The sequence below is a fragment of the Saccharopolyspora antibiotica genome (assembly GCF_047200635.1).
In the GTDB taxonomy this organism is placed as follows: Bacteria; Actinomycetota; Actinomycetes; order Mycobacteriales; family Pseudonocardiaceae; genus Saccharopolyspora_C.
The window spans coordinates 115344-207259 of the sequence record NZ_JBJZOI010000011.1; the positions used below are offsets into that span (position 1 = coordinate 115344).

Sequence of the window (91916 nt, forward strand, 5' to 3'; positions counted from 1 at the left end):
CGGCGGCGGCGGTGCACGACCGCACCCGCGAGGTGCTGCACGCGATCCAGCGATGGCTGGCCGAGCCCCGGCTCGCCGCCAGCACGCTGCTCGTGATCACCAGCGGCGCCCAGGCCGTCGGCGCGGAGGAGGTCCCCGACCTGGCGGGGGCGGCGGTGTGGGGCCTGCTGCGCTCGGCCCAGGCCGAACACCCGGGACGTGTCGCGCTGCTCGACCTGGAACCCGGCGAGCACCCACCGGAACTGGCCGCGCGATTCGGCGCGGCCGCGCCCCAGCTCGCGGTGCGCGGCGGCGTCCCGCACGCGCCGAGGCTGCGGGAGGCGGCCGCGGAGGGCGGGCGCCCCTCCCCGTTCACCGGAACCGTGCTGATCACCGGCGCGGGGGGCGCGCTCGCCGGGGCGGTGGCCCGGCATCTCGTGCACCGGCGCGGCGTCGCGAGCCTGGTGCTCGCCGTCCGTGACGCGGCGTCGACGGCGCGGCTGACGGACCTGGCCGCCGAGCTGCGCGCGGCCGGGAGCGAGGTCGAGCTCACCGCGTGCGACGTCGCGGACCGGGACCAGGTGCGGGAGCTGCTGACCGGTCTCCGGCGGCGGCACCGGCTCTCCGCCGTGGTGCACACCGCCGGGCGGCTCGACGACGGAGTGCTCACCTCCCTGGACGCCGAGCGCCTGGCCGCCGTGCTGCGGCCCAAGGTCGACGGGGCGCTGCACCTGCACGAGTTCGCCGGCGACGCGGAACTGGTGCTGTTCTCCTCGATGGCGGGCGTCCTGGGCGGCCCCGGGCAGGCGAACTACGCGGCCGCCAACGCGTTCCTCGACGCCCTCGCCCGGTACCGGGTCAGCGCCGGGCTGCCCGCGACCGCGCTGGCCTGGGGGCCCTGGGAGGTCGAGGGCGGGATGCCCGCCGACCGGGAGCGGATGCGGCGCGGAGGCATCGAGCCGCTGTCCGAGCGGGACGGGATGCGGCTGCTGGACGAGGCGCTGGCCCGCCGCGCCCCCGACCTGGTGCCGCTGCGCCCGCACCCGGCGGGCCTGCGGGCGCAGGCAGCCGCGGGCGCGCTGCCCGCGCTGCTGCGCGAGCTGGCCCCCGCGCCGGAACCGACCGGGGACGCCCCTCCCACCAGGTTCGCGGACCTGGCGGGACCGCGGCTGCGGCACGCCCTGTCCACCCTGGTGCGCACCGAAACCGCGCGGGTGCTCGGCCACCCCGGGCCCGGCTCGATCGAACCGGACCGCTCGTTCCAGGAACTCGGTTTCGACTCGCTGACCGCGGTGGAGTTCCGCAACCGGCTGACCGCGGCCGTCGACCGGCCGCTGCCCGCCACGCTGGTCTTCGACCACCCCACGCCGGACGAGCTCACCGATCACCTGCTGGCCGGCTTCGCCGAACCGGAACCGGACCTGCCCGCGCTGCTGGCCGAGCTGGAGCGGGCCGCCGCCCGCCTCGCCGACCGCGCCGCGCCCGGCGAGGCGGGCGCGCGGGTGCGGCAGGTGCTCGACGACCTGCGCGAACGCTGGCACGGCCCGGACACCGGCCGGCCCGCCGACCTCGGCGCCGCCAGCGACGACGAGGTCTTCGCGCTCATCGACGCCGAACTGGGACGCGCGTGAGCGGCGCGGACCACCACGAGAGGCAGGCCATGACGAACGAGGACAAGCTCCGCGACTACCTGCGGCGGGTGACCGCCGAGCTCCAGGCGACCAGGGGCAGGTTGCGCTCGGCGGAGGAGCGCGCGGCGGAGCCGGTCGCCATCGTCGGCATGGCGTGCCGGTACCCCGGCGGGGCATCCGCGCCGGAGCGGTTCTGGGACCTGCTGGCGACCGGCGGCGACGGCACCTCGGAGTTCCCCCGCGACCGGGGATGGGACCTCGACCGGCTGCACGATCCCGGCGGACGTCCCGGCACCACCAGCACCGGCCGCGGCGGCTTCCTGCACGAGGCGCCGTGGTTCGACGCGGGCTTCTTCGGCATCTCACCGCGCGAGGCGCTGCACACCGATCCGCAGCAGCGCCTGTTCCTGGAGGTCGCGTGGGAGGCGGTGGAGCGCGCCGGCATCGACCCGGCCGCGCTGCGCGGCACCCGCACCGGCGTGTTCGCCGGGGTCATGTACCACGACTACGCGGGCAGCTACGGAGCCGGGAGCGTGGTCTCCGGGCGCGTCGCCTACCAGCTGGGGCTGGAGGGCCCCGCGGTCAGCATCGACACCGCCTGCTCGTCCTCGCTGGTGGCGCTGCACCAGGCGGTGCAGTCGCTGCGCCGGGGCGAGAGCTCCTTCGCGCTGGTCGGCGGCGTCACCGTGCTGGCCACCCCGCAGCCGTTCGTGGAGTTCAGCGCGCAGGGCGGCCTCGCCCCCGACGGGCGGTGCAAACCGTTCTCGGCGCACGCGGACGGCACCGCCTGGGCCGAGGGGGTGGGGGTGCTGGCCGTCGAGCGGCTCTCGGACGCGCGCCGCCACGGGCACCCGGTGCTGGCGCTGGTGCGCGGCAGCGCGGTCAACTCCGACGGCGCCAGCAACGGTCTGACCGCGCCGAACGGGCCCGCCCAGCAGCGGGTGATCCGCGCCGCGCTCGACGACGCCGGGCTCGGTCCCGCGGACGTGGACGTGGTGGAGGCGCACGGCACCGGCACCCCGCTCGGCGACCCGGTCGAGGCCCAGGCGCTGCTGGCCACCTACGGGCCGGGCCGGGCGCAGCCGCTGTGGCTGGGGTCGGTGAAGTCCAACATCGGCCACACCCAGGCCGCCTCCGGGGTCGCCGGGATCATCAAGGTGGTGCTGGCCATGCGGGCCGGTGAGCTGCCGGCGACCCTGCACGCCGCCGAGCCCAGCGGGCACGTCGACTGGGACGGCCCGCTGCGGCTGCTGACCGAGAAGCAGCCCTGGTACCCGGCCGGGCGCCCGCGCCGGGCCGCGGTGTCGTCGTTCGGGGTGAGCGGCACCAACGCGCACGTCGTGCTGGAGCAGGCCGACCCCGAGCCCGAGGCGCCCGTCGCGGACGGGACGGGACCGCTGCCGTGGGTGGTCTCCGGCCGCACCCCCGAGGCGCTGCGCGACCAGGCCGACGCGCTGCACCGGGACCTCGCCGCCCGCCCCGCGCTCGACCTCAGCGCGATCGGGCGGGCGCTGGCCACCACCCGCACCGCCTGGGAGCACCGCGCGGTGGTGGTGGGGGCGGACCGCGAGCAGCTGCTGCGCGGGCTGGCCGACCTGGCCGCCGACAACCCCGCGCCGTCGGTGGTGGCGGGCCGCACCGGCGCGCCGGGCGAGGTCGCGTTCCTCTTCCCCGGCCAGGGATCGCAGTGGCCGGGGATGGGCGCCGAACTGCTGGAGACCTCCGAGGTGTTCCGCCGCCGCGTCGAGGAGTGCGAGCAGGCGATGGAGCCGTTCGTGGACTGGTCGCTGACCGGGGTGCTGCGCGGTGAACCGGACCAGCCCGGCCCGGACCGGGTGGACGTGGTGCAGCCGGTGCTCTTCGGCGTGCTGGTGGCGCTGGCCGAGCTGTGGCGCTCGCTGGGGGTGCGTCCGAGCGCCGTCGCCGGGCACAGCCAGGGCGAGATCGCCGCGGCGTGCGTGGCGGGGGCGCTGTCGCTGCCGGACGCGGCCCGGGTGGTGACCTTGCGCAGCCGCGCCCTGCTGGAGCTCGCCGGTGGCGGCGGGATGGTCTCGCTGGCGGAGCCCGCGGACCGGGCGGCGGCCCGGATCGAGCGCTGGGGCGGGCGGTTGGAGCTGGCGGCGGTCAACGGGCCGGGGTCGGTGGTGATCTCCGGCGAGTCCGGGGCGCTGGCGGAACTGCTGGCGGAGTGCGAGGCCGGGGAGGTCCGGGCGCGCGGCATCGACGTGGACTACGCCTCGCACTCCGCGCACGTGGAGGCGATCCGGGACCGGTTGCTGGCCGACCTGGCCCCGATCCGGCCGCGCACCCCCGAGATCCCGTTCTGCTCGGCGGTGGGCGGGGCCGGTGCGCGGGATCCCGAGCTCAACGCCGAGTACTGGTACCGGAACCTGCGGGAGACCGTCCGGTTCGACGCGGCGGTGGCGGCCGTGCTCGACCTCGGCTGCACGGCGCTGGTCGAGGTCTCGCCGCACCCGGTGGTCTCGCTGGGCGCGCAGGAAGCCGTCGACGCCGCGGACGCCCGGGCGGCGGTGGTCGGCACCCTGCGCCGCGACGACGGCGGCATGGATCGCGTGCTGGGTTCGCTGGCCGAGCTGCACGTGCACGGCGTGCGCCCGGACTGGTCGGCGATCTTCCCCGGCCCCGCCGGGCACGTGGACCTGCCGACCTCCGCTTTCCAGCGCGAGCGGTTCTGGCTGTCGAGCGCGGCGGGCACCGATCCTGGTGCGGCGGGGTTGAGCCCGGCCGAGCACCCGCTGCTCGCGGCGGTGCTGCCGGGGGTCGACGGCGACGGACCGGTGCTGACCGGCCGGGTGTCGCTCGCCTCCCACCCGTGGCTGGCCGATCACGCGGTGCGCGGCGAGGTGCTGCTGCCGGGCACCGCTTTCGTGGACCTGGCGCTGCGCGCCGGGGACGAAGCGGGCTGCGAGCTGCTGGAGGAACTGGTCCTGGAGGCGCCGCTGGTGCTGCCCGCCGACGGAGCCGTGCGGATCCGCTGCACCGTCGGCGGCCCGGACCGCGCGGGACGGCGGAGCTTCGCCCTGCACGGCAGCGCGGGCGGGGACTCCTGGACCCGGCACGCCTCCGGGGTGCTCGCCCCGGCGGCGGTCGCGACACCCCCCGGGCCGGAGCAGTGGCCCCCGGCGGACGCGGAGCCGATCTCCCCGGAGCAGGTCTACCGGGCCCTGACCGGCGCCGGGCTCGACCACGGCCCGGCCTTCCGCGGGCTGCGCGCGGTGTGGCGGCGCGGCGCCGAGGTGTTCGCCGAGGTCGCCGCACCGGATCTGGACACCACCGGCTTCGGGCTGCACCCGGCGCTGCTGGACGCCGCGCTGCACCCGATCGCGGCGGTGGGTGGCGCCCCCGGCGGCGGCGCCCGGCTGCCGTTCCAGTGGAGCGGCGTGCGGCTGCACGCGGTCGGCGCGGACGCGCTGCGCGTCCGGCTCCGCCTCGACGAGGACGGCACCGCCGCGCTGTGGGTGGGTGACACCTCCGGTGCGGCGGTGGCCACCGCCGACGCGCTGATCCTGCGCGAACCGACCGCACCGGCCCTTCAGCGGGCCGAGGACCTGCTCCGGGTGCGGTGGTGTCCGGTGGAGACCGCGGGCCCGGCGGGTTCCGCCCCCATCGCGGTGCTCGGCCCGCACGTCGACGCCTCGGCGTGGCCGGGGCCCGTGCGCCGGGCCGCCGATCTCGCGGAACTCCTCGGCGCGGGCGACGTGCCGGGACAGGTGCTGCTCGGGGTGCCGCCCGAGCTCGACCCCGCCGCGGCCGCCGCCTGGGCCCTCGGCGCCGTCCAGGAGTGGCTGGCCGCCGACGTCGCGGCCGCCTCGCTGGTGCTGGTGACCAGGGGAGGGGCGGGACCGGTGGTGCGGGACCTGGGCGCCGCCGCCGCGTGGGGGCTGGTGCGGTCGGTGCAGCTGGAGCACGCCGACCGGTTCGTGCTGGTCGACGTCGGCGAACGGCCCGGTCCGCTGCCCGCCGCGCTGGCCTCCGGCGAACCGCAGGTGGCCGTCATCGACGGCGCCGCGCACGTCCCCCGGTTGGTGCGGGCGGAACCGCCGGAACCGGTCGAGCGGCTCTTCGCTCCCGACCGCACCGCGGTGATCACCGGCGCCTCGGGCACCCTCGGCGGGCTGCTGGGCCGGCACCTGGTGCGCGAGCACGGGGTGCGGCACCTGCTGCTGCTGAGCCGCCGCGGCCCGGACGCGGTCGCCGAGCTGACCGCCGAGCTGACCGGGCTCGGCGCCGAGGTGACCGCGCGCGCCTGCGACGTCGCCGACGCCGGGCAGGTCGCCGCGGCGCTGGCGGAGCTCGCGCACCCGGTCGGCACGATCCTGCACGCCGCCGGAACGCTCGACGACGCCCTGGTCGGCGCGCTGACGCCGCAGCGCCTCGCCGCCGTGCTGCGACCGAAGGTGGACGCGGCCCGCGTGCTCGCGGCGGCCGCCCCGGACGCCCGACTGGTGCTGTTCTCCTCGGCGGCCGGGGTGCTGGGCGGGGTCGGGCAGGCCGCTTACTCCGCCGCGAACGCCGTGCTGGACGCACTGGCCTCGCGCGGGGACGCGACCAAGTCGTTGGCGTGGGGCTTGTGGGACGACCGCAGCGAGATGACCGGCGCGGCCGACCGCGCCCGCTTCAGCCGCGCCGGGCTGCCGCCGCTGTCGGCCGAGCACGCCCTGGGGCTGTTCGACGCCGCGCTCGCCAGCGCCGAACCGGTGCTGGTGCCCCTGCGGGTGGACTCGGCGGCGTTGCGCGCGCAGCCCACCGCCGTGCCGCCGCTGCTGCGCGGACTCGTCCCGGCCCCGAGCCGCCGGAACGCGGTCAGCGGTGCGGGCGAGGACCTGCGGCGGCGGCTGGCCGAGGGCACGCCCGAGGACCAGGACGCGAAGCTGCTCGACCTGGTGCTGGCGCACACCGCCGCGGTGCTCGGGCGCTCCGGCGCGGAGCGTATCGGCGCGGACCGGGCGTTCAAGGATCTCGGTTTCGGCTCGGTCACGGCGGTGGAGCTGCGCAACCGGTTGAACGCGGCCACCGGACTGCGGCTGCCCGCGCCGGTGGTCTTCGACCACCCGACTCCGGAGGCGCTGGCCGCCCACCTGCGCACCGCGCTCACCGGGCGGCGACCGGAGGTCTCCGCGCCCGCCGCCCCGACCGAGCCGGCGACCGACGACGACCCCGTGGTGATCGTCGGGATGAGCTGCCGGTTCCCCGGCGGCGCCGACACGCCCGAGCAGTTCTGGGAGCTGCTGAGCCGCGGCGGCGACGCGATCGGCCCGTTCCCGACCGATCGCGGCTGGGACCTCGGCCGGTTGCACCACCCCGACCCGGACCACCCGGGCACCAGCCACGTCCGCCACGGCGGTTTCCTTCCCGGAGCGGCGGATTTCGACGCGGCCTTCTTCGGCATCTCCCCGCGCGAGGCGGTCGCCACGGACCCGCAGCAACGGCTGCTGCTGGAAACGTCCTGGGAGGCGCTGGAGAACGCGGGCATCGACCCGGAGTCGCTGCGGGGCAGCCGCACCGGGGTGTTCGCCGGGATGATGTACCAGGACTACGCGGCGGTCCTGGACGGGCAGGACGCCGAGGGCTTCCTGGCCCCGGGCGTCGGCGGCGGCGTGCTCTCGGGCCGGATCGCCTACGCGCTCGGCCTGCGCGGACCGGTGCTCACCGTGGACACGGCCTGCTCGTCCTCGCTGGTCGCCCTGCACCTGGCGGTGCGCGCCGTGCGGGCGGGCGAGTGCGCGACGGCGCTCGCGGCGGGGGTCACGGTGCTGTCCACCCCGGCGGTGTTCGTGGAGTTCAGCAGGCAGCGCGGGCTCGCCCCGGACGGCCGGTGCAAGCCGTTCGGCGCGGGCGCGGACGGCACCGGGATGTCGGAGGGGGCCGGGGTGCTGGTCGTCGAGCGGCTCTCGCGCGCCCGGCGCAGCGGGCACCGGGTGCTGGCCGTGGTGCGCGGCAGCGCGGTCAACTCCGACGGCGCCAGCAACGGCCTGACCGCGCCGAGCGGCCCGGCTCAGCAGGAGGTGATCGAGCAGGCGCTCGCGGACGCGGGACTCGCTCCGTCCGAAGTGGACGCCGTGGAGGCGCACGGGACGGGCACGACGCTGGGCGATCCGATCGAGGCGGGAGCGCTGCTGGCCACCTACGGCGCCGACCGGGGCGGTGGCGGTCCGCTGCTGCTGGGCTCGGTGAAGTCCAACATCGGCCACGCCCAAGCGGCGGCCGGGGTCGCGGGAGTGATCAAGACGGTGCTGGCGCTGCGGCACGGGCAGCTGCCCCGCTCGCTGCACGCGGACCGGCCGTCCGAGCACGTCGACTGGGGCTCCGGCGCGGTGGAGCTGCTCACCGGCAGCACGCCCTGGCCGGAGCGGGGCAGGCCGCGGCGGGCCGCGGTGTCCTCGTTCGGCATCAGCGGCACCAACGCGCACGTGGTCCTGGAGGCACCCCCGGCGATCACCGGGGCCGACGGTCCCGACGCCGGTGTCGCGCCGTGGCCGCTGTCGGCCCGGAGCCCGCGGGCGCTGCGGGCCCAGGCCGCGCGCCTGCTGTCCGAAGTGGACTCCCATCCGGAGTGGCGGACCTCGGACGTGGCGCGGACGTTGGCGACCGGGCGGGCTCAGCTGGAGCACCGCGCGGTGCTCACCGGCCCGGACCGAGACGCGCTGCGCGCGGGGCTCGCGGCGCTGGCCGAGGACCGCGAGGACACCGCCGTGCTGCGCGGCGACGACCAGCGGTGCCGGGTGGGGTTCGTGCTCTCCGGGACCGACCTCGCCGCGATCCCCGCGCTCACCGGACGGTTCCCCGCGTTCGCGGTGGCGTTCGACGAGCTCGCCGCGGAGTTCGACCCGCACCTGCCGCGCCCGCTGCGGACGGCCGCGCCAGGTGACCTGGCGGACCCGCCGTTCGCCGCGGCCGCGCAGTTCTGCCTCCAGGTGGCCCTGTTCCGGCTGCTGCGCGGCGTCGGCGTGCGCCCGTGCGGGCTCGCCGCCGATGCCGAGGCGGAGGTCGCCGCCGCGCACCTGGCGGGCGTGCTGCCGCTGCGGCAGGCGGTGGCGCTGGTGGCGGCGCGCGACCGGATCACGCGGGAGTCGGGCGAGGACGGCGCGGGGAACGAGCCGCTCCGGGACGTCGTGGAGGGGATCGAGCTCGCCGAACCGCGCCTTCCCCTGCTGTTCGGCGGCGAACCGACCTCCCCCGAGCACTGGGCCCGGTGGCCGCGCCCGGCGGAACGCCCCACCGGGACGCGGCTCCCGGACGCCGACGTCGTGCTGCGGATCGGCGAAGCGGAGATCAGCGCGGAGGTGCCGGTGCTCACCCTGCCCGGGGCAGGTGCCGACATCTCCGGCTCGCTCGGGGCGGTGCTGGCGGCGCTGCACGTGCGCGGGGCGCGGCTGGACTGGGAGGAGTTCTTCGCGGGGACCTCGGCCCGCCGCGTCGAGCTCCCCGGCTACGCCTTCCAACGACGCCGCTACTGGCCGGAACCGGTGACCCGTCGCGCGGAGGTGCCGGCCGGGCCGCTGGCGCTGCTGGCGGAGGACCCGGACGCCGCGCTCCGGGAGCTGGGACTGCGCGGCGACGAACCGGCCGTGGAGGTGCTGCGGGCAGTGGCCCGGGGCGGCGCCCCGGTTCCGGTGCGGTGTTCCGCGATCGAGTGGCGTCCGGCGGAGCTCGCGCCCGGCCCCGCGCTCACGGGCGCGCACCTGGTGGTGGCACCGAGCTCCGGGGACGGCCACGAGCTCGCCGATCCGGTCGCCGGGGCGCTGGCCAGGCACGGTGCCGACGTGCGGGTGGTGGTCACCGACGACGGCGCGATCACGGTCCCGCCGGGCACCGCCGCCGTGGTGTCGCTGCTGGCCCTGCGGGACGCCACCTCGGCCCGGACGTTGGCGGAGCGGGCCGGCGGGGTGCGGTTGTGGCACCTGGCCCAGCGCGCCACGGCCCTCGACGGCGAGCTGACGCACCCGGGCGGAGCGGCCGCCTGGGAGCTTCCGGGAGCGGTCGTGGACTTGCCGGATCGGGTGGACGGGAAGGTGCGCGAGCGGGTCTGCGCCGCGCTCGGCACCGGCGAGCGGGAGATCGCGGTGCGTCCGGAGGGCGTGTTCGTCCGCCGGTCCACCGAGGAGGAAGCGCTGGGCGGCGACCCGGAGTGGACTCCGCGCGGCACCGTCCTGCTCAGCGGCGTACCCCCGGAGCTCGCCGCCGCGCTCGCCCGCGCCTGGCCGGAATGCACCGCGGTCGAGATCCCCGGCGGCGGCCAGGAACCGCCGGACCGGACGGCGGCGGCCGTCGTGCACCAGGTGCGCGGCGCGGACGACCCGGCGGTGGTCACGCGGACGCTGCGCGCGTTCGCGGCGGCGGCGCCGGTGCTGATCGTGCTGTGCGGCGCGGACGCGGAGGCGCCCGCGCTGACCGAGGCCGCCGACGCGGTCGCGCGGGCGGGCGGAGCGGGACGCGCGGTCGTCTCGGTGCGGAGCGGCGAGCTGGCCCCGGCCGAGCTGGCCGGTGCGCTGCGGTTCGTGGCGAGCGGGGCGGCGGCGGTCGTCCGACTGTCCACCGGGTCCGGGACGCCGCGGCGGCAGCACTCGCGGCCGTCGGAACCGCTGGCCGGATCACCCGCCGATCTCCCCGCCGGGGAGTGGTCCGACCGGGTGCTGGCGGAAGTCCTCGCGCTGGCGGGGGAGGTGCTCGGGCATTCCGAGCAGGAGCAAATCGGGCCGGACGTGGAATTCCTCGATCTCGGGATGTCGTCGGTCACCGCGGTCGAGCTGCGGGACCGGTTGATCCGGGCCACCGGGGTGGAGCTGCCCGCGGACGTGCTCTACGACTGCCCGACCCCGCGCGAGCTGGCGGACCGGCTGGTCGCGGACATCGGCGCCGCGAATTCCGCTCCCGGACAGGACGGGCGGGAGGAATCCGCGCGTGAATCGTGAAACCGGCCCGCTAAATAGCGCGGTGCCACGTCGCCGGCGCGGAATCGAATTGCGTTCCGGGTGGCGCCGCGAAGCGATCACCGCCGATCCCGCCGCAGGTCAAACGTGTTCGACTGTAGCTGTTCAGGATTGACAGGAAGGAATCGCTGTGCCGCCGCGAGACGTTCGTGAATTGCGCGGAAGTTCTGGACAGGGGACCCGCGATCTCCCTAGGCTGCAATTCATTCCCGCGCCCCTGACCAACAGGAGAACCACCCATGCCTGATCCCGGTGTGTGGAGCGCAGTGCGCGAAGCCGGACCGGCCGCGGACGGACTCGTGCTCGCCGCGGACTTCCCGGTGACCGGACGCAACGAGGGCGGATTCGCCGAGCTGGCCCCCGCGCTGCCCCCGGGCGTCGAGCTCTGGCAGACCGTCGCGCCGCAGCGCGCCCCGGGCAGCACCGAGGATCCGGCCGACTACCTCGCGCCGTGGCTGGACGAGGTGCGCCAGAGCGGCCGCGAGGTCCGGGCCGTGCTGGGCTACTGCGCTGGATCGGTGTTCGCGGGGGCGCTGGCCACCGAACTCGCCCGGCGGCAGCGGCCGCCGCGCGTCGTCGTCTTCGACCCGGAACTGGTCGACGTTCCCACGGTGCACCTCCAGTTCGGCAGGGTCATCGGGAACATGACCTCCGTGCTCGACGAGCGGGAGACCGCCCAGCTCGCGCGGACCGCGCAGGAGCTGGCCGACCGCCCGGGCATCGGCCCCGGCGAGTTCGCCGCCGAGCTGTTCGCCGCGTTCCGCCCGGTGGGCACCGCCGGGCTCACCCGAGCCGGGATGGGCGCCGACTACGCCGAGGAGCTGATCGCCCTGGTCGGCTCGTTCCTGGCCTACCTGGAGATCGCCGCGCGACTCGATCCGCGACCGGGATGGGCCGGGGCCACGGTGATCACCTCCGCCAGCCCGGGCAGCGGGCTCAACCGGATGCGGACCACGCCGGGCGTGGCGCCGATCGAGATCGCGGCGGAATCCCGCTTCGACGTCGAGCACCGGGACCTGCTGCGAACCCCGGAGATCGCCGCGCTCGCGGCCCGGCTGCTGGAGAGCTGACGTGAGCGAGCACCCGAGACTCCCCGCCACGCGCAAGGAGACCGCGCTGTGGATGCTGGAGGAGTTCGTCCCCGGCACCGGGGCCAACAACCTGTCGCTCGCGCTGCGGGTCCGCGGCGGCCTCGACCGCGCGGTGGCGCAGGAGGCGCTGCGGCTGCTGGTGGCCAGGTTCGCGGTGTTGCGGACGGTGTTCCACCGCAGCGGAGCCGAACTGTCCAAAGCGGTCGTCGACGAGCTGCCGGTCGAGCTCGCGACCGAACGGCTGGAGCCGAACGCGGACGCCGGGCAGCGGCTGACCCGGTTCGTGGCCCTGCCGTTCCGGCCCGACGGGTCCCCGCTGCTGCGCGCGATGCTGCTGTCCGCGCCCGGCGGTGACGTCTTCTGCCTCGCGCTGCACCACGCGATCTGCGACGTGCAGTCCACCGAGGTGCTGCGCGAGGCGTTCGCCGGGTACTGCACCGCGCTGGCCCGGGGTGAGCGCCCCGCGCCCGAATCCCGCGCCGAGGTCCCGCCGTGGCGGGAACCGGACCCCAGCCCGGACAGCGAGCGCTACTGGCGGGAACAGCTGAGCGGGTTCGACCCCGCCGCGCTGGAACTGCGCTGCCAGCACGCGGAACCCGGTGCGGCGACGCTGCGCGGCGAGGAGCTCACCCGGTCGCTGTCGCCGGACGCGCACGCGGCGGTCCGGCGCCTGTGCAGGCAGGTGCGCGCCCCGGAATCGGTGGTGCTGCTGGCCGCCTACGCCGTGCTGCTGGCCGCCCACGGCGCCGGCCCCGACGTCGTGGTCGGCGCGCCCTTCAACACTCGCGGCAAGGAAGCGCCGGACGCCGTCGGCTACCACAGCAGCCTGCTGCCGCTGCGGCTGCGCGCCGATCCCGCCGGGACGTTCCGCGCCCTGGCGACCGCCGCCCGCACCACGTTCATGGAGGCCGTGGCGCACCGGGACTTCTCCGCCGACGAGCTGCTCGACGTCGTCGAGCGCACCGGGTCGCAGTGGCGCAACGTGCTGTTCCGGCACGCGTTCAACTACGTGCCGCACGCGCGGGGCCAGCGCGAGTTCGAGGTGGCCGGGCGCCCCGCCGAGCTGCTGCCGGTGGAGAACGGCTCCAGCCAGTTCGACCTGGAGTTCTTCGTCAGCTCCGACGCGGAGTCGGCCGCGGTCCGGGCGGTGTTCTACACCGGCGTGCTCGCGCGGGCCGACGTCGAGCTGATGGTGCACCGCTACGACGAGCTGCTGGTGACCCTGGCCGGGCGGCTCGACGAGCCGATCGGCCAGGTGCCGGTCTGGTGCGAGCGCGACCGCGCGATCATCGGCGCCGCCAACGACACCGGTGCGGCGCCGCCGGAGGGCACGGTGCTGCACGCCGTCGCCCGCCAGGTCGAGGCCGCTCCCGGTGCGCTCGCGATCCGCGACGGCGAGCGCGGCGTGCGCTACGGCGGGCTGTGGCGGGCCGCGATCGAGGTCCGCGACCGGCTCGGCGCGGCGGGCGTGCGCGGGGGCGACGTGGTGGCCCTGCTGCTGCCGCGCGGACCGGAGCTCGCCGCGGCCGTGTTCGGCACCTGGCTGGCGGGCGCGACCTACCTGCCGCTGGACCCGAACCACCCGCGGCAGCGCATCGATCACCAGCTGGCGGACTCCGGGGCCCGCACCGCGCTCGTGGCCCCCGGAGCCGAGTTCGCCGGGGACCGCACCTGCGTCGAGGTCCCCGCGGTCGAGGAGGACGGCAGCGCACCGAGCGGGGCGCTGGCCGCGGCCGACGCGGCGGACGCGGGTGGTTTCGCCTACCTGATCTACACGTCCGGGTCGACCGGGCTGCCCAAGGGGATCCCCATCCTGCACCGCAGCCTGCTCAACGTGCTGACCGACTACGCCGACCGGTTCGGCGTGGCGGGTTCGGCCGAGCCGACCGGCTGGATGAGCACCTTCAGCTTCGACACCTCCGCGCTGGAGCTGATGATGCCGCTGATGAGCGGCGGGCACGCCGTGGTGCTGCCCGACGAGGCGCGCACGGACGGCGCGCTGCTCGCCGCGGCGATCGAAGCCCACGGGATCGGGTTCTTGCAGGCCACCCCGACGACCTGGCGGCTGGTCGCGGACCGCCTCGGCGCGCTGCTGGCCGGACGCCGGTTGCTGTGCGGCGGGGAACCGCTGCCGAGCGGGCTGGCCCGGCGGCTGGTGGCCGCGGGCGCCCGGCTGTGGAACGTCTACGGGCCGACCGAGAGCACGATCTGGGCGACGGCCGGCGAGGTTCCCGGCGAGCCCGGTGACCGGGTGGACGTCGGTTCCCCGGTGGCCGCCACCTCGGTGTTCATCGCCGGCCCCCGCGGCGAACGGCTGCCGGTCGGGGTGCGGGGGGAGTTGTGCGTGGCCGGGGTGGGCGTCGGACCCGGCTACCACGCCCGCCCGGAGCTGACCGCGGAGCGGTTCGGCGTGGACGAGGTGCACGGGCGGTTCTACCGCTCCGGGGACGTGGCCCGGTGGCTGCCCGACGGCCGGATCGACCTGCACGGCCGCATCGACCGCCAGGTCAAGCTCCGCGGAAACCGGGTGGAGCTCGGCGAGGTCGAGGCGGTGCTCCAGGCGCACCCGGAGGTGGCCGCGGCGGCGGTCGTCGTCGCCGGGGATCCCGGCGGGGACGGGGTGCTGGCCGCGTTCCTGCGGATGCCGCACCGGCCGGAGGCGGTGGGCGAGCTGTGGGAGCACGCGCGGGCGGCGCTGCCCGCCGCGGTCGTGCCGCACCGCTTCACCGCGCTGGAGTCCTTCCCCCGGACCGGCAGCGACAAGGTCGACTACCTGGAACTGGCGCGCCGCGCCGACGCCGACCGCGCGGCCGGGGCCGCCGGGGGCGCGGAGCCCGGTGAGGAACCCGAGGACGGACTGGCGGCCCACTACGCCGAGCTGTGGCGGGAGCTGCTGGGCCGGGCCGGACTGGGCCGCGCGAGCAACTTCTTCACCAGCGGCGGGCACTCGTTGCTGGCGGCGGAGCTGGCCGAGCGGATCCGCGCCGACGTCGGGGTGCGGTTGAAGCTCTCCGACGTGTTCGAGAACCCCACCCCCGACGCGCTGGCGGCGAAGACCCGGGCGCTGGAGCCGGCAGCACGAGCACCCGCCCGGTCGGCGAGCTGAGCACCGGAGCCGAGGCGAGCCCGCCCGGTGCCCCCATCCCGTGAGGAACCTGAGGAGAACGTCGTGGAGATCCTGAAGCTGGCCATCAGCGGCTGGTTCGCGCGGGCGATGGCGGCGGCCGCCCGCCTCGGCATCGCCGACCAGCTCGCCGACGGACCGCTGTCCACCGCCGAGCTCGCCCGCCGCCTCGACCTGGACCCGGGGGTGCTGCACCGGCTGTTGCAGATGCTCACCGTTCCCGGTGTGGTGGAGCGCCAGCCCGACGGCTCGTTCCGGCTCGCCGACGCCTACGACGCGCTGCGCAGCGACCACCCGTACACCCAGCGGCACTTCGCGATGCTGGCCGCCGGCTTCTACACCGACGCCTTCGCCGGGCTGGAGCACACCGCGCGCACCGGTGAGTCCGGATTCCGCGAGGTCTTCGGCGCCTCGCTCTACGAGCACCTGAACGCCCGGCCGGAGCTGTCGGAGCTGTTCGATCAGGGGATGGTGGACCTCGCCCGGCCGGTCGCGGCCGAACTGGCCGAACGCTACGACTTCACCGGTGTGCGCACCCTCGTCGACGTCGGCGGCGGCAGCGGCGGGCTGCTGCCCGGACTGCTGGCCGCGCGCCCGGAGCTGCGCGGCGTGGTCGCCGACCGCGCCGAGGTCTGCGAACGGGGCCGGGAGGTGCTGTCGGCGATCGCCGCGCCGGACGTGCTGGGCCGGATCTCCTTCCAGCCCGCGGACTTCTTCGCCGAGGTCCCCGCGGGCGGTGACCGGTACGTGCTCAAGAACGTGCTGCACGACTGGACCTACGACAACTGCGTGCGGATCCTGCGGGTGGTCGGGGAGGCGATGCGCCGGACCGAGCGAACCCGGCCGCGGCTGCTGGTGCTGGAACCCCTCGTGGAGACCGACCTCGACGGCTGGCGCGCGATGTTCCAGGCGATCGCCTGCGACGAGGGTGCACTGGGCTTGGACGAGGAAGCGATGCGCGGGGCGCTCGCCGAAGCCGGGTTCGAGGTGGACGAGGTGGCGCGGCTGGCCACCGGCCACAAGCTCCTCGACTGCGCGCTGGCCTGAGCCGTGCGCGGCGGCACCGCCTTCCTGTTCGCCGGGCAGGGTTCGCAGTACCACCAGATGGGCCGGTGGTACTACGACCACGACCAGGTGTTCCGGCGCACCATGCACGAGCTCGACGAGGTGGTCCAGCACCAGCGCGGCGATTCCGTGCTCGCCGGGCTCTACGCTCCGGAGCGCTCGCCCGCCCGGCCGCTGACCGACTTCCGGCTCAGCCACCCCGGCATCTTCATGGTCGAGTTCGCGGCCGCCGAGATGCTGCGGGCGCGCGGGTGCGAACCGGAGGTGGTGCTCGGCGCCAGCCTCGGTGAGATCGTGGCCGCGGCCGTGGCCGGAGCGGTGGATCCCGCGGACTGCCTGTCGTCGATGCTGCGCCAGGTCGAGCTGTTCGAGACCCGCTGCCCGCGCGGCGGGATGCTCGCCGTGCTCGACGGCACCGAGTCGCTGGCGGAACTCCCGCTGGGTGACGCGGAGGTGGCCGCGGTCAACTCACCGTCCAACGTCGTGCTCGCCGGGCCCGCCGAGGACCTCGACCGGCTCGCCGCGGAGCTCACCGGGCGGGGAGTGCTGCACCAGCGGCTTCCGGTGCCGTTCCCGTTCCACTCCGCGCTGCTGGAGCCCGTGCGCGCGGAGTTCACCGAGCTGATCCGCGGGCTTCCGCTGCGCCCGCCGCGGATCCCGGTGATCTCGGCGACGACGGGTGACTTCGTCGGCGCCCCGGATCCCGAACACCTGTGGCAGGTGCTGCGGGCGCCGTTCGACCTGCCGCGAGCGCTGGAGCGGGTGCGCTCCGACGGTGCGCGCGTGCTGCTGGACCTCGGCCCGGCGGGTTCGCTGGCGAACCTGGTGCGGGCGCTGCCCGGGGCTCCCACCGCGCTGCCGCTGCTGTCGCCGTACGCGCGCGACGAGGTGCTGTTCGAGGCCGTTCTCGCCGCCCTGCGCCCCGCACCGGCGGTGCCGCGGGCCCGGCCGCGCCATCCCGAACCCCAGGACGAAGCCGAGGTGAGGACCGTGACCCCCGAACAGTCCGAAGTGGACGAGCACGCGCGCGAGCCGCTCAGCGTCTACGTGTTCCCCGGGCAGGGCGCGCAGCGCAAGGGCATGGGCCGGGAGCTGTTCGACCGGTTCGGGGAGCTGACCGCGCTGGCCGACGAGGTGCTCGGCTACTCGGTGCGCGAGCTGTGCGTCGAGGACCCGCAGCGGCGCCTGCGCAGCACCGAGTTCACCCAGCCCGCGCTGTACGTGGTGAACGCGCTGTCCTACCTGGCCGCCGTGCAGGAGGGCGACCGGCTCCCGGACTACGTGCTGGGGCACAGCCTGGGCGAGTACGACGCGCTGTTCGCGGCCGGTGCCTTCGACTTCGCCACCGGGTTGCGGCTGGTGCGCGAACGCGGCCGGCTGATGAGCCGCGCCACCGGCGGCCGGATGACCGCGGTCTCCGGCATCGGCGCGGACCGGCTCGCGGCGCTGCTGCGGGAGAACGGGCTGACCGGGATCGACCTGGCCAACCTCAACACCCCCACCCAGACCGTGCTGGCCGGACCGGCCGAGGAGCTGGACCGGGTCCCGCCGCTGTGCGCGGCCGAGGGCGCGCGGTGCGCACCGCTCAACGTCAGCGCCCCCTTCCACAGCCGGTACATGGCCGACGCGGCGGCCGAGTTCGCCGACGTGCTGGCCGGGACGTCCTTCGCGACCCCGAAGATCCCGGTGATCGCCAACGTCGACGCGCGCCCCTACGCCGCCGGAGAGGTGGCGGACACGCTGCGCAGGCAGATCGAGAGCCCGGTCCGCTGGGAGGAGAGCATCCGCCGCCTGCTGGGCCTGGGCGAGCTGCGGGTGCGGGAGCTGGGTCCGGGGCAGGTGCTGACCAAGCTCATCGCGAAGATCCAGTCCGAACCCCCGCCGCCCACCGGCTCCACCGGAGCACCCGTCCGCGCCGACGACGTTCCCCGCCCGGCCCGACCCGCCCCCGCCGCCGCGGGCAGCGCCCCGGAGCTGGGGTCGGCCGCGTTCCGCCGCGCCCACGGCACCCGGCTCGCCTACGCCGCCGGAGGAATGCACGAGGGCATCGGCTCGGTCGAGCTCGTCGCCCGGATGGCCCGCGCGGGTCTGCTGTCGTTCCTCGGCACCACGGGACTGCCCGTCGAGCGGGTGGACGCCGCGCTGGCCCGGTTGCGCGCCGAGCTGCCCGCCGACGCCCCGTTCGGGCTCAACCTCACCCACGACCCCTACGACGAGCAGGCCGAGCGCGATCTGGTGGAGCTGCTGCTGCGGCACGAGGTGCGTTGCGCGGAGGCGTCCTCCTACGTCGAGCTCACCGCCGAGCTGGTGCGCTACCGGCTGCGCGGCAGCCGGGTGCTGCCGGACGGTTCGGTGCGCGCCCCCAACCGGGTGCTGGCCAAGATCACCCGGCCCGAGCAGGCCCGGGCGTTCCTGCTGCCCGCCCCCGCCGAGCTGGTGGACCGCCTCGTCACCCGAGGCGAACTCAGCGCCGAGGAGGCCGCAGCGGGACGGCGGCTGGCGGTCGCCGAGGACGTCTGCGTCGTCGGCGACTGCGCCGACCACACCGACCTGGGCGTCCTGTCCGCCCTGCTGCCGACGGTGCTGCGGCTGCACGACGAGCTCGCGGCGCGGGATCCGGTCGCCGGGGCGGTGCGGATCGGGGCGGCGGGCGGCATCGGCACCCCGGAATCGGCGGCGGCCGCGTTCGTGCTCGGCGCGGACTTCGTGCTCACCGGCTCGATCAACCTGGCCACCGCGGAGAGCGGGCTCGGGGAGGCGGTGAAGGACCTGCTCACCACCGCCGACGTGCACGACACCGCCCACGCGCCGTTCGGGGACCTGTTCGAGCTGGGCGCGCGGGCGCGGGTGCTCAAGCGCGGAACCCTGTTCGCGGCCCGGGCGAACCGGCTCTACGACCTGTGGCGCCACCACGGCAGCTGGGACGAGGTGCCCGCCGAAGTGCGCGCGAGGGTGGAGCGGCAGTTCCTCGGCGCCACCTTCGACGAGATCCGCGCGCGCGCCGGGGACGGTGCCGGCGCCGACGAGAAGCGCCGGATGGCGCTGGTGTTCCGCTGGTACTGCCGGCGGGCGCGACGGCTGGCGGTCGAGGGAACCCCGGAGCACGAGGCCGACTACCAGATCAGCTGCGGCCCCGCGCTGGGCGCGGCGAACCGCTGGTTGCGCGGAACGCCGCAGCAGCGCTGGCAGGACCGGCACGTCGACGACCTCGCGCGGCGACTCATGTCCGGCGCCGCCGAGATCGTGTCCGGACTCCGCCGCGGGACGTCCGCGGCGGCAACCGTCGTCCCGGCGGTGGCCGGGCGGGAGGAGGTGGCCGTCTGATGACCGCTGGGAGCACGTCGTCGCAGGAGACCGAGTTCGACCTGTCCGACACGGCGTTCATCACCGATCCGGCGGCGGGGCACCGATGGATGTCGGCACCGCGCCCGATCTGCCGGGGCCGGTTCGCCGACGGCACCCCGATCTGGGTGGTCACCCGGCACGAGGACGTGCGCGCGGTGCTCTCGGACGCCCGCTTCACCAGCCGCCCGCCCGGCGACTCGCACGTGCGCAGCATGCTCAGCCGGGGCATCCCGCAGGACGTGGTGGAGATGTTCGACTCCACCCTGCTGACCATGGACGGGGCCGATCACTCCCGGGTGCGCAGGCTGGTGACCCCGGCGCTGTCCGCCCGCCGGATGCGGCGCCTGGAACCCGCGGTGGAACGCATCGCGCACGGCCTGCTGGAGGAGCTGGCCGCCGAACCCGAACCGGACCTCATCGACCGGTACGCGCACCCGCTGGCGATCTCGGTGATCTGCGACCTGCTCGGCGTGGACGAGGGCTACCGCGAGCAGTGGCGGACCTGGAGCGAGACGCTGGCCGCGGCGCTGCGCCCGGACCCGGAGCAGTTCGCACCCGCCGTGCGCGGCATGGCCGCGATCACCCGCGAACTCGTCGAGGCGCGCCGCGTCGAGCCGCGCGACGACCTGATCTCCGAGCTGGTCCGGGTCCGCGACACCGACGGCGACCGGCTCTCCGACGACGAGCTGGTCGCCCTGGCGATGGTGCTGGTGCAGGCCGGGCACGACACGGTCCGCAACCTGATCGCGCTCGGCGTGTTCGCGCTGCTGCGCCACCCCCGCCAGCTGGCGCTGATGCGCTCCGGGCAGCTCCCGATCAGCGCCGTGGTGGCGGAGCTGGTGCGCCACACCGCGCCCGTCAAGCACACCTTCCGCCGGTTCGCCGCCGAACCGGTGCACCTGGACGGGGTGACCGTGCAGCCGGGGGAGGCGGTGCAGGTCGTGCTCGCCGCGGCCAACCGGGACCCCGGGCAGTTCGACGATCCGGGCGAGCTGGACCTCGCCCGCCCGACCTGCCCCCACCTCGGGTTCGGCCACGGCGCGCACTTCTGCCTCGGCGCCAACCTCGCCCAGATCGAGGGCGAGGTGGCGCTGACCGCGCTGTTCGACCGCTTCCCCGAGGTGCGCCTGGCCGTGCCCGCCGAGGAGATCGAGCCCCGGTTCCTCGCCCCGATGCCCCGCCTTCCGGTCCACCTCAGCTGAACCGGCCCCACCCACGCTCCCCAGGAGTCCCGGATGTCCGAAGCACCGCCCACCGCACCCGGCCTGCCGATGGCCCGCCGCTGCCCCTTCGACCCGCCGCCCGAGCTCACCGAGCTGCGCGAGCGGCACCCGATCAGCCGGATGACCTTCCCCGACGGCCACGTCGGCTGGCTGATCACCGGCCACGACCAGGTGCGCGGGCTGCTGGCCGAGAAGGCGGTCAGTTCCCGCGGCGACCTGCTGCGCTCGCCGATCCCGATGGCGATGGCAGCCGAGCGCACCGAGGTCTCGCCGGGCATGTTCACCGCGATGGACCCGCCCGAGCACACCCGCTACCGCAAGCTGATCGCCGGGTGGTTCAGCGTCCGGCGCACCCGCGAGCTGGAGCCCCGGATCACCGAGATCGTCCACGCGCACCTGGACGAGATGGCCGCCGCCGGGCCGCCGGCGGACCTGGTGCGGACGTTCGCCGAACCCGTCTCCGCCCTGGTGATCTCCGAGCTGCTGGGAGTGCCGCCGCGGCAGCGGGACCGCTTCCTGCGCGCGACCGAGGCCCTGTTCAGCGTGCACAACAGCGCCGAGGACGCCATCGCGGGCTGGTCGGAGACCCGCGACCTGCTGCTGGAGCTGGTGCGCGCCAAGCGCGCCGACCCCACGACCGACCTGCTGGGCACCTTGGTCTCCAGCGGCGCGCTCGACGACCAGGAGCTCGTCACCGTCGGCAGCCTGCTGCTGACCGCCGGGCACGACACCAGCACCAGCATGATCGGCCTCGGCGCGTACGCGCTGCTGGCCCACGCCGACCAGTTCGCCGCGCTGCGGGACCGCCCGGAACTGGCGCCGCGCGCCGTGGAGGAGCTGCTGCGGTACCTGACCATCGTGCACGCCGGGTCGATCCGCGCGGCCGCCGAGGACTTCGAGTTCGACGGCCACCGGTTCGCCGCGGGCGACGCGATCTCGCTGTCGCTGGCGGCGGCCAACCGCGATCCCGCGCTGTGCGCCGAACCCGACCGGCTGGACATCACCCGCGAACCGGTGGGGCACCTGGCGTTCGGGCACGGCGTGCATCAGTGCGTGGGTGCGCAGCTGGCTCGGATCGAGCTGCGGATCGCGTTCACCGCGCTGGCCGAGCGGTTCCCCGGGCTGCGGCTGGCGGTTCCCGCCGAGGAGGTCCGCCCCCGCAGCGAAATGATCATCTACGGGGTGCACGAGCTCCCGGTGGCCTGGTGAGCGGAGGAGCGACGTGATCTACCGCGAGATGCTCAAGTCCAAGATCCACCGCGCCACCGTGACGCAGGCCGACCTGCACTACGTCGGCTCGCTCACCGTGGACCGGGCCCTGATGGACGCCGCCGACCTGCTGGCGGGCGAGAAGGTCGACGTGGTCGACGTCGACAACGGCGCCCGGCTGTCCACCTACGTGATCGAGGGCCCGGCCGGCAGCGGGGTGATCGGCATCAACGGCGCCGCCGCCCGGCTGATCAGCCCCGGAGACCTGGTCATCGTCATCGCCTACGCGGCGGTTCCGGAGGACTCGGCCCGCGAGCACCGCCCGCGCGTGGTGTTCGTCGACCAGCGGAACCGGCCGGTGCTCAACGGCACCGATCCCGCCGAGGTCCCCGACGGCACCGGCCTGCACCGCGGCGACACCCCCGCCCGCTGACGGGCACCCGAACGACCCGCACTCCCGCGGCTGGAGGCCGACGACGTGAGCACACCCGAGATCATGACCGCGTTCAGCACCGGGCTGGCCGCCATCAACCTCGACGAGGACGCACCCACCCGCCGCGGCCCGGAGGCCGAGCGGCTCAAGCGGGCCAGCGCCACCATCTACGACCTCGCCGTGGAACGGGCCTCCGGCCACGAGCTGTGGAACTGGGGGATGCACGATCAGGAGGTGGCCGACGAGGTCGAACGGCTGCTGCCCGGTTTCGGGCGGTTCGGCACCGACGGGTTCAGCGAACAGCTGTACTTCCAGGCGCTGCGCGGCGTCCCGGCTGAGTTCGCCGAGCACGCGGGCCGGACCGTGCTGGAGGTCGGGTGCGGGCCGGGGGAGGGGCTGAACTTCCTGTCCCGCCTGCTGCCGGAGACCCGCTTCATCGGACTCGACCTCTCGGAGCGCGCGGTGCGGCGGGCGAACGCGCTGCTGTCCCGGGGCGATCAGCTGCGGTTCGTGCACGGCGACGCCGAGCAGCTCCCGTTCGACGACGGCGCGGTGGACCTGGTGATCAACGTCGAGAGCTCGCACACCTACCCGGACCTGGGGCGGTTCCTGCAGGAGGTCGCCCGGGTCCTCAGGCCGGGCGGGCACTTCACCCACATCGACGTGTTCACCCGGCAGCGCAGCGCGCACTTCCAACGGCTCGCCACCAGCACCGCCGGGCTCGAACCGGTCCACGAGGTCGACCTCTCCGAGCAGGTCCGCGCCGCGATCCGGCGGCGGATGGCGCCGGACAGCCACTTCCACCGCGCCCTGGCCCGCGAGCGGATGTCCCCGCTGGCCCGGCGCATCGCCGCCCACAGCCGGACGGTGATGTTCGGCGGGGTCTTCGCCGGTTACCGCCCCGACCGCACCATCCGCCTGCTGCACCGGCTCGGCGTCGTGCCCTGGATGCGCGGGCTGCCGATGCGGAGCTACCGCCAGCACGTCGCCGTGCGGCGGTGACGCCTACCGCGCGGCGAACACCGCGTCGTACAGCGCCGCCTGGTACGGGCTCAGCTCCGGGCCGGACGCGACGGCCTCCGCCGTCGCGTGCACGGCCCGCCAGTCCGGGTCGTAGCCGAGTTCGTGCAGCGCGCGCAGGGCGTCGAGCGCCGCGTCCCGCTCGCCGTCCCGGCGCCCCGACCCCAGCGCCCGGCCCTCGACGCCCGCCGCTTCCAGGCAGTTCCGGATCGCCGACAGCAGCACGGGGTGCGGGCTGATCTCCAGGAAGTCGCGGTGCCCGGCGGCGGCGAGCGCCGCGATGGCGTCGGCGAAGCGCACCGGTTCCCGCAGGTTGCTCATCCAGTACTCCGCGGTGATCTCCGGGCCCTCCAGCACCCGCGAGGTCGCCGTGGAGCGCATCGGCACCCGCGCCCGCCCCGGCCGCAGCCCGGCCAGCGCGTCGAGCAGGTCCGCGCGCAGCTCCTCCACCTGCGGGCTGTGCGAGGCGACCGTGTTGCGGATCAGCTTGCAGTAGACCCCCCGCTGCTCCAGCACCCGCACGAGCTCGTCGAGCGACGCCGAATCCCCCGCCAGCACGGTGGATTCCGGCCCGTTGCACCCGGCGACGCTCACCCGGCCACCGGTGCCGGCGACGAGCTCGGCGGCCGCGGCCTCCGACAGCTCGGTGATCGCCAGCGCGCCCTTGCCGGTGATGCGCCGCAGCAGCGCGCTGCGCCGACAGGCCACGGTCATCGCGTCCCGCAGGTCCAGCGCGCCGCACACGTGCGCCGCCGCGATCTCCCCCATGCTGTGCCCGACCACGGCCGCGGGCCGGACGCCCCAGCTGCCCCACAACCGCGCCCAGGCGATCTGCAGGGACACCACCACCGGTTGCAGCACGTCGATCTCCCGCAGCCGGGAGCCGGTGAGCTCGTCGACGACGGAGAACCCGGCCTGCTCCCGCACGGCCCGGTCGCACTCGTGCAGCGCCGCGCGGAACGCGGGCTCGGTCGCGAGCAGTTCGCGGCCCATCCCCGCCCACTGCGATCCCTGCCCCGCGAAGACGAACACGACGCCGCCCGGCTCCGCGGCCACCGGCGGCGGGGCAGTGGTGCGCGCCTCGGCGAGCTGTCGCGCCAGAGCCGGGTAGCCGTCGGCCACGAACGCCATCCGGTGCGGGCCCCGACCCGTCGCGGCGCTGCGGCACAGCTGGCCGAAACCGGGCCGATCGCCCTGCCGCAGCGCCAGGTCGAGGTGGTGCTCGACCAGTTCCCCCAACCGCTCCGCCGAACCGGCCGCCAGCGGCAGCACCGAGGACATCCCGCCGTTGCCCGGAATGGACATGCCAACCCCCCGAAATCCGCTCCTCGCCGGAGGCTACGACGCGCGCGATCTCCGGGAAAACCACCGGTGTTCGAGCGCGACCCCGTCGGCGTTGCCCGGCGATCGCGGCCCGTGCTTGAGTGCGCGAGCGCCGCTGGATCCCCGGCGCCGCAGGACGGTCGCGAGGAGAACCGGTGCGCATCCTGTTCGTTCCGCTGCCCTTCCCCACGCACCACTTCCCCGCGGTCGGGCTGGCGTGGGCGTTCCGGATCGCCGGCCACGACGTCCGGGTCGCCACCGGCGCGGAGATGTCGGGAGCCGTCGACGGTTCCGGGCTCCCGGTCGTGCACGTCCGCACCCGGCCCGAACTGGTGGCCGCCCCGGAGCGCAACGGCGCGTGGCTGCGCGGCGGAGACGAATCGGACGTCGGCGAGCTGATGGCCGCGCTGGTCGCCGGACCGCTGGACAACTACGCGCGGATCGCCGCGGCGATGGCCGACGACCTGGTCTCCTTCAGCCGGGCCTGGCGGCCGGACCTGGTGATCTCCGATCCGCTGGCCTACGCGGGTCCGCTGGCCGCGCACGCGGCCGGGGCGGTGCCGGTGCGCCACCTGTGGGGCGTCGACTCGCCGCGCTGGTTCCGGCTGCCCGGCTCGGGGTTCGACCGCGCGGAACCGGTGCGCGGGGTGCCGTGGGACGCGCTGCCCTGGCCACCGCGCCTATTGGAGCTGTTCGAGCGGCACGGCGTGGAACCCGCCGACGACCTCGCCACCCGCACCGTCGACCCCTGCCCGCCGAGCCTCCAGGTCCCGGGCGCGCCCGGGACCGTGCGCACCCGCTACACCTCGTACAACGGCGAGGAGATCGTGCCGGACTGGTTGTGGGAGCCGCCCGCCCGCCCGCGCGTCTGCGTCACCTGGGGACTCGCCTCGACCCGGACGCTCGGCCAGCAGTACTTCGGGGTGCCCCGCGTCCTGGAGGCGATCGAGGCGCTCGGCCTGGACGTCGAGGTGGTCGTCGCGGCTCGCGGCGCGGACGCCGAGCGCGTGGCGGGCGCACCAGGCGTGCGGGTCGGCTCGGTGCCGCTGAACGCGCTGTTGCCCACCTGCTCCGCCGTCGTGCACCACGGCGGATCGGGCACCCTGTTCACCGCGGCGAGCTGCGGAGTGCCCCAGCTGATCCTCAGCATGATGCACGAGCACGAGGCCGCCAGCTCCCGCTTCGCCGCGCACGGCTCCGCCGCGCTGCTGGCCGGCGGCAGCGAGCTCGGCGACGTCCGCGACGCGCTCGGCGGGGTGCTGCACGACCACGCGGTCCGCTCGGCGGCGCGGCGCCTGGCCGCGGAGATGCGCGCACAACCCTCGCCCGCCGAGGCCGTCACGAGCCTGCTGGAGCTGCGGTAGCACGCGCACCCGCGACCGGGGAGGCGGTCACCCTCCCGCCTGGAACCGCTCGTACCAGCTCTCGATGACCTCGCAGGCCCGGTCCGCGCCCGCCTCCGCCCGCACCCGGGAGCCCACCGCGGCGGCCCTCGCCGCCATGACCGGCGAACCGACCGCCTCCTGCGCGGCGCGGGCCACCTGCTCCACCCGCATCGAGGCGAACGGCACCGGCTTCGCCGCGACCCCCAGCCGGTGCGCCTTGGCCGCCCAGAACGGGTGATCGGCGAAGGTCGGGACGACGACCTGCGGCACCCCGGCCCGCAGCACCTCGGCCATCGTGCCGAAGCCCCCGTTGTGCACGACCGCCGCCGCCTTCGGCAGCAGCCACTCGTAGTCGACCTCGCCCAGCCGCAGGTCGCCCTCGCGCAGCGGCTCCTCGGGCCCGCCGAGCACGATCACCCGCTTGCCGGTGCGCTCCGCCGCCGCGATCAGCGCCGCGCGGGTCAGCTCCGCGCGGTGCACCGGCCAGGTGCTGCCGAAGGTCGCGATCAGCGGCGGCGGCCCCGCGTCGAGGAATTCCACCAGCTCCCGCGGTGGTTCCCAGCTGCGCCGCCAGAACCAGTACCCGGTGACGTGGCAGTTGCCCGGCCAGTCCGCCGGCGGAGCCACGATCGTCGGGCTGAACGGGTACAGCATCGGTTCCCGCGCGCCCAGCGAGCCGTACGGGGAGCGGTGGCCCAGCGGCGGCAGGTCCCGGTGCGCGCGGAAGCCGTTCACCATCGGCCGCGCCCGCGACCACTCCAGCTGTTCGGCGACCAGGTGGCTCAGGCGGTGGTAGAGCGGCCCCAGCGGCAGCTCCGGCGCGCCGAACGCGGGGAACTCGCGGGTAGCCGTGATCGGCCACCACGAGGTGCCGCACCACGGCCGCTCCCGCGCGACGCTGATCCCCTTGGTGAACACGGCGTTCACCGTGAGGTCGGCGTCCGCGCAGGCCGCGTCGATGCGCTCCAGCAGGCTGGCGTAGGCCTCCGGGCTGGTGCCCGGCAACCTGCGGGTCATCCGCGCCACCGACGGGCTCCGGCGCAGCGACTCGACGACCTCCGGGATCGCGAAGAAGTCACCGGTGGTGACCGGGGTGGGACGCAGGTCGAGCCCCGCTTCGTCGGCGAGGTCCTGGAAATCGGTGCTGGTGACCAGGTCCACCGCGTGCCCGCGGGCGCGCAGCGCGCTGCCCAGGGCGAGGAAGGGCTGCACGTCGCCGCGTGAGCCGAACGGAACGAGGGCGACCCTCACGATGCCTCCAGTGCCGCGACGTCCACCCGCACCGCTCAGCCGCGGGTCTTGCGCCAGCGGACGCCGGTCCAGTCGATCTGCTCGATCGGATCGGTGATGCCGCGTTCCGCGCGGAAGTCCTCGACCGCGCGCACGCACGGTTCGAGGCTGAAGTCGTCGATGACGCAGAACCCGCCGACCGACAACCGGTCGTAGAGGTGGCGCAGCACGACGTCCGTGGACTCGTACAGGTCGCCGTCCAGCCGCAGCACCGCGATCCGCTCGATCGGCGCCTGCGGGATCGTGTCGCGGAAGTAGCCGGGCAGGAAGCGCACCTGCTCGTCCAGCAGGTCGTAGCGCCGGAACCGCGAGCGGACCTCCTCCAGGCCGATGGAGTGCGAGTAGGGCATGGAGTCCAGCGACTGCTGCGCGAGCGGGCTCGCGAAGCGCTCGTCGGCCGGGTAGTGCTCCAGATCGGGTGTCGGGAACCCGTTGAACGAGTCGGCGACCCACACGTTCCGGTCCCGCACGCCCCAGGCCCGCAGCACCCCGCGCATGTACATGCACGCGCCGCCCCGCCACACCCCGGTCTCCACCAGGTCACCGGGGACCTGATCGGTCAGCACCCGCTCCACGCAGCCGCGCAGGTCCTCCAGCCGCTTCCAGCCGAGCATCGTATCGGCGTCCTGGTGCGCGTACCGGCCTTCCTCCAGGTCCGCGACGGTCGTGCTGTCGTCGGTGGCCCAGGTCGGCTTCCGCAGCGGGGCGCCCAGGAACGTCTCGCCGTCGGCGTACCGCGTCAGGCAGCGCTTGAGCAGATCGAGGTAGGCGTCGCGAGCGGCCACCGCCGCGGTGTCCTCCGGGGCCGAAACCACGTTGCTCATCCGGTCATCTCCTCACGGCGGGGTGTCGGCGGAACGCGCGAGGGAGCCGCGGCCCGAACGTCGAGCAGATCTTCGGGAGCGCTCGCCTCGGCTGTCAACGTCGATCCCGAACGGGGCGGGCAGCGGTCGATTGGTTCCCCAGCGCCGTCGTTGCCTCCCCGCCGAGGGCTGCGTAGCTTTCCCGCGACCGCGCCCGTCGAGCGCGGCCGGTGCCCGCGGGGATGCCACCGCGCACCGGATTTCGTCCCGCGTTCCGCGACAGGATGGGAAGACCTCATGCGATCCAGCGAGCAGGCGGCACGACTGCGCACGTTGATCTTGGCCGCGGGCGGCGGTACGGAGCGGATCCGGGAGGTCGTCGGCGAGCTCGGCCGCCGCTGGGTCGCCGGGGTGCTGGCCGACGAGCTGGTGCACCGGGCGGAGCTGGGCGCCCTCCCGCAGCTGGCGCGGCACCCGGTCCTGGTGCGGTTGGAGCTGGCGCTCGACGGCGAGGTCACGACCTGCGCAGTGCGGGCCGCGGACACCGGGGCGACGGTGACCGTCGATGACCCGGACTCCGCCGCCGACGCGCACGCCACCGTCGAGCTCGACCTGGCGCAACTGGTCCGCGCCGTGTTCGGCCCCCGCGGCGCCGGCGGCGAACCGGAGCGTCGCATCACCTGGCGCGACTTCGAGGACCCCGCCGCGCTCAGCGCGGGCATGCACGTGCTGCCGGTGGTGCAGCACCTGCTCAGCGGCGCCGCCGAGCAACCGCTGGACCTGTCGGGGCTGTCGCTGCGCTCCGGTTCGGACAAGTGGGGGCTGCACTTCTACGCCCCGCACTACGAGCGGCACTTCGGCCCGCTGCGGGACCGGCCGCTGACGGTGCTCGAACTCGGCATCGGTGGTTACGACGATCCGGCCGCGGGCGGTGGCTCGCTGCGGATGTGGAAGCGGTTCTTCCCCCGCGCGCTGGTGTACGGGGTGGACGTCGTCGACAAGAGCCCGCTGGCCGAGCAGCGGCTCTACCCGATCCGGGGCGATCAGTCCGATGTGGACTTCCTGGCGGAGCTGGCCGGCGAGATCGGCCCGGTGGACGTGGTCATCGACGACGGCAGCCACTACTGCCCGGACGTGATCAGCAGCTTCCGCGCGCTGTTCCCGCTGCTGGCGCCCGGTGGCCTCTACGTCATCGAGGACCTGCAGACCTCCTACTGGCCCGCCTACGGCGGCAGCTCGGAGGACCCCGGGGACCCGGCCACCACGATGGGTTTCCTCAAGCAGCTGCTCGACGGGCTCAACCACGAGGAGTTCCTGCCCGCCGGCGCGCGCGAGACCTCCGAGTTCGACCGCACGATCGTCGGCGCGCACTTCTACCACAACCTGGTCTTCCTGGAGAAGGGCCGCAACGCCGAGGGTTCGATCCCGAGGTGGCTGGGCCGCGAGCGGCCCGCCTGACCCGGCGTGCCGGGGCTCCGCGCGCCGCCCCGCCGCGAACCAGCGGCCGCGCGGCGCGCGTTCAGGCGCGGCCGCCGACGAAGTTCTCCCGGTACCAGCGCACGGTCTCGGCGAGCCCCTCCTCCAGCGGGCGCGGGACGAACCCGAGCGCGGAGGTGATCCGGCCGGTGTCGAGCTCGGGGAGCCGCGCGCCGGCCGGTTTGTCGGGGTCGAGCTCGATTCGCTCGACCGCGCCGAACTCCCGGTGCAGCAGCCTGGCCAGCTCCAGCAGCGAGACCGAACCGGCTCCGGCGACGTTGAAGGTCTCCGGCCCGCTGGTGGCGACCGCGCCCAGCACGGCCCGCACGAGGTCCCGGACGTGCAGGAAGGAGCGGCGCTGCTGCCCGTCGCCCCAGATCGTGATCGGCTCACCGCGGGCGATGCGGCCCATCATGGCGGGGATCACCCGCTGCACCCGCGGATCGGTGCCGTCGCCGGGGCCGTAGACGTTGCTCGGCCGGGCGAGCAGGACCCGCATCCCGAACTGCTTGCGGTAGGCGTCGGCGAGCAGCTCCGCGAAGATCTTCGACAGCGCGTAGCCGTCGCCGTCGAGCGCCAGGCTGGTCCGGTAGTCGTCCTCCTCGCGCAGCGCCCCGGCCCCGCCACCGGTGTAGATCTCGGCGGAGCTCAGCAGCACGACCGTGCCGATGCGGTGGTCCCGGGCGGCGTTGAGCACGTTCGAGGCGATGCGGGTGTTGGCGTCGAGGATCGTGCCGAAATTGCGCTTCTTGAATTCGCCGTTGCCGTCGATGCCCGCGCAGTGGATCAGGACGTCCACCTCCGCTCCGACGTAGCGGAACAGCGCTTCCACCTCGACGCTCGACAGCAGGTCGATGCGGATCTCCCGGTGCCCGGCACCGTCGGACGCCGGGCCGCGGTGCAGCGACAGCACGCGGGCGCCGGCGGCGGTGAGAACTTCGGCGAAATGCGCGCCGATGAACCCCCTCCCGCCGGTGACCAAGACGGTCCGGCCCTGCCAGAAACCATTCTCCATGACGTTTCCGATCCTGTGCGCGAGTAGCGGGAATCGGCTGATCCTGGCACGCGGGAAAATGCGGGTAAACGTCGTGACGCGATATTTCGAGAACTGCCCGGAGGAGCTGTTCGACCGAACATGCCGAGCAGTCGAACACCGATCCGCTGCGGCCCGGGCGAACTGTAGCAGCCATCGGAGAAACAGACGAGCAATCGTTTTCCGAGACCCCCGGGGGACCGCCGAGACCAGAAGTCAACCCCTTGAACTGCGAAGATGGCCCCAGTTTGCCTCCCGCGCGGGATTGCTCTGTTCGGGGGGGTTGGCTCGCCCGCCCACCTCCGACCATAATGACCTCGATCCACCCGCTGGGGTGAATAGGTGGATCGCCCGCACTGCCACTCAAGGCATCGCGCCGCGGAACAACGTCGCGACGCGGTGTTCGCGCGCGCCGACGAAGCGCGTGCGTTCACATTCGCGGGCAGGTCGAAGTGAATATCTCAATCTGGGGGACGGGTTGACAAGCAGTGAAGCACTCGTGGCGTCCCGGCGGGTCGAGCCGCCGTTCTCGCCACCGGAGAGGCGCGGCGACGAGCCGCGTCTGGTGACCGCCGAGACCGCGACGATGCCGATCGCGGCGCTGACCCCGGCCGAACAGCTGCGGGTCGCCGGGGTGAACCACCACCACGTCCGCGCGTTGGCGGAGGTCAAGGCCGCCCTCCCACCGATCCTCGTGCACCGGTCGACCAAGCGGGTCATCGACGGGATGCACCGGCTGCGCGCGGCCGAGGCGCGCGGGCTGCGCGAGATCGAGGTCCGGTTCTACGACGGCGCCACCGAGGACGCCTTCGTCCTCGCGGTGGAGGCGAACGTCGCGCACGGCCTGCCGCTGTCCCTGCGCGATCGCACCGCGGCGGCCACTCGCATCATCAGCGGCCACCCGGAGTGGTCCGACCGCAAGATCGCCTCGGTCACCGGGTTGGCCGCCACCACCGTCGGCGCCATCCGCCGACGCTCCTCCGAGTGCGCCGCCCAGGTCACCAGCCGGGTCGGGCGGGACGGCAGGGCGCGGCCGCTGAACGGGGTCGCCGGCCGGATGCTGGCCAGCGAGCTCATGCGCGACCGCCCGGACGCCTCGCTGCGCGAGATCGCGAAGGCGGCGGGAATCTCCCCGTCCACCGCCCACGACGTGCGGGAACGCCTGCGCGGCGGGAAGAACCCCGTCCCGGCGCGGCTGCGCGAGGCCGCGCGGGAGGAGACCGCCGAGGAGCGCGGCGGACCGGGCAGCACCGGCGGCCGCGACCTCCCGCAGGCGCAGGCCGCGGATCGCTCGACGATCCTGGGTGCGCTGAAGCGGGATCCGTCGCTGCGGTTCACCGAATCGGGCCGTGCGCTGCTGCGCTGGCTGGACGCCCACACCAGCGGGGTGGAGGAGTGGACCGAGCTGTTCGACAACGTCCCGGCCCACTGCCGGGGCGTCGTCGCCGAACTGGCCAGGGGCGCGTGCCACTCCTGGCACGAGTTCGCTGAACGGTTGGAGAACGGCCCCGGCCTCGGGGCGCGCCCGCCGGCCAACCCGGCCTGACCGCTCGCCGTCGAGCTCCCGGCGGCGGTGGGGCGCTGCGCCCGCGCGCCGTCGCCGACGAGCGCGGAGTCCGGGGGCGGTGCGCCCCGGCCGGGTCAGGTCAGCAGTTCCGGCACGCCCGGGGTGCTGCGCTTGCGGCGCAACCACACCTTCCGGCTGCCGTCGGAGTACAGCAGCACCCGCGAGAGCTCCCAGCCGGAGAACTCGGCGTGGATGCTCAGCTGGGTCGCCGCGCTGGGACGGGAGATCCCGGCGGGCAACCGCAGGGGCCGGTACTCCCACTTCTCGTCGGCCCAGCCGTCCTCGCGGTGCCCGCCGGTCGCAGCGGAACCGGCGGGCACCGGGGATCCGGCGGGATCGGTGTCCTCCATCATGGCGTCACCACCTGCAGTCCTGCCCCGGCGGCCGAGGCGACGTACACAGCTCCAGTAGCGGGATCGACGGTCGCGGAATCGGGCTGGCGCACCGTCGGCACCCGGTGCACCTCGCGGGGTTCACCGCCGGCGACGTCGTAGCCGACGAGCTCGTTGGAACCGGTCAAGGTGATCCAGGCCAGGTCCCGCACCGGGTCGTAGGCCAGACCGAACGGCGCACCGGGCACCGGGTAGCGCTGCTTCATGATCAGCGGTTCGGTGGCGAACGCCAGCAGCGCCTCGCCCCGGGTGTCCACGCTCAGCACCCGTCCGTAGCGGTCGGCGACCGCGCGGGTGGCCCCGGCGCCCGCCCGCAGCGCGGCCTCCTTCTCCCCGTCGGCGTCCAGCGGCGTGAGCGACGTGGTGAGCGTGTCGAGGACGTGCACCTGCCCGTCCACGGCCACCAGCTCGGCGGGGCGGGAGAACCCGGTGGCCCGCGCCCCGCCGGGCAGCAGGACCTCGGCGGGATGGCTCAGCGCCACCGCCAGCCCGCCCGGCACGGCGATCGCGTCCAGCGGCCCACCCGGGTACGGCAGCCGTTCGGCGGTGCCGCTGGCCGGGTCGATGCGGGCGACGAGGTCGGCGTCGGGCACGGCGGCCAGCAGATCACCCTCGGGGGTGGGGCGCAGCGTCGCGGGTGGGGCGGGCAGCTCCACGGTGCGCGGCGGCCGGGCGAGGTCGCGCGGATCGCGCAGCGACACGGTGCTGCCGGAGGCGGTGGCCAGGGTGCCGGGCAGGAACGCGGTCAGCGCGCTCGGCGGGGCGGGCAGCACGGGGCCCGCCGGGGCCGCGGTGCCCGCGGGGGACTGGGCGGGCGCGGCGGCCACGAGCGTGTCGGTGACCTGCAGCGGATCCTCGGCGCCGACGCTGCCGCAGCCGGTGAGCACGGTGGCGGTGAGGCAGGCGGCGACCAGTCGGCGCAAAGGGGGGCTCCTCCGGGTGCGGTGGCCCGCGGTTCGGGCGGTGGCGGTTCCAGGATCCCTGATCTGGCGCGGTGGTCGGCGGCCCACCCCGGGCGCCGGGACGGGAGACCTCCAGGATGACATCGGCCACCCCGGGCGGGCCAGCATCGAGCCTTCACCCCGCGTTCGTCGAGAGTTCGTCTCCGCCGGGGCCGGCGCGGCGGACCGCCGCGGTGGCGTTGGCGCTGGTGACCGCCGCGCCGGGGCGGTCTCGGCGGGGCGCGGGGAGTGTTGCAGGATCTGCGGGTGCGGGGTGGTCAGCCCCCGGCGTTCCCGGTGGTCGTCTCGAAGAGTGCTGGAGTGGGTTCAGTTGTCGTGGTTGCAAGCCGTGGTGCTCGCCGTCGTCCAGGGGCTCACCGAATTCCTGCCGATCTCCTCGTCGGGACATCTGCGGATCGTCTCGGAGCTGTTCTTCGGTGACGACGCGGGCGCGTCGTTCACGGCCGTCACGCAGATCGGCACCGAGCTGGCGGTGGTGATCTTCTTCGCGAAGGACATCGCGCGCTTGATCGCGACGTGGTTCAAGGGGCTGGTCGACGCCGACGTGCGCCGCACCCAGGACTACCGCCTCGCGTGGTTCGTGATCGTGGGCAGCATCCCGATCGGCGTGCTGGGGCTGCTGTTCCAGGACTTCATCCGGGGCGCGCTGCGGAGCCTGTGGGTGACCGGGGCGATGCTGATCGTCTTCGGCGTGCTGCTCGGCCTGGCGGAGCGCTTCGGCGGCCAGGTGCGCGGGCAGGACCGGCTGACGCTGCGCGACGGGGTGCTGATGGGCCTGGCGCAGTCGCTGGCGCTGATCCCCGGCGTCTCCCGCTCCGGCGGAACGATCACCGCCGGCCTGGCGCTGGGGCTGACCCGGGCGACGGCGGTGCGGTTCTCGTTCCTGCTGGCGATCCCCGCGGTCTTCGCGGCGGGCCTCTCGGAGATCCCGCACGTGTTCGAGGGCGGCGGCCCGGGCCTGCAGCCCTCGGTGGCGCAGATGGTGGTGGCGACCCTGCTGGCCGGCGTGATCGGCTACGCCTGCATCGCGTGGCTGCTGCGCTTCGTGGAGCGCCACAGCGTGTACCTGTTCGTCTGGTACCGGATCGCCCTCGGTCTGCTGGTGTTCGCCCTGCTCGGCGCGGGCGTCATGCAGCCCTGAGGTGAGTTGACCCGCGGGGGCCCGGTGTCCGGGGGTGCCGGGCCACCGGTGTGCTCGGGTGGGGTTCGGAGCCGGCCGCCGCGGGGCCTACCCTCGGGTGCCGTGGCGACTCTCATCCTGCTCAGGCACGCACGGTCGGCGGCGAACGGCTCGGGGGTCCTCGCGGGGCGCAGCCCCGGGGTGGCGCTGGACTCGGCGGGGACCGCGCAAGTGGCGGACCTGCAGCGGCGGCTGGCGGAGGTGCCGGTGTCCTCGCTGGTCGTCTCCCCGCTGCAGCGGTGCGCCGAGACGGTGCGCGAGTTCGCCGCGGCGCGCGGCCTGGAGCCCGTGGTCGACGAGCGGCTCGCCGAGGTCGACTACGGCGACTGGACGGGCCGGAAGGTCTCCGAGCTGACCGGTGAACCGCTGTGGTCGGTGGTGCAGCAGCACCCGTCGGCGGCGGTGTTCCCCGGCGGCGAGGGCCTGGCGCAGGTGCAGGCGCGCGCGGTGGCCGCGGTCCGCGAGCACGACGCGCGGGTCTCGGCGGAGTTCGGCCCGCAGGCGGTGTGGGTGGCCTGCTCGCACGGCGACGTGATCAAGTCGGTGCTGGCGGACGCGCTGGGCCTGCACCTGGACGGGTTCCAGCGGATCGTGGTCGACCCCTGCTCGCTGAGCGTCGTGCGCTACACCGAGCTGCGCCCGTTCGTGGTGAAGGTCAACGACACCGGCTCCGACGTCTCGGCGCTGCTGCCGCCGCGCGACGCGTCCTCGGACGCGGTGGTCGGTGGTTCCACGGGTGCCGCGTCGTGACCGAGCCGCACCCGGTGGCCGATCTCGCGGAGTTCTTCGCGGGCCGCTGGGTGCTGCGCCGGGACATCGTCGACGACCGCGGGGCGCGGCTCGGGGGTTTCGCGGGCGAATCGGAGTTCACCGCCCGGGACGGCGACCTGGTGGTCTACCAGGAACGCGGCGAGCTGGTGCTGGGCTCCCACCGCGGCGAGGCGCGCCGCACCTTGCACTACCGCTTGGCGGAGGCGGGCCGCGCCTCGGTGCACTTCGACCACGGCGGCTTCTTCCACGACCTCGACCTGCGCTCCGGGCGCTGGCTGGTGGAGCACCCCTGCCGCGCGGACCTGTACCGGGGTGAGTTCGAGGTCTCCGGCCCGGACTCGTGGTGGCAGCGGTGGCGGGTCTCGGGCCCGGCGAAGGCCCACATCCTGACCACCGCGTTCACCCGCGACTGACCCGGGCGGTCACGGGGTGTGCCGGGGTGGTGCCCGAGGGTGTGAGAAGCACCGCACCACCGGCCGTCACCACCGGAGATCAGGAGCGGCAGACTCGACCGGAGAGGTCCGCACGGACCCGTGTCGTCGTCACCGCTAGGGGAATCGTGAAGAAGCACATCGCCGTGGTCACCGCGCCCGCGCAGGGCCACATCAACCCGACGCTGCCGCTGGTGGAGGAGCTCGTGCGGCGCGGGCACCGGGTCAGCTACGCCACCGGGGCACCCATGATCGAGACGGTGGAGGCCGCCGGGAGCAGCGGTGTCGAGCTGCCGATGGCGCTGCCGTCCGTGAAACCGGGCATGACGATGACCGTCGAGGCGATGGCCGGGATGCTCGAGTGGATGCACGGGCAGTGCCGCAGCGCGCTGCCGGTGCTGCTGGAGCGCTTCGAGGCCGACCGGCCCGACGTGGTGTGCTTCGACATGCTCACCCCGGTCGGGCGGGTGCTGGCGCAGAAGCTCGGGGTACCGGTGGTGGCGCTGATGCCGAGCTTCGCCTCCAACGAGCGGGTTTCCCTGCAGGACAAGCTGATGCCGGAGGGCTTCGACCCGACGGCCGAGCCGCTGCGGCGGGCCGAGGGCCTGTTCGCCGAGTTCGCCGCCGAGCACGGCCTGACCGGGGACCTGATGCCGCTGCGCCCCGTGGCGGACACGACCAGCGTGGTGTTCCTGCCCCGGTCCTTCCAGATCGCCGCGGACACCTTCGACGACAACTTCCACTTCGTCGGTCCCTGCCTGGGCAGCCGCGCCGAGCAGGACTACGAGCCCGCCGACCCGGACGCGCCGCTGCTCTACATCTCGCTCGGCACCACGTTCAACGACCGCCCCGACCTCTACGGCACGTTCCTGCGGGCCTTCGGCGGCACCCGCTGGCAGGTCGCGATGTCCATCGGCGGCTCGGTGGATCCGGCCGACCTCGGGGAGATCCCGGCGAACTTCGACGTGCGGGCCTCCCTGCCGCAACCCGGGGTGCTGCGGCGCGCCACCGCGTTCCTCACCCACAACGGCATGGGTTCCACGATGGAGGCGCTGGCCTACGGGGTTCCGATGATCGGGCTGCCGCAGATGCTGGAGCAGGCCGCCAACGCCGACCGCGTCGCGGAGCTGGGCCTGGGCCGGCGGCTGACCGACGACGAGGTCACCCCGCAGGGCTTGCTGGCCGCCGTGGAGGAGGTCGCCGCCGACGAGGGCGTCCGCGCCAACCTGGCGGCGATCCGCGCCGAGCTGGAGACCGCCGGGGGCGCGGCCGCCGGGGCCGAGGTGATCGTCGACGCCTGCGCGTGATCCCGCGCCGGGTGCCCGGCGGCCCGCACGCGCGGCGCCGGGCACCCGGCCGGATCAGCGGGAGGCCATGAGCTCGTCGAAACCGGGGAACCGCTCGGCGGTGTCGGTGCCGAGGAACTCCCCGATCCAGCCGTCGTCGTCGTGGAAGAACCGGATCGAGACGAAGTCCGGGCTGGTTCCCATGTCGAACCAGTGCGTGGTGCGCGCGGGCACGCTCAGCAGATCACCCGCCTCGCACAGCACCGCGTACACCTTGCCCCGCAGGTGCAGGTAGAACACCCCGGCGCCGCGGGCGAAGAAGCGGTCCTCGTCGTCGTCGTGGGTGTGCTCGGACCGGAACTTCTCCCGCGCGGCCTCGGCCCGGGCGGGCCATTCCGGGTCGGCGGAGGGCTTCATCGCGATGGCGTCGACCTTGATGTAGCCCTCGCTGCTGATGACCCGGTCGACCTCGGCGCGGTAGGCCGCCAGCACCTCCTCCGAGGTCGCGTCCTCGGGCAGCTCCCGCAGTTCCCAGCGTTCGAAGCGCACCCCGAACTCCCCGAGCACCGCGCCGATCTCGGCGGCGTCCTCGGTGCGCAGCTCGGCTCGCGCGGGGTCGGTGTCGTCCCAGACGGTCAGCAGCGTCATGCGGTTCTCCTCATCCGATGGGGGTCGGGCGTCCGTGCGCGGCGAGGGCGAACGCCGCCAGCCACTCCAGGCATTCCGCCCGGTGCCGGGCCTGGGCGAGGTCGCGGCCCCACACGTACACCCCGTGCCGGGCGACGATCAGCGCCGGGATCCCGGGATCGTGGACCCGCGCGAAGCGGTCGCCGAGCAGCGTCATGTCCTGGGAGTTGGGCACCACCGGGATGGTGACCTCGTCGTCGTGGGCGGCGCGACCGAGCCCCTTGAGCATCTCCAGATCGCGCAGCACCAGCCCGTCCGGCCACCGCTCGGCGGCCAGCACCGGAGCGAGCACGTGCACGTGGACCACGGCGGCGGCGCCGGTGGTGGCGGCGATGCGGGCGTGCAGCCCCGCCTCGGCGGACGGGCGCTGACCGGGACTCGGCTGGTCGGCGACGGCGGCCCCGGCGGCGTCGACCAGGACGACGTCCTGGTCGACGAGCTCGCCCTTGTCGCGGCCGCTGGCGGTGACCGCCAGCCGCAGCGGATCGTCGCGCAGCACCACCGACAGGTTCCCGGAGGTGCCGCGCATCCAGCCGAGCTCGGCGAACCGGGCGGACTCGGCGGCCAGCGCCGCCCCGGCCCGGGCCAGTTCGGCGGCGGTCACCGGGCCCGCGTTCACGCGGGGACCTCGACGTCGACGTCGTCGAAGCTCGCCACGGCGCGGTGGCGGCCGAAGTCGGCTTCGCCGAACGGTTCCCCCGGCCTGGCCAGTCCCACGGTGCGCCAGCCCGCTTCGGCGGCGGCGTCGAGCTCGGCGGGCACGTCGGAGGCGAACAGCACCCGACCCGGCTCGGTGCCCAGCGTCTCGGTCATGGCCCGGTAGGAGCCGGCGACGCGCTTGGGTCCGGCGTTGGCGGTGTCGAAGTGGTGGGTGAACAGCCCGCGCAGGTCCCCGTCGGTGGTGTGCGAGAACGAGGCGATCTGGGCGGCCGCCGACCCGGAGGAGAAGATCGCCAGGCCCGCCCCCCGCCGCCGGTAGCGCCGCAGCGCACCGGGGACGTCGGGGAACAGCGCGGTGGTCAGCTCCCCGTCGGCGTAGCCGCGCTGCCAGATCAGGCCTTGGAGGGTCTTGAGCGGGGTGGCCTTGCGGTCGGCGTCCATCCACTCGTGCAGCACCGCCACGACCCGCTCGGTACCCGCGTCGGAGGGGAGACCGGCCTCGCGACGGACCTCGGAGACCGCGTCCGCGACCTCGGGATCACGCGGGTGGGCGTCGATCCACGGGCCCAGCCGGGGCCGGGCGTAGTCGTAGAGGACTTCGTGGACCTGGCTGGTGGGGGTCAGCGTGCCCTCGATGTCGAGCACGACCCAGCTGGCCGCTACCGGGGTGGTCACGGACGTTCCTCCTCCTGCTCGGCGTTCGCGTACCCGGCCAGCGCGTCCGGGGCGAACGGGCCGCGGTCGGTGACCACGGTGGTGACGAACCTCGGCGGCGTCACGTCGAACGCCGGATAGCGGCCGCGGACGCGCTCGCTGGCGGTGCGGCGGCCGAGGGTGTGCAGCACCTCGTCGCCGTCGCGGTGCTCGATGGGCACGTCGGAGCCGGTCGCGGCGCGCGGATCGGGGCCGTGGCACAGGGCGTGGAAGGGCACCCCGAAGGCGTGGGCGGCGACCGCCAGCTGCAGGGTGCCGACCTTGTTGATGACGTGGCCGTCGAGGGTGATCCGGTCGCTGGCGGTGATCAGCGCGTCGATCTCACCGGCGCTGAACAGGGCCGCGCCCATGCCGTCGGTGATCAGCGTGGTGGGCACGCCCATCTCGGCGAGGGTTTCCGCGGTCAGCCGGGCGCCCTGCAGGTAGGGGCGGGTCTCGGTGCAGCAGAACTCCAGCTGCTTGCCCGCGCGCTGGGCGGCCGCGACGGTTTCGGTCAGGTACAGGTCGCCCCAGCAGTGGGTGAGCACCCGGGCGCGGTCGGGCAGCAGCGCGGCGGCGGCCTCGCCCATGGCGCGGCTGCGCGCCCGGTAGTCGGCGTCCCCGGCGCGCGCCCCGGCGAGCGCGGCGGCGGCCAGCTGCTCGGGGGAGTCCTCGCCGCGGGCGCGGGCGGCGTCGACCTCGGCCAGCACCCAGGAGACCGCGATGCGCGGGTGGTCGTTGGTGGGGCGGGTGGCGATGAGCCGCTCGGCGGCCGCGGTGAGCCGTTCCCGGACCCGGCCGGGTTCGTCGGCGGCGGCGTGGCGGGCGGCCAGCGCCATGCCCCACAGCGCGGCGAAGTACGGGCCGCTGGACTGGGTGACCATGTCCTCGATGGCGCGGGCGACCTGTTCGAGGTCGCGGGCCCGCACCCAGGTGCGCTCGAAGGGGAACACCCGGCGGTCGAGCAGGTGCACGCCGTCCTCGGCGAGGCGCACGCTCGCGGTCAGCACCGGCTGCCCGGCCGGCTCGGTGATCAACGTCATCGGGGTCCTCTGTGGATGGTCGAGGTCGCGGCGACGTGCCAGCCTACTGACCGGGTCCCCCTGCCGTGCAACGACTTCCAGATGCCAGGACGGCGACGTGCGCATGAGTTGATCAGTCGCGGACGCCGATCGCGACGGTGCCCGCGACCTCGTCATCGCTTCGGACGCGGGCGCGCAGGCCGTGCCCGCTCATCGCGGCGGCCGTCCCGCCGGCCTGTTCGCGGCTGGTCTCGACGAGCAGCGACCCGCCCGGGGCGAGCAGCGCGGGGGCGGCAGCGGCGACGCGGCGGTGCAGGGCGAGACCGTCGGCTCCGCCGTCGAGGGCCAGGCGGGGCTCGTGCTCGCGGGCCTCCGGAGGCAGCAGCGGCAGGCTCCCGGTCGGCACGTAGGGGGCGTTGACCACGAGCACGTCGATCCGGCCGCGCAGCCGGGCGGGCAGGGCCTCGTCGAGGTCGCCCGCGTGCACCCGCTCGGGGGGCAGGTTGCGGCGGGCGCACCGCACCGCGGCGTCGTCGAGGTCGGCGGCGTGCACCTCGGCGCGGGGGAGGCGGTCGAGGACGGCGGCACCGAGGGCGCCGGAGCCGCAGCACAGGTCGACCACGACCGGTTCGGCTCCCGCCCGCTCGGCGGCGAGCACGGCCTGGCGGGCGAGGAACTCGGTGCGGCGCCGGGGGACGAACACGCCCGGGTCCAGGGCGATGCGCAGGCCGAGGAACTCCGCCCAGCCCAGCACCTGCTCCAACGGGAGACCGGCCTCGCGGCGGGCGAGCATCGGCTCCAGCGCACCGCCACCGGATTCGGCCAGCAGCAGCCGGGCCTCGTCCTCGGCGAACACGCAACCCGCGCGGCGCAACCGCGCCACGACCTGATCGAACGACGTCACCGCTGCTCTCCTCCCGGATCCGGCCCGTTCGGGGCGGGCCCGCGCCGGGGAACGTGCACGACCCGGCCCGGACGCCTGGTGCTGGCGTCCGGGCCGGGTGTCAGCGGCGCCGCTTCGGCGGGTCCTTGCGCAGCAGGTCGGGGCCGATGATGCGGCGCACCACGCGGCGGGCGAGGCTGCGGCGCTTGGCCGGGGCGACCCCGGCGGCGCGCCGCGGCGGGCTCGCCGGGGTGATGTCGGGATCGGGCACCGACACCGGTGGGACGTCCGCCGCGGGGACCGCCGACGGGGCCACCGGGGCCAGGTCGGACCGGGTGCCCTGCGGGGTGGCGGTGTCGGACTCGGCCCGCGCGGGGGTCGGATCGGGGTTGAGCCGCTTGGCGAACTCCGGCCGCTCATCCCGGATCGCCGGGATGTAGGGCTGGGTCACCTCCACCCGGTCCGGCCGCGGCACCGCGCCCTCCGGGCGCGCCAGGAAGTCCTCGGGCCGGGCGGTCGGGTGCTGCGGGGAGGAGGGCGGAGCCGGTGCCGCGTCGAGGGGCAGTTCTCCGACGAAGCGAGTGGTCACCGGTCCTGCGTCAGGCCGCGAACGGTCCTGCTGCTCGGGCGGGACCGCCGGCTGGAACCAGGGGCGAACTAGATCGTCTTGAAGTGTCATCCGTATCGACTCTGCGGGGAGCAAACGGCCAGTACCACCAGTGGGTGAAAGCCACCGGCGCGTCAGACCCTACCGGTAACGGACCGGTAAAGCACCACCCGAGTGGGCGCGAAGTGTGGGCGAGCCGGTGCGCGCTGTCACCCCCCGTGCCCGACGGGGCCCTCAACTGCGGAGATCAGTCCGTCCGCTAGCGCCGGAAGCGGGATGCGTTCCCCGCCACACCGGTTCGATCGTCGCCGACCGTGAGCGGTGCGGCGGCCGTTGCGGGCCGATCCGGGCACCATCGTGCTCACGGACCGTGGCGAGGGGCGCCCGGCTCCGGGACGCGGGGCCGGGCACCCGCACCAGCGGTGACCACCGGCCGGGGTGACGCGCCGCCACCCCGGCGGACCGCGTGGCCCGGGGGCGGTCGCGTCAGCGCGGAAGGGTCGGTGGCTAGCGGTGCCGGGGCCGGGCGCGCAGCCGGGCACCCGGCAGTTCCGGGGCGGGCAGCGCGTCCCCGTCGTAGCCGGCCACCGCGCCGAAGCGGCCCGCTCCGGTTCCGGTGCGCTCGGCCTCCCAGCCGCGGCGGGCCTCGACGATCTCCTCGTGGCTGCGGGCCACGAAGTTCCACCACATCACCAGCTCCTCCTCGAACGGCACCCCGCCGATGAGCAGGGCGCGGGTGGCGGTCTCGGCGCGCAGCGCGAGCTCGCGGCGGCCGTGACCGAGGTAGAGCAGGCTTCCGGTGCCCAGCGGGGTTCCCCCGACCTCCAGCGGCTCGGCGAGGGCGAGCACGGCGTGCTCGAAGTCGGGTTCCAGCGGCAACCGGACCTGGCCGCCGGGACGCAGCGCGATCTCGGCGCCGACCAGCGGGCTGCAGGTGCGGGCGGGGGAGGCGGCACCGCCGAGCTCGCCGTTGATGACGGTGGTGGTGCCGCCGGGGGCGGTGAGCGTCGGCAGCGCGTCGTGCTGCTCGAAGTGCGCCTCGCCGTGCCGGTGCGCCTCGGGCTGGGCGATCCACAGCTGCACCCCGTGCAGGTGGGGGGAGCGCGCGGGCGGTGACTGCTCGGAGTGCGCGATGCCCGCGCCCGCGGTCATCAGGTTGAGCTGGCCGGGCCGCACCAGGCTGCGGCTGCCGAGGCTGTCCTGGTGCAGGATCTCGCCGTCGAGCAGCCAGCTCACGGTCTGCAGCCCGATGTGCGGGTGCGGCGGGACCTGCATCCCGGGTCCGGCGTTGACGTCGGTGGGCCCGTAGGAGTCGATGAAGCACCAGGCGCCGACCATCCGCCGATCGCGGTGCGGCAGCACCCGGCGCACCGGCATCGCGCGGGGCCCGCCCAGCGGGACGGACCGGGGTTCGAGGAGTTCGACGGCCTGTTCGACGCCCTCGGCCGGACCGTCGCACACGGTGCGCTCGTCGGGGGCGGGATCGATGTTGCTCACGTCGCCACAGTAGGCGCGGGCGCCAGCATCGCGTTGATCATCGGCACTCGCCTGCGCCCGCCCGCGCCCCGGCGACCTCGAACCGCCGCGAGAACCGGCGCCCGCCCGGGCGCGGCGGTGGGGCTCAGCCCTGGGGCTGGGCGAGGCGGGCCCGGTCGTCCTCGCCGAGCAGGTCGAGCTGATCGGGGTGCTTGCGGACGAACTCGGCCATGTAGGGGCACAGCGGCACCACCTGCTCGCCGCGCTCCCGGGCGCTGCCGAAGGCGGCGCGGGCGAGCTGTCCGGCCACGCCCCTGCCCTGGTGCCGCTGGTCGACCTCGGTGTGGGTGAGCTCGATGCGGCCGGGGCGGCGCACGTAGTCGGCGAAGCCGGCGAGGGCTCCGTCGACGGTGGCCTCGAAGCGGTGGCGCTCAGGTCGATCGGTGATCTGCACGCGGGATTCGCTCATACCGCCCTTCTACCAGGTGTCGCGTCCGGTTCGCGCCGATCGCCCGATCCCGTTCAGCCCGGACTGCGCAGGTGGAACTGGACAGCCTGGACTGATGAACTAGGGTCGCGGCGTGGCGGGAGACCCGGAGGGCGGTTCGGCGGTGCGCGCGGGCCGCGACGTGCGGGTGGTGCTCAGCCGGCTGCGCCGCAGGCTGCGCGAGGTCGCCGCGGACGAGGACCTGACCTCCTCGCAGCTGTCGGTGCTCACCCGGTTGAGCAAGGAGGGCGGCTCCTCGGCCAGCGCGCTCGCGGTCGCCGAAGGCGTGCGCCCGCAGTCGATGGCCAGCACCCTGGCCGCTCTCTCCCAGCTCGGTCTCCTCGAACGCCGCCCCGATCCGGGCGACGGCCGCCGCCAGCTGATCACCCTCAGCGCGGCGGGATCCCGCCGGGCCGAGGACGACCGCCAAGCCCGCCGAGCCTGGCTCACCCGCGTGCTGCGGGAGCGCTGCACCGAGGACGAACGGCAGACGATCATCGAGGCGATGGCGCTGCTGGAGCGGATCGCCGAACCGTGAGCGCCCCGGCCGACGCGACGGGGGCCGAACGGCGCCTGATCGCGCCGACGGTCCTCGGCTCGGCGCGCGGGTACCCGACGGTGCTGGCGATCCTCGCCGCCGCGGCGTTGCTGAGCGGAGCGGCCGAGACCCTCGAAACGCACGACCTGGCCCGGTTCGTGCTCGTCGCGGCCGCGCCGCTGCTGGTGGTCGCGGTCCTGGACCGCTCACACCGGCGCCTCGGCGCGGCGAGCTCACAGCCCCCGCTGGAGAACAGGAGAGTTCCCATGCCCATCAGCACCCTCGACCCGCGCACCGCCCTGGTGCTCATCGACCTGCAACGGGGCATCGCCGGAGCCGGCGGCACCCCGCACCCGGCCGCCGAGGTCGTGGCGCGCGGCGCCCGGCTCGCGGAGGCGTTCCGCGCGCACGGCGCACCGGTGGTGCTGGTGCGGGTCAGCTTCGCCGCCGACGGCGCGGACGCGCCCCCGGGCCGCACCGAGACCGGGCGCGGTGGGCAGCGGCCCGACGGCTGGGACGAGATCGTCGACGAGCTCGCCGGGCATCCGCAGGACGTGGTGGTGACCAAGCGGAACTGGGGCGCCTTCCACGGCACCGACCTGGACGTGCGGCTGCGCCGACGCGGCGTCACCCAGATCGTGCTCGGCGGGATCGCCACCAGCCTGGGCGTGGAGTCCACCGCCCGCGCCGCCCACGAGCACGGCTACCACGTCGTCCTGGCCACCGACGCGATGACCGACCTCGACGCCGAGCAGCACCGCAACAGCGTGGAGCGGATCTTCCCGCGCCTGGGCGAGCGCGGCACCACCGGGGAGATCGTCGAGCTGCTCGCCCGGACTCGCGGATGAGCCGGGGCATCCTGGTCACGGGCGCGTCCCGGGGCATCGGCCGGGCCGTCGCGGCCGCGTTCGCGGCGGGCGGCGACCGGGTCGCCGTGCACTGCTCGTCGCGGCCGGAGGACGCCGCACGCACGGTGGAGTCGCTCCCGGGTTCGGGGCACCTGCTGCTGCGGGCCGACCTCGCCGACCCCGCGCAGGCCGCCTCGCTGGTCACCGACGCGGTCGCCGGGCTCGGCGCGGTGGACGTGCTGGTCAACAACGCGGCGGTGATGACCCCGCACCCGCCCGCGACCACGTCCTACGCCGACTGGCAGGCGGCGTGGCGCTCGACGCTGGAGGTGAACCTGCTCGGCGCGGCCCACCTCAGCCACCAGGTCGCCGCGCACCTGATCGAGCGCGGCGCGCCGGGCGCCATCGTCAACGTCGGCTCCCGGGGCGCGTTCCGGGGCGAGCCCGAGCACCCCGCCTACGGGGCGAGCAAGGCCGCGCTGCACGCGATGGGCCAGTCGCTGGCGGTGGCGCTGGCCCCGCACGGGATCGCGGTGTCCTCGGTGGCGCCCGGCTTCGTGGCCACCGAGCGGGTCGCGGAACGGTTGGAGGGCGAGCGGGGCGCCGAGATCCGGGGGCAGAGCCCGTTCGGCCGGGTCGCGGCCGCCGAGGAGGTGGCCGCCGCCGTGGTCTACCTGGCCTCTCCGGCCGCGGCCTGGTCCTCGGGCGCGGTGCTCGATGTCAACGGAGCGTCCTACCTGCGAACCTGACCACCACGCCCGGGGTGGCCGTATCCTGGCTCGTGGCGAAACGCGGGAGGTGGCATGACCGAGCGCAAGCCGGCCGCGATGACGTTCGAGAGCTGGATCGACCGCCAGATCCGGGTGGCCCAGGAACGCGGCGAGTTCGACGACCTCGCCGGTGCTGGGAAACCGCTTCCCGGTGCTGGCGAGGCGCACGACGAGCTGTGGTGGGTCAAGGGCTACGTCGAGCGCGAGGGCCTGTCCGGGGAGGCGCTGCTGCCGACCCCGCTGCGCCTGCGCAAGGAGGTGGAGCGGCTCCCGGAGGTGGTGCGGGAGCTGCCCACGGAGCGCGCGGTGCGCGACACCGCCGCCGAGCTCAACCGGCGGATCGCGACCTGGCTGCGCACCGCCACCGGACCGCAGGTCCCGATCGGCCTGGTGCGGGTCGATGAGCTCGTCGCGCACTGGCACGAGCAGCGGGTCCGCCCCGCTGCCCCGGCCCCGGTGACGGTGCCGGGGGTTCGCGACGGCCGGTGGCGCCGGTTCACCCGGTTCCTGCGCGGAACCGGACGCTTCCCCTCCCGCTGACCGGACCGGCCGCGCGGTGCGCCGGGCTGAAGCGGGGAGCCGCTCAGCAGGGGCCTGACCGGTCAGTCGGCGAGGCCCCCGGCGAACGGGGCACCGCGCCACTGGTCGAGTGCCGGGGCGACGGCCTCGGCGAGCATCGGCAGCTGCGGCGCGAGGGCGAGGCAGGCCACCGAGCGCAGCATCCCGACCGCGTTGACCAGGCGCAGCACCCGCTCATCGAGAGGGCGCAGGCCGAGCTCGCGGGCCGCGGCGTCGTAGACGGCCTCCCCCTCCGCGCCGAGGAACGCCAGGTCCCATTCGACGGGTCCGAGGGTGGCGAGCTCGAAGTCGGCGAACAGCTCACCACCGGGGGTGGTGAGGATGTTGACGGCGGGCGCGTCGCCGTGGATCGCTTGCAGCTCGATTCCCGGGAACGCGGCCTCGAACCCGGCGCGGGAGGTGACCAGCGGGGCCAGCGCGGCCCACTCCCGTCGCGCCCGCTCCAGGTCGGCGGGCGCGAGCAGATCGGGGCGCCGTTCCAGGTCGGCGAGGCCGTTGGTGATCATGCCGGGGTCGGCGGAGTCCAGGAACGGCAGCGGGCCCGGGTAGTCGCGCAACGCCCGGTGCAGGTCGGCGACCAGGCGGCAGCGCCCGATGTAGTCGGGTTCGGCGGTGCTGTCGGCCTCGACGTGCTGCCAGCAGGTCATGGAGAACCCATCGCGCCGCACGGGTTCGCGGGGCACGAGCGGGCTGGGCGCGACGACGGGCGCGCCCCGGGCGTGCAGCCAGCTGGTGACGTCGAGCTCGATGCGCTGACGCGCCGCCTGCACCTCGGGGTCGGTGCCGGGTGGCAGCACGGTCGGCACCCGCACCACGACCGGGGCGGGTGCCAGGTGCACGACGACGGAGAACACGTCGTGCAGCACCGTGGCCTCGCGCACGTCGAGACCGAGTTCGCGGCCCGCGGCGGTGGCCGCCGCCACGGCCCGGGTGGTGCGCTCGGCGCGTTGCTGGGGTGTGGTGGCGACCGACATGCGGGCGATCCTGACACGCGCTGAGGTCGAGCGCGACGAATTATTCACCGCGCCCAGATCGTCACCGTGACGAATTCAGGGTTGGTCTTCGGTCCTGTTCGGACGATCATTCCGGGGTCGGTTCCGGCTGCTCGACCTCGGTCTCCGGTGCGGCGGCTAGCGCGCGCAGGTCGACGCGGAGTTGTTCGGCGCTCCGGTCGCCGTCGAGGAGGCCGAGCAGCTGGGTGCGCAGCTCCTCGTGATCGCGGCGAGCTTCGGCAGTGGCGGCTTGCTGGTCGGCGAGGGCGCTGTGCAGGTCCGCGATCTGCTGGTGCAGCGGGGCGAGGTGCTCGGCGTAGTCCCGGGTGGCCTGGGCGAGCCGATCGGTGAGTTCGGCGTGGCGGGCCTCGGCTGCGGCCTGGGCGGTGGCGATCCGGTCGGCGAGCTGGGTCTCGCGGTCGTGCAGGCGACGGCGCCAGTCGGCGTCGAGGGCGTCGCGGGCCTGGCGGTGGGTCTCCTCGGCGTCGCGGCGCAGCCGTTCCTGACGTTCGAGGGCGTCGGCGCGCTCGGCGGCGAGGGCGTCCTGGAGTTCGGCGATGCGCCGCTGGGCGGTGGCGGCCTGGTCGAGGGCGGCCTGGCGGTCGCCGCGTGCCTGCTCGGCGTCGCGGTCGGCCGCGGTGCGGGCGGCGTGCGCCTCGTCGCGTTCGGTGGCCGACCGGGTGGCCTGCTGCTCGGCTTCGGCCTGGCTCGCGCGGGCCTGTTCGGCCTCCTGTCGGGTGCGGGTCGCCTCGTCCCGGGCGCGGTCGCGGTCGGCGATGGCCTCGCGGGCTTGCTCGGCCGCGAGTTCGCGGTCGGCCTCGGCGGTGGCGCGGGCGCTCAGGGCGGTGTCCAACTCGCTGGTGACGTGCTGGTGCAGGGCGCTGATCTCACCGCGGGTGGGGTCGAGGACGTCGCGCAGCGCGGTGAGGCGCTCGTCGAGGGCGTGCACGTCGAGGTGAGTCATGGGCTGGTCGGGGCCGTAGACCCGGGTCCAGATCTCGCGGTGCTCGTCGAGCATCGCGCAGCTGATCGTTTTCGCGCCCCACTGGCCGTAGCGCTGCGGGTCGGGCGCGCAGTAGGGGGTGGGGCGGCCGCCGCGGGAGGGCAGCGGCGGCAGCGGGTCGCCGCAGTAGGCGCAGCGGGCCTCCTCTCCGGCGGCGAGGGCGCGCAGCGTGGCGTCGCGGCGTTCGTCCCGGCTGCCGCGCCGCGCCGGTGGCACTTGTGGGACGGCCACGCCGTTGGCCGTCTCATCGCCCTCGGGTCCGGCATCCTGCACCGTCATCTCCCAGCTCCCCGCTCGATCTTGGTTTCAGTTAATGAACTCTATCATCTGGTTTTGGATTAAAAACCAGAACCGATCTGTCCAGCGAGTCTCGTGTGGACCATATGGATAACCAGGATTATGGATATGATCGATTTCGGACGTGCCGCGCCGCCGCATCAGCCTGCGAACGGAGCAAATCGGGCACGCGGAGCAGCCGGGGTCACCCGCCGAAAAACTAGGTGCCCGAGGCGGGGCCGACTGGCCCTTACCGGGAGATGGCCCGGTTAGGTCACGGTGACGAAAGAGGCGGCGGGTCCGAGAACGCCGGTCAGGGGCGGCGGCCGCGGAAGGTGCGGCGCAGGTCGCTCACCCAGGCCTCGGGGTTCTCCCAGGGGATGAAGTGGCCGCCGCGCTCGTGGGCGGTGACGTTGACGTGGTGGAACCAGGCCGCTTGCGGACCGTTCTCGAACGCCTGGACTCGCTCGGCGGTGGTGTGCACACCGGGCGGGTTCTCGTAGCCGACGAGGGTGAGACCGACCGGGGCCTGCACGACCGGGGTTCGGTCGTGGGCGGGGGCCCACGGGTACCGGTTGGCGTTGGCGTAGTACCGCATGGAGGTGGCGATGGAGTTGTTCGCCCAGTAGATCGTGGCGTGGGTGAGCAGGTCGTCCCGGCTGAACACGGACTCGACGTCGCCGCCGTTGTCGCTCCAGGCGTTCCACCGCTCCAGCAGCCAGGCCAGCAGCCCGGCGGGTGAATCGCTGAGCCCGTGGGCCAGGGTCGCGCCGTCGAGCAGGTGCACGGCCAGGTGCGAGGCCGAGCGGCGGTCCAGTTCGACGATGCGGTCGCGGATCTCGGCGGGCTGGTCACCGGTCAGGGGGCGGCCGCGGGCGAAGTCCCAGGCGCGGGGGCCGGTGAAGAAGTCCAGCGGCAACCCGGAGCCGATGTGGATGCCGTGGAGCGACCCGGCGTACTTGTGGCCCAGCTGGCTGGAGATGAGCCCGCCGATGTCGCAGCCGCCGGCGGCGTAGCGCGCGTGCCCCAGGGTCTCGGTCATCAGGAGGTGCCAGAGGTCGGCGACCTTCCAGAAGTTGACGTCCGGGAACCCGGTGAGCGGGCCGGGGAAGCCGAAGCCGGGCAGCGACGGCACGATCACCTCGAACGCCTCGTCCGGGTCGGCGCCGAAGGCCGCCGGGTCGGCCAGCGGGTCGATCACCTTCGACCAGTGCCAGAACGTCCACGGCCAGCCGTGGGTGAGGATCAGCGGGATCGGGCGGGGGCCGCGGCCGGGCTTGCGCATGAAGTGCACGGGCACTCCGGCGACCTCGACGCGGTAGTGCTCGTAGGCGTTGATGGCGGCCTCGGCGCGGCGCCAGTCGTAGCCGTCGCGCCAGTACCCGACCAGTTCGCGCAGGTAGCTGGCGGGGACTCCGTAGGACCAGTCCTCGTTGTCCTCGTCCAGGGGCGCGCGGGTCAGCGCGAGGCGGGTGCGCAGGTCCTCGAGGACCTGCTCGGGCACGTGGATCGGGCTGGGTTCGAGGGGGAACGCGGTCATGGGGGAGTCCTCGCGGGGAGTCGGCGATCGTCGGTACCGGGATGCCCGATCTTCCCACCGTGCTGCATGATCGACGAGCGACACGGGGCCGGGACGACGAACGGGGGCAGGAGCGCCATGACCGAGATGGCCGTGCGGGAGGCCGACAAGTCCGGCCGGGAGCGCTTCGCGGAGTTCCTGCGGATCTACACGTCCCTGAACACCCGGCTCGCCTACGCCACCGATCTGGGCATCCCGCTGGACTGGGTGCCCGGCTACCGCGCGCCGGAGCCGGGTCGCCGACGCGGCCGGGCGCGGCGCGCCGAGCCGACGGGCCTGGAATGGCTCAACTGGTGCGTGCGGGAGGGCTTCGCCTCCTTCGACGAGATCCGCGTCGAGCACGTCGAGCGGTGGCTGGAGGAGCTGGCGCGCGCCGGGTACCGGGACGCGACCCGGGCCCGGATGCTCTCGGCGGTCTCGGCGTTCTACCGCAAGTACCTGCTGCGCGATGGCCTGGTCACCCAGAACCCGGCGGCGCTGGTGGACCGCTCCGCTCAGCACCTCAACCGCTCGAGCGGCCCGTCGGGCACGGCGATGTGGTCGTTCGAGGCGTGCCGGGCGCTGCTGGCGGCCGCGCACCTGCTCGCGGAGCACTCCCGGCACGGTGCGCGGGACCGGGCGATGGTGGAGGTGCTGATCGGCACCGGGGTGCGCGCGCAGGAACTCGTCGGGGTCGACCTCGCCGACTACCACCGGCCCGCCGCGGCGGGGCCTGGGTCGCTGCGGGTGCACGGCAAGGGCGCGAAGGACCGGCTGGTGGCGCTGGCGGCCCCGGTCGCCGATGCGATCGAGGACTACCTCGCGGTGCGCGCGCCACCGCAGGTCCCGGCGCTGCGGGAGCAGCCGGGGATGCGCGGCGCGGAACCGCTGTTCCTGACCGGGACCGGGCGGCGCGTGCACGTCTCGCACGTGCAGGCGCTGCTGCGCAGGTTGTGCGCGACGTTCGCCTCCGGTGCGGAGTCCGGGTCGCGCTCCCCGGCGCTGCGGGAGCTGCTGGCGACGGAGCGGGCCGCGCTGCTGGCCGAGCACCTCGCGCCGCTGCGGGACACGATCCACCCGCATTCGGCGCGGCACTCCTACGCCACCCACGCGATCACGCGCGGCGCCGAGCCCCGGCAGGTCCAGCGCGATCTGGGGCACGCGGCGCTGTCGACGACCGAGGGCTACCTGCACGACGCCGAGAACCTCGCGAACTCCGCCGCCCACGAGCTGTCCCCGGCGCTGCACCGGGGCTGGCTGCGCTGACGGTCAGCGGCCGGCGAGGACCTTGCCCGCGGCGCGGGCCGCGGCTTGGGCGTTGGCGTGCTGCTGGTCGGCGAGGTCGCGCAGGCCTTCCATCGCGGGATCGCTGGCGGCGCGGGTCAGCTCGCGTGTGATGACGGTGAGCTCGGCCTGCCACATCTCGCCGAGGATGCGCCGCAGGTAGGGGGTGGCGTGGTCCCAGCCCTCGCGCGGGGTGCCGGGGCCGTAGCCGCCACCGAGGGTGGTGATGAGCGCGGTGGGGGTCTCGGCCAGCACCGGATTGGTGGGCCCGGCGCCCGCGATGATGAGGTCGATCCAGGTCTTGACGTGCTGGGAGACGCCGAAGTTGTACAGCGGCACCGCCAGCAGCACCGCGTCGGCGTGCTGCAGCTCGGCGGCGAGGTCGGCGGCCAGCCGCAGCGCGTCGGCCTGCTCGGCGGTGCGCTCGGCCTCGGGGGTGAACCCGGCGGTGGCGGCCAGGGCCCACGCCTCGGCGGGAAGCGGGTCGGTCGCGAGGTGACGGCGGGTGATCGTCGAGGTGGGGTGGGCTGCGTGCCACTCGGCCTCGGCGAGGTCGGCGAGCTGGGCGCTGCTGGAGGTGGTGGGCAGGATGCTGGCGTCCAGGCGGAGAAGGTTCATCGCGGGGCTCCTTGCTGAGACGGGAGGCGGGGTGGTCCCTCGCCACACCCCGACACAATAAGCGGACCGTCCCCCGCTTTTGTTTCGGGGTAGGTTCGCCCGTGTGGATCTGCCTGTCGTGCCCCTCGGGAGACCGCGCGGCGAGCGCGCCGATGCCGCGCGCAACCGCGAGCGCCTGCTGGCCGCAGCGCGCGCGATGATCGCCGAACACGGCACCGAGAAGGTGACCATGGACGGGCTGGCCGAGCGGGCCGGTCTGGGCAAGGGCACCGTGTTCCGCCGCTTCGGCAGCCGCGCGGGCATCTTCCGCGCCCTGCTGGAGGACGACGAGAGCCGCTTCCAGGATCGGGTGCTGTCCGGCCCGCCGCCACTGGGGCCGGGCGCGGATCCCGCGCAGCGGCTCATCGCCTACGGCCGGGCCCGCATCCCGTACCTGCTGGAGCACCACGCCTTCGCGCTGGCGGCCTCGGGACCCGACCAGCCCGGCGTCGGCCCCGGGGTCGGCCTGACCCGGCTGCACCTGCGGGTGCTGCTCGACGAAGCGGGCGTGCCCGGAGCCGAGGGCCTCGTCCTGCAGCTCGCGGCCGCGCTGGAGGGGCCGGTGCTGCTGTTCCTGTCGCCGTCCGCGGAGCCTCCGGCACCGGGCCTCGGGCCCGGCTTGGCCGACAGCTGGCAGACGCTGATCGAGCGCGTCCTGCGCGTCGAGGACACCTGAACGCCGGTCACGCCGCTGGAGCGGTCAGCGGCAGCAGGGGCCAGTGCTCGGCGCGGGCGCGGATGCCGTCCGCGCGAGCGCGCAACGCGGCGGCGTCCTCGTCGGTGGTGCCGGGACGGCGGGCCTGCCGGTCGAGGTAGTCGGCGAAGTCGAGCTGCTGGTCCCGGTTCCACCCGGCCTGATCGCGGTGCAGCTCATCGAGCGGACGGGTGCCGATCTGGGTGCTGTAGGTCTTGGCCAGCCGCCACGCCAGCCGCGCGGCGGCCAGGGCGTCCTCGGCGGAGTCGTGGGCGGCGTCGATGCGGACCCGGTAGTGCTCGCACAGCGCGCTGAGGGTGCGCTTGCCCTTGCGGTAGCGGTCCAGCTGCTTGTCGATGCAGCGCGGATCCACCACCGGTCCGCCCAACCGCAGTTCACCGTCGTGGTGGCGGTGCAGCTCGGCGCGCAGCAGCGACAGGTCGAACGGCGCGTTGAACGCGCACAGCGGGGTCTCGGCGTTCCAGGTGCGGGCCAGCAGGTCCACGACGTCGGCCACGACCCGCGCGGCGGGCTGGCCGTGGGCGCGGGCGTGCTCGGTGCTGATGCCGTGGACCTCCGAGGCCTCGGCGGGGATGTCGACGCCGGGATCGGCCAGCCACGTGCGGACCTCGGGCGCGCGCCCGGGTTCGATCGCGACGACGGTCGCGGTCACGATGCGGTCGTGCTCGACGTCGATGCCGGTCGTTTCCAGGTCGAAGGCCAGCAGCGGTCCGTCGGCCCAGCACGCGGAGTTGTTCATGGCAGGAAACCTACCGAGATCAATTCTCCGCGGGCACGCCGCGCACCCCGATCGTCGTAGTGATCACCCCCGGCCGGCGCTGTCGGCGGCGGCCGGACCGCTGCCGATCCTGAAGTGGAACGGGGGCTGCCCGGAGCAGGGGAGCGCGGTGACCTCGCTCCGGGCTGAGCGGCCTCGGGTGTCAGGATCCCCGATCCCGTCGAACGAGGGGTCAGGCCTCGGCCAGTGAGTCCATGATGTCGGTGTGGAACTGCCAGTTCCCCTCCGTCCAGCGAAGCCCCTGGATCGAACGGCTGATCTTCCAGCCGTCGTCGGTCTTGACGAGATCCAGGTCGTAGGTCCCCACCAGGCTCTGGAAGGGGCTGCCGTTGGCCTGCCGGTAGAAGTGGTGCGCGTGCACCAGCACGTGGCAGGACGCCGCGGATCCGTTGATGATCATCGACTGGGGGACGAGCACGTGCTCGTCCCCGTCGAGCTGGCTGTGGAACTTCTCGGCCAGCTGGCACCATCGGTCGGCTCGGATGCGCATGAGGCCCATCCCGATCGTCGGGGAGTGGTCCACCTCGATCTCCTCCGCGTAGCAGGTCCGCAGCCGCGCGAAGTCGTGCAGGTCCACGCATTCGCCGTAGCGCTGAACCACATCGACGATCTGAGCACGGTCGAGGAGGTGAGCGACCTTCTCCTCCAGGCTGGCGCTGTCGAGGGACGCCAGCTGCGCCCCGGCCGACTCGAACGTCGTCATGGTGTACTCCTCGATCTCCAACTGGTGCGGCGGAGGAATCCGCCGCCGGAACCGGCCGGCGAGCGGGACCCGCCGTGCCGGTCCCCCCACGATCGCGGCCTAGCCGCACCGCCTCCAGGCCCACCGCAACCAGGGAACCGACGAGCCCGGGTACCCGGACACCTACCCTCGCCCAGCCTCGGTTCGGGAGGATGGCGACATGACGGCACCAAGGCCCGACGGCGTGAAGACGGAGCTGGGGGAGTTCCTCCGAGCCCGGCGGGCCGCGGTGCCGCCCGCGGCCGCGGGACTCCCCGAAGCCGGGCGGCGCCGGGTGCCCGGATTGCGGCGCGAAGAGGTCGCCACCCTGGTCGGGTTGTCCACCGACTACTACGTCCGCCTCGAACAGGGCCGGGGAGGCAGGCCGTCGGAACCGGTGCTCGACGCGATCTCTCGCGTGCTGATGCTCGACGACGCGCAACGCGCGCACCTGCACCACCTGGCTCACCCCGTCCGGCGGCGCAGGCGCGGCGCACGGACGGCGCCGGAGCGGATGAGCGAGGCAACGCGGTCCTTCCTGCGAACCCTGACGGTGCCCGCCTTGGTCCTGACCCGCTCCACTCGGGTGATCGGCTGGAACGACCTGGCCTGCGCGGTGTTCACCGATTTCGGCTCGTTGCCCGAGCACGAACGCAACACCGCCTGGCTGCTGTTCTCCGATGACGAGGTCGCCGCGCGGCACCGGGACTGGGACAGCGCGGCCCGCGCCACCGTGGGGATCCTGCGGATGACCGCAGGCCAGGAACCGGACCACCCCGGGCTCTCCGAGCTCGTCGGCGGCCTGAGCGTGCGCAGCGACACCTTCCGCCGGCTGTGGGCCGAACACCACGTCCACGAGAAGACCAGCGGGGTCCAGCTGCTGCGTCACCCGGAGCTCGGCGACCTCGATCTCACCTACCTCAGCTGGACGACCCCTGCCGCGCCCGGCCAGATGCTCGTCACCTACACGCCCGAGCCGGGGTCGCCCTCGGCGCGGGCGCTCGACGCGCTCGGCTCGCTGATCGCCACGGATCGGCCGGTGTCGGCTTCCGGTGAGCTCCACCGGTGACGGAGGCGCTCTCCTCCGGGTTTTCCCGGCGGGCGCGGGGAGGTCAGTGCTGTGGTGCCTCGGCGGCGTCGAGCGCGGGGGCGAGTGGCGCCAGTGCGGTGCGAAGCAGGTCAGGCAGCGAGCCGGACGGCACGACCAGCTCACCGGTCGCGGGAGAGACCCATCGTTGCAGCGCGATCCGGGTCGCGGCGGTGACGCTCGCCGCGAGCACGTGGGCGGTGCGGGGGTCGAGGTCGCTGAGACGTCGGCTGATCGCGTCAGCGAGGGGGTGTTCCATCGCGCCGGAGGTGTTGACGAACGCCTCCCGCAACGCGGGGTGGGTGGTGATCAGCAGCAGGGCGTCGCGCCGCTGCTGCGCTGGATCGGTGTACTGCTCCACGATCGCCTCGACCACGGCGTGCGCGAGGCCGACGTCGGCGGACCGGGCGGTGACCGCCGCGGCGATTCCCGCCTCGCGTTCGGCGGCGACGGCGGCGACGATCGCCTGCTCGCGGCTGGAGAAGTAGTTGTTGTAGGTCCTCGGTGAGACTCCGGCCGCCTCGGCGATGTCGTCGACGCGCACGTTCTCCACCCCGCGTTCCAGCGCCAGCCGCAGCGCGGCCTCGCGCAGCGCCTCCGTGGTGGCCTGCTTCTTCTGCTCGCGCAGCCCGGTCCGTCGTGATGTCACCCGCCCAGTATCGCGAAAATCATGCGCGTGCGCTAGTTTGCGTGCACGCACTTTTCCCGAGTCTCGGGCTCCCCCCAGGTCGCCACCGGAAAGGACCACCCATGCGAGCCAAGGGCATCACCTACGACACCGGCTTCATCCGGCACGGCGAGATCTCCCGGAAGCACTTCGACCCCGGCGTGGTCAAGCGGGAGCTGGAGATCATCCGCGATGACGTGCACTGCACTGCCGTGCACCTCGTCGGCGGCGATCCGGAGCGGCTGGAGCTGGCGGCCCGGATCGCCGCCGAACTCGGGCTGGAGGTCTGGTTCTCGCCCTACCCGCTGGAACTGACCACCACGGAGATCATGTCGCTGTTCGCCGACTGCGCGGAACGGGCCGAGCGGCTCCGGGAGGCGGGAGCCGACGTCGTGTTCGTCACCGGCGTCGAGCTGACCATCATGAACCGGGGATTCCTGCCCGGCGACGATCTCCAAGAACGGCTCGGCCCGCTGTTGAGCGGGCTCGGCAGCGGCGAGCAGCTCCTCGAGGTCAACGCTCGCCTCAACGAGTTCCTCGCGCGCGCCGTCGCCGCGGTCCGCGAGCGCTTCGGAGGCAGGATCACCTACGCCTGCGTACCGTTCGAGCGCGTCGACTGGGCCCTGTTCGACATCACGTCCGTGGAACTCATCCGGTCCGCCGAGGTGGCCGACCGGTATCAGGAAGCCGTGCGCGACCTCGTCGCGCGGGGAAGACCGGTCGCGATCACCGGATTCGGCTCCGCCACCTGGCGCGGCGCCGGGGACAGGGCACCTCGCAGCATGGAGATCGTGGAGTACCACGAGGACACCGGTGCCCCGGTTCGGCTGAACGGGGACTACGTTCGCGACGAGGCGGGCCAGGCCACCTACCTGCGCGAACTGCTGGAGATCTTCGATGCCGAAGGCGTCGACAGCGCCTTCGTGCACCTCTTCGCGCTGTACGACCACCCGCACCGCCCCGGCGACCCCCGTCACGACCTCGACCTGGCCAGCGTCGGCATCGTCAAAGTCCTCGAAGACCGCACCGGCGAGACCTACCCGGACATGCCCTGGGAACCGAAGGCCGCTTTCACCGCCGTCGCCGACCACTACCGCGGCTGAGGGAACCCGGCGACTCGTTCACGCGCGGCGAGCTCACAGCAGGCTCAGCTGCGTGGCGCGGGGCTTGCGGGCAGCGGGGCGCTCGATGCGGGCGACGGCGTCGCCGAGGCCGGACAGGAACGGCGACGGACCGCGGTCCCGGACCTGACCGTGCCGGGTGCGGCGGGCCGCGTGGGTGAGCCACAGGTGGTCCTGGGCGCGGGTGGCGCCGACGAAGAACAGGCGCCGTTCCTCGGCGAGCTGCTCGGCGGTCGGCTCGGTGCCGGGCCAGGTCAGCGGCAGCAGGCCGTGTTCGCAACCGACCAGGAACACCACCGGGAACTCCAGACCCTTCGCGGCGTGCAGCGTCAGCAGCGAGACGGCTTCGGCGCGCGGGTCGAGGGCGTCGACCTCGGCTCCCAGCAGCACCTCGCGGCGGAACCGGGCCAGGTCGCCGCCGCAGCGGACGGCGAGCGGGGTGAGCAGTTCGACCGCGCCGTGCACGTCGGCTCGGACCTCATCGGGGACGCTGAGCACGACGGTGGCCGCGGCGGCGCGCAGCTCGTCGAGGGCGCTGCCGTCGCGGTCGGCGACGTGGGCGAGTTCGGCCAGCAGCAGGCCGACGCCGGCGCGGGCCGACAGCGGGTCGTGGGAACGCTTCTGCACCGGGAGCCCGGCGCGGGCGAATTCGTCGAGCAGCACGCGGGATTGGGCGTCGGTGCGGTAGAGCACGGCGATGTCGTCGAACCCGATGCCGCCGGGCCCGTCGCCGGTGACGCGGCCGCTGTCGAGGGAGTGGAACGACGAACCGCCCAGCAACCGGTCGATCTCGCGGGCGACGAAGGCCGCTTCGGCGCGTTCGTCGGCGGCCTCGTGGCGCACCACCCGGTGCGCGTCGCGGTTCGAGGCGGCGCGCAGGGCGCGGCCGGGCACCAGCGTCGTGGGAGCGATGGCGCGCAGCGCGGCGTCGAGGATGTGCGCGCCGCTGCGGTAGTTGCGGGTCAGCTGGTGCACGGGCGCGGCGGGGTAGTCCTGCTCGAACCGCAGGAAGAACCCGACGTCGGCGCCGCGGAACGAGTAGATCGCCTGGTCGGGATCACCGATCGCGGTCAGGTTCGCCCCCGCGGGCGCGAGGGCCCGCAGCAGCCGGTACTGGACGTCGTCGACGTCCTGGTACTCGTCGACGGTGATCCACCGGTACCGGTCGCGGTAGTCGGCGGTCAGCCGGGGGTCCGCTTCGAGCAGCCGGACGGGTTCGGTGACGAGGTCGTCGAAGTCGACGAGGTCGAGTTCCCGCAGCCGGGTCCGGTAGCGGTCGGCGGCGTCGACGTGTCCGGGGTCGGTGAGCTCGCGCGCCAGTGCGCGGGCCGCGGTCTCGTCCCCGGTGATCTCGGTGAGCACCTCGTGCTTGCGGGCGGTGTCGGCGACGCCGAAGGCGGCGGTGAGCCCGAGTCGGTCGTGGTGTTCGCGCAGGAAGCCGAGCCCGAAGGAGTGGAAGGTGCCGACGGTGATGTCGGCGGCGGCGGGCCCGATGAGCGCGTGCAGGCGTTCGGTGAGTTCGTCGGCGGCCCGGCGGGTGAAGGTGATCGCCAGGCAGTCGCGTGCGGGCACGTCGCGTTCGAGGACGAGGTGCGCGAGGCGGTGGGTGACGGTGCGGGTCTTGCCGGTCCCGGGCCCGGCGACGATGAGCAGCGGCCCGGCCGGGACTTCGGCGGCGGCGCGCTGGTCGGGGTCGAGTCCGTCGAGGACGCCGCGCGCGGGCGCCTCCGGTGCCGCGGCGCCGGGGGTGTCGACCGGCTCCGGGCGCTGTCGCGGTGCGGCGGCGACGGCCGGCCGGGGCGTCTCGACCGGGGTGAGCAGGTCGTCGTCGAACAGGCTGCGGGAGTCTCCGTTGCGCAGCCGGGCCAGTTCGGCGGGCTGGAACACGCGGATGGTGCCGTACTCCCCGTCGAAGCCCGCGTCGCGCACGACCTCACCGGCGCGCAACCGCCCGATGGCTTCGGCGACGCGCGGGTCGCCGCGGTGCAGCTCGTCGAGCGGCACGTCTTCGAGGATGCCGAGTTCCGGCCCGTGAGCCGCCACGAGTTCGGACACGCGGCCGAAGACCTTCTTGCTCTTGGGCCCGACGCCGTGGATCTCCCCGACGATCTCCGGTAGCGGGATGAGGCTGCGGAACCCGGCGGCCCCGTCGGGGCGGGCGCCGGCGGGCCGGTCGGCGAGGTCGTCGACGCGGTGCTGCACCCCGACGGTCAGCGGCTTCCCGCATTCGGGGCAGCGCCCGCCGCGGGCTTTGGTGTCGGCGGGTTCGAGCCGCACCGCGCACTTGCGGTGCCCGTCGAGGTGGTACTTGCCCTCTTCGGGGAAGAACTCGACGGTGCCGGCGAACCCGTCGCGGGTTTCCAGGGCGCGCTTGATGGCGTGGTAGTCGAGGTCGGTGTCGAACACGGTGGCCTCGCGGCCCAGCATCGGCGGGGAGTGCGCGTCGGAGTGGCTGACCAGGGTGAAGCGGTCGAGCCCGGAGATCCGCCAGTTCATCTCCGGGTCGCTGGACAGCCCCGTCTCCAGCGCGAAGACGTGCCCGGACAGGTCGCGGTAGGCCTCGTCGATCGAGTTGAACCCGGCCTTGGAGCCCAGCACCGCGAACCACGGCGTCCAGATGTGCGCGGGCACCAGGTAGCCCCCGGCCTCCAGGGTGATCTCCAGCAGGTCGCGGGAGTCCAACCCCAGGATGGGCCGCCCGTCGGAGGCCAGGTTGCCGATGCGCCCGAGCCGGCGGGAGAACTCCTCAGCGGCGGCGAAGTCCGGCATGTAGCACAGGTGGTGGATCTTGCGGGTGTGCTCGCCGCGCTTGTAGATGGTGGCGATCTCCGACGACAGCATGAACCGCACGTCGCCACCGCAGTTCGCGGGCATCGCCGCGGTGATCTCCCGGTCCAGCTCGGGGCGCAGCCGCAGCAGCCCGGGTTCGGCGGGTTCGAGGACGTCGCGCAGGTGCGCGAACCACGCGGGGTGGGTGAGGTCGCCGGTACCGACCACCGCGATGCCCTTGCGCCGAGCCCACCACGTCAGGTGCTCGATGTCGCAGTCCTTGCTGCACGCGCGGGAGTACTTCGAGTGAACGTGCAGATCGGCGTGAAAGCGCACCCGGTGATCTTGCCAGCCGCGCGGCGCGGACCGGGCGCGCGGGGGCTCCGGCGACTCCGCGCCTCCACCGGCCCGGCGAGCAGCCGCCGGGGATCGACCGACGCCCCGGAACCCGCGCCGCGCACCGGACCGCTCCACCGGCCCCCGGCCCGGCCCGGCGGCCTCCGAGGCGGGCTGACCGGGCCCGGCCCCGGATGCCGCGGGCGCCTCAGGCCGGCGACGCGGATTCCGCGCCCGCCCGCAGCGCCTTCTTGTCGACCTTGCCGACCTGGGTCAGGGGCAGCTCCGGCACCAGCACCACCTCCTGCGGCGCGTAACGCGCCCCGAGCTCCGCGGTGACCGAGTCGACGAGCCCGTCGACATCGATGCCCGCGCCGGTGAGGAACACCCGCACCCGTTCACCGACCGCCTCGTCCGGCACGCCCACGGCCGCCGCGTGCCGCACCCCGGGCAGCGCGTGCAGGAAATCCTCCAGCACGCGCGTGTAGAGGTTGCCGCTGTCGGTGCCGGTGACGATGACGTCCTTCGCCCGATCCACCAGGTACAGGTACCCGTCGGCGTCGAGGTAACCGACGTCGCCGGTGCGCAACCACCCCTCGGCGTCCACCGCCTCCGCGGTGCGCTCGGGGTCCTGCCAGTAACCCAGCATCCGCATGGGGCTGCGCACGCACACCTCCCCGGCCTCGCCCGGGGGCAGCCGTCCGCCATCCACGCCGCGGATCTCCAGCTCCGCGCCGGGTTGGGCCCGACCGCAGCTGCGCCACAGGGGCGAACCGAGATCACCGGGGTCGGGCAGCTCGTGGGCGGGCAGCGCCGTGATGCCGGCGCACTCGGTCTGACCGTAACCCTGGGACAGCACCGGCCCGAACACCTCGACCGCCTGCCGCAGCCGGTGCGGTGCGACCGGAGCCGCACCGAGCATGATCTGCCGCAGCGCGGGCAGCGCACCCCGCTGGCAACGCGGATCGTCCAGCAGCTGGTACAGCATCGGCGGCACCACCATCGTCATGGTGATCCGCTCATCCCGGAGCGCGGTGAACGCGGCCCCGGCGTCCCACTCCGGCAGCACCACCAGCGGCGAACCGGTCAGCAGCGCGAACAGCATGGTCACGTGCCCGCTGGTGTGGGTCAGCAGCGTCGCCACCATGACCCGGTCCCCGCCCTCCGGGGCCGCCGCCCGCCCGGCCTCCACCGCGAGCATCACCGCGTCGTAGGGCAGCCGCCCGTGCGCGGCCAACTTCGGCCGCCCCAACGTGCCACCCGTGTAGTACACGGTCACCGCCTCATCCGGGCCCGGAACCGGCGCCCGCTCGGGCCGCCGCACCGGGCACTGCGCCGCCACCGCCCACACGTCCTCCTCCGCGAACGGCACCTCCGGGGAACCGAGGCTGGCCAGCACCGGAGCGCTGGCGCAGCGCCCGGCCGCCAGCACCGCCCGCTGCCCGTGCACCGGATCCGCGATGACGAGACGCGCACCCGACTGGTCGATCAACGCGGCGAGTTCCCCCGGACCGGGCTCTGGCGGCAACATCACCGCTCGGCAGCCGATCAGGTGCACCGCGAGCACCAGCAACGCCGATTCCGCGCGATTGCCCAGCAGCAGCCCGACCCCGTCACCCGGGGCGAGCCCCCGCCCCCGCAGCGCGTGCCCGAGCTGGAACACCCGCCGCCGGGCCTGGCCTCGGGTGAACCGCACCGGCCCGCACACCAGAGCGTCCCGCTCCTCGTCGCGCTCCCACTGGTCCAGGATCCGGTCGATGTAGGGGATCGGGGTCATCGTCGTGCTGGAGATCATCCGCGAATGCAACCACGACCCGCCCGCCCTCCCGCAGCGGGCCACCGGTGACCTCCCGCACCCGAGCGCGCCCCTCACACCCCAGCGGCGCGGCCCACCTCGCGGAGCGCGAGCAGACCACCCGCACCGGGCACGAACGCCCACCCCCGCGCCCGGGCCGAGCGCGTCGCGGCGAAGGTCGCCGCCACGGTGACGAGATAAGCGCACCCGTGCACCGGGCCCGCCCCCGACGTCACCGGCGCCCAGTGCGCTGTCACCAGGTTCACCAGCAGCACCAGCAACGACCCCGCCTCCACGACAGCGGCCACGCGCAGCAGACGCAGCTCCCCGGGCACCGGGCTCACACCCCCGCCGTCGAACCGGGGCGCACGATCATGAGCACCACCACCACCGCCCACAGCAGGTTGAACACGCCCGTGCTCATGCCCAACCGCCTGGCCAGCCCGCTCCCGGCCGCGGCATCCCCGGCGACCTCCAGCCCGCGACGCTGCACCGGCAGGACCGAAGCGACCAGCACCGCGGCCGCCGCGGCGGTCAGACCGATCGAGGTGAGCAGCCAAGCGTCCCCGAGCACACCCAGCCGCAACGCGGTCGCCAGGCCGAACACCGGCACCGCGATGCCCAGCACCGCGTAGACCTGGCACACCCGGTGCAAGGCACCCAGCGCCGCGCGCGCATCAGGATCGGTCGCGGAGCGACGCAGGTAGCGGGGGAACGCGCTACCGGCGACGGCGACCGGCCCCACGGCCAGGATCGCGGCGAGCACGTGCACGCTGAGCAGCAACTTCGTCACGGGATCTCTTCCTCTTCGGCGATGCACGAAGAAACCTAGCCAGCCCCGGCCCGCACCAGCAGTGGCGCGATCGCCAGGAACCGCCGAATTCCCGCCACGCCCGGACCGGCCACCGCCCGAACCGCGCACCTGGCCCAGCACCGCGAGGCGGCCGCACCCGGCGACCTCACGGCAGGCACTGGGCCTTCACCGTGCCGTCGACGCGGATCGTCTCGCTGCCGTCCGGGGCGATCCGCGCAGGACGGAGACGGCGGCACGCCGCATCGACGACATGTCCGCAGGGGACGGGAAGCTGGTCGGCGCACGCCCGGGCAGCGGCGTGATCGCCAATCACCACCGGATTCTCGACAGCCCCGGGTGAGCACGTCCCACCCGTGCTCACCGCGGGCGAGTCAGGTCCGGGTGATCCGCAGCAGGCGGTAGCCGGGCGCGTGCCCCACTTCCAGCTCGACACCGCCGGAGTCCGCGCCGAACCCGATCCGCTGGTCCGTCGCCGTAGCGGCGATGGTCTCGACTGCGACCGCCAGCGGCCGGTAGGACGGATCATCCCGCTGACCGGCCTCGTTGATGTCATTGATCCGCTTCTGCAGCCAGGCGGCGTAGCCCCTCCCGGGTTCGTTGTCGGTGAGCACGAACGCGCGGCTGTCGGCGCCGAGCACCCGGTCCAGGGACGTGGCGAGATCCGCATCCGGCGCCGCCATCGTCCACGGCCCCGGATGCGGCACGAACACGTCCGTCCTGGGCACGTGCTCGCCGAACGAGGTGATCGAGTCCGCGTGCAGCAGCACCGCACCGTCGGGGACCCTGCTCCTGCCCAGGACCTGCCGGAGCGCGTCCTCCTGCATCTCCGGGTCGTAGGCGAACACGTTGCCCCGCTTCTCCGCCAATTCGGCCAGGAAACGCCCCTCGCGGGGATGCGGACCGCTGACCGCACCGGTCACGGTGCTGCGCAGCAGGTCCTGCAGCACGAAGAAGTCCTCCGAATCGACCTTCGCCGCGAGGCCCCGCTGCTGGGCGGGAGTCAGGTTCTGGAACTCCGGACGTGCGGTGATGTCATCCAGATCCATCTCCACGGGTTCGTCGACGTTCTCGTAGTTGACGACGACGCGCTGCACGGCCGTCGCCGCACCGTCGGGCGAGCGGCCGCCCAGCAGCCGGGCGACCGCGGCGTTGCCCACCATCCGCTGCAGCGCCGCGACGCCGTGCGGCGGAACCCGCCCTCCCGGGGCAGCAGCCACGTCCTTCTCGGCGTTTCCGCCCGACTGAAGGCCCCGCCGAGCCCGTGTCGTGACCGGCCGCTGATCGCGAGTACGGCGCATCGAGTCCTCCCCGGACGGACGTGGTCGACGTGCGGACCCCACCGTCGCCGCCCGAGGTGGGGCCGGGAAAGGCCCGAAAGGGCACCACCGGGGGCAGGTCCCCGGTGCCCGACCGGTCGAGCACCGGGGAACCGGTCAGCGCGACCGGCGGAGTTTCACGGTGGAATCGATGCGGGTGGTGTCGGTGCCGTCGGGCGCGGTCTGGGTGCGTTCGTGCTCGGCGCAGACCTGCACCTCCCACTCCCCGTCGGCGAGGTGCAGGGAGTCGACGACCTCCCGCGGGGTGGGGAAGTGCACGTCGGGATGCGGGTTGGTCTCCCACTCGGGCCAGCCGCAGTGGCCTTCGACGAGCAAGGTGCCGCCGGGGGCGACGGCCTCGGCGGCACGACGCAGCACCCGTTCGCGGGGCAGTTCGCCCCACGAGTGCAGGAACTGCGCCGAGACCAGGTCGAACTCGCCTTCCGGGAAGTCCACGGCCAGGTCCACCTCCTGCCAGCGGATCCGCCCGTCCAGGCCCGCTTCGGCGGAGCGCGCGCGGGCGCGCCCGAGCACGACGGGGGACAGGTCCACGGCGGTGACCTGCCAGCCGCGGCCGGCGAACCACAGCGCGTCCCCACCCTCCCCGCAGCCGAGGTCGAGCACCCGGCCCGGCGGCAGGTCGCGGACCTGCTCGACCAGGGCGGTGTTGGCTTCGCCGCTCCAGTAGTGCTCGGCCCGGGCGTACATCTCGTTCCACAGCTGCACTTCGGCGGTGCGATCGCTCATCGGGGTGCTCCTCAGGGGTTCGTGGTGGTTCACAGGCCGTGGCGCCGCTCGCCCGCGACGAGGTCGGCGACTTCGCGTTCCCGCACGAGGAACGGGTCCTGGCCGGCGGCGCGACGGAGGTCGGCCCGGGTGTCGGCTTCGACGAGATCGAAGTTGACCTGGGCCGCGACGTTCGCGCCCGCGGCCGCGGCGCTGATGACGTTGCCGGTCAGATCGGTGACGTTGCCCGCCGCCCACACCCCGGGCACCGCGGTCGCGCCGGAGGCGTCGACGGGCAACCGGGCGCCGACCGGGGTGTCACCGCGCCACACCGGTTCGGTGCGCAGCCCCAGATCGGCCAGGGCACCGAGGCGGGCGGTGAACAGCGGCGCCACGACCAGCGCATCGCAGGCCAGCACGTGCCCGCCGACCTCGACGCCGGTGAGCCGGTCCGCTTCCACCCGCACGCCCTCGACCGGGCCGGGAACCACGGTGATGCCGCGGGCGTCGAGCTTCGCGCGGTCCTCGGAACCGAGCTCGCCGAGGTCGTGCCGCAGCAACGTGATCCGCGGGCTCCACTGCCGCCACAGCAGCGCTTGGTGCGGCGCCATCGGGCCGGTGCCGAGCACGGCGACGTGCCGGTCGCGGACCTCCCAGCCGTGGCAGTAGGGGCAGTGCAGCACCTCCCGGCCCCACCGCTGCGCCAACCCGGGTACCGGAGGCAGCTCGTCGACCAACCCGGTGGCGATCACCAGCCGCGCCGCGGTGACCGCGGTGCCGCCGTCGAGGGTGAGCCGGAAGTCGCCATCCGGTGCGCGTTCAGCGGCGATGACCTCGCCGGTGGCGAACTCGGCGCCGTAGCGCTCCGCTTCGACGCGCCCGGCCGCCACCAGGTCACCCGGCGGGGTGCCCTCGCGGCCCAAGTAGTTGTGCACGCCACCAGCGGGGGCGTTGCGCGGCTCGCCCGCGTCGACGACCAGCACGCTGCGCCGGGCCCGCGCGGAGCTCAACGCGGCACTGGTGCCCGCCGCGCCGCCGCCGACCACGACGATCTCGTAAGAGCGGTCCTGCAGATCCATGGAGAATCCCTCCTCTGCGGACGATGCTCCACACCACACGCCGATCCGACAAAGAAAGTTGCCACAACCGCAAAAACAGCGGTGCGCGCGCAGCCGACCCCACCCTCCGCACCCCCGGGCGACCAGCTCCGGCCACGACGACACCACCTGCTGTTCGACTCCCGCGCCGATCAGCACGCCGAGAACGCCCCCGCAACGGCATCGCGCCACGACCCCGCCACGCTCCCGACGCTGCCGGACTTCCGAACACGACGAAGGGCCCCACCGGAATCCGGCAGGGCCCCTCCGTCACAGCACCGCTCAGATCAAACCGAGACCGCGCACCGCGTCGCGCTCCTCGACCAGCTCGTTCACCGAAGCGTCGATCCGCTCCCGCGAGAACTCGTCGATCTCCAGGCCCCGCACGATCTCGAACTTCCCGTCCTTCGCCGTGACCGGGAACGACGAGATGATGCCCTCCGGCACCCCGTACGAACCGTCCGAGACCACACCCGCCGACGTCCAGTCACCCTCCGGGGTGCCGTTGACCCAGGTGTGCAAGTGGTCGATCGCCGCGTTCGCCGCCGACGCCGCCGACGACGCACCCCGCGCCTCGATGATCGCCGCACCGCGCTTGGCCACCGTCGGGATGAACTCCTCCGCCAACCACGACCGCTCCACCTGCTCGGCGGCGATCTTCCCGCCGACCTCGGCGTGGAACAGGTCCGGGTACTGCGTCGCCGAGTGGTTGCCCCAGATCGTCAACTTCTTGATCTCGGTCACCGTGGTGCCCAGCTTCTGCGCCAGCTGCGTCAACGCCCGGTTGTGATCCAACCGGGTCATCGCGGTGAACCGCTCCGCGGGCACGTCCGGAGCGTGCGACCGCGCGATCAGCGCGTTCGTGTTCGCCGGGTTCCCGACCACCAGCACCTTGATGTCCTCAGCGGCACCGGCATTGATCGCCTCGCCCTGCGGCTTGAAGATGCCGCCGTTGGCCTCCAGCAGATCACCGCGCTCCATGCCCTTGGTGCGCGGCCGCGCACCCACGAGCAGCGCCACGTTCGAACCCCGGAACGCCTCCTTCGCGTCGTCGAACACGTCCACGCTGCTCAACAACGGGAACGCGCAGTCGTCCAGCTCCATCGCCGTGCCCTCAGCGGCCTTGACCGCCTGCGGGATCTCCAGCAACCGGAGCTTGATCGGGGTGTCGCCCCCGATGAGCTGCCCGGAAGCGATCCGGAACAGCAGCGCGTAGCCGATCTGGCCAGCGGCACCGGTGACGGTGACGGTGACGGGCGCTTTGGTCATAGGAGGCATCTTTCCTGCTCGCCGGACAGTTACCGACCGCGATGCTATCCCGCACCCGCCGCCCCGCACGCGCGACCGCAACGGATCACAACGCCCGCCGGCCCGAACCGATTCAGCGCACCGGGTGCGGTGCTGCCCGCCCGTGGTGCTCAGCCGAGCACGAAGTCGCTCGGGCGCGTCGCCGGGATCTGCAGCACCGCGTCGAACGCGACGGACACGGCCGTGGCCACGAACGTCTCGGCGTGGCGGATCAGCCCGGGCCCGCCGGTGACCGCGCGCAGATCCACTCCGACGGGTGCGGCCCCGGCGAGGGAGGCTTCGACGCTGCCGTCGGCGACCGGAGGCAGCGGCACCTCGTGCAGGCGCATGCCGCCGGGGGCGTCGGCGTCGATCCTCATGCCGACGGTGGTGCCCGCGGTGCCGGTGATCGCGATCGGCCGGTAGTGCGCGCCGAGCTCGGCGTCCAGGTGCGCACCCATCGGCACCAAGGGGTGCGGCATCCCGTCGAACGAGACGGGGGAGCGCTGGACGTGGCCGTTGTGGGCGAGCACGACGATCCGCGCGCCCGGGCCGTGGTGGGTCAGCAGCCAGCGCACCGTCTCGGCCATGTGCGCGTCGCGCGAAGCGAGCCGCCCGCGACCGGCGCCGACGGCGAGCAGCTCGCGCATGAACTGGTCGAGCCGCCACGCGCCGCGCACCGCGTGGACGGCCACCGCGTACCGGCCCCGGGCGGACTCGGGCACGGTGGGGGCGAGATCGGTGAGGCGGGTGAGCAGCTCGGTGACGGCGGCGCTCGCCCCGTCCCGGCCGGCGCGATCGAGCGCGGCGTAGCGGCCCATCGCCAGGCCGCTGTGCACGGCGGCGTAACGCCCCATCGCCCGGCGCGCCTCGTCGAGCAGCACCAGCGAGTCCTGGTCGAACTCCCGCAGCACGTCCTCGGCCAGCGGCCACACGTGCTCGGCGCCGCCCCCCGACCCCGGGACGTCGAGACCCGCGAAGGCAACGTCGCCCCGGGATCGCAACCAGCTCAGCAGGTCTTGGACTTCCCGGGCCTCCCCGAACCGGTAACCGAGGCTTCGGACGGCGACGTCGGCCACCTCACCGGGACCACCCCGTACCCACGTGTCGAGCGCGCGAGCATCGGCGAACCCGGATTCGATCGCGACCACGTCGAATCCGGCGCGCTCCACCAGCAACCGCGCCACCCGGTGCCGCAGCAGGCCGAACTCCCGCACGTCGTGGTTGCTCTCGCCGACGGCGACCACGCGCGCGTCACCGACGACGTCCAGCAGCGGTGCCAAGTCGTCGAGCGGCGCCGCCGGATCCAGCGACTCCCACGCGAACCGACCACTCGTCGAACTCATCCCCACCAGCTTCCCGCCACAGCGCACGGCGGCCCCGCAACTTCGCGAGAAATCGCGGCGCCCGCACTCCCGGATCGAGCCACCAGGGGCACCAGCGAAGGTGAACCGCTGCGCGCGCGAACCCATGACATGCGGAGACGTGCTCGACTCCCCGCGACATCGCCGCGTCCTGCCCGAAGGAAACGGCGCCGCTTTCCCAGGGCCCCTCCCGCGGGGACTCGTGACACCCGACGGGGAGAGACTCGGAATACCGTTCAGGTCGTCCCGGCCGGTACTCAAGCGCGCCGGGTGGTGGGAGCGCAACTCACTTTTCCCGGCCCGCGAGATACGCCGCACCCCGATCGGAGAGCCAGTAGGCCTGCCCGGAACGCACCAGCAGGTCCAGCTCCACCAGCGACCACGCCTGCGCTTTCAACCGGGACACCGGCCGGTCGAGCTGCGCGGCCAGCTCGGCGGCCCGCACACCGGGACGGTCGCGCACCGACTCCAGGAACCACCGGGTCCACGGGCCTCGCGCCGAGGACACGTCCCAGCTCGCCAACTGCCGGTCGATCGCAACCCGCTCGCGCGGACCCAACATCACCACACCACCACGCTAACGAGCACGCAGGCGGCACGTGACGCGGCGGGGTCGTGACAGGGCCGCACCTGCCCTCGACCTCGCATCGAAGATCGGAGACCCGAGACACCGCCCCGCCGCTGACCGACACCGCCCGCCCCGAACCCCTCGACGGCCCACCGACCGGGGGCCTCCGCTTCGACGACACCGGTCGCTTCCCAGAACTGATCACGACATGCCACCAGCACGGCAACGACCAGCGCACCGAATACCCCACCCCGCCGAGAACCGACACAATCGACTCATGCTGCAGGCCTGCCTCAACGGCGCCCGATCCCCGCGCGAGCACCACCACCTGCCCGTGCACCCCGAACAGCTCGCCGCCGCAGCAGCGGCCTGCACGGCGGCCGGCGCCACCGAGCTGCACCTGCACCCGAAGTACCCCGACGGCACCGACAGCGTCGACCCGCACGTGCTGGCCGCGGCCCTGCTCGCCGTGCGCGCGGCGGCCCCGGGCGTGCCCGTCGGCGTCACCACCGGCGCGTGGACGGCCCCGAACCCCCGCGACCGCATCACCGCGATCCGCGGCTGGACGGTGCTGCCCGACCGCGCCGCGGTGAACTGGCACGAACCGGGCGCCGACGACATCGCCCGCGCCCTGCTGGAACGCGGCATCGCCGTGGAGGCAGGCCTGCGCTCGGGCACCGACGGGCCCGCCCACTTCCGCAACGCCCCAGCGCGCGAGCAGGTGCTGCGGATCCTCGCCGAGATCACCGACCCGACCGCGCGCGGCGCGGCCACGACCGCGCGGGCGCACCTCACCCAGATCGGCCCCACCCGCACACCGATCCTGCTCCACGGCGAAGCCGCCGGGGCGTGGCCGGTGCTGGCGCTGGCCGCCCGCGAAGGCCACGACGTCCGCATCGGCCTCGAGGACACCTTGCAGCTGCCCGACGGCGACATCGCCCCGGACAACGCATCCCTGGTCACGGCCGCCCTGGCGCTCATCGCGCAACGCTGAGCGCCGATCGGCTGCGCCGCAGGGCGAACCTCGGCGCAGCCGGGGCCGGTCGCGCGCCGCGCGCCCGTCGCGGCCCCTTCACGATTCCGCGGACGGCGAGCCCGGCGCAGACAACCCGGCGAGCACCCGGCCGCGCAGCAACGCGTACTGCTCGTGCATCCGCGACAGCGGCCCCCGCACGATCACCACGCCCGCGCCGACGATCTCGTCGGCGGCGAACTGCTCGCGGGTCAGGTCCACTTCGACACCACCGCCGAGCAGGTTCCACCAGTGGTAGTCCACCTGCTCGCCGCCCACCCGCACCTCGCCGCGCAGCAGATCACCGCCGAGCAGGTCGTGCAGCACCAGCGCGGTCACCCCGCACTGCCCACGAGCCGGATTGCGCGTCGACCACTTCGGCAGGTCCTCCGGCGCGCAGGTGTCCGCGCCCCAGCCCGCCCGCACCGCTCGTTCGAGATCGCCCAAGGTCCACACCACGCGACCGTCCTAGCAGCGCACCCCGACACCGCGCGGTTCACTCCGGGGGCGTGCCACGCCCGCCACGAAGTTCCCGCACACCGGCCGCACCCGCGCCGACCAGCCACGCGGTCCGCTGGCCCGTTCCGCACGCCGCTTCGAGCACATCACCGGAGACCGGGAACTCGGGCTTGGGTGCGCCGCCACGGCGATGCCCGCAGGGCGGCGACACCGCTGACCGCGGTGACCTACCAGCGGACCCGGGCGGTCGACGACGCCCTGGACCTGCTGGAGGTCCCGCGGCACCCTGCCGCCGTGCTGCTCGGCGGCTGCGGCGGTTCGGCGGGTGGCGTTGCAGCTGTCTCAGGTGGCCAGGCCGGCGCTGGTCAGCCAGATGTGTTCGCAGGTCGCGGATGCCTTCTGCAACTTCTCGCGGGACTCCTGCGAGGCGTGGTAGAAGGTCCGTTCGATCATCCAGCACAGGGCGCGTGCCATCGCTGAGGCTTGGTCCGGTTCGGTGCCGGCCTGAACGCCGGCTCGTTCCAGGACGGCGGTGATGGCCGCGATGAACAAGTCAGCTGTGTGGCTCCACAGCTCACCGATCTCCGGCACGGTCAACGACAGGTCGATCGCCGTGCGCATGACCAGGCCGTGCTCGTTCCACAGCTCGACCGTGCGCCGCATGGCTACCGCGATGGCCTGGCGCGGCTCGTCGGACTCCGCAGTGGCCCGGGACCGCTCCCACAGGTGCTCGACGGTCCGGGCCACGAGTGCCGTGACCACTTCTTGCTTGGAGCCGAAGTAGAAGTACAGGGCGCCGCGCGTGATGCCGGCGCCCTGGGCGATGTCACCGACGGTCATGGCCTCGTAGCCCTTGTGCGCCAGCAGAGCTTCGCAGGTGTCCAGAATGGCCCGCTCCCGGACATCGCCCTTGCGTTCGGCGCTGCGCCGGCTCCGCGCGGGGTGGTGGCCGGGCATCAGAGCTGAGCGCCGTCGGCGAAGTCGGTCGTGCGGGAGAGCGTCTCCCAGGAGCGGATGTCCTCGTCCACGGCTGAGCGCGCGGCGGTGACCAGCCGCAGCGCGTCCGAACCCAGCACGAGGTGGGCCGGCGGCTGGTCGACCGACGCGATGTGCACGACGGCGTCCCCGGCCTTGGCCGGATCGCCCAGCTGGTTCCCGCTCGCCTTCTGCCGCGCGGCACGGATGGGGGTGAACAGCTCGTCGTAGTCGTCGATGGACTGCGCGGCACGTGTCATGGACCGTCCGGCCCAGTCGGTGCGGAAGGAGCCGGGCTCGATCGCCGTCACGTGGATCCCGAACTGCGCGACCTCCTTGCCCAACGCCTCGAGGATGCCTTCCAGGGCGAACTTGCTGCCGCAGTAGGCGGACATGCCGGGCACGGCCATGAGCCCGCCCATGGAGGTGACAGCCATCAGGCGTCCGCTGCGGCGCTGACGCATGTGGGGCAGTGCTGCCCGCAGGGTGGCCACCGCCCCGAACACGTTGACCTCGAACTGCCGCCGCACCTCGGCCAGCGGGGTTTCCTCGAAGGTGCCCTCCAGGCCGTAGCCGGCGTTGGCGACGACGACGTCCAGGGAGCCGACGCTCCGCTCCACCTCCGCGACCACGTTCGACACGGCGTCGCCGTCGGTCACATCCAGGATGCGGCCGTGAGCGAAGCCGGGTTCAAGCCCTTCGAAGGTCCGCAGGTCCTCCTCGGAGCGGACCGTCCCGACGACGGTGTGCCCAGCGGCCAAGGCGCTTTGGGCGAAGGCACGCCCGAGGCCCGTGCTGACGCCGGTGATGAGCCACTTCTGCTTCCGCATTGCTCCTCCAGGGATAGCTCGAAAGGAGCTGGATCGCTCCCACGTGTCAAACTCTACACCGCGTTGATTTTTATCATCGCCATGCAGATTGTGGCGGTCGTCACCGGCGGCTGTCGCCGGGAGACAGCAGGCTGGCGACCTCGGCGATCGCTCCGTCCGACAGCTCGAAGCAGCGGCGGACGTTCTCCGGTTCCTCGCGCCGGGGCTTCGCCATCAGCAGCAGCGACGCGCCGACCTCGCCGAGTTCGGCCGACGGGCCGACGGTCGGCGCCGAGGAGTCCGTCGGCAGCGCGACGACCGTGGACACCCCGGTTCTCCTCACCGCGGACAACAGGCCCGCGGGGAGCGGCGTTGACGCGCACTCGGAAGAAGCCCGGGCGATCACCTCTGGTTCCGCGGCGGCGATGCGCCTACCGTGCCCCGTCATGCGCCTCGCCTCGCCGCGCCGGCGGGACCCGGCGAACCGGCTGCCCGCCGCCCACGCACCACCACCGGCCCGCACCTGATCACCACCACGTCCCACGCCCACCAGAGCGTTCCCGGCAGGAGCCCGCATGTCCCACGACACCCCGCCCACCTCCGGTGGTGCGCTCACCACCGGCCTCAAAGGCCGCCAGATCACGATGCTCTCGATCGGAGGTGTCATCGGCGCGGGCCTGTTCGTCGGCTCCTCGGCGGCGATCGCCGAAGCCGGACCAGGAGTGCTGATCTCCTTCCTCATCGCCGCGACCCTGGTGGTGCTGGTGATGAAGATGCTGGGGGAGATGGCGATCGCCAACCCCGACACCGGATCGTTCTCCACCTACGCCGACCGCGCGCTGGGCCGGTGGGCGGGGTTCTCCATCGGCTGGCTGTACTGGTGGTTCTACGTGCTGGTGATCCCGATCGAGGCGATCGCGGCCGGCGACATCATCGGCGCGTCGCTGTCGATCCCGACGTGGATCCCGGCGTTCGTCGTCATCGCCGCGCTGGCCGGCACGAACCTGCTGTCGGTGCGCAACTACGGCGAGATCGAGTACTGGTTCGCGCTGCTGAAGGTGCTGGCGATCATCGGGTTCATCGTGCTGGGCCTGACCGCGATCCTCGGATTGCTGCCCAGCTCGGAGGTCTCCGGGCCCGCGAACCTGTGGGCCCACGGCGGGTTCCTGCCCAACGGCAGCATCGCGGTGCTCGCGGGCCTGCTCACGGCGATGTTCGCGTTCCAGGGCAGTGAGATCGTCACCATCGCCGCCGCCGAATCCGCCGAACCCGAGCGCAACATCCGCAGGGCCATCAACGCCGTCGTGTGGCGGCTGGCGCTGTTCTACATCGGATCGGTGTTCGTGGTGGTCCTGCTCGTGCCGTGGAACGCGCCCGGCCTGGAAGCGGGCGGCTCCTACCGAGCCGCACTGGAGACCATGAACATCCCCGGCGCGCCCGTGATCATGGACGTGGTCGTGCTCGTCGCCGTGTGCAGCTGCCTGAACTCCGCCGTCTACACCGGCTCGCGCATGCTGTTCTCCCTCGCCCAGCGGGGCGACGCGCCGCGGTTCGCCGGCACCACCGGCCCCAACGGCACCCCGCGGCCAGCGGTGCTGGCCTCCACGGTGATCGGCGCGGTCGCCGTCGTCGTCAACTACGCCGTGCCGGAGCTGTTCGGCTACCTGCTGGCCTCCAGCGGCGCCATCGTGCTGATGATGTACCTCGTCATCGCCGTCACCCAGTTCGCGACGCGGCGAGCGATGCGCGCTCGGGGAACCGAGTCGCGCCTCGAATCGCCGATGTGGGCGTTCCCGTACCTGACGGCGCTCACCATCGCCGGGATCGCGGGGATCCTGCTGGCGATGGCGATCCTGCCGGGAAAGCGCCTGGAGCTGTGGCTGTCGATCGGCCTGGCCGCGGTGCTGGTCGTGTGGGGCGTCGCGCTGCAACGCCGCGGGCAACGGCCCACCCCGGCCCCGGCCGCCGCCACCGGAGAACGCACCGGCACCACCTGACCCCGGCCCGCAGCCCCCGTTGACCGACGGCCCTCGCAGCGGTCTCGGATACCCGGGGCGCCCACCCGAGCCCCGGCCGCACATCGGCGCAGGATCACGCCGGACGCGAGACGGACCCGTTCGCGCGTCGCGGGTGTGCGCACCGCCGACCGCCTGCGCACCAGCCCGAGCGCGTCGCGCACCGGCTCGCGGCACCCGCGCCGCGATCGAGGCCCATCTCGCGGATTCCGCACCCACCTCGACCGCGCTGCGCCCCAACACGATCACGCAGAACCTCGTGCGTGGCACCGGCGGCATCACAGCTGGCGGTGAGCCCTTCGGCGGGAAGATCACCCACGTCGACGCCCGGGCGCCGCCGACAGCGCCTTCGCGGCGCTCACCGACGCCACGGGCGGGGGAGGGGCGCACGAGCTCACCGCGCCGGAGCTGGCCGCTGCCACCTCGTCCGGCCTGGAGCGCGAGATCCGTCTCGTGCGGCCCGGGATCGAGGAACTCGCACCGATCATGATCGGCCGGGGGAGCCGGAATCGTGCGCGGAGCACTTCGTCGAACTCGCGCGGCTCGTGGCCAAGGGTGTGCTCGCCGAGATCCCGGCGGTCACCGACCGCACCGGAAGGTCGCCCCGCACGCGCGATGCATTCCCGGCCGAACACCGCCACCAGCCGCGGACGCCGGCGAAGTCGTACTTCGAGTTGTGAGCCCCGGGGAGGGGGCCGATCCCACTTACTTGACATAATGTCGCTTATCGGCGATATATCGACCTGGGCATGTCGGGCCGGGAGGGGCCTCGGCGGACGCTTCCGGCGGCACGGTTCGGCGGATGGGCGTGGGCACCCGAGCTCGACGGGTATCGAGCCGCGCGACGGCCGGGCTCGGCTCGACGGACCAGGCGGACCAGCGGCGCGGTGCGCCCCGACGAGCGACGCACGGCGCTGAGGACCCGGCAGCGCCTCGGCCCAGCATCACCACGATTCCTCAGCCCCCCGGAGCGCTCCCGTAAAACGTCACAGTGACGTTTCGGCGCTTGCGGCAGCAGGCTCCGGTAACGCGGCACCCGCTCGGGAGGCCGGCGCCCCGAGGGCGCCAGGCGGTCGGCCCGACGACCACCTGCGGACTCGGAGCGCCCGGCGGATCTCGGCGGGGCTCGATGCGCGGCGACATCGCGTCGGCGGGGGGAAATCACGACCCCCGGCCGACGGAGGCGGTTCGATCCCCCGCGCGGTGGAGCCAGCCCCCCTTTCTCCAAATGATGGATAATCAACGTTATCCACCAATTCGGGTGATCGGCTCGGATCCGCCTCTCGCTCCCCGGTTGGCCGGCCGCTGCGTGTCCCCATCGACGCCACCCAGCGGAGCGGCGCGCCGCGCCCTCCGTCCGGTGCGCCTCCTGCTGCCGGACGGCAGCGCGGTCGCGGGCTTCCCCGCTTCCCCGCACCCGGTAGCGGATCGCCCGCTCCCCTGCCCCGGGCTCCTGGGCCCGTTGCCCGGCCTTGTCCGATGTCTCGCACCAGGGGCGCCCGGGCTCCCCCGCCGCCTGGTGTGGGGATCGGGTGGCGGTGGGTAGTCCGGGTGCAGTCCACCGCCGCGAGGAGGTCGCAGGATGCTGCCCAGGCACGAGCGCCGTCGGATCGCCGAGATCGAGAGGGGGCTGAGCCTGCAGGACCCCGATCTCGCCCACCTGCTGCGGGAGTCGGAGTTGCCGGGGCGGCCGCGGTGGGGTGCGCGGACAGCGCTGGGGACGCTGGCCGCGGTGGCGGCGGTGCTGTGCGTGCTGCTCGGCGAGGCGGCCGGGTTCGTGTCGGCTGGGCTGCTGGCGACGGCGTTGCTGGCGGGCCGGGATTGGTGGCTGTCGGCGGCGTGAGCGGTCAGGGGCGCCAGCGGGGCCGGTATCCGGGGCGGTCGGCGTAGGGCAGGCCGAGCAGCGCCCGGGTGGCGCAGCCGCGTTCGTCCTCGGGCGGGTAGGACTGGCCGAGGCGGTCGCAGGGGCCCCCGCCCGAGCCGCACAGCTGGTGCAAGCGCAGCAGGCGGGTCTTGAGCTCGCATTCGCGGAAGCCGCGGAAGACGGTGCCGCCGCAGGTCTTGGCGGTGCCCGCTTCGACGTCCTCGCGGACCCAGCGCAGCAGTTCGAGGTCGATGTCGATCTGGCGTCGCAGGAACTCGGCGAACCGGTTCATCGCTGTCCCCCACCGCGGCCGTGCGGTACCGCGCGTCGTCTGGCGCCGGACGTCGGCCTGCCCGGGTGGGGACGACGCGCGAGCAGTGGTGTGACGCGGTGTGGGTGGCTCATTCCGGAGGGTGTTCTCGGTCGGGCAGCCGGTGCTGGTGGCGGAGGTGAGGTGCCGGTGGCTGCCGGGTGCACGCGGTCCCTCCGACGGGAGTGCTGGTGCGACGGTACCCACCGGCGGCGGGGTTCTCGCCCCATCGCTCGCGGGTGTCGGTGATCCCCTGGTGTGCGGTGGCGTGTTGTGGCCAGGTGTTGATGCCGGGGCGGTGGTCGTGCGCGGGCGGCTGCGTTCTCGTCCTGGGGAGCGCGGACCTCGCGGCGAGGGGGTCGTTCCGGGGCGCAGGTCGGCGGCGCTCCGCGGGCAGCCGGGGCGGGAGCTCGGTGGAGGCGGGGCCTGGGGCTCGGAGGCGGGGTGCCGGGGGTCGCCCGAGCCGGTGTGGCGGCTCGGGCGACCTTTTTCCGCGCCGTCGGCGGTGCCGGTGGCGCGGGTCCGGTGTGGTCCGTTCACCTGCGGTGGCGGCGCACGGGGTCATGATGCGCGGCGGTGGCGCGCGGGGTGGGGGTGTTCACCCGGGCGCGCCGTGGCGCGCGGGCGGGTGCTGCCGGGGTGGGGGACGTCGCTGGCCCGTCGTGCGGTTCAGGCGGGGGTGATTCGGAGGGTGAGGATTTCGAAGGGGCGCAGGTGGAGGGGTTCGCCGGTGCCGATGGGGTCGCCGGTGGGGCGTTCGAGGAGGTCGGTGCGGGTGGTGCGGGTGGCGGGGAAGGAAGGGGTGAGGGCGGTGGTGGCGCGGCCGCCGAGGGATTCGTAGCAGCGGACGACGAGGTCGCCGGTGCGGTCTTCGGCGAGTTTGACGGATTCGACGATGACGGCGGGGTTGTCGAGGGTGATGAGGGGTGCGATGGGTCCGGCGCCGGTGTGCTGGCGCGGGGGGAGGTTGAGGCGGTAGCCCTCGCGGATGGCGTCGGCGGTGGTGGCGCCGATGGCGAGCGCGTAGCGCAGGTGGTGGGTGCCGTGGTCGGTGTGGGGGTCGGGGAAGCGTGGGGCGCGGAGCAGGGAGAGGCGGACGGTGGTGGTGGTGCCGCCGTCGGGGCGGGTGTGGCGCGTGACGTCGTGGCCGTAGGTGGAGTCGTTGATGAGGGCGTGGCCGTAGCCGGTTTCGCCGACGTGGAGCCAGCGGTGGGCGCAGATCTCGAACTTGGCGGCGTCCCAGGAGGTGTTGGTGTGGGTGGGGCGGTGGACGTGGCCGAACTGGGTTTCGGCGGCGGAGCGGTCGGCGTGGACGTCGAGGGGGAAGGCGGCTTTGAGGATCTTCTCGGTTTCGCGCCAGTCGATGCGGGTGTCGATGGTGAGGGTGCGGTGTTCGAGGGTGATGCGTTGGGTGAGGGTGGAGTCGCCGAAGGTGCGGTGGATGACGGCGGTGGTGTCGTCGAGCGCGATGTGGTCGGCGCGGGTGAGGTCGTGGTGGCGGTGGCGGTAGAACTCGTCGAGGTCCCAAGCGTCCCAGGCGTTGGGGTGGTCGGGGTGGAGTTGGAGGAGGTTGCCGGGCTGGCCGGGGGCGAGGGCTTCGCGGCCGGTGTGGAGGTCGGTGATGCTGGTGAGCAGGCCGTGGTGGTCGAGGGTGGCGTGGATGTGGTCGTTGCGGAGGGTGAGGGTGCCGTCGGGGTGGTGGGTGGCCGTGGTGGTGGGCTGGGGTGCGGGGGTGGCGGCGCCGAGGGCGGGGACGTCGTGGTGGGTGTGGGGGGTGGCGTTGAAGGTGAGGGGTGTGGTGCCGGTGCCGGCGAGGGCGTGTTGGGCGGTGTGGATGAGGTCGTCGAGTTCGGCGGCGATGCGCTGGTAGGTGCGTTCGGCTTCGCGGTGGACCCAGGCGATGGAGGTGCCGGGGAGGATGTCGTGGAACTGGTGGAGCAGGACGGTCTTCCAGAGCTCGTCGAGGCGTTCGTAGGGGTAGTCGGTGCCGAGGCGGGTGGTGGCGGTGGCGCACCAGAGTTCGGCTTCGCGCAGGAGGTGTTCGCTGCGGCGGTTGCCTTGTTTGGTGCGGGCTTGGGAGGTGTAGGTGCCGCGGTGGAATTCGAGGTAGAGCTCGCCGGACCAGACGGCGGGGTTGGTGTGGTCGGTTTCGGCGGCGGTGAAGAACTCGGCGGGGGTGGCGAGTTCGACGGTGGGTGAGCCTTCGAGGTCGGTGAGGCGGTGGGCGCGGGCGAGCATGTCGCGGGTGGGTCCTCCTCCCCCGTCGCCGTAGCCGTAGGGGACGAGGGAGCGGTTGCCGTGGCCGTGTTCGCGGTAGTTGCGGGTGGCGTGGGCGAGGTCGGCTCCGGAGAGGTCGGAGTTGTAGGTGTCGACGGGTGGGAAGTGGGTGAACACGCGGGTGCCGTCGATGCCCTCCCACCAGAAGGTGTGGTGGGGGAAGGCGTTGGTCTGGTTCCAGGAGATCTTCTGGGTGAGGAACCAGCGGGATCCGGAGAGGCGGACGAGCTGGGGCAGGGCGGCGCTGTAGCCGAAGGAGTCGGGGAGCCAGACCTCTTGGGTGTCGATGCCGAATTCGTCGAGGTAGAAGCGCTTGCCGTGGAGGAATTGGCGGGCTAGGGCTTCGGCTCCGGGCATGTTGGTGTCGGATTCGACCCACATGCCGCCGACGGGGATGAACTGGCCGGTGGCGATGTGGTGGCGGACGCGGTCGAAGAGGTGGGGGTGGTGCTGCTTGAGCCAGGCGAGCTGTTGGGCTTGGGACATGGCGAAGCGGAAGTGCTCGTCCTGGTCCATGAGTTCGGTGACGTTGGCGACGGTGCGGGCGACTTTGCGGATGGTTTCGCGCTGGGGCCAGAGCCAGGCGGAGTCGATGTGGGCGTGTCCGATGGCGGTGATGCGGTGGGCGCTGGGGTGTGCGGGGGCGGTGAGGGCGGGGGCGAGTTGGGCGCGGGCTCGGGGTGCGGTGGTGTGGATGTCGTGGAGGTCGAGGTGGTCGAGCATGTTCTCGAGGGCGCGGAGGATGTGGTGGCGGCGGGGTGAGTCGGTGGGGAGTTGGTGCATGAGCTGGGTGAGGACTTCGGTGTCGTGGACGAGGTTCCAGGTGGTGAGGTCGCGGAGGGCGAGGTCGGCGCGGGTGAGTTGGTAGAGGGGGGCGGCGTGGGTGGGGTGGCCGTCGAGCCAGGGTGGTGGGTCGCCGAGGTGGGTGGGCCGGTAGCCGTTGTCGCCGAGGATGAGGGGGTTGGCGGCGGCTTCGACGTACCAGGTGAGGGGGTGTCCTGGTGGTGTGGTGATGGGGATGTGGGTGTTGCGGGGGTTGAGGCCTTTGAGGGGGGTGCCGTCGTCGGTGTGGACGAGGCCTTCGCAGTGGAATCCGGGTCGGTCGAGGTCGAAGCCGAGGTCGATGACGGCTTCGGCGGGTTCGGTCCAGTCGGCGGGGAGGGTTCCGGTGAGGCGGAACCAGGTGGTGCTCCAGGGAGGTCCCCAGGGGTGTCCGGTGCTGGTGGGGGTGTATTGGGCGTGGAGGGCGGCGCTGGCGGGCACGGGTTCGCCGGGGACGTGCCAGACGGCGATGTCGAGGGGGTGGGTGCGGGTGTGGATGGCGGGGCGGAGGCGTTCGGCGAGGATCCGGTCGAGGCGGTGTTCGACCACGGTTCGGTCGTCGTGCATGGGTGTCCCCTTCGAGCAGCGGAGCGGGTGGTGCGGACCACTGGAAGAGCGCTGGTCATCGTGGCACGGGGGGTGTGGGGCGGGTAGCCCCCAACTGTGCGGTTCGCGTTGTCGTCGCAGGTCATCCGGGTTGCTGGGGGTGGGGTGGCGGCTCATGCTGGGGGCTTCTGCTGGTCGTCCGGAGGAGGTCTGCGCGGTCATGGGTACGTGTGTGGTGTGCGGGAACGAGTACTGGATGAGCTTCGAGGTGCACACCGCTGGTGGTGGGGTGCACACGTTTGATTCGTTCGAGTGCGCGGCGCAGCGGTTGGCTCCGCAGTGCGAGCACTGCGGATGTCGGATCCTGGGTCACGGGGTGGAGGTGAGCGGGCGGTTCTTCTGCTGCGCGCATTGCGCTCGGGAGTCGGGGATGTCGATGGTGTCCGAGGTGCGGGATGCGGTGGGGACGCGCCCGAGCTAGCGGTGAAACGTTTCATCCGGTCATGTCGGCGGTTTTCCCGACCACGACCAGACTCGTTATCTCTTCGTTACTTTCCGGATGAAACGCGGCGTCCACCGGTGACGACTACGGGAGTGGCACCGCACGTTCACCCGGGGCACGCCAGCCCTCGGTCCCTGGCGGCGGTGGCGGCTGGACCACTACGTGTGAAGGGACGCCGAGATGGCAGGTCTGGTTCGTTGGCTGGGTGGCATGGCACGGGAGATGGGTCGGGCTCGCACCGTGATGCGGCATCCCGGATCGCAGACCGTGAGCTCGGTCCCCCGCGGTCAGGGCTGAGGCCCTGCTCCTCGGCCCGGGGTTGATCCCCGGCTGAACGTGGCGCGCGCACCGCGGTGCGGACCGGTCGGCACCGTCGGTGGCGGTGTCCGGGACCGGCGAGCGCGGTCGATCGCCACACCACGCGAGACCTGGCGACCCGTGCAGGCTTGCTTCAGACGTGCCGTGGCCCCCGAGGCGAATGCGCCCGGGGCCACGGCACGTCGGTTTTCCCGGCGGGTCCTGCCCCGCTCCCCTGCTCAGCCGCCGAGGGCGTCGCGGTGGCGGGCGGCGTTGGTGACGTAGTTCTGCGCGGACAGGCCCAGCACGGTGCGCTCCTCGTCGGTGAGGTCGCGGCGGACCTTGCCGGGGGTGCCGGCCACGAGCGAGCCGGGCGGGATCTCGGCGCCTTCGAGGACGACCGCTCCCGCGGCGACGAGGCAGCCCTCGCCGATGACGGCTCCGTTGAGCACGACCGCGCCCATGCCGATGAGGGTGCCGTCGCCGATGGTGCAGCCGTGCAGCACGGCGCGGTGCCCGACGGTGATGTCGCGGCCCAGGGTGGCGGGGAAGCCCGGGTCGGCGTGCACGACGCAGCCGTCCTGGACGTTGGTGGCCGCGCCGATGGTGATGTGCTCGTTGTCGCCGCGCAGCACCGCGCCGTACCAGACGTTCGCGTCGGCTCCCAGGTGCACCCGTCCGATGAGGGTGGCGCCGGGGGCTGCCCAGGCGCCCTCGGCCAGCTGCGGGTGGTGGCCGTCGATGGCGATGGTGCGGACCTGGTCCGCGGTGGGGTTCGGAGCGTTCACTGATCCTCCCGGCTCGCGTGTTCGGTGGGCACCGTATCCGTCCGGGCGTCCCGGGATCATCCCCTGCGGCGCCGGGGGCGGCGCCTGCTTCCGGTGGTGGATCTCGCCGCGCCGCCGGGCTCCGGCGAAGCTGGGCCCTGGAGCTCGGAGCGGCCGGCCCGGGTGGAGCGGGCTCGCCGCGTGACCCGGTGTTCCGCGAGCAGGTGCCCGGTCGCCGAGCGACCACCAGCGGCGGCCGCTCGCCGGGGTGAACCGGGTGCTGCGCACGCTCTGTCCGGGGTGGTGCGCCTCCCCCGAAAAACCGTTGCTCGCGGTGTGCGGCCGGGCCAGGCTGACCGGATGCGGGTGCGCGCGGCGGTGGAGGCCGATCTGGCGGAGCTGGTGGAGGTGGAGCGGCGCAGCGGGCGGTGGTTCCGCGACGTGGGGATGCCCGAGGTCGCCGCCGACCCGCCGATGCCGGTCGTTGCGTTGGAGGTGCACCGCCGGGCCGGGTCGTTGTGGGTGACCGAGGCGCCGGTGGGGCCGGTGGCGTTCCTGGCGGGCGAGGAGCTGGACGGGGGCCTGCACCTGGCGCAGCTGTGCGTGGACCCGGCGTGGGCGCGGCGGCGCCTGGGAGCGGGGTTGATCGAGCACGCGGCGCGGGTCACCGGTGCGGCGGCGTTGACGTTGACGACGTTCCGGGACGTGCCCTGGAACGCGCCGTACTACGGCCGGCTGGGTTTCCGGGTCCTCGCCGGGCCCGGTGGGCGGCTGGGCGGGTTGCTGGCCGCGGAGTCGGCGCGGTTCCGGGCGCCTCGGGTCGCGATGCGGCGGGAGCGGTGAACCGGTCAGAGGGTGCGGCGCAGGGCGGCGACGGCCTCGGTGGTGGTGTCTCGGCTGGTGAAGCGGCCGGTGAGCCCGGTCAGGTGGATCATGCGGTGCACTGATCCGGTGCCGGGCACGAGGTACAGTGGGGTGCGGCGTGCTTCGGCGCGGCGCTGGGCGTGCAGCAGCATCTCCAGTCCTGCGGAGTCGAAGAAGGTGACGTCGCTGAGGTCGAGCACCACGGCGCGCAGCACGGCGGCGGTGAGGCGTTGCTGGATGAGTTCGGCCAGGCGCGGCACGGTGGCCAGGTCGATGTCGCCGCCGATGCGCACGATCACGACGCCGGGTTCGGGGCGTTGGATCGACAGCCGCAGCGCGGGTCCGTGCTCGTGGGGCGCGGTGACCGCGGCGGTGCGCTGGCGGGGCGGGGCGATCGTGCTCCCGACGTGCTCGCGCCGGTGGTGCGCGGTGCGGTCGGTGTTGCCGGTGTTCGTGAGAATCACGCTGCCTCCCCCATGCCGGTGGTGCCCTTGGCCGCGGTGAGCGTCAAGCGGCGCGCGAGCGGTGACCGCCGGTCGTCGGCGGGTGCTGGCGGGCCGTGACCCGGCTGTGCCGCAGGCGGCTGCGGAGCGCGCCCCCGCCCGGTGCTCGACCGCGTTTTCCCACCGTAGAAGGGCTAGTCCGATCGAAACAAGGCTGGCCACCATCGTGTGAGCCTGGCCGGGACGGGGGCGACGCAGTGGTGCCGCGTGCGGGGCGCGGCGGCGGACGCGTTCGTTCCGGCAGGTGAGCGCCGGTGGGCTGGTGTCACCGCTCGTGGTGGCGGTGCGGCGGGCCGACCGGCGGGGATCACCCTGTCCGGCGGCTACCCGGTGCGGCGGTGCGGCAAACGATCTCAGGCGGGGGTCTCGGTGCGGCGGTGCGCGGGGGCGGCGTGGCGGCCGCCGGCGGTGCCGTGGCGGGCGGAGGAGACGTGGAAGGACAGCTCGCCGCCGAGGACTTCGACGAGGACGTCGCTGCCGTCGGTGAGCGAGCCGTCCAGCAGCAGGGAGGCCAGTCGGGTGTCGAGTTCGCGTTGGATGATGCGCCGCAGCGGGCGGGCGCCGAACTCGCCGCCGGAGCCGCGTTCGGTGAGCCACCGCACCGCGGCGTCGGAGACCTCCAGGCGCACGCCGCGCCGTTGGAGCTGGGAGGCGGTGCGTTCCAGCAGGAGCGCGGCGATGTCGGTGAGCTCGGCGTCGCCGAGGGCGCGGAAGACGGTGACCTCGTCGATGCGGTTGAGGAATTCGGGGCGGAAGAACTCCCGCAGGTCGGCCAGCAGCCGGGTGGCGAGCTCGTCGGAGGGTTCGGTGGAGTCCAGGATGCGGTCGGAGCCGATGTTGGAGGTCATGATGACCACGGTGTTGCGGAAGTCGACCGCGCGGCCCTGGGAGTCGGTGAGGCGCCCGGCGTCGAGGACCTGCAGCAGCGTGTTGAACACGTCGGGGTGGGCTTTTTCGACCTCGTCGAGCAGCACCACCGAGTAGGGCTGGCGGCGGATGCGTTCGGTGAGCTGCCCGGCTTCGCCGTAACCGACGTAGCCGGGTGGGGCGCCGATGAGGCGGGAGACGGTGTGCTTGTCCTGGAACTCGCCCATGTCGAAGCGGGCCATGCGTTCGGCGTCGCCGAACAGCACCCGGGACAGGGCGCGGGCCAGTTCGGTCTTGCCGACGCCGGTGGGGCCGAGGAACAGGAAGCTGCCGATGGGGCGGTCGGGGTCGGCGAGCCCGGCGCGGGCGCGGCGGATGGCTTCGGCCACTGAGCGCACCGCGACGTCCTGGCCGACGACGCGTTCGGCGAGGCGCTTCTCCAGGTCGAGCAGGCGGCGGCGGTCCTCGGCGGAGACCTCGGCGACGGGGATTCCGGTGCGGCGGGCCACGACTTCGGCGACGTCGTCGGCTCCGACCAGCGGCGGGGGTGACCAGGAGGTGCTGCCTCGGCGCAGCCGGACCCGCGAGCAGGCCTGGTCGAGCAGGTCCACGGCCTTGTCCGGCAGGAACCGGTCGGTGAGGTAGCGGTCCGAGAGCGTCGCGGCGGCTTCCAGCGCCGCGGGGTCGATCCGCACCCGGTGGTGTTCGCGGAACTTCTCGGCGACGCCGTCGAGGACGCGGATGGTGTCGGGCACGGACGGTTCGGGCACCAGGATCGGCTGGAATCGGCGCTCCAGGGCGGGGTCCTTCTCGACGTGCTTGCGGTACTCCTCGACGGTGGTGGCGCCGATGAGGTGCAGTTCGCCGCGGGCGAGGGCGGGTTTGAGCATGGTGCCGGCGTCCATCGAGCCCTCCCCCGCCCCGGCGCCGACGATGCTGTGCATCTCGTCGATGAACACCACGACCTCGTCGCGGTGGGTGCGCAGTTCGACGAGGACGTCGCGGAAGCGCTGTTCGAACTCGCCGCGGAACTTCGCTCCGGCGACCATGCCCGCCAGGTCCAGCGACACCAACCGCTTGCCGGCCAGCGGCCAGGGCACGCTGCGGTCGGCGATGCGCTGGGCGAGGCCTTCGACGAGCGCGGTCTTGCCGACGCCGGGGTCGCCGATGAACACGGGGTTGTTCTTGGAGCGGCGTCCGAGGACTTCGACGGCCTGGTCGATCTCCTCGTCGCGGCCGATGACGGGGTCCAGGCGTCCGGCGCGGGCCAGTTCGGTCATGTCCAGGCCGAACTCGTCGAGCCGCGGGGTGGTGCTCAGCGCGGCGGCGGGGCCGCGGGAGCGGTCGCCGCTCTCCATGGCGCGGGCCAGGGCGCGTCCGGCGACGGATTCGGGGTCGGTGGCCAGGCCCAGCAGCACGTGGCGGGCGCCGACGACTTCGACGTCCTCACCGAGGGCCTGCTGGTGGGCGCCGAGCAGGGCGCGGCGCGCCGAGGACGACAGCACCGGGGTGGCGCGGCGGGTCGCTCCGGCCACGGCGTCGACGGTGCCGGCGACGGCGCGGACGCGGGCGGCGAGGTCGGCGACGGGCACTCCGGAGTCGGACAGCATCTGCGCGGTGGAGTCGACCTGGGTCACCGCCCACAGCAGGTGGGTGCTGTCGAGTTCCCGCGATCCCCAGTCGACGGTGGCGCGGATGGCTTTGGACAGCACGTCGTGGGCCTCGGGGTCGAGGAGGTCGGCCAGGCCGAGGCCGCCGGGTCCCGGCTCGGTGCGCCGCTGTTCGCCGTCGCCTTCGACGAGGCTGTTGAGCAGCGAGTCGAACGCGGCCGACGCATCGCCCGCACTGCCCCGATCCACCGGTACACCTCCACGCCGGGCGGGCACCGGTCGTGCCCGCGTCCCCGCCACCATAGTGATCAACTTTCGCCGCGGGTGCCGCGCTCCGCCCGGCGCGGCGGCCGGTGCTCGTCCCCCGGCGCGCGGGCCGGTTCAGCCGAGCTGATCACGGTCGCGACGGTACCGAGCCGGTGCGGTCCGCCGTCGGCGGCGGGTCCGGTGCAGCCGGGTTCGGGCACGGGAGGCCGCGGCGATGCCAGCTCCAACATACTGCGGTGCTCTGTCGCGGTGACCACGAGTCCGCGTGGCCGACCGCCCGCGGGGCGCGGGTGCGGTCCGGCACGGCGGGTTCCGCGACGACGCGGTGGCGGGCGGGGTGGGTGGCCTTGCCGCGGGGCTCGCGCGAGCGGGGCGTCGAGGCCGAGCCGGTCGGCGGTGCGCGGGATCGTCAGCGGGGCGAGCAGTGCGTCAGCGGTGTTCGGCGGCCCGCACCGCTTCGGCGAGCATGTCCAGCTCGCGCCCGACGTGGCCGAGCCGGTCGGCGACCACGCTGGCGTGCCCGGACAGCGTTCCGGCGTGCCCGGCGGCCCGCAGCCATTCGGTGATGCCCGCGACCCCGGCGGCCATGCCCTCGGCGGTGGCGGCGAAGCCGCGGGTGATGCCCGCGAGGTCCTCGACGCCGTGCGGCAGCGCGGGATCCCGCAACCGCTCTCCCAGCACCTGAGCCGCCTCGCCGACCTGGAGCGCCACTTCCGCCGTGTAACCGCCTTCGTCGCCCGCTGGTCTGCCACCGGAGCGCGCGGCGTGCTGCCGCCTCGGGGCGGAGGGCTGCTCGGTGTACCTGGGGGCGGTCATAAACGCCCAGCCAACCCCATTCGGGCGATATAGACCACACCTTCGTGGGTTACGAACGGAAGTCCACCCGTTTCCCGCACAACCTCGCCGGACCGTTGCGGATCGGGCAACGGACCGGCCGTCCGGTGGCGGACGAGCACGTGCGCCACCCCGCCACCGGCCGTCGGGAACCGCTCAGGGCATCGCGAGGACGACCTTGCCCGAGACGTGACCGCCCTCCACCGTCGCCAGGGCGGCGGGTGGCGTCGGAGAGCGGGTGGACCGCGGTGATCAGGGGGCGAGGGCTCCGTCGAGGGCCAGCTCGGCGGCGTGCCGCAAGTTCTCGCGGTCCAGACGCCGCTGGATGAAACGACCACCGAGATCGGCCACCGACGCATCACCCACGGCGACGACGTCCCCGGGCTCCCGGGCCAGCGAAGCGACCAACCGCAGCGAAGATCCCCCGACGAGGTCGACGACCCCGTCGAAGCCGCCAGGAACGAACTCACCCGCCGAGGCAGCGACGTCCTCGGCCGCGTAGTCGACGAACCGCACCCCGATGGACTCGGCGTGCTCTCGCTCGGCCGCGCTCCCGGTACCGACGACGCGCAGGTCCCGCACGACCGCCAGCCGGGCGACGGCGAGGCCGACCCCACCCCCGACACCGTTGACCAGGGCCGCGGCCCCGGGTGGGAGGTCGAGCTGGTCGAGCACGTCCACCGCGGTCGTCCCGGCCACCGGCAGCGTCGCCGCCACCGCCCCCGACAGGCTCGCCGGGACGCGCGCGGTGTTCCGCGCGGGCAGCACCGTCGTCTCAGCGCAGGTACCGCCACCGGTCAGCGCGACACCGAAGACCGCGTCGCCCACCTCCAGCCCGGCACCGTCCTCACGCGAGGACGGTGCCCGCCGCCTCCGCGCCCAGCACGCACGGGAACGGGCGCCCACCGTCGAGGCCGGGGACCAGCCCGGAGCGCAGGAGGTGATCGAGGGGGTTCACCCCGGCGGCCTCGACCCGGATCAGCACCTCACCGCGCTCGGGGACGGGATCGGGACGATCGAAGAACTCCTGCACCTCGGGACCGCCATGCCTGCTGAAACCCCACGCCTGCCCCATCCGCGCGCCACCTCCCGCGTGACGGGCCCGGCGGTTCCGGACCCGCCGCCATCCTCACCGCTCACATCGGTGTCAGGGGCAACCGGCTGAGGTGCGGGCCACGACGTCAGGTCGCGCGCGACCGGCTCCGGGGACGTGCGCGCCCCGTGGTGGCGGTTGGCGCTGATCAGCGCGTCGAGCGCGGCGCGGACCTCGACGAGGCGTGCGATGTCGGCGTCGAGGCGGTCGCGCTCGCGCACCATCGTCGCCCACGCCTCCTCGACGACGCCCGGTTCGTCCGGGGCCGTCACGCACGGCAGCACCAGCGCGATGACCCGGCTGGACAACCCCGCGTCGAACAGCTGCCGGAGCAGAAACACCCGCTGGACCTCGGCCTCGGTGCAGAGCCGCTGCCCGGTCCCGGAACGGGAGCTGCCCAGCAGGCCCTGCTCCTCGTAGTACCGCGGGGAACGCGGGCTGACGCCCGTGCGCCGGGACAGCTCGCCGATCCGCATCCCGCGACCCCCGGCCCGGGACGCCGCGGGCGCGGAGCCGCCGAGGCGGCGGACCCGGGGTGGCGGCCACGTCCCGGCGGGGCGGTCACGGGGTGGCCGCGAGCACCGACAGCACCTCCTCGTCGGTGGTCGCCTGGAAGTGCTCGTACCACTGCCCCACCGCGCTGAAACCCACCGGGCGCAGCACGCACAGCACCTCGTCGGCGTCGGCCTCGCACGCCTCGACCGCGTCCGGCGCCCCGACCGGCACCGCCAGCACCAGCGACCTCGGCCCGGCCTGCCGCAGCATCCGCAGCGCCGCCCGCGCCGTGGCCCCGGTGGCGAGCCCGTCGTCGACCAGCAGCACGTCCCGGCCCGCCGGAGACGGCATGTCGCGCAACGCGAACCGGGACTCCCTGCTGCGGGCCTCCGCCCGCTCCCGCTCGCAGGCAGGGGCCAGCGCGGCCTCGTCGAGGTGGAAGGCCTTCAGCAGCCGCTGGTCGTAGTGCGGTGGCCCGTGCGCGGTCACCGCACCCACCGCCAGCTCCGGCTGCCCGGGGGCGCCGATCTTGCGGGCCACCGCGACCCGCAGCGGGGCGTCCAACGCCCGGGCCACCTCGGCGGCCACCGGAACCCCGCCGCGGGCCAGGCCCAGCACCAGCGGCCGCCGCCAGGTGCGGCCCGCCAACTGGCGGGCCAACACCCGGCCCGCGTGCTCGCGATCCCGGTACCGGGCCGCGCCGCTGCCGTGCGGCATCACGTGCCTCCGTCCCAGGCGAGGCGACACCCCTCGCTCCTGCCAGGTGCCCGCCGCGCCCGCCCGGGAAACGTGGCGCGGGTCAGTCGCGGAAGGAGGCGACGCGCAACACCCGCAGCCGGTTGAGCGCCGCGGCCAGCTCGAACCGGCGGGGCACCGCGAAATCACCCGCGAACCGGGCGTCGACCGCGGCCACGCCCTGCTCGGCGACCCTCTCCTCGAACGCCTCCAGGACCTCCGCGACCGTGCGGGTCCCGTCGAGCAGACCGTTGCGCGTGCAGGTCACCAGCGCCAACCCGATGCCCGTCACCTGGGAGGGGTCCACCAGCTGCTCCACGGCCCGCAGCTCCACCGTCGACTCGCCCAGCGTCAGCGCGTCGGTGCCGCGGGCCCGCACCTTCGGCCGCTCGACGGGGATCGACGCCGGATCCGGCACCCGGTGGCGCACCGGCGGGAACCCGTCGGCCTCCTGGTGGCGCCCGGTGGGGGTGCGGGCCAGCTGGCGCGCCTGCTCGGTGACCTCCCGCGCCTGGTAGGCGTCCATCATCACCACCCGGTCGGCGACGTCCATGTAGTCCCCGGAGCCGCCCATCACCAGCACCGTCGAGACCCCCAGCGACCGCGACAGCGGCCGGATCAGGTCCACGAACGGGGTCAGCGGCTCGGACTCCTTGGCCACCAGCGCCTGCATCCGCGCGTCGCGGATCATCAGGTTCGTCGCCGCGGTGTCCTCGTCGACCAGCAGCACTCCCGCCCCGGCCTCCACCGACTCCACGATCGCCGCTGCCTGCGAGGTCGAACCGGAGGCGTTGTCGGTGGAGAAGTCCGCGGTGTCCGCGCCGGTCGGCAGGTGCCCCACGAACGCGCTCACGTCGACCCGGTGCACCCGGCGCCCGTCCTCGGCGCGGACCTTCACCGAGTCGGGGCGGCTGACCACCAGCTCCCGCCCGTCTCCGGGCACGTGGTCGTACACCCCGTTCTCCAGGGCGCGCAGCAGCGTGGACTTGCCGTGGAACCCCCCGCCGACGACGAGGGTGATGCCGGGCCCGATGCCCATGCCGGTGATCTCGCCCCGGTTGGGCACGGTGATGCTCACCCGCATCGACTCCGGGGAGGAGAACGGCACCGCGTCGGGCAGCGGCCGCTCGTCAACGCCGCTGCGCCGGGGCAGCACCGCCCCGTCCGCGACGAACGCCACCAGGTCGCGGCCGGTGAGCGCCTCGCGCAGCGCGTCGGTGTCCTCCACGGACTCCACGAACTCCCGCATCCGCGTCTGGTCGGCGGTGGCGTGGCGCAGCGCCGCCTCCACCACGTCGGGGACGCGGCGGCACAGGGCCCGTTCAGCTGCGTGACCGTCGATGCTGCGGCCCCGTCCCGGCAGGTCGATGCCCAGCCGCAGCCGGACCCCGCCGTCGGAGGACAGCTGGCAGGCGCTGCGGTCCAGGACCTGCTGGCCGCCGGCGTCGACCCGCAGGCCGCTGTCGCGCAACCGGTGCGCGGCCGCGCGCACCAGGAACCCCGCCAGCGCCCGCGCGCGCACCGGGGTGGAGTGCAGCTCCGGCGGCAGCTCGGCGGTGCCGGGGTGCACGCGGATCTCGCAGCGGCTGGCCGGGGCGTAGGGGTCGGGTTGGACGCGCAGGACCTCCAGGTCGAAGCCGTCGAAGTTCCACGTGCCGGTGAGGGACTTGTACCGGCCGTAGCTGGCGCCGTGCATGTCGCGCAGCGCGGTGCTGAGCCCGGCGCCGTCGCGGGGACCCGCGCCGTGGTCTCGGGGCCCGCCGGCCGGGCGGGGTCGGTGGTCGGGGCGGCCTCGGCGCGGGCCGCCGGGTCGGGTGGTTCGTTCTGCCATGGCCCGACTCGTACCCGACGAGGTGGTCTTTCTACACCCCGCCCCCCTGAGATCACGGTTCGGCCACCGTGACCCGGCGCGAGAGCGATCAAGCGGTTATTCTCGCTGCCCGCACGATCTTTCACGCTCCGTGACCGCGCCGTGCTGCTGCGTGACCGGAGGGCGACCGGACGTACCGCACCGAGGAGGCCGCCGTGCCCGTTCCCCGCACCCCTCACCGTTCCCGGTGCCGCGGCCTGCGTCACGCCGTGGCCGCCGCGCTCAGCGGCGTGCTGCTGGCCGGGTTCCCGCTGCCGGGTTCCGCGCAGCCGCGCCTGGATCCCGGGGACCCGGACGGCGCGTGGGCGGGCTACAGCGTGGGGCGTTCCCCGACCGCCGACACCGAGCGCAGCCGGCCGCGCGGGCCGGGCGTGGCGGGCATGGACGTCAGCGGGCACCAGGGTGCGGTGGACTGGCCGAGGGCCTACGCCGACGGGGCCCGGTTCGCCTACGTCAAGGCCACCGAGGGCATCGGGTTCACCAGCGACAGCTTCCTCGGCCAGTACGAGGGTTCGCTCGCGGTCGGGATGATCCGCGGCGCCTACCACTTCGGGCTGCCGGACAGTTCGACCGGCGCGGAGCAGGCGCACTACTTCGTCGACCACGGCGGCGCCTGGTTCCCGGACGGGCGGACGCTGCCGGGGGCCCTGGACATCGAGGCCAATCCGTACGGGGAGATGTGCTACGGCCTGGCGCCCGAGCAGATGTCGGCGTGGATCGCCGATTTCAGCGACACCTACCGGGCCCGCACCGGTCGCTTCCCCACCATCTACACCACGGCCCGCTGGTGGGACCGGTGCACGGGGGCGAACCCGTTCTTCGGGGCGAACAACCCGCTGTGGGTGGCGCGGTACGCCCCGGAGCGGGGGCCGCTGCCCGCGGGCTGGGACTTCGAGGCGATCTGGCAGTTCTCCGACGCCGGGGTGCTGCCGGGTGATCAGAACACCTTCAACGGCGATCCGGGCCAGCTGC

77 protein-coding genes (1 of these 77 only partly in view) are annotated in these 91916 nt (G+C 74.1%); 31 read left to right on the forward strand and 46 right to left on the reverse strand.

Annotated elements, in window-relative coordinates:
* The 10 genes from ACL03H_RS11250 to ACL03H_RS11295 all read left to right on the forward strand — a co-directional run.
* Positions 1–1610, forward strand: the final stretch of a protein-coding gene (locus tag ACL03H_RS11250) for an SDR family NAD(P)-dependent oxidoreductase (RefSeq protein WP_412811106.1). 5383 nt of this gene lie to the left of the window's left edge; the window shows 1610 of its 6993 coding nt (coding positions 5384–6993); its start codon lies beyond the left edge, outside the window; it ends in the stop codon at positions 1608–1610.
* Between the two features lie 29 nt (positions 1611–1639).
* On the forward strand, positions 1640–10543 hold the full coding sequence (locus tag ACL03H_RS11255; protein ID WP_459561774.1) for an SDR family NAD(P)-dependent oxidoreductase: 8904 nt from the start codon (positions 1640–1642) through the stop codon (positions 10541–10543).
* A gap of 257 nt (positions 10544–10800) precedes the next feature.
* Positions 10801–11631, forward strand: a complete 831-nt coding sequence (locus ACL03H_RS11260; RefSeq protein ID WP_412811107.1) for a hypothetical protein — start codon at positions 10801–10803, stop codon at positions 11629–11631.
* A gap of 1 nt (position 11632) precedes the next feature.
* The gene (locus ACL03H_RS11265) at positions 11633–14758 is read left to right on the forward strand and encodes a non-ribosomal peptide synthetase (protein WP_412811108.1); all 3126 of its coding nucleotides are present in this window, start codon (positions 11633–11635) and stop codon (positions 14756–14758) included.
* 63 nt (positions 14759–14821) lie between these two features.
* Complete coding sequence (locus tag ACL03H_RS11270) at positions 14822–15823, forward strand: methyltransferase (protein WP_412811109.1); 1002 nt, start codon at positions 14822–14824, stop codon at positions 15821–15823.
* Between the two features lie 3 nt (positions 15824–15826).
* Positions 15827–19165 (forward strand): ACP S-malonyltransferase, encoded by a 3339-nt coding sequence (gene fabD / locus ACL03H_RS11275; protein WP_412811110.1) that lies wholly within the window; start codon positions 15827–15829, stop codon positions 19163–19165.
* Complete coding sequence (locus ACL03H_RS11280) at positions 19165–20388, forward strand: cytochrome P450 family protein (RefSeq protein ID WP_412811111.1); 1224 nt, start codon at positions 19165–19167, stop codon at positions 20386–20388. Before fabD ends, ACL03H_RS11280 begins: the two co-directional genes overlap by 1 nt.
* Before the next feature lie 33 nt (positions 20389–20421).
* Positions 20422–21618, forward strand: a complete 1197-nt coding sequence (locus tag ACL03H_RS11285) for a cytochrome P450 (protein WP_412811112.1) — start codon at positions 20422–20424, stop codon at positions 21616–21618.
* Positions 21619–21634: 16 nt separating this feature from the next.
* On the forward strand, positions 21635–22051 hold the full coding sequence (gene panD / locus ACL03H_RS11290; RefSeq protein ID WP_412811184.1) for an aspartate 1-decarboxylase: 417 nt from the start codon (positions 21635–21637) through the stop codon (positions 22049–22051).
* A gap of 45 nt (positions 22052–22096) precedes the next feature.
* Positions 22097–23053, forward strand: coding sequence for a class I SAM-dependent methyltransferase (locus ACL03H_RS11295; RefSeq protein WP_412811113.1), 957 nt, complete (start codon positions 22097–22099; stop codon positions 23051–23053).
* Positions 23054–23056: 3 nt separating this feature from the next.
* Here the strand turns inward: ACL03H_RS11295 and ACL03H_RS11300 are convergent, their stop codons facing one another.
* On the reverse strand, positions 23057–24376 hold the full coding sequence (locus ACL03H_RS11300; RefSeq protein WP_412811114.1) for an acyltransferase domain-containing protein: 1320 nt from the start codon (positions 24374–24376) through the stop codon (positions 23057–23059).
* 173 nt (positions 24377–24549) lie between these two features.
* Here ACL03H_RS11300 and ACL03H_RS11305 point away from each other — a divergent pair, with 173 nt between their 5' ends.
* The gene (locus ACL03H_RS11305; protein ID WP_412811115.1) at positions 24550–25758 is read left to right on the forward strand and encodes a nucleotide disphospho-sugar-binding domain-containing protein; all 1209 of its coding nucleotides are present in this window, start codon (positions 24550–24552) and stop codon (positions 25756–25758) included.
* Positions 25759–25785: 27 nt separating this feature from the next.
* On the opposite strand, the gene ACL03H_RS11310 is transcribed toward ACL03H_RS11305, so the two are convergent.
* Both ACL03H_RS11310 and ACL03H_RS11315 read right to left on the reverse strand, forming a co-directional pair.
* Entirely contained in the window at positions 25786–27030 is a 1245-nt protein-coding gene (locus ACL03H_RS11310) for a glycosyltransferase (protein ID WP_412811116.1), read from the reverse strand.
* A 35-nt stretch (positions 27031–27065) separates the two neighbouring features.
* Positions 27066–27893 carry a TylF/MycF/NovP-related O-methyltransferase gene (locus ACL03H_RS11315; RefSeq protein WP_412811117.1) on the reverse strand — a complete coding sequence of 276 codons (828 nt, stop codon included), beginning with the start codon at positions 27891–27893 and terminating at the stop codon, positions 27066–27068.
* Between the two features lie 276 nt (positions 27894–28169).
* Here ACL03H_RS11315 and ACL03H_RS11320 point away from each other — a divergent pair, with 276 nt between their 5' ends.
* Complete coding sequence (locus tag ACL03H_RS11320) at positions 28170–29330, forward strand: class I SAM-dependent methyltransferase (RefSeq protein WP_412811118.1); 1161 nt, start codon at positions 28170–28172, stop codon at positions 29328–29330.
* 61 nt (positions 29331–29391) lie between these two features.
* Here ACL03H_RS11320 and ACL03H_RS11325 read toward each other — a convergent pair whose 3' ends face one another.
* Entirely contained in the window at positions 29392–30363 is a 972-nt protein-coding gene (locus tag ACL03H_RS11325) for an NAD-dependent epimerase/dehydratase family protein (RefSeq protein WP_412811119.1), read from the reverse strand.
* A 583-nt stretch (positions 30364–30946) separates the two neighbouring features.
* Here ACL03H_RS11325 and ACL03H_RS11330 point away from each other — a divergent pair.
* A complete protein-coding gene (locus ACL03H_RS11330) occupies positions 30947–31927 on the forward strand; it encodes a ParB/RepB/Spo0J family partition protein (protein WP_412811120.1) in 981 nt (326 codons plus the stop codon).
* Positions 31928–32022: 95 nt separating this feature from the next.
* Here ACL03H_RS11330 and ACL03H_RS11335 read toward each other — a convergent pair whose 3' ends face one another.
* Both ACL03H_RS11335 and ACL03H_RS11340 read right to left on the reverse strand, forming a co-directional pair.
* Positions 32023–32268: a DUF5703 family protein gene (locus tag ACL03H_RS11335; protein ID WP_412811185.1), complete on the reverse strand. Its 246-nt coding sequence runs from the start codon at positions 32266–32268 to the stop codon at positions 32023–32025.
* 29 nt (positions 32269–32297) lie between these two features.
* Entirely contained in the window at positions 32298–33263 is a 966-nt protein-coding gene (locus tag ACL03H_RS11340; protein WP_412811121.1) for a hypothetical protein, read from the reverse strand.
* 349 nt (positions 33264–33612) lie between these two features.
* On the opposite strand from ACL03H_RS11340, the gene ACL03H_RS11345 reads away from it, so the two are divergent.
* The 4 genes from ACL03H_RS11345 (at position 33613) to ACL03H_RS11360 (ending at position 36991) form a co-directional block, all read left to right on the forward strand.
* Positions 33613–34443: an undecaprenyl-diphosphate phosphatase gene (locus tag ACL03H_RS11345; protein ID WP_412811122.1), complete on the forward strand. Its 831-nt coding sequence runs from the start codon at positions 33613–33615 to the stop codon at positions 34441–34443.
* Positions 34444–34545: 102 nt separating this feature from the next.
* A complete protein-coding gene (locus tag ACL03H_RS11350; protein ID WP_412811123.1) occupies positions 34546–35232 on the forward strand; it encodes a histidine phosphatase family protein in 687 nt (228 codons plus the stop codon).
* Positions 35229–35666, forward strand: a complete 438-nt coding sequence (locus ACL03H_RS11355; protein WP_412811124.1) for a DUF6314 family protein — start codon at positions 35229–35231, stop codon at positions 35664–35666. The genes ACL03H_RS11350 and ACL03H_RS11355 overlap by 4 nt, the downstream gene beginning before the upstream one ends.
* A gap of 146 nt (positions 35667–35812) precedes the next feature.
* Positions 35813–36991, forward strand: a complete 1179-nt coding sequence (locus ACL03H_RS11360) for a macrolide family glycosyltransferase (RefSeq protein WP_412811125.1) — start codon at positions 35813–35815, stop codon at positions 36989–36991.
* 54 nt (positions 36992–37045) lie between these two features.
* Here ACL03H_RS11360 and ACL03H_RS11365 read toward each other — a convergent pair whose 3' ends face one another.
* The 8 genes from ACL03H_RS11365 to ACL03H_RS11400 all read right to left on the reverse strand — a co-directional run bounded on the left by ACL03H_RS11365 (position 37046) and on the right by ACL03H_RS11400 (position 43467).
* The gene (locus tag ACL03H_RS11365; RefSeq protein WP_412811126.1) at positions 37046–37618 is read right to left on the reverse strand and encodes a 1,2-dihydroxy-3-keto-5-methylthiopentene dioxygenase; all 573 of its coding nucleotides are present in this window, start codon (positions 37616–37618) and stop codon (positions 37046–37048) included.
* A gap of 10 nt (positions 37619–37628) precedes the next feature.
* Positions 37629–38276, reverse strand: a complete 648-nt coding sequence (mtnB, locus tag ACL03H_RS11370) for a methylthioribulose 1-phosphate dehydratase (RefSeq protein WP_412811127.1) — start codon at positions 38274–38276, stop codon at positions 37629–37631.
* Positions 38273–38992, reverse strand: a complete 720-nt coding sequence (gene mtnC / locus ACL03H_RS11375; protein WP_412811128.1) for an acireductone synthase — start codon at positions 38990–38992, stop codon at positions 38273–38275. The genes mtnB and mtnC overlap by 4 nt, the downstream gene beginning before the upstream one ends.
* Positions 38989–40053 (reverse strand): s-methyl-5-thioribose-1-phosphate isomerase, encoded by a 1065-nt coding sequence (locus ACL03H_RS11380; RefSeq protein ID WP_412811129.1) that lies wholly within the window; start codon positions 40051–40053, stop codon positions 38989–38991. Before ACL03H_RS11380 ends, mtnC begins: the two co-directional genes overlap by 4 nt.
* 112 nt (positions 40054–40165) lie before the next feature.
* A complete protein-coding gene (locus tag ACL03H_RS11385) occupies positions 40166–40936 on the reverse strand; it encodes a putative protein N(5)-glutamine methyltransferase (protein ID WP_412811130.1) in 771 nt (256 codons plus the stop codon).
* A gap of 100 nt (positions 40937–41036) precedes the next feature.
* Entirely contained in the window at positions 41037–41504 is a 468-nt protein-coding gene (locus tag ACL03H_RS11390) for a hypothetical protein (RefSeq protein WP_412811131.1), read from the reverse strand.
* A gap of 525 nt (positions 41505–42029) precedes the next feature.
* Positions 42030–43019, reverse strand: a complete 990-nt coding sequence (locus tag ACL03H_RS11395) for a pirin family protein (protein ID WP_412811132.1) — start codon at positions 43017–43019, stop codon at positions 42030–42032.
* A gap of 124 nt (positions 43020–43143) precedes the next feature.
* Positions 43144–43467, reverse strand: a complete 324-nt coding sequence (locus ACL03H_RS11400; RefSeq protein WP_412811133.1) for a GNAT family N-acetyltransferase — start codon at positions 43465–43467, stop codon at positions 43144–43146.
* A 112-nt stretch (positions 43468–43579) separates the two neighbouring features.
* Between ACL03H_RS11400 and ACL03H_RS11405 the strand changes: the two genes are divergently transcribed.
* The 4 genes from ACL03H_RS11405 to ACL03H_RS11420 are packed head-to-tail and all read left to right on the forward strand — an operon-like array spanning position 43580 to position 46181.
* On the forward strand, positions 43580–44023 hold the full coding sequence (locus tag ACL03H_RS11405) for a MarR family winged helix-turn-helix transcriptional regulator (RefSeq protein WP_412811134.1): 444 nt from the start codon (positions 43580–43582) through the stop codon (positions 44021–44023).
* Entirely contained in the window at positions 44020–44871 is an 852-nt protein-coding gene (locus ACL03H_RS11410; RefSeq protein WP_412811135.1) for a hydrolase, read from the forward strand. The genes ACL03H_RS11405 and ACL03H_RS11410 overlap by 4 nt, the downstream gene beginning before the upstream one ends.
* On the forward strand, positions 44868–45620 hold the full coding sequence (locus tag ACL03H_RS11415) for an SDR family NAD(P)-dependent oxidoreductase (protein WP_412811136.1): 753 nt from the start codon (positions 44868–44870) through the stop codon (positions 45618–45620). Before ACL03H_RS11410 ends, ACL03H_RS11415 begins: the two co-directional genes overlap by 4 nt.
* A gap of 54 nt (positions 45621–45674) precedes the next feature.
* Entirely contained in the window at positions 45675–46181 is a 507-nt protein-coding gene (locus ACL03H_RS11420) for a DnaJ family domain-containing protein (RefSeq protein WP_412811137.1), read from the forward strand.
* A 62-nt stretch (positions 46182–46243) separates the two neighbouring features.
* Here the strand turns inward: ACL03H_RS11420 and ACL03H_RS11425 are convergent, their stop codons facing one another.
* From ACL03H_RS11425 to ACL03H_RS11435, 3 genes are all read right to left on the reverse strand, one after another.
* Positions 46244–47194: a phosphotransferase gene (locus tag ACL03H_RS11425; RefSeq protein ID WP_412811138.1), complete on the reverse strand. Its 951-nt coding sequence runs from the start codon at positions 47192–47194 to the stop codon at positions 46244–46246.
* A 106-nt stretch (positions 47195–47300) separates the two neighbouring features.
* Positions 47301–48494, reverse strand: a complete 1194-nt coding sequence (locus ACL03H_RS11430; protein WP_412811139.1) for a coiled-coil domain-containing protein — start codon at positions 48492–48494, stop codon at positions 47301–47303.
* Positions 48495–48804: 310 nt separating this feature from the next.
* Positions 48805–50031 (reverse strand): epoxide hydrolase family protein, encoded by a 1227-nt coding sequence (locus tag ACL03H_RS11435; protein WP_412811140.1) that lies wholly within the window; start codon positions 50029–50031, stop codon positions 48805–48807.
* A gap of 117 nt (positions 50032–50148) precedes the next feature.
* Here ACL03H_RS11435 and ACL03H_RS11440 point away from each other — a divergent pair, with 117 nt between their 5' ends.
* Positions 50149–51315, forward strand: coding sequence for a tyrosine-type recombinase/integrase (locus ACL03H_RS11440; RefSeq protein WP_412811141.1), 1167 nt, complete (start codon positions 50149–50151; stop codon positions 51313–51315).
* 3 nt (positions 51316–51318) lie between these two features.
* On the opposite strand, the gene ACL03H_RS11445 is transcribed toward ACL03H_RS11440, so the two are convergent.
* Complete coding sequence (locus ACL03H_RS11445) at positions 51319–51951, reverse strand: FMN-dependent NADH-azoreductase (protein WP_412811142.1); 633 nt, start codon at positions 51949–51951, stop codon at positions 51319–51321.
* Between the two features lie 118 nt (positions 51952–52069).
* Here ACL03H_RS11445 and ACL03H_RS11450 point away from each other — a divergent pair, with 118 nt between their 5' ends.
* Positions 52070–52666, forward strand: a complete 597-nt coding sequence (locus ACL03H_RS11450) for a TetR/AcrR family transcriptional regulator (RefSeq protein WP_412811143.1) — start codon at positions 52070–52072, stop codon at positions 52664–52666.
* A 7-nt stretch (positions 52667–52673) separates the two neighbouring features.
* Here the strand turns inward: ACL03H_RS11450 and ACL03H_RS11455 are convergent, their stop codons facing one another.
* Positions 52674–53444, reverse strand: coding sequence for an exonuclease domain-containing protein (locus ACL03H_RS11455; protein WP_412811144.1), 771 nt, complete (start codon positions 53442–53444; stop codon positions 52674–52676).
* Positions 53445–53655: 211 nt separating this feature from the next.
* Complete coding sequence (locus ACL03H_RS11460) at positions 53656–54186, reverse strand: nuclear transport factor 2 family protein (protein WP_412811145.1); 531 nt, start codon at positions 54184–54186, stop codon at positions 53656–53658.
* 199 nt (positions 54187–54385) lie between these two features.
* Here ACL03H_RS11460 and ACL03H_RS11465 point away from each other — a divergent pair, with 199 nt between their 5' ends.
* Positions 54386–55273, forward strand: a complete 888-nt coding sequence (locus tag ACL03H_RS11465; protein WP_412811146.1) for a helix-turn-helix transcriptional regulator — start codon at positions 54386–54388, stop codon at positions 55271–55273.
* Between the two features lie 43 nt (positions 55274–55316).
* Here the strand turns inward: ACL03H_RS11465 and ACL03H_RS11470 are convergent, their stop codons facing one another.
* The gene (locus ACL03H_RS11470) at positions 55317–55940 is read right to left on the reverse strand and encodes a TetR/AcrR family transcriptional regulator (protein WP_412811147.1); all 624 of its coding nucleotides are present in this window, start codon (positions 55938–55940) and stop codon (positions 55317–55319) included.
* Between the two features lie 101 nt (positions 55941–56041).
* Here ACL03H_RS11470 and ACL03H_RS11475 point away from each other — a divergent pair, with 101 nt between their 5' ends.
* A complete protein-coding gene (locus tag ACL03H_RS11475) occupies positions 56042–57061 on the forward strand; it encodes a hypothetical protein (protein WP_412811148.1) in 1020 nt (339 codons plus the stop codon).
* Between the two features lie 33 nt (positions 57062–57094).
* Here the strand turns inward: ACL03H_RS11475 and ACL03H_RS11480 are convergent, their stop codons facing one another.
* The 10 genes from ACL03H_RS11480 to ACL03H_RS11525 all read right to left on the reverse strand — a co-directional run bounded on the left by ACL03H_RS11480 (position 57095) and on the right by ACL03H_RS11525 (position 69151).
* Complete coding sequence (locus ACL03H_RS11480; protein ID WP_412811149.1) at positions 57095–60184, reverse strand: UvrD-helicase domain-containing protein; 3090 nt, start codon at positions 60182–60184, stop codon at positions 57095–57097.
* Positions 60185–60392: 208 nt separating this feature from the next.
* The gene (locus ACL03H_RS11485) at positions 60393–61979 is read right to left on the reverse strand and encodes a class I adenylate-forming enzyme family protein (RefSeq protein ID WP_412811150.1); all 1587 of its coding nucleotides are present in this window, start codon (positions 61977–61979) and stop codon (positions 60393–60395) included.
* Positions 61980–62053: 74 nt separating this feature from the next.
* Positions 62054–62314, reverse strand: coding sequence for a DUF3817 domain-containing protein (locus tag ACL03H_RS11490; RefSeq protein ID WP_412811151.1), 261 nt, complete (start codon positions 62312–62314; stop codon positions 62054–62056).
* 5 nt (positions 62315–62319) lie between these two features.
* Positions 62320–62772 carry a hypothetical protein gene (locus ACL03H_RS11495; RefSeq protein ID WP_412811152.1) on the reverse strand — a complete coding sequence of 151 codons (453 nt, stop codon included), beginning with the start codon at positions 62770–62772 and terminating at the stop codon, positions 62320–62322.
* 392 nt (positions 62773–63164) lie between these two features.
* Positions 63165–64010: a hypothetical protein gene (locus tag ACL03H_RS11500; RefSeq protein ID WP_412811153.1), complete on the reverse strand. Its 846-nt coding sequence runs from the start codon at positions 64008–64010 to the stop codon at positions 63165–63167.
* Positions 64011–64226: 216 nt separating this feature from the next.
* Positions 64227–64856, reverse strand: coding sequence for an SAM-dependent methyltransferase (locus tag ACL03H_RS11505; protein ID WP_412811154.1), 630 nt, complete (start codon positions 64854–64856; stop codon positions 64227–64229).
* Between the two features lie 29 nt (positions 64857–64885).
* A complete protein-coding gene (locus ACL03H_RS11510; protein ID WP_412811155.1) occupies positions 64886–65914 on the reverse strand; it encodes an NAD(P)/FAD-dependent oxidoreductase in 1029 nt (342 codons plus the stop codon).
* 300 nt (positions 65915–66214) lie between these two features.
* Positions 66215–67201: a malate dehydrogenase gene (locus tag ACL03H_RS11515; protein WP_412811156.1), complete on the reverse strand. Its 987-nt coding sequence runs from the start codon at positions 67199–67201 to the stop codon at positions 66215–66217.
* Between the two features lie 149 nt (positions 67202–67350).
* Positions 67351–68565 carry an erythromycin esterase family protein gene (locus ACL03H_RS11520; RefSeq protein WP_412811157.1) on the reverse strand — a complete coding sequence of 405 codons (1215 nt, stop codon included), beginning with the start codon at positions 68563–68565 and terminating at the stop codon, positions 67351–67353.
* Positions 68566–68869: 304 nt separating this feature from the next.
* The gene (locus ACL03H_RS11525; protein WP_412811158.1) at positions 68870–69151 is read right to left on the reverse strand and encodes a hypothetical protein; all 282 of its coding nucleotides are present in this window, start codon (positions 69149–69151) and stop codon (positions 68870–68872) included.
* Between the two features lie 277 nt (positions 69152–69428).
* On the opposite strand from ACL03H_RS11525, the gene ACL03H_RS11530 reads away from it, so the two are divergent.
* On the forward strand, positions 69429–70145 hold the full coding sequence (locus ACL03H_RS11530) for a 3-keto-5-aminohexanoate cleavage protein (RefSeq protein WP_412811159.1): 717 nt from the start codon (positions 69429–69431) through the stop codon (positions 70143–70145).
* A 78-nt stretch (positions 70146–70223) separates the two neighbouring features.
* Here the strand turns inward: ACL03H_RS11530 and ACL03H_RS11535 are convergent, their stop codons facing one another.
* The 4 genes from ACL03H_RS11535 to ACL03H_RS11550 all read right to left on the reverse strand — a co-directional run bounded on the left by ACL03H_RS11535 (position 70224) and on the right by ACL03H_RS11550 (position 72734).
* Positions 70224–70622, reverse strand: coding sequence for a YunG family protein (locus tag ACL03H_RS11535; protein ID WP_412811160.1), 399 nt, complete (start codon positions 70620–70622; stop codon positions 70224–70226).
* Positions 70623–70964: 342 nt separating this feature from the next.
* Positions 70965–71579: a TetR/AcrR family transcriptional regulator gene (locus ACL03H_RS11540; protein ID WP_412811161.1), complete on the reverse strand. Its 615-nt coding sequence runs from the start codon at positions 71577–71579 to the stop codon at positions 70965–70967.
* Positions 71579–72427 (reverse strand): oxidoreductase, encoded by an 849-nt coding sequence (locus tag ACL03H_RS11545; protein ID WP_412811162.1) that lies wholly within the window; start codon positions 72425–72427, stop codon positions 71579–71581. Before ACL03H_RS11545 ends, ACL03H_RS11540 begins: the two co-directional genes overlap by 1 nt.
* A gap of 100 nt (positions 72428–72527) precedes the next feature.
* Entirely contained in the window at positions 72528–72734 is a 207-nt protein-coding gene (locus tag ACL03H_RS11550; RefSeq protein ID WP_412811163.1) for a hypothetical protein, read from the reverse strand.
* 247 nt (positions 72735–72981) lie between these two features.
* On the opposite strand from ACL03H_RS11550, the gene ACL03H_RS11555 reads away from it, so the two are divergent.
* A complete protein-coding gene (locus tag ACL03H_RS11555) occupies positions 72982–74403 on the forward strand; it encodes an amino acid permease (protein WP_412811164.1) in 1422 nt (473 codons plus the stop codon).
* 1600 nt (positions 74404–76003) lie between these two features.
* Complete coding sequence (locus tag ACL03H_RS11560) at positions 76004–76264, forward strand: DUF3040 domain-containing protein (protein WP_412811165.1); 261 nt, start codon at positions 76004–76006, stop codon at positions 76262–76264.
* A 4-nt stretch (positions 76265–76268) separates the two neighbouring features.
* On the opposite strand, the gene ACL03H_RS11565 is transcribed toward ACL03H_RS11560, so the two are convergent.
* Complete coding sequence (locus ACL03H_RS11565) at positions 76269–76577, reverse strand: DUF6221 family protein (RefSeq protein WP_412811166.1); 309 nt, start codon at positions 76575–76577, stop codon at positions 76269–76271.
* Positions 76578–77264: 687 nt separating this feature from the next.
* On the reverse strand, positions 77265–80261 hold the full coding sequence (locus ACL03H_RS11570) for an alpha-mannosidase (protein WP_412811167.1): 2997 nt from the start codon (positions 80259–80261) through the stop codon (positions 77265–77267).
* Positions 80262–80460: 199 nt separating this feature from the next.
* On the opposite strand from ACL03H_RS11570, the gene ACL03H_RS11575 reads away from it, so the two are divergent.
* Positions 80461–80721: a Prokaryotic metallothionein gene (locus ACL03H_RS11575; protein ID WP_412811168.1), complete on the forward strand. Its 261-nt coding sequence runs from the start codon at positions 80461–80463 to the stop codon at positions 80719–80721.
* Positions 80722–81278: 557 nt separating this feature from the next.
* On the opposite strand, the gene ACL03H_RS11580 is transcribed toward ACL03H_RS11575, so the two are convergent.
* Positions 81279–81827: a gamma carbonic anhydrase family protein gene (locus tag ACL03H_RS11580; protein ID WP_412811169.1), complete on the reverse strand. Its 549-nt coding sequence runs from the start codon at positions 81825–81827 to the stop codon at positions 81279–81281.
* Positions 81828–82166: 339 nt separating this feature from the next.
* Between ACL03H_RS11580 and ACL03H_RS11585 the strand changes: the two genes are divergently transcribed.
* Positions 82167–82649 (forward strand): GNAT family N-acetyltransferase, encoded by a 483-nt coding sequence (locus tag ACL03H_RS11585; protein ID WP_412811170.1) that lies wholly within the window; start codon positions 82167–82169, stop codon positions 82647–82649.
* A 5-nt stretch (positions 82650–82654) separates the two neighbouring features.
* Here ACL03H_RS11585 and ACL03H_RS11590 read toward each other — a convergent pair whose 3' ends face one another.
* From ACL03H_RS11590 to ACL03H_RS11625, 8 genes are all read right to left on the reverse strand, one after another.
* Entirely contained in the window at positions 82655–83134 is a 480-nt protein-coding gene (locus tag ACL03H_RS11590) for an STAS domain-containing protein (protein WP_412811171.1), read from the reverse strand.
* 392 nt (positions 83135–83526) lie between these two features.
* A complete protein-coding gene (locus tag ACL03H_RS11595) occupies positions 83527–85899 on the reverse strand; it encodes an ATP-dependent Clp protease ATP-binding subunit (protein ID WP_412811172.1) in 2373 nt (790 codons plus the stop codon).
* Between the two features lie 447 nt (positions 85900–86346).
* Entirely contained in the window at positions 86347–86733 is a 387-nt protein-coding gene (locus tag ACL03H_RS11600; protein WP_412811173.1) for a hypothetical protein, read from the reverse strand.
* A gap of 270 nt (positions 86734–87003) precedes the next feature.
* Entirely contained in the window at positions 87004–87579 is a 576-nt protein-coding gene (locus tag ACL03H_RS11605; RefSeq protein WP_412811174.1) for a zinc-binding dehydrogenase, read from the reverse strand.
* A gap of 19 nt (positions 87580–87598) precedes the next feature.
* Entirely contained in the window at positions 87599–87736 is a 138-nt protein-coding gene (locus tag ACL03H_RS11610) for an alcohol dehydrogenase catalytic domain-containing protein (RefSeq protein ID WP_412811175.1), read from the reverse strand.
* Entirely contained in the window at positions 87730–88320 is a 591-nt protein-coding gene (locus tag ACL03H_RS11615) for a MerR family transcriptional regulator (RefSeq protein WP_412811176.1), read from the reverse strand. The genes ACL03H_RS11610 and ACL03H_RS11615 overlap by 7 nt, the downstream gene beginning before the upstream one ends.
* Positions 88321–88405: 85 nt before the next feature.
* On the reverse strand, positions 88406–89056 hold the full coding sequence (locus ACL03H_RS11620; RefSeq protein WP_412811177.1) for a phosphoribosyltransferase: 651 nt from the start codon (positions 89054–89056) through the stop codon (positions 88406–88408).
* A gap of 82 nt (positions 89057–89138) precedes the next feature.
* Positions 89139–90905 (reverse strand): ABC-ATPase domain-containing protein, encoded by a 1767-nt coding sequence (locus ACL03H_RS11625; RefSeq protein ID WP_412811178.1) that lies wholly within the window; start codon positions 90903–90905, stop codon positions 89139–89141.
* 248 nt (positions 90906–91153) lie between these two features.
* On the opposite strand from ACL03H_RS11625, the gene ACL03H_RS11630 reads away from it, so the two are divergent.
* Positions 91154–91916 (forward strand): lysozyme (locus tag ACL03H_RS11630; RefSeq protein WP_412811179.1); only part of this gene is annotated, 763 nt, incomplete at its 3' end.

Bases quoted from the DNA above. Each gene is read 5' to 3' on its own strand.
- ACL03H_RS11255 (WP_459561774.1), top strand. From the start codon at position 1,640: ATGACGAACGAGGACAAGCTCCGCGACTACCTGCGGCGGGTGACCGCC.
- ACL03H_RS11260 (WP_412811107.1), top strand. From the start codon at position 10,801: ATGCCTGATCCCGGTGTGTGGAGCGCAGTGCGCGAAGCCGGACCGGCC.
- ACL03H_RS11280 (WP_412811111.1), top strand. From the start codon at position 19,165: ATGACCGCTGGGAGCACGTCGTCGCAGGAGACCGAGTTCGACCTGTCC.
- ACL03H_RS11285 (WP_412811112.1), top strand. From the start codon at position 20,422: ATGTCCGAAGCACCGCCCACCGCACCCGGCCTGCCGATGGCCCGCCGC.
- ACL03H_RS11300 (WP_412811114.1), bottom strand. From the start codon at position 24,376: ATGTCCATTCCGGGCAACGGCGGGATGTCCTCGGTGCTGCCGCTGGCG.
- ACL03H_RS11315 (WP_412811117.1), bottom strand. From the start codon at position 27,893: ATGAGCAACGTGGTTTCGGCCCCGGAGGACACCGCGGCGGTGGCCGCT.
- ACL03H_RS11320 (WP_412811118.1), top strand. From the start codon at position 28,170: ATGCGATCCAGCGAGCAGGCGGCACGACTGCGCACGTTGATCTTGGCC.
- ACL03H_RS11325 (WP_412811119.1), bottom strand. From the start codon at position 30,363: ATGGAGAATGGTTTCTGGCAGGGCCGGACCGTCTTGGTCACCGGCGGG.
- ACL03H_RS11365 (WP_412811126.1), bottom strand. From the start codon at position 37,618: ATGACGCTGCTGACCGTCTGGGACGACACCGACCCCGCGCGAGCCGAG.
- ACL03H_RS11380 (WP_412811129.1), bottom strand. From the start codon at position 40,053: ATGACGTTGATCACCGAGCCGGCCGGGCAGCCGGTGCTGACCGCGAGC.
- ACL03H_RS11400 (WP_412811133.1), bottom strand. From the start codon at position 43,467: ATGAGCGAATCCCGCGTGCAGATCACCGATCGACCTGAGCGCCACCGC.
- ACL03H_RS11415 (WP_412811136.1), top strand. From the start codon at position 44,868: ATGAGCCGGGGCATCCTGGTCACGGGCGCGTCCCGGGGCATCGGCCGG.
- ACL03H_RS11420 (WP_412811137.1), top strand. From the start codon at position 45,675: ATGACCGAGCGCAAGCCGGCCGCGATGACGTTCGAGAGCTGGATCGAC.
- ACL03H_RS11425 (WP_412811138.1), bottom strand. From the start codon at position 47,194: ATGTCGGTCGCCACCACACCCCAGCAACGCGCCGAGCGCACCACCCGG.
- ACL03H_RS11430 (WP_412811139.1), bottom strand. From the start codon at position 48,494: ATGACGGTGCAGGATGCCGGACCCGAGGGCGATGAGACGGCCAACGGC.
- ACL03H_RS11435 (WP_412811140.1), bottom strand. From the start codon at position 50,031: ATGACCGCGTTCCCCCTCGAACCCAGCCCGATCCACGTGCCCGAGCAG.
- ACL03H_RS11440 (WP_412811141.1), top strand. From the start codon at position 50,149: ATGACCGAGATGGCCGTGCGGGAGGCCGACAAGTCCGGCCGGGAGCGC.
- ACL03H_RS11445 (WP_412811142.1), bottom strand. From the start codon at position 51,951: ATGAACCTTCTCCGCCTGGACGCCAGCATCCTGCCCACCACCTCCAGC.
- ACL03H_RS11455 (WP_412811144.1), bottom strand. From the start codon at position 53,444: ATGAACAACTCCGCGTGCTGGGCCGACGGACCGCTGCTGGCCTTCGAC.
- ACL03H_RS11460 (WP_412811145.1), bottom strand. From the start codon at position 54,186: ATGACGACGTTCGAGTCGGCCGGGGCGCAGCTGGCGTCCCTCGACAGC.
- ACL03H_RS11465 (WP_412811146.1), top strand. From the start codon at position 54,386: ATGACGGCACCAAGGCCCGACGGCGTGAAGACGGAGCTGGGGGAGTTC.
- ACL03H_RS11475 (WP_412811148.1), top strand. From the start codon at position 56,042: ATGCGAGCCAAGGGCATCACCTACGACACCGGCTTCATCCGGCACGGC.
- ACL03H_RS11485 (WP_412811150.1), bottom strand. From the start codon at position 61,979: ATGATCTCCAGCACGACGATGACCCCGATCCCCTACATCGACCGGATC.
- ACL03H_RS11505 (WP_412811154.1), bottom strand. From the start codon at position 64,856: ATGAGCGATCGCACCGCCGAAGTGCAGCTGTGGAACGAGATGTACGCC.
- ACL03H_RS11510 (WP_412811155.1), bottom strand. From the start codon at position 65,914: ATGGATCTGCAGGACCGCTCTTACGAGATCGTCGTGGTCGGCGGCGGC.
- ACL03H_RS11515 (WP_412811156.1), bottom strand. From the start codon at position 67,201: ATGACCAAAGCGCCCGTCACCGTCACCGTCACCGGTGCCGCTGGCCAG.
- ACL03H_RS11520 (WP_412811157.1), bottom strand. From the start codon at position 68,565: ATGAGTTCGACGAGTGGTCGGTTCGCGTGGGAGTCGCTGGATCCGGCG.
- ACL03H_RS11530 (WP_412811159.1), top strand. From the start codon at position 69,429: ATGCTGCAGGCCTGCCTCAACGGCGCCCGATCCCCGCGCGAGCACCAC.
- ACL03H_RS11540 (WP_412811161.1), bottom strand. From the start codon at position 71,579: ATGCCCGGCCACCACCCCGCGCGGAGCCGGCGCAGCGCCGAACGCAAG.
- ACL03H_RS11545 (WP_412811162.1), bottom strand. From the start codon at position 72,427: ATGCGGAAGCAGAAGTGGCTCATCACCGGCGTCAGCACGGGCCTCGGG.
- ACL03H_RS11555 (WP_412811164.1), top strand. From the start codon at position 72,982: ATGTCCCACGACACCCCGCCCACCTCCGGTGGTGCGCTCACCACCGGC.
- ACL03H_RS11560 (WP_412811165.1), top strand. From the start codon at position 76,004: ATGCTGCCCAGGCACGAGCGCCGTCGGATCGCCGAGATCGAGAGGGGG.
- ACL03H_RS11565 (WP_412811166.1), bottom strand. From the start codon at position 76,577: ATGAACCGGTTCGCCGAGTTCCTGCGACGCCAGATCGACATCGACCTC.
- ACL03H_RS11570 (WP_412811167.1), bottom strand. From the start codon at position 80,261: ATGCACGACGACCGAACCGTGGTCGAACACCGCCTCGACCGGATCCTC.
- ACL03H_RS11575 (WP_412811168.1), top strand. From the start codon at position 80,461: ATGGGTACGTGTGTGGTGTGCGGGAACGAGTACTGGATGAGCTTCGAG.
- ACL03H_RS11585 (WP_412811170.1), top strand. From the start codon at position 82,167: ATGCGGGTGCGCGCGGCGGTGGAGGCCGATCTGGCGGAGCTGGTGGAG.
- ACL03H_RS11600 (WP_412811173.1), bottom strand. From the start codon at position 86,733: ATGACCGCCCCCAGGTACACCGAGCAGCCCTCCGCCCCGAGGCGGCAG.
- ACL03H_RS11615 (WP_412811176.1), bottom strand. From the start codon at position 88,320: ATGCGGATCGGCGAGCTGTCCCGGCGCACGGGCGTCAGCCCGCGTTCC.
- ACL03H_RS11620 (WP_412811177.1), bottom strand. From the start codon at position 89,056: ATGCCGCACGGCAGCGGCGCGGCCCGGTACCGGGATCGCGAGCACGCG.
- ACL03H_RS11625 (WP_412811178.1), bottom strand. From the start codon at position 90,905: ATGGCAGAACGAACCACCCGACCCGGCGGCCCGCGCCGAGGCCGCCCC.